A 115343-nucleotide genomic window follows, 5' to 3' on the forward strand; every position below is an offset into this window, starting at 1 on the left:
GCAGGTGCTGATCCTCGATGAAGCCACGGCCAGTATTGATTCCGGTACTGAGCAGGCCATTCAGCAAGCTCTGGCGGCGGTCCGTGAACACACAACGCTTGTGGTGATTGCGCATCGGTTATCGACGATTGTCGATGCGGATACCATTCTGGTGTTACATCGCGGTCAGGCGGTTGAGCGTGGTACGCACCAGCAATTACTGGCGGCGCAAGGCCGTTACTGGCAGATGTATCAGTTGCAGCTGGCGGGGGAAGAGTTAGCCGCCAGCACGCAAGAGGATTCTGTTATCGCCTGACGGCGCAGCGCTTATCCGGCCACGCGGAGTCGTAGGTCGGGTAAGGCGTAAACGCCGCCATCCGGCAATCAACAATCTGGTGCAAAAATGTAACGCACTATGCACCGTTATAGTGCGTTTTTTCTTTTTCTCTCCTGGCTGTACCCTGCGAACCTGAATCATTCCGCGTTTTTCATTCCTGGCACATCCCTTGCAATATTCCTCTCGTGTATCTGCAGCCACTACTGAATTCTGACTGGAGGGGATCTATGAAGCTGGTTACCGTGGTAATCAAACCGTTCAAACTGGAAGACGTCCGTGAAGCACTGTCGTCTATTGGTATTCAGGGGCTGACCGTCACCGAAGTGAAGGGGTTTGGCCGACAGAAAGGTCATGCTGAGCTGTACCGTGGGGCTGAATATAGCGTCAATTTTCTGCCAAAGGTAAAGATTGATGTGGCGATTGCCGACGACCAACTGGATGGCGTGATTGATGTCATCAGTAAGGCGGCATACACCGGAAAAATTGGCGACGGCAAAATCTTCGTCGCCGAGCTGCAACGTGTGATTCGTATTCGTACCGGCGAAGCCGACGAAGCCGCACTGTAACTTCTGGCACACAGTGATAGGAAACCAAAAAATGAAGATAGCAACGATGAAAACGGGTATTGCTTCACTGGCGCTACTGCCGGGACTGGCGATGGCTGCACCGGCGGTTGCGGATAAAGCAGATAACGCTTTTATGATGATCTGTACCGCGCTGGTGCTGTTTATGACTATCCCTGGCATTGCGCTGTTCTACGGCGGTTTGATTCGCGGTAAGAACGTGCTGTCGATGCTGACTCAGGTAACAGTGACATTCGCTCTGGTTTGTATTTTATGGGTAGTTTATGGCTACTCGCTGGCCTTTGGCGAAGGGAATAATTTCTTCGGCAACTTCAACTGGGTATTGCTGAAGAACATCGCGCTGACGGCGGTCACGGGGAGTTTCTACCAGTACATTCACGTTGCTTTTCAGGGTTCGTTCGCCTGTATTACCGTTGGGCTGATTGTCGGGGCGCTGGCTGAGCGTATTCGCTTCTCTGCGGTGCTGATTTTCGTGGTGGTGTGGTTAACGCTGTCTTACATCCCGATTGCCCATATGGTCTGGGGCGGCGGCTTGCTGGCTTCCCATGGCGCGCTGGATTTTGCCGGCGGAACGGTCGTGCACATCAACGCGGCGATAGCCGGTCTGGTTGGTGCGTATCTGATTGGCAAACGCGTCGGTTTTGGCAAAGAAGCCTTTAAACCGCACAACCTGCCAATGGTCTTCACCGGCACCGCTATTCTCTACATTGGTTGGTTTGGCTTTAACGCCGGTTCAGCGGGAACGGCGAATGAGATCGCCGCACTGGCCTTCGTCAATACCGTGGTCGCCACCGCTGCTGCCATCCTCGGATGGATCTTCGGTGAATGGGCACTGCGTGGCAAACCGTCTCTGCTGGGCGCTTGTTCTGGCGCTATTGCGGGTCTGGTAGGCGTAACACCGGCATGTGGCTACATTGGTGTCGGCGGCGCGCTGATTATCGGTGTCGTTGCGGGGCTGGCTGGCCTGTGGGGCGTAACCATGCTGAAGCGTTTTCTGCGCGTGGACGATCCGTGCGACGTGTTTGGCGTTCACGGCGTGTGCGGCATTGTTGGTTGCATCCTGACCGGCGTTTTCGCTGCCAGCTCTCTGGGCGGCGTGGGCTTTGCTGAGGGCGTGACCATGGGGCATCAGTTGCTGGTGCAACTGGAAAGCGTGGCGATCACCATCGTCTGGTCCGGCGTGGTGGCCTTCATTGGCTATAAGCTGGCGGATATGACGGTGGGTCTGCGCGTACCGGAAGAACAGGAACGCGAAGGTCTGGATGTGAACAGTCACGGCGAAAACGCCTACAACGCTTGATGTTTCAATCTGCCGGATGGCAACGCTTTTGCGCCACCATCCGGTAATTCTTAATTGCGATTACGCATTACCCCTTCCTGCACGGTAGAGGCGACCAGCACACCGTCCTGGGTATAAAACTCCCCGCGAACAAAGCCCCTGGCTCCGGAGGCCGAAGTGCTCTCGACGTTATACAGCAGCCACTCATTGATATTGAATGGACGGTGGAACCACATTGAATGGTCAATGGTGGCGATCTGAATCCCTTTTTCCAGGAAGCCAATCCCGTAAGGCTGCAACGCTACAGGCAGGAAGTTCAGGTCTGAGGCATAACCCAGCAGATACTGATGGACGCGCAGATCGTCCTGCAGTTCGCCGTTAGCGCGGATCCAGACCTGGCGCGCCGGAGGTGCGATGTGACCTTTTAAGGGGTTATGAAACTCTACCGGACGCACTTCCAATGGACGATCGTTGATAAATTTTTCTTTCAACAGCGGAGGCAGCAAATGCGCCACTGAGCGGGCAATTTCCGTTTCGGATTTCAACTCATCGGGACCCGGCGCATCCGGCATGGTTTTCTGATGTTCAAATCCGTCTTCCGGTGCCTGAAAAGAGGCGGTCATATAAAAAATGGGTTTACCATTCTGGATCGCGGCAACGCGGCGTGCGCTGAAGCTGTTACCATCACGCAGGACTTCTACATCATAGATGATGGGCTTCTGGCTATCGCCGGGACGTAAAAAGTAGCTGTGAAAAGAGTGCACCAGACGCTCTTCTGGTACGGTTTCTTTGGCGGCATACAGCGCCTGACCGACAACCTGCCCCCCAAAAACCTGACGTAACCCTAAGTCTTCACTTTGGCCCCGAAAGAGTCCTTCTTCAATTTTTTCCAAATTTAACAATGTCAGCAAATTTTTCAGCGCCAGACTCATACGTGCTCTCCAGGTAATATCGATCTCGCAGCGAGGTAGGCAGAGTATAACGCAATTTTGAAAGTGGTCCGATGGGTGCAATTGTCTGAATTACTGGCCTATTACAGGCAAAAATAGCTGTCTTGTGCCACACTTAGTCACGTTATGTTTTTGTTAACCACTCTTCTGGCGGGGAAAGTTCTCGCTGGTGCATAGATGATAAGGAGAATTTAATGAAACTCGTGCACATGGTAAGTGGTTTAGCGGTTGCGGTCGCTCTGGCAGCCTGCGCCGATAAAAGTGCTGATATTCAGACGCCTGCGCCAAGCCCTAATACGTCAATTTCTGACACACAGTCTAAAATTCAACAACCGAATGTTTCCGGTACGGTATGGATCCGCCAGAAAGTGGCCTTGCCACCCGATGCGGTGCTGACCGTTACGCTGTCGGATGCTTCACTGGCCGATGCGCCGTCAAAAGTGCTATCGCAAAAAGCGGTCCGTACTGAAGGTAAACAGGCGCCATTCAGCTTCGTATTACCGTTTAACCCGGCAGATATTCAGCCTAACGCTCGTATTCTGCTGAGTGCGGCGATTACGGTGAATGATAAACTGGTCTTTATTACTGATACCGTTCAGACGGTCATTAATCAGGGTGGTAAAAAAGCCGACCTGACGCTGGTGCCTGTACAGCAAACAGCAGTACCGGTTCAGGCGAGCGGTGGGGCGACAACCACGGTACCGTCAACGTCACCAACCCAGGTGAATCCGTCGTCTGCGGTTCCAGCTCCCACGCAGTACTAAGGCAGTTGTAACCCTCTCCGCCAGGAGAGGGTTAATACACCCAGCGATAGCGCTGTAAATCGATCTGTCCGCTTCCTGAAACCACTATTCCTTCTGCCAGCAGCGCCTGACGCTGTCGTTGCAGATCGGGACCCGTCAGCGAAATAGCTCCGTGGCGATTAACCACCCGATGCCAGGGGAGAGTGCTGCCTTCAGGTAGACGCTTGAGCACGCCGCCTACCTGGCGCGCAGCGCGCGGCGAACCGGCAAGCCTGGCAACATCGCCATAGGTAGTGACGAAACCTTCGGGGATTGACGCGACGATTTGCCAGACGCGTTGGGGGAAAGTGTCTTGTATATCCATCATTTATTCCTGCGCTAATCCTCCAGCATAATGCCGAAAAGCGAAGGAGTGAAGCCGCATTGCGCAAGAAAACAGCATCCGATGCTGGATGGGTTGCAATTACAGGGTGCAGCAGTGATAATGCGCCTGCGCGTTGGTTAACAACGCTCTCAATGGGGGCTCTGTTGGTTCTCCCGCAACACTACTCTGTTTACCAGGTCAGGTCCGGAAGGAAGCAGCCAAGGCAGATGACGTGTGTGCCGGGATGTAGCTGGCAGGGCCCCCACCCATTTCTGCCGTCCGATATTTCCCTTCTGTTTATCTTCTTTTCTTTGTCATCGTAATGTCATTTTATTGTCATCAAATACTGTCAATGTGTTTCGGGGATGTTATTTGATGCTTTTGCCGCCGCCATCGCGCTGTAACGACATGGTCTTACTTTCGGTGTGTTTTGGCTGACCACAAGGATTTTCTACGATGTCGACCGCTGTATTGAATGTCAAAATTGATGAGGCGCTAAAAGAAAAGCTTCGCCATTACGCTGAAGTACATAATGAAAATTTAAGTATTGCGACGGAAAAACTACTGCTGATCGCGTTTTCCGCCGTTGAAGAGGCGGGAGTCTCCGCTGAGGATATCGATAGCCAGCACACGGAAGAATCCGTAGTTGAAGCACTGACTCCTAAAGAAATCAAAGCATTGCGAAGATTACTGAAGAAGAAAAAATGAAACAACAATCGCTCTCAACCGCCTGTAATTACGGCGAAGCCTGTGAAATGCTGCGCTCCGGTTATGTGAAACATGTTCGTCTGAGCTGGAACGTCGGCAGCGATGAGTTCTTCCGTATAGCCTCCGACTGGTGTGATGCCGGGGCAAAGATTAAGAAGGATGGTGAGAATTTCGTGATTTCCCTGAAGGGGTTCCCGGTTCCTCCTCAACGGTAATATTGCCGGGGCATCCTCGCCCATCACGGCATTCAAAGACGAGTCCTTTGACTCGTCGTTTAGATTATTTTACGCATTTTCCCGCTGCTGGCCTGCAAACGCAGGTTATCCCAAATGGGTTGCAATACCTGGAAGGCGGCACGCGTTGTGTCATCCGGTAACGTGAAAGGCATACGCAAAAAGCGGTCGAATGCGCCATCAAGGCCAAACCGCGTACCGGTTCCCAACTGAATGCCAGCGCTTTCGGCGCGCGTAGCGAACAGCGTTGCCAGCGTATCGGGCAGTTCAACCCAGAAAGAAAGCCCTCCCTGCGGCTGGGTAAATTGCCATTCCGGGAAATGTGAGTTCATCAGGTCCGAGCACAGATCTCGCTGGGATGTGAGCAGGCGTCTTCTGTCAGGAAGAAAGTCGGCGGCGTTATCCAGTAGCCAACTGGTGGCGAGTTGTTCAAGCACCGGTGAGCCCAGGTCGAAGGTGTCGCGGGTTTGTACCAGCGTGGCAATGGTTCGCGCCGATGCCCGGATCCAGCCCAGACGTAATCCTCCCCAAAAGCTTTTCCCTGCCGAACCGAGCAGGATGATCGGCGCATCGCGGTTGAATGCGGCAAGCGGTGGTGGTGGCGGGGCGTCATACCACAGGTTCACCATGGTCTCATCGACCACTAACGTAGTGTGGGTTCTTTCAGCAATATCCGCCACGACCTGGCGAGTTGCGGCATCCATACAGCGTCCGGTCGGGTTGTGAAAGTCCGGCATCAGATAAGCCATTCTCGGCGCAGTTTGCGCAAGGGTGGCGACCAGGCCCGCCGTATCCCAACCGTGCTCGGGCAGCGAGACGCCGATGGGGCGACATGATGCCCCTTGTATTGCCGCAATCGCCAGCGGATAAGTGGGGTGATCGACCACTACGCGATCGCCGGGGCCGGTGAGTAACCGCAGGATCAACGCCAGGCCACTGACCGCGCCGTTCACGACCATTATTTCATCTGGCTGTGTCGGGAGTCCGCGTTCGCAATAATGCCGGGCGATGGATTCACGCAAAACCGACAACCCCTGCGGCAGATACCCGGAGCTCTGCAGGTGCTGCGGCATTGCGAACAGCGCCTGCTGGTAAGCCTGATGAATTTCGGGACCGGCGTTCAGCGCCGCCGTGGACAAATCAAGCGCGGTGCCGGTGCTGGTCCGGGTCGGCACATGGCGAATATGTTCCGCCAGGATCACCCGCGAGCCGCTACCATGACGACTTTCCAGATATCCCTCTTCACGCAACTGCGCCATAGCGCTGGCGATGGTAGTTCGACTTACTTGCAGAACGGCGGCGAGCTCGCGTTCACCCGGTAAGCGGCTATCCAGCGCCAGTCGACCATCGAGGATCAGTAAACGTAACGCTTCTGCCAGCTGTCGCCAGATGGGTGTTCGCGAGGGGCTTTCCTGCCAGTGTCCGAGCAGGCGCTGCAAAGACTGGCTTCCGTAACGGCGAGATGACATAGCAGTCCACTTTTTGAAAACTGGACATTAATCATAGTGCCAATTGCGGTGAAGATGAAAGTTATCTGAGAGTGAGAGGGGAAAAGCATGCTGCGTCGTTTACTTCAGCTGTTTATCGGGCTGACGCTGTACGGTGTGTCGACGGCGATGTTTGTCCGTGCCGATTTAGGGGCCGATCCGTGGAACGTGTTTCACCTGGGGGTGGCAAATTTACTGTCGATGAATATCGGCGTGGTGATTATTGCCGTGGGCGTGTTGGTACTGCTGGCGTGGATACCACTGCGCCAGCGCCCAGGGTTTGGCACGTTGAGCAACGTGATTATGATTGGGCTGGCGGCAGATGCCGCGCTGCTGGTGATTCCGGGATTTGAATCCCTGCTGGCGCGCAGCGGGCTGTTGGTATCAGCGGTGATCCTGAATGCGTTAGCAACCAGTCTGTACATTGGTGCCGGTTTTGGCGCCGGTCCGCGTGACGGTCTGATGACCGGTATTCACGCGCGTACCGGCTGGCCAGTACGACGAATTCGAACCGCAATCGAAGTGTCGGTGCTCCTTATCGGTTGGTTGCTGGGAGGAACCGTTGGGTTAGGGACCGTGCTGTATGCACTGGCTATCGGGCCGCTCATTCAGATTTGCCTGCCATGGTTTCGCCATCAGCCGCAGGCGCGTATTCGCATCAGGAATGCGCCTGGGGCACGATCGCCTGCTGGCGACTAAACTTAACCTCGACTGACGCGGCCGGAATCGGCTTGCCGCGCAGTACACTTCGGAGGTTTTTCTCATGAAGTATGTTGATGGCTTTGTGGTTGCCGTACCCGCTGAAAACAAGGAGGCGTACATTGCGATGGCGGCAAAAGCAGCTCCGCTTTTCAAGGAGTTCGGTGCATTGCGCGTGGTGGAGTGCTGGGCAGATGATGTCCCCGACGGCAAACTGACCGATTTTCGCATGGCGGTGAAAGCGCAGGATCATGAAGAAGTCGTATTCAGTTGGATTGAATACCCTTCCAAAGAGGTCCGCGATGCGGCAAATCAGAAGATGATGTCCGATCCCCGTATGAAGGAATTCGGTGAATCTATGCCATTTGATGGCAAGCGAATGATCTACGGTGGATTTGCGCCCATTATGGAAGAGTGATGTGACTGGCTGTGCGGCGTGCCGCCAGCCATCTCAACATCAACAGCCATGTTAAAGCCGTTTTTCTGCCCACAGAATAAATTCTGCTTTCGGCAGCGCTTTGCTGTAAAGCCAGCCTTGACCGTACTGCACGCCGTGCTGGCGTAGCCAGGCTTCCTGATTCTCGGTTTCGATACCTTCCGCTACCATCTCCAGCTTCAGCGTTTTCGCTATCTCGATAATATGCGGCGTGACGTTGTTGTACTCCAGCGCATCGACGAACGATTTGTCTATCTTCAAGATGTCTACATCCAGATCCTGCAAATAGCTCAGGCTGGAATAGCCGGTACCAAAGTCATCAATATAAATTGAGTGACCCGCCTGACGGTATTTGGCAATAAACGGCGCGCTGTTTTTCGGGTCGGCAAATTCGCGTTCGGTGAGTTCCAGCGCGATTTGCGCAGGTTTTAGCTGCCAGTGGTTCACCTTCTGACTTAACAGGGCAGGAAGCGTTTCGGAAGACAGATCGGCTGACTCAAGGTTGATGGAGATATGCTGCTCCGGATGCTGGCGCAGCCATTTTCCTAAATCATCAAATACGCTTTCAATAATCAAACGGGTGAGCTGTTCTGAGAGTCCGGTCTGCTGCGCCATGGCGACGAAGATTTCCGGCGACAGATAGCTCCCATCGGCTTGCTGCCAGCGAGCCAGCGCTTCTGCCCCGACCACTTTCCCCGTTTTGAGCGAGATAATCGGTTGGTAGTGGACTTTAATGTCCCGATGCTGGATAGCGTCCTGCAACTGGTGATGGGGCGACTGTAAGCGCCGCAAAATGCGCAGAACAAAGGCGGCGGTGAGCAGGCCGATAAGAATGCCTGCCGGGAGCCAGATCAGCGCCTGTCGGTGCCAGGTTTTTTGCAATGGCAGGGTGGAGGCCCAGGTTACGATAGTGATGCCCAGCTCCGGGAAAGGGCGTGCGTTAAAAATGCTGCCATCTTTCTGAAAATGGGTAATCGAGCGTTCTTGCTGTACATGCTGCAAAACGTCCGAAGGCAGATCGGCGCTACTGGCAACCACGACGTTGCGCACAGTGCCAATGATAGTGACTTCAATTGGCCATGAGCCAAACGGGATGACGTCTATGAAAGAGCTCGGATCGACCATCACAACGTAATGTTCGCTCCCTAATGCCGCCATAAAGCGCTTAATCCCCAAATCGTTCTGCGTAGTAAGCCATGCGCGATATCCATCAGGCGTGACTTTCATTGCGGGGGGAAATGCGTCAGCCTGGCTTCTTTTTTCCAGAGATGAGCATTGCGGAACGTTATCTTTGAGGTACAGCACTTCCTGAATATAGCGGTAGCTATATGACAAACGACGCATTTCCAGCAGATGCTCTTCACTACAAGGCACCCCCTGAAAGGCTTCAATATGGCGTAATGCTTTTTTTGCCTGCTCGCCTACGCGTTCCGTACGTAATGCGACTCGCGTTGAGAACATATCGAGTTCATCGATAAATTTCGTTTCGACCTGACGATGTGCCAGCCACAAGCTTAAACCTACGGGCGCGAGGATGGAAAGAAACAGTACCCCTGTCACCAGGCTTATCAGATGTCGTGTTGTCACAGTGATATCCTTATTAACACAGCGTAGGGAAAGTATATCCGAAAGCCGAAAAAGCTATTCGATTGGCATCATATATTTACGGCCACTTATCATCCCGTTTAACTCTCTGTAGCGTAAATCAGGTTGTGGTTTGTACAAGAGTGGTGTATTTTGTTGGTTATGTTATAACGTAACAAATTGAGGTTGCCATGAAACCGGATATTCATCCTTTTTACCGTACCGTGGTGTTTCACGATACCAGTGCCAATGAGTTCTTTAAGGTCGGTTCGACCATCAAGACTGAGCGTGAGATTGAGTTTGAGGGGAAAATGTACCCATACGTGACCCTGGATATCTCTTCCAAATCGCATCCGTACTATACCGGGAAACAAAAAACCTTTGATAACGAAGGCAGCGCAGCTCGTTTCCAGAAACGTTTTGGCCATTTTATTGGCGCTAAGCGAGGTTAAGATGCAGGTACTCAATTCACTTCGCAGTGCGAAACAGCGCCATCCTGACTGCCAGATAGTAAAACGAAAAGGGCGTTTGTACGTTATCTGCAAAACGAACCCACGCTTTAAAGCGGTACAGGGGCGTAAAAAAAGACGTTAGTTTCTTTGCCAGCATTTCAAGGACTAAAGTGCGTTTCCTCCACAGGGACGCACTTTTTTTATCTGTACTAAGGCCGCCTTTACTGGCTGGTCTGGGGGCGGGTTAGGGTAAAGACATCGTAAAACGAGAGTTCGCCCTTACGCGATATCATTTTTTGCAGCTGTGCTTTATGTTCACTATCGACGGAGGGTGAGTGCAGGATGGTGTCGATGAGTGAAGGAGGGACAAAGCGCGTGTTGTACCATTCGCCGTTGTAGCAAACTCTGAAATCCAGTACGTCGATATCTTCAAAGCGGTATCGCGGCGCAACGTCGAAAAAGAAAAACGCGTTGAGTATGACAAACAGAACCACCAGCAGCCATACTGAATCGACTAACGTTTCTGACTGTAGCATCACCGCCAGCGTGGCAAACCACGCAACATACATGCCGATGAACAGCCCTGGGTGTTTGCGAATAAAGCTGACGCTAAAGCGCGGTTTGTTGTCGCGCTTTTCGCGAATATTTAAGTCGTCGATTGTTTCAGTAAGCAGGCGCTGTATTTCTGTCATCTCTTGCCTTCGTGGTGTCTGCAAAATTCAAGTGTGATCGCCCTATTTTAAAAGGGGATACCTTTTGAAGAAAGTAACAGATTAACCACAATTTAGCATAACAGTTACATTTAAGATCACAGCGTTTTGATGATCCTCGCGGGATTGCCCCCAACCACGCTGTTGGCCGGAACGCTTTTAGTGACTACCGCGCCTGAGGCCACAACCACGTTATCTCCCAACGTTACGCCGGGGTTTATCACCGCGCGCCCACCTATCCAGACGTTGTTGCCAATCGTCACGGGTTTACCCAGCTCCATGCCGCTGTTTCGCTCGGTGGCATCCAGCGGATGGGTCGCGGTATAGATATGGACGCCCGGCGCTAACATGCAGTTGTCGCCAATATGGATCGGACAGACGTCGAGCATAACGCAGTCGAAGTTGGCGTAAAATTCTTTACCGAGATAGATGTTGTAGCCGTAATCGCAACGAAAAGAGGGTTCAATATAAGCGCCCTCGCTCTGACCCAACAGCTCATGCAGGATAGCTTGTCGCTCGCTTTTTTCATCGGGAGCGGTGTGGTTGTAGCGATGGGTCAACTGACGAGCGCGTAGCCGGTCGTTGCGCAATGTTTCATCTGCCGGGCGATAAAGTTCACCGGCGATCATTTTTTGCTTTTCATTACTCATTACGAATTCCCTGTGTCCTGGAGATCATTTCAACACAGTAAAACGCAATGCCAGCAAGGGGAACGTTCCCGTTGTTTCGCTGTGATCGTAGTCACGTGATTTGAATTAAATAACTATTGTAAATACGAAAATGGTCAGCCAGACAAATGTACTGCTATACCTGACTTAACCCGTGAGCAATTAGCGAATGAATTTCCAAACAGAAGTTGGAATCTTGTCGTAGAGCTTATTCATAGTCAATTCAGCAAGGCGGTGATCTGCTGCTGAGTAAAATACAGCCAGTTCGTTGTCGGACAATTCATATTTATTTTTTTCAATAACGCGCTCAAGTGTGTCAATTGTCTGACAACGTCGCAGGCGCATCAAATAATCAGTTTTAGTTAATGGTTTATCGGACATAACTCTTACCTATGATTGTAATAATTTTTAACAAGACAAACTAACAGGATTAGCCCTGGTGGCATTGACAAAACAGCGAAACAGACGATTACCTGACTTCCGCCATTTCTGCAGATCCTGCGTATTAATACCATAACTGCTGAACAACATAAAAGTGTCATCCAGGTATTCATCTATCTGCGCAATCAGCTTATTGTCTTCATTGTACTTAATTTTATAATTAAGTGCGAAGGTTGCAATATGCTCTATCAGTTCATTGAGCTGCAAGCTGGTGGCAGAGGTAGGGTCATTAACCCAGCCATGGTTACTTTGTTCAAGGTTTGCAAGACAGTCATGATACAGGGTTTCGCAGAGAAATTTAAGCTGCGCGATATCATGTCTTTTGGGTGAGTATTCATCCATAACGCATCCCCTTCTTAGTGGCTTAAACTAACCGAACACCTTTCGGGATGGATACAACAAACTACCTGGAACTTGCCCGCGACTCCTGATGATTTAACTATAATCTACTCTAAAAAAGATTTCATCGTCATATCACGAAAAATTACAATTATGCAAAATTATGATGTCAGGTCATTTTTACATTTTAACAGATACGTACGGCTATTCGGAATGGGACAACTTCTTTATTCTTCGGGCAATCATCGGGTTATCTTGATTAGGTTTAGCAACGCAAGGTAACAGTCGACAATGCCAGTCAAAAGCTAGGAATAATCTTAATATTTATTAAAGTAAATAAGAACTCTCAATGTTTTTTAAGAATAGCCTTTAAGCCTACAGGGATTATATCGCTTATTTACCCCAGAGAAAATAAACGATATCGCAATAAGTGGTTTTTATGATTTTTCCAGAAAAAAGGCCGCTTGCGCGGCCTTATCTTTAGAGAGCTATCAATGATGGTCTACTGAGTGGCTATGCTCAACATCTTCGCTTTTGCGGCTAAAGCGGCGGCGTACCACCACAAAGAACACCGGAACAAAGAAGATAGCCAACACGGTTGCCGTTACCATCCCGCCCATTACGCCTGTACCTACTGCGTTCTGCGCGCCGGAGCCTGCGCCGGAGCTGATTACCAGCGGCATTACGCCCAGAATAAAGGCCAGCGATGTCATCAGGATTGGTCGTAAACGCATACGTACCGCGTCCAGCGTCGCCTCTATCAGACCTTTACCTTCTTTATCCATCAAGTCTTTGGCGAATTCGACGATAAGTATCGCGTTCTTCGCCGACAACCCAATGGTTGTGAGCAGGCCTACCTGGAAGTAAACGTCGTTGGTCAGGCCGCGGAACGTCGCCGCCAGCAATGCGCCAATAACACCCAACGGTACTACCAGCATTACGGAGAACGGAATTGACCAGCTCTCGTACAATGCCGCCAGACACAGGAATACGACAATCAGTGAAATGGCATACAGGGCAGGGGCCTGGTTGCCGGACAGTCGTTCCTGGTAGGACATACCGGTCCAGTCATAGCCGATACCGGATGGCAGTTTACTGGCCAGTTGCTCCATCATTGCCATCGCTTCACCGGTACTTTTACCCGGTGCGGCCTGGCCTAAGATTTCCATGGAAGGCAGACCGTTATAGCGTTCCAGACGCGGTGAACCATATTCCCAACGTGAGGTAGAGAAGGCGGAGAACGGCACCATCTGCCCGTCGCTGCCGCGAACATACCAGTTGCCAATATCTTCCGGCAACATACGGTATTTCGCTTCAGACATGACGTAAACTTTCTTCACACGACCACGGTCGATGAAGTCATTCACGTAGCTTCCGCCCCATGCTGCACCCAGCGTTGTATTAATGTCACTAATGGAAACACCCAGAGCCTGCGCTTTTTCCTGATCGATATCGATCTTGAACTGCGGCGTATCTTCCAGACCGTTAGGACGTACGCCGACTAACAGATCGGGATGCTTCGCAACTTCACCAAACAGCTGGTTACGCGCCTGGGTTAGTTTCTCATGACCTAAACCTGCCTGGTCAATCAGCTGGAAGTCGAAACCGGTGGCGGTCCCTAACTCCACAATGGCTGGCAGGTTAAAGGCAAAGACCATTGCGTCTTTAATCTGCGAGAATGCGCCCATCGCACGTTGAGTAATCGCCTCAACCTTGTTCTCTTCGCCAGGACGTTCACTCCAGTCTTTCAGAGAAACGAACGCGATACCGGTGTTCTGACCACGACCAGCAAAGCCAAAGCCGTTAACGGCAAACACCGATTCAACGTTCGCTTTTTCTTTGGTCAGATAGTAATCCGTCATTTCGTCCAGCACCTTCTGGGTACGCTCTTGCGTTGCACCCGCTGGCAGCTGAGCCATTGACAGGAATACCCCCTGGTCTTCATCCGGCAGGAACGAGCTTGGCAGACGAACGAACAGATAGGCCATGCCCACGACGATTATCAGATACAGCGCCAGATAACGACCGGTGCTGCGCAGAATTCCGCCCACGCTGTCGGTGTAATGGTGCGTGCTCTTATCGAACATGCGGTTAAACCAGCCGAAGAAGCCTTTTTTGCCTTCTCCGTGATCGCCTTTAGCAATCGGTTTAAGCATGGTCGCACACAGGGCAGGGGTCAGAATCAATGCCACCAGGACTGACAGCGCCATCGCCGAAACAATGGTGATGGAGAACTGACGGTAAATTGCGCCGGTAGAACCCCCGAAGAAAGCCATCGGGATAAATACCGCTGACAGCACCATCGCGATACCAACCAGTGCGCCCTGAATCTGGCCCATCGATTTACGCGTTGCTTCTTTCGGCGGTAGCCCTTCCTCAGCCATTACACGTTCAACGTTCTCGACCACAACGATGGCGTCATCCACCAACAGGCCGATGGCGAGTACCATCCCGAACATCGTCAGCGTGTTTATCGAGAAGCCGAAAATCGCAAGGACGGCAAATGTACCCAATAGCACCACCGGCACGGCGATAGTCGGAATCAGCGTCGCGCGGAAGTTCTGCAGGAACAGATACATTACCAGGAACACGAGAATGATTGCTTCCGCCAGCGTTTTCACTACTTCGTGAATAGAAATTTTCACGAACGGCGTGGTGTCATACGGATAAACGATCTTCAGACCTGACGGGAAGAAAGGTTCCATCTTCTTCAGTTCTTCGCGGATAGCGTTGGCGGTGTCCAGGGCGTTAGCGCCTGTCGCCAGCTTGATACCCAGACCGGATGCAGGTTTACCGTTGAACTTCGCAATGATGTCGTAGTTCTCGCCACCCAGTTCGACTTTCGCTACGTCACGCAGACGCACCTGAGAACCGTCCTGATTCACTTTCAGCAAAATTTTGCTGAACTCATCGGCAGAGGTCAGACGGGTTTGCGCGATGATCGACGCGTTAAGCTGCTGGCCTTTCACCGGCGGCGTACCGCCTAACTGACCGGCTGCAACCTGGGCGTTCTGCGCTTTGATGGCGCTGATCACATCAACCGGCGTCAGTTGGAAGTTATTCAGTTTGTTCGGATCCATCCAGATACGCATCGCGTACTGGGAACCGAACAACTGAACGTCACCCACACCTGAAGTACGGCTGATGGCGTCCTTCATGTTGGCGCCCACGTAGTCGGAAATATCCTCCTGCGTCATGGTGCCGTTGGTGTTGATAACACCGACAACCATCAGGAAGCTGCTGGATGATTTCTCAACGCTCACGCCCTGTTGTTGTACTTCCTGCGGCAAAAGCGGCATTGCCAGCTGCAGTTTGTTCTGCACCTGTACCTGTGCGATATCCGCGTCAGTACCAGACTGGAAGGTTAGGGTGATCTGCACGGTACCCGTGGAGTCACTGTTTGAGGACATGTACATCAGGTTATCGATACCGTTCATATTCTGTTCGATAACCTGCGTAACAGTATCCTGTACTGTTTTGGCATCAGCGCCAGGATAGGTCGCGGAGATCGTCACTGCAGGCGGTGCAATAGTTGGATATTGCGCTACCGGCAATTTGAGGATCGCGAGCCCCCCTGCCAACATGATGATAATGGCGATCACCCACGCAAATATTGGGCGATCGATAAAGAAATTAGGCATGTCTTAACGGCTCCTGTTTAAGTTAAGACTTGGACTGTTCAGGCTGGCTACCGCTTGCTGCTTGCTGGTTGTTATCAGCGGTGATTTCCTGCGCTTTTACCTGCGCGCCAGGACGTACTTTTTGCAGCCCAGTGACAATCACGCGGTCGCCCGGTTTAAGTCCATCAGTGACTAACCATTTGTCGCCAATCGCTTGTGAGGCGACAATTTGACGAGTTTCAACTTTGTCGTCTGCACCGACAACCAATGCACTGGCATCGCCACGCGGTGTGCGGGTAACGCCTTGCTGTGGAACCAGTAATGCAGTTGGGTTAGTCCCTTCTTCCAGACGTGCGCGAACGAACATACCTGGCAGTAAGGTGTGATCCGGGTTAGGGAAGATTGCGCGTAACGTAATCGATCCGGTGGTTTGATCAACCGTCACATCAGAAAATTCCAGCGTACCGGACTGCGGGAATTTAATACCGTCATTGGTCACCAGTTCGACTTTCGCTTTACCGTTTTCTTGCTTCAGCGTGCCGTTGGCCAACTCTTGTTTCAGGCGCAGGAAGTCGTTACTTGACTGCGTCACGTCCACATAGATTGGGTCAAGCTGCTGAACGGTCGCCAGTGCGGTCGCCTGACCATTTTGCACCAGAGCGCCTTCAGTAACGGATGACTTACCAATGCGGCCGCTGATCGGCGACGTCACTTTGGTATAGGCCAGATTGATGCGTGCAGTTTCTACCGCGGCTTTCGCGGCGACAACGGCGGCGTTTGCCTGCTGTGCGTCTGCCAGCGCGCTATCGTAATCCTGTTGACTAATGTACTTAGTCCCCAACAGTTTCTGATAACGTTTGACCGTCAGTTGAGCGATATTTGCTGCGGCTTGTGCTTTGGCCAGATCGCCTTTTGCGCTTTCATAAGCGGCCTGGTAAGTAGCAGGATCAATCTGATAGAGAGATACACCCGCTTCGATGTCACCACCTTCCGTGAAATTACGCTTCAGGATAATACCGCTAACCTGAGGACGAACTTCAGCAATGCGATACGCACTGGTGCGACCCGGGAGTTCGGTTGTTATCTGTAGAGGTTCAGTTTTGAGCGTAACAACTCCAACCTCTGGCATCTGCTGGCCCCCTTGTTGGGCCTGTTTGTCGTCACATCCTGTTAGCGCTAAGCTGCCTGAGAGCATCAGAACGACTGCCAGAGGCGTTAACCCTCTGTTTTTGTTCATATGTAAACCTCGAGTGTCCGATTTCAAATTGATCAATGGCTAAAAGCCCATAAACCCATTGCTGCGTTTATATTATCGTCGTGCTATGGTACATACATTCACAAATGTATGTAAATCTAACGCCTGTAAATTCACTGACCTATGGCACGAAAAACCAAACAACAAGCACAGGAAACACGACAGCACATTCTCGATGTCGCTCTGCGTTTGTTTTCGCAACAAGGGGTATCATCCACCTCGCTTGCGGAGATCGCAAAAGCCGCTGGTGTCACGCGCGGCGCAATCTATTGGCATTTCAAAAACAAATCGGATTTATTCAGTGAAATCTGGGAGCTAGCAAAACCTAACATTGATGAGTTAGAGATTGAGTATCAGGCAAAATTCCCCGACGATCCACTATCAGTATTAAGAGAAATTTTAATTTACGTTCTTGAAGCTACCGTGACAGAAGAACGCCGACGTTTGTTGTTGGAAATTATATTCCACAAATGCGAATTTGTCGGGGAAATGGCTTCTGTTCAGTTAGCTCAACGTAGTCTGTGTATTGAAAATTACGACCGTATCGAACAAACATTGCGGCACTGCATGAATGCCAACATGCTGCCAGAAAATTTGAACACGCGTCGTGTGGCGGTGCTGCTGCGTAGCTACGTTACCGGAATTATAGAGAACTGGTTATTTGCCCCAGAATCTTTTGATCTGAAAAAAGAGGCCCGGGAATACATCGCTGTACTGCTGGAGATGTGTCTTCTCTGCCCAAGCCTGCGGGTTAACGTGGCGAAAACCTGCTAACGCTTTGGGTCTGAACCAGGAATTCTCCTGGTCGTTTTGCCTGCTGCTATTCTGCCGGTCACAGCCGTGATATTCTTGCTGCTTGACTATTTTCGGTCACTTTTCCGGTTCAGAAACGTTCATTCTCATGACTATGTTGCAGCTCTATAAACGTTCACAGCATCTTATTGCTATTACCATTCTTTTCTTCATTCTATTGCTATCCTGCCAGTCATCTGCATTTGCGCGGGCGCAACAGAGTGGTGAACTGCCGACGAAAGCGGATATTCAGAGCCAGTTAGACACGCTGAATAAACAAAAAGATCTCTCCGCGCAGGATAAGCTGGTCCAACAAGATCTCATCGATACCATTGCCACGCTGGATAAAATCGATCGCGTGAAGGATGAAACCGTACAGCTTCGGCAGAAAGTTGCCCAGGCGCCGGAAAAAATGCGTCAGGCGACGGATGCGCTAAATTCGCTTAGCGATGTTGATAATGACGATGAAACGCGAAAAACGCTGAGTACGCTCTCCTTACGACAGCTTGAGTCGCGCGTGGCGCAGGTTCTGGATGACCTGCAAAGTTCGCAAAACGATCTTGCCGCTTACAACAGCCAACTGGTGTCGCTGCAGACGCAGCCAGAGCGCGTACAAAATGCGATGTACACTGCGTCGCAACAGATGCAGCAAATTCGCAATCGACTTGATGGCACCAGTGTGGGAGAGGCGGCTTTACGCCCCAGCCAGCAGGTGCTGCTGCAGGCGCAGCAGGCGCTGCTGAATGCGCAGATCGACCAGCAGCGTAAGAGCCTCGAAGGTAATACGGTTTTGCAGGACACCCTGCAAAAACAACGCGATTACGTGACGGCGAACAGTAACCGCCTTGAACATCAGCTTCAGCTCTTGCAAGAAGCGGTGAACAGCAAACGACTGACGTTAACCGAAAAGACGGCGCAGGAAGCGGTAACGCCGGACGAAGCCGAGCGTATCCAGTCCAATCCGTTAGTGAAGCAGGAGCTTGATGTTAACCATCAGCTCAGCCAGCGCCTGATTGCCGCGACTGAAAACGGCAACAGCCTGATGCAGCAAAATATCAAAGTTAAAAACTGGCTTGACCGCGCCCTGCAATCCGAACGCAACATTAAAGAGCAGATCGCCGTTCTGAAAGGCAGTCTGCTGCTGTCGCGCATTTTATATCAGCAACAACAAACGCTGCCGTCGGCAGATGAGCTTGCCGATATGACCAACCGGATCGCCGATTTGCGTCTGGAGCAGTTCGAGGTCAACCAGCAGCGTGATGCGTTGTTCCAGAACGATGCGTTTGTCGCCAAACTGGAAGAAGGGCACAGCAACGAAGTTAATCCTGAAGTCCACGATGCCCTGATGCAGGTCGTGGATATGCGTCGTGAACTGTTGGATCAGCTAAATAAGCAGTTGGGCAACCAGTTGATGATGGCGATTAATCTGCAAATCAACCAGCAACAGTTAATGAGCGTGTCGAAAAACCTGAAAGGGATCCTCACGCAGCAAATTTTCTGGGTTAACAGTAACCGTCCGATGGACTGGGACTGGATCAAAGCCTTCCCACAAACGCTAAAAGACCAGTTTAAGTCGATGAAAATCACGGTGAACTGGGAAAAAGCCTGGCCAGCCGTATTTATTGCGTTCCTGGCAGGGCTGCCGCTGCTGCTTATCGCCGGGTTAATCCGCTGGCGTTTGAGGTGGCTGAAGGATTATCAGGCAAAATTAGCCGCCGCGGTGGGGAACCTGCGTAACGACAGCCAGCTTAATACACCCAAAGCAATTCTGATCGATCTCATCAGAGCCTTGCCGGCATGTCTGATTATCCTCGCGGTGGGCCTGATTTTGCTGACCATGCAGCTGAATATCAGTGACCTGCTGTGGGCGTTTAGCAAGAAGATGACCATCTTCTGGCTGGTGTTTGGTCTGTGCTGGAAGGTGCTGGAAAAAGATGGCGTGGCGATTCGTCATTTTGGCATGCCAGCGCAGCAGACCAGCCACTGGCGCCGCCAGATTGTTCGTATCAGCCTTGCGTTGTTGCCGCTCAACTTCTGGTCGGTCATTGCTGAGCTGTCGCCGCTTAATTTGATGGACGATGTGCTTGGCCAGGTGGTCATTTTCCTCAACCTGCTGCTGATCGCCTTTCTGGTATGGCCAATGTGCCGCGAAAGCTGGCGTGACAAAGAGTCGCATGGTCTACGTCTGGTCACCATTACCGTGCTGTCTATTATTCCGATTGCACTAATGGTGCTGACGGCGACAGGGTATTTCTACACCACGCTGCGCCTGGCCGGTCGTTGGATTGAAACGGTCTATCTGGTTATCCTCTGGAACCTGCTGTACCAGACGGTGCTGCGTGGATTGAGCGTAGCGGCACGCCGTATTGCCTGGCGTCGTGCGCTGGCGCGTCGTCAGAACCTGGTTAAAGAAGGGGCTGAAGGCGCAGAACCACAGGAAGAACCGACCATTGCGCTGGAGCAGGTTAACCAGCAAACGCTGCGTATCACCATGCTGGTGATGGTTGCCCTGTTTGGGGTTCTGTTCTGGGCTATTTGGTCTGATTTGATAACCGTATTCAGCTACCTCGACAGCATAACGCTCTGGCATTACAACGGCACCGAAGCAGGGGCTGCGGTGGTGAAAGACGTCACCATGGGCAGTCTGCTGTTTGCGATTATTGCCTCAATGGTCGCGTGGGCGCTGATCCGTAACTTACCCGGCCTGCTGGAAGTGCTGGTGCTTTCGCGACTGAAGATGCGTCAGGGCGCTTCCTATGCGATCACTACGATCCTTAACTACGCCATCATCGCCATCGGCGCGATGACGGTCTTCGGATCGCTCGGCGTCTCGTGGGATAAGCTACAGTGGCTGGCAGCTGCTCTGTCGGTTGGTCTTGGTTTTGGTCTGCAGGAAATTTTCGGTAACTTTGTTTCCGGTCTGATTATTCTGTTTGAACGTCCGGTCCGCATCGGCGATACCGTGACTATCGGTACGTTTTCAGGAACGGTCAGCAAGATCCGTATCCGTGCCACCACCATTACCGACTTCGATCGCAAAGAAGTGATCATCCCGAACAAAGCATTCGTGACGGAGCGTTTGATCAACTGGTCGCTCTCTGATACCACTACGCGTCTGGTGATCCGCATTGGTGTGGCCTACGGTTCGGATCTGGACAAAGTGAAGAAAGTGCTGCTGCAGGCGGCGATGGAACACCCGAAAGTCATGCACGATCCGGAGCCTGCGGTGTTCTTTACCGCCTTTGGCGCTAGCACGCTGGATCATGAACTGCGTTTATACGTACGTGAACTGCGCGATCGTAGTCATACGGTTGATGAACTTAACCGTGCGGTGGATCGTTTGTGCCGTGAAAACGACATTGATATTGCCTTTAACCAGCTCGAAGTGCACCTGCATAATGCGAAAGGCGACACCGTGACTGAGGTTAAGCGTGACATCATCAAGGGTGACGATCCGACGCCTTCGGTAGGTTAATAGAAAAAATCATCAGGCCCGCGAGCTTTGATTCATTCGTAGGCCTGATAAGTGCAACGCCATCAGGCATTTCAGCTATAGCGCTTTTTTAGAAGAAGAGAGCTGTTTCCTTTCGTAATCCCGTTTAATAATCTCTAGCGCCTTCAGCACTGTTTCAGGCGCAACCTGATTTTCTTCAAGTAAAACAATCAGGTCGACGGCCAGTTTGACCTCGTCTGGGGCGTTCTCTAATGACATAAATTCTCCGGGGATTAGCGGGTTAAACGCGCCAGCACGTTTTCTATTCTTGCCAGTGCATGACGACAACGCGCGAGTCGCGCTTCGAATGCTTCTACTTCACGATGCAGTTTTTGCTGTTCTTCAAAGCCGGTAGCCTGAGCCAGGCGCTCTTTGCGTTCTCGCGTCATTTCAACCAGACGGCGTTCAAACTCCTGGTGTTGTACTCGCTTGCGCTGCCAGCGCGCAAGACCTGGAGATGCGCTGTCCCACTCCCGGAGCGACCAACTGGCGGTTTCACGTGAAATCGCCTCTAACTGTGAGGCAAGGTGTTCCGCAAGCCAGCTAATTTGTGGTAGTTGCTGCTGCTCGACTGCGCGGCGCAGGGCCGCGAGATTATCATCTGCTTCATCCAGACAGGCCTGCAGCAACGTGCTGCGGGTGTGAAACAGATGTCTGTCAAAGCGGGCGCTAAGCGTTGCATGGTGCGCCAGCGGGGCACAACGCTGGCGTAGGCGGTTAAGCTGGTTTTCGAGCGTCTGAAGCAGCATGACGGTTTTCACGACAACACTCCGATGAAAATGAGAACTGTTATGCTAAAGTAGCGATTCTCTGTGTTAAGTACTCATATTATGCAACGCATTATTCTAATCATCATTGGCTGGATAGCGGTAGTGCTAGGTACGCTGGGCGTTGTATTGCCTCTGTTGCCGACGACGCCGTTTATACTTCTGGCTGCCTGGTGTTTTGCCCGCTCATCGCCGCGTTTTCACGACTGGCTGCTGTACCGTTCGTGGTTCGGCGGGTATCTGCGCCACTGGCAAAAACACCGCGCGATGCCGCCGGGAGCGAAGCCGCGCGCTATTTTGTTGATCCTGGTGACGTTTGGTATCTCACTGTGGCTGGTCAATATGATGTGGGTACGCGGCCTGCTGCTGGTCATCCTCGCCTGTTTACTGATTTTTATGTGGCGGATCCCGGTGATTGATGAAAAACAACAAAAGCAGTAAAGCGCAATAAACGCTGTTGCAATTGTCTCCCACAGTCAGTAAATTCGACCGTTTTCGAGCACAGGCGCAGGTGGTCAAAGGTTAAGCAAGTGTAACCTTGACTCATATATAGACACAAAATCATTCAAGATACGTCGAGGATGAAGTGTATAGTGCGCCGTGAAGTAATACTGTATTAATCAGGCACAAACTTATGACCGCGACTGCACAGCAGCTTGAGTTTCTCAAAAATAGCATCAAAAGCATCCACGACTACCCAAAACCGGGCATTCTCTTTCGTGATGTCACCAGTTTACTGGAAGACCCGAAAGCCTACGCCCTCAGCATTGAATTGCTGGTTGAACGCTACAAAAATGCGGGTATCACAAAAGTGGTTGGCACCGAAGCGCGTGGCTTCCTGTTTGGCGCGCCGGTAGCGTTGGGTCTGGGCGTCGGCTTTGTTCCAGTACGCAAACCCGGTAAGCTTCCGCGTGAAGTTATTGCTGAGAGCTATGAACTGGAATACGGCACCGATCAGCTGGAAATCCACGTTGATGCCATCAAACCTGGCGATAAAGTCCTGGTTGTGGATGATCTGCTGGCAACCGGCGGCACGATTGAAGCGACCGTGAAACTGATCCGCCGTCTGGGTGGTGAAGTGACCGATGCCGCTTTTATCATTAACCTGTTTGATCTGGGCGGCGAACAGCGTCTGGAAAAACAGGGGCTGACCTGTTATAGCCTGGTTCCATTCCCAGGCCACTAAGTCGGGCTATCTTATCCCGGCTGAAGTAATACCGAGACACACAACCTCGCCGTCGCTGCGAGGTTGTGTTAGCATTATCCCCCTGTGAATCCACCCTCCAGCCTTTCAGAGCCTGCCAATGAGTTATCAGGTCTTAGCCCGAAAATGGCGCCCACAAACCTTTGCTGACGTCGTCGGCCAGGAACATGTGCTGACGGCACTGGCGAACGGCTTGTCGCTAGGGCGTATTCATCATGCTTATTTGTTTTCCGGCACCCGTGGCGTCGGGAAAACCTCTATCGCCCGTTTGCTGGCGAAGGGATTAAACTGTGAAACCGGCATCACCGCGACGCCGTGCGGCGTGTGCGATAACTGCCGCGAAATCGAGCAGGGGCGTTTTGTCGATCTGATTGAAATCGACGCCGCCTCACGCACCAAAGTCGAAGACACCCGTGACCTGCTGGATAACGTCCAGTATGCGCCTGCGCGCGGTCGCTTTAAGGTCTACTTGATCGACGAAGTGCACATGCTGTCGCGCCACAGTTTTAACGCCTTGCTGAAAACGCTCGAAGAGCCGCCCGCGCACGTTAAGTTCCTGCTGGCGACTACCGATCCGCAGAAGCTGCCGGTGACTATCCTGTCGCGCTGTCTGCAATTCCATCTTAAAGCGTTGGATGTCGATCAGATTCGTCATCAGCTTGAGCATATTCTCAAAGAAGAGCATATCGCGCATGAACCACGTGCGCTGCAACTGCTGGCTCGCGCCGCGGACGGTAGCCTGCGCGATGCGCTGAGTCTGACCGATCAGGCGATCGCCAGCGGCGATGGTCAGGTCTCGACCGACGCGGTCAGCACCATGCTCGGCACGCTGGACGACGACCAGGCGCTCTCGCTTGTTGAAGCGGTTGTGGCTGCGGACGGTGAACGCGTTATGACGCTGGTTAACGATGCCGCTGCGCGTGGGATCGAATGGGAAGCGCTGCTGGTTGAGATGTCGGCTTTGCTGCACCGTATTGCTATGGTTCAACTTTCACCCGCCGCGCTCGGTAGCGATATGGCCGCCATTGAACAGCGTATGCGCGAGCTGGCGCGAATCGTCCCGCCAACCGATGTGCAGCTTTACTACCAGACTCTGTTAATCGGGCGCAAAGAACTGCCGTATGCGCCGGACAGGCGAATGGGCGTCGAAATGACGCTGCTGCGTGCGCTGGCTTTTCATCCGCGCATGCCGCTCCCGGAACCTGAAGTCCAGCGACAGTCGTTTGCCCCGGCCGCACCCACTGCGGTGATGACCCCGACGCAGGTGCAGCAGCAGCCAGCGCCTGCGCAACAGCAACAGAATGTGCCGCTCTCCAATGCCACCAGCCAGGTGCTGGCGGCGCGCAGTCAGTTGCAACGTGCTCAGGGAGCAACCAAACCAAAAAAGAGTGAACCGGCAGCCGCTTCCCGCGCGCGGCCGGTGAATAATGCTGCGCTGGAAAGACTGGCTTCGGTGTCGGAACGTGTTCAGGCGCGTCCGGCAGTTTCTGCGCTGGAAAAAGCGCCAGCGAAGAAAGAAGCGTATCGCTGGAAAGCGGCCAATCCTGTTGCAGAAGTTAAAGAAGTCGTCGCCACGCCGAAAGCGCTGAAAAAAGCGCTTGAGCATGAAAAAACGCCGGAGCTGGCGGCAAAGCTTGCGGCTGAAGCCATTGAACGCGACCCGTGGGCTGCGCAGGTAAGCCAGCTCTCGCTGCCAAAACTGGTGGAGCAGGTGGCGCTCAATGCCTGGAAAGAAGAGAATGGCAACGTGGTTTGCCTGCACCTGCGTTCCACGCAGCGACACCTTAATTCCAGCGGCGCGCAGCAAAAACTGGCTGAAGCACTGAGTTCCTTAACGGGGTCAACGGTTGAATTGACCATCGTTGAAGATGATAATCCAGCGGTGCGTACGCCGCTGGAGTGGCGTCAGGCCATTTATGAAGAGAAGCTCGCGCAGGCGCGTGAGTCGATTATTGCGGATAATAACATTCAGACGCTGCGTCGTTTTTTCGATGCGGACCTGGACGAAGAGAGTATTCGCCCCATTTGATCGTGAGCCTAATGGTTTGACGGTCGTCATCCCTTAACGTGATTGAGAGAGAAGCCTATGTTTGGTAAAGGCGGTCTGGGTAACCTGATGAAACAGGCCCAGCAGATGCAAGAAAAAATGCAACAGATGCAGGAAGAAGTCGCCAAGCTGGAAGTGACCGGCGAATCTGGCGCTGGCCTGGTTAAAGTGACCATCAACGGCGCGCACAACTGCCGTCGCGTGGAGATCGATCCAAGCCTGCTGGAAGACGACAAAGAAATGCTGGAAGACCTTGTCGCTGCGGCATTCAACGACGCGGCGCGTCGCATTGAAGAGACGCAGAAAGAGAAGATGGCTTCTGTTTCCTCCGGAATGCAGCTGCCGCCTGGCTTTAAGATGCCGTTCTGATGCAAACCAGCCCGCTGTTAACTCAGCTTATGGAAGCATTGCGCTGTCTGCCGGGCGTTGGCCCGAAGTCTGCGCAGCGCATGGCGTTCACGCTGCTTCAGCGCGATCGCAGCGGCGGGATGCGTCTGGCGCAGGCGTTAACGAAGGCGATGTCGGAAATCGGCCACTGTGCCGATTGCCGCACCTTCACAGAGCAGGACGTCTGCAACATCTGCTCGAACCCGCGTCGCCAGGAGAACGGTCAGATTTGCGTGGTGGAAAGTCCGGCGGACATCTACGCCATTGAGCAAACTGGGCAATTTTCCGGACGTTACTTCGTGCTGATGGGACACCTGTCGCCGCTGGACGGTATTGGCCCTGATGATATCGGGCTGGATCGTCTCGAACAGCGACTGGCGTCTGAGCAAATCAACGAACTGATCCTGGCGACCAATCCCACGGTCGAAGGAGAGGCGACCGCCAACTATATTGCTGAGCTTTGCATGCAGTATGGCGTTGAAGCCAGCCGTATCGCCCATGGCGTTCCGGTAGGCGGCGAGCTGGAAATGGTCGATGGCACCACGCTGTCGCACTCTCTGGCAGGACGACACAAGATTAAATTCTGAACAAACGGAGGCCGCGACGGCGGCTTCCGCTTGAAATCCTTCCCGCTTGTCCCCATTTCACCCTCAACGTGTTTTTACCATTGAAAATGGCATTGTTGAGGTAGATCTACATGAAAGGACAAGAAACTCGTGGTTTTCAGTCAGAAGTAAAACAGCTTCTGCACCTGATGATCCATTCTCTGTATTCCAATAAAGAAATCTTCCTGCGTGAGCTTATCTCTAACGCCTCGGATGCGGCAGACAAGCTGCGTTTCCGCGCTCTGTCTAACCCGGATCTGTATGAAGGTGATGGTGAGCTGCGTGTACGTGTTTCCTTCGATAAAGATAAGCGTACGTTGACCATTGCCGATAACGGCGTGGGGATGAACCGCGATGACGTTATCGATCATCTGGGGACCATTGCAAAATCCGGCACCAAATCTTTCCTCGAATCCATGGGCTCCGATCAGGCGAAAGACAGCCAGTTGATCGGCCAGTTCGGGGTTGGTTTCTACTCTGCGTTCATCGTGGCGGACAAAGTTACCGTACGTACCCGCGCTGCGGGCGATAAACCGGAAAACGGCGTGTTCTGGGAATCTGCGGGCGAAGGCGAGTACACCGTAGCTGACATCACCAAAGACGATCGCGGCACCGAAATCACTCTGCATCTGCGCGAAGGCGAAGACGAGTTCCTGGATGACTGGCGCGTACGTTCCATCATCAGCAAATATTCCGACCATATCGCGCTGCCGGTAGAGATCGAAAAATCCGAAGAGAAAGACGGCGAGACCGTGGTTTCCTGGGAAAAGATCAACAAGGCGCAGGCGCTGTGGACCCGTAACAAGTCGGAAATCAAAGACGACGAGTACAACGAATTCTACAAGCATATCGCCCACGACTTCACTGACCCGCTGACCTGGAGCCACAACCGTGTGGAAGGTAAGCAGGAGTACACCAGCCTGCTGTACATCCCGTCCCAGGCACCGTGGGATATGTGGAACCGCGATCACAAGCATGGGCTGAAACTGTATGTTCAGCGTGTGTTCATCATGGACGACGCCGAGCAGTTCATGCCGAACTATCTGCGCTTTGTGCGCGGCCTGATAGATTCCAACGATCTGCCGCTGAACGTTTCTCGTGAGATCCTGCAGGACAGCACCGTCACCCGTAACCTGCGCAGCGCGCTGACCAAACGCGTACTGCAGATGCTGGAAAAACTGGCGAAAGACGACGCGGAAAAATACCAGACCTTCTGGAAACAGTTCGGCCTGGTGCTGAAAGAAGGACCGGCGGAAGACCATGCCAACCAGGAAACGATCGCTAAGCTGATGCGCTTCGCGTCCACGCACACTGACTCCTCCGCGCAAACCGTGTCGCTGGAAGATTACGTGTCGCGGATGAAAGAAGGGCAGGAGAAAATTTATTACATCACTGCAGACAGCTATGCGGCGGCGAAGAGCAGCCCGCACCTGGAACTGCTGCGTAAGAAAGGCATCGAAGTGCTGCTGCTTTCTGACCGCATCGATGAGTGGATGATGAACTACCTGACCGAGTTCGACGGTAAGGCATTCCAGTCCGTCGCCAAAGCTGACGAGTCCATCGACAAATTGGCGGATGAAGTTGACGAATCGGCAAAAGAAGCGGAAAAAGCGCTGACGCCGTTCGTTGAGCGCGTGAAAACCCTGCTGGGCGACCGCGTAAAAGAAGTGCGACTGACCCACCGCCTGACCGACACGCCGGCCATCGTCACCACCGATGCGGACGAAATGAGCACCCAGATGGCGAAACTGTTCGCCGCTGCGGGCCAGGCCGTACCGGAAGTGAAATACATCTTTGAACTGAACCCGGACCACGTGCTGGTAAAACGCACGGCGGATACCCAGGATGAAGCGCAGTTCAAAGAGTGGGTTGAACTGCTGCTGGATCAGGCGCTGTTTGCCGAGCGCGGCACGCTGGAAGATCCGAACCAGTTCATCCGTCGTATGAACCAGTTGCTGGTGTCCTGATAGCCGTAATGTAATGCCGGATGGCGCTAACGCTTATCCGGCCAACGAGCAGGCAGCTTATGAAAGCCCGATGTGCGTAGCGCCATCGGGCGTTTTTTTATCCTCTCTTTTCTTCATTTTCCTCCGTTAACCGTTTCAGCGTCGGGCGTCTTCCTTGAGCCAATTGCGTGATGGTGGTATCGTTTAGCGCTTTTTAAAAAATATCGACAACCTTTAAGGGGATTTTCGTAATGCGTATCATTCTGCTTGGCGCTCCGGGCGCGGGTAAAGGAACTCAGGCTCAGTTCATCATGGAGAAGTATGGTATTCCGCAAATCTCCACCGGTGATATGCTGCGTGCCGCCGTGAAATCTGGCTCCGAGCTGGGCAAACAAGCGAAAGACATCATGGACGCCGGTAAGCTGGTGACTGATGAGCTGGTGATCGCGCTGGTAAAAGAGCGTATTGCTCAGGAAGACTGCCGTAATGGTTTCCTGCTTGATGGCTTCCCGCGTACTATTCCGCAGGCTGACGCCATGAAAGAAGCAGGCATCAACGTGGACTACGTTCTGGAGTTTGACGTACCTGACGAGCTGATCGTTGACCGTATCGTGGGGCGTCGCGTACACGCTGCTTCTGGCCGCGTTTACCACATCAAATTCAACCCGCCTAAGGTTGAAGGTAAAGACGACGTGACCGGCGAAGAGCTGACCACCCGTAAAGACGATCAGGAAGAGACCGTACGTAAGCGCCTGGTGGAATACCATCAGATGACCGCTCCGCTGATCGGCTATTACTCTAAAGAAGCGCAGGCGGGTAACACCAAATACGCGAAAGTTGACGGCACCCAGGCCGTGGCTGACGTGCGCGCAGCGCTGGAAAAAATCCTCGGTTAATTTTTTTAACGCGGTTAATGCCGGATAGTGGTGTATACGCCGCCATCCGGCAAATTCTCGTCTTACCTCTCACAGCAATTAGTTCTTCTTTATCGCTTTTCCGCTACAATTATCAACAATTTGAATCGATAAGAGGCGGTAATGCGTCAGACGAAAACCGGTATCCTGCTGGCAAACCTCGGTACTCCCGATGCCCCAACCCCCGAAGCCGTTAAGCGCTATCTGCGCCAGTTTTTAAGCGATCAACGCGTAGTCGATACGTCACCTGTGCTGTGGTGGCCACTGTTGCGCGGCGTTATTTTGCCGCTGCGTGCCCCGCGAGTGGCAAAACTGTACCAGTCAATCTGGATGGAAGACGGTTCCCCGCTGATGGTCTACAGCAAGGCGCAACAGCAGGCGCTGGCACAACGTTTGCCAAATACGCCTGTCGCGCTGGGGATGAGTTACGGTTCACCGTCGCTCGAAAGCGCAGTTGATGAGCTGCTGGCAAGCGGGGTAGAACACATAGTGGTGTTACCGCTGTACCCGCAATATTCCTGTTCGACGGTAGCGGCGGTCTGGGATGAACTGGCGCGCATCTTAGCGCGTAAACGCGGTATTCCTGGCGTCTCGTTTATTCGTGATTACGCCGATGACAGCAGCTACATTGATGCGCTGGCCAAGAGCGCCCGGGATTCATTTGCTCAGCATGGCGAACCTGATTTACTGCTGCTCTCCTACCACGGCATTCCGCAGCGCTACGCCGATGAAGGCGATGACTACCCGCAGCGCTGTCGCGATACCACCCGTGAGCTGGTTTCAGCGCTTGGTCTGCCGCCGGAAAAAGTCATGATGACCTTCCAGTCTCGCTTTGGCCGCGAACCATGGCTGACGCCGTATACCGACGAAACGTTAAAAATGCTGGCGGAGAAAGGGACCCGACATATCCAGGTTATGTGTCCGGGCTTTGCGGCCGATTGCCTCGAAACGCTGGAAGAGATAGCGGTACAAAATCGGGAGATTTTCCTCGAGGCTGGCGGTAAGCAATATGAGTATATCCCGGCGCTGAACGCCACGCCGGAACATATCGAAATGATGGTCAATCTGACTGCAGCTTACCGTTAAAGCTGTGCCCTGAAGTAACGCGCGCCCTCCCGCAACGCATCGTCGGCGGTTTTCATCATCCGCGAATAGTGCAGGAAGGCGTGCAGCGTGCCGGGGTACATTTTGTACTGGCAGGGCTGCTGATGCGTCTGTAGCGTCTGGAATAATAAGCGGCTATCGTCAATCAGCGGATCAAACTCCGCGCCGGCAATAAAACACGGCGGTACATCGCGCGTCAGATCGTTATTAAACAGGCAATAATACGGTGACTCGCGATCGTCGGTGCTACGCAGGTACGCGTTTTCGTACATCTGCAAGTCCTCGCGGGTTAAACCATCCCACGCTCCGCCCATCAGCCGTCTGCTCAGTGAATCCTGCAGGCCGTAAAGCCCATACCACAACAGCACCCCAGCCACCTTGCCGCAGACAATGTGTTTATCCCGCAGCCACAGTGCGCTGGCCAGCGCCAGCATGGCCCCGGCGGAATCACCGGCAAAACCAATATGATCCACATTAAGGGAATAGTCGCCAGCGTGCTGATGAAAATACTGGCAAACGGCGACAATCTCTTCGATGGCTTGCGGGAAACGAGCTTCCGGCGACAGCGAATAGTCGATACCAATTACCGTGCACTGCGTATAGTGCGCCAGTAAGCGCATAATGCGATCGTGGGTATCCAGATTACCGAGAATAAAACCGCCGCCGTGCAGGTAATATAGCGTCGCCTGGCTATGGGGCTGCGGAGCGTAAATGCGTGTGGCAACGGGGCCGCACGCGGTAGAAATAACGCATTCACGGGTATTCATCTGTGGCGCATCGGCATTCCACAGCTGTCGTTCATGAATATAGTGTTGGCGCTGGGCCACGATGTCATCGGCAGCGGGCCACGGCGGCAAATCGTCGCGATGAAAATTCACCACGCTTTTCATTTCATCCGAAATTTTGTCGAGTACGGGGATCTTGTTTTCCGGCTTCATAAAACGCTCCTTGTGAAGGTGAGTTATTGTAGAAATTAATCCCGTTTAAACTGCGATCTCACCGTCCGATATTGAAACTCAGCGCCGCATCGCATGCGCAGCAGGGAATGTGCTACCATGCATCGCTCAGTTAACCACCCGTAAAATCGACCATGAAATTTCCCGGTAAACGCAAATCCAAACACTATTTTCCCGTCAGCGCGCGCGATCCGTTGCTGCAACAAATTCAGCCAGAAAATGAAACCAGCGCAGCCTGGGTGGTGGGTATTGACCAGACGCTGGTGGATATTGAAGCCAAAGTGGATGATGGCTTTGTAAAACGTTATGGATTAAGCGCCGGGCATTCTCTGGTGATTGCCGATGATGTCGCAGAAGCGCTCTATCAGGAGCTGGTGCGTGAAAATTTGATCACCCATCAGTTTGCGGGCGGTACTATCGGTAACACGATGCACAACTACTCCGTGCTGGCGGATGACCGCTCGGTGCTGCTGGGCGTGATGTGCAGCAATATCGAGATTGGCAGCTATGCGTACCGCTATTTATGCAATACCTCCAGCCGTACCGATCTGAACTATCTGCAAGGCGTTAATGGACCGATTGGCCGCTGCTTTACGCTGATTGGCGAGTCAGGTGAGCGTACCTTCGCGATCAGCCCAGGGCATATGAATAAGCTACGGGCAGATAGCATCCCTGAATCGGTGATTGCCGGAGCGTCCGCGCTGGTGCTGACGTCCTATCTGGTGCGCTGCGAGCCGGGCGAGCCGATGCCGGAAGCGACCATGAAGGCAATTGAATATGCTAAAAAACACAATGTGCCGGTGGTACTGACGCTGGGCACCAAATTCGTCATTGCCGATAACCCGCAGTGGTGGCAGGCGTTCCTTAAAGAGCATGTCTCTATTCTGGCGATGAATGAAGAAGAGGCCGAAGCGCTGACCGGCGAGAACGATCCGCTGCTGGCGTCCGACAAAGCGCTGGATTGGGTGGACCTGGTGCTGTGCACCGCGGGTCCGGCGGGTCTGTATATGGCGGGCTTTACGGAAGAAGAAGTTAAACGTAAAACCCAGCATCCGCTGCTGCCCGGGGCTATTGCCGAATTTAATCAGTACGAATTCAGCCGCGCCATGCGCCATAAAGACTGTATCAATCCGCTGCGCGTGTATTCGCACATTGCGCCGTATATGGGCGGGCCTGAAAAGATAATGAATACCAACGGCGCGGGTGACGGCGCGCTGGCGGCATTGCTGCATGATATCACCGCCAACAGCTATCACCGCAGTAACGTGCCTAACTCCAGCAAGCACAAGTTCACCTGGCTGACTTATTCGTCGCTAGCCCAGGTGTGTAAATATGCTAATCGCGTGAGTTATCAGGTGCTGAACCAGCATTCACCGCGCCTGACGCGCGGTTTGCCGGAACGTGAAGACAGTCTTGAGGAGTCTTACTGGGACCGTTAAATCAGGCACAGGCCGGATAAGCGACAGCGCTATCCGGCACGTACATTAACTGGCGGTAGCAACTTCACCGGCAGGCGGCGTTTCAATTAGCTCCAGCATGGTACGGGCGATTTCACGCTCACCCATGACGACCTGATTGGCGCCGCGTTCGGTAATATATTCCACCTCATCGTCATAATGCGCGCGGGCGATAATCTCAATCGACGGGCATTTCTCACGTGCAGAAGCGACAATTTCACCCGCTTCATAACCATTGGGAATGGTCAGCAACAGCCAGCGTGCGCAATCCAGATGCGCCAGATTCATAATCTCTTCGTTGGCGGCATTTCCCAGCACTGCGCGGATCCCGCGCTCGCGCAGTTCATCTACCCGGGTACGCGAGGTTTCGATAACCACCAGCGGGATCCCCGCAGCCATCAATTTCTCACCCAGCAGGCTACCGACACGACCAAAGCCAACCAACAGGGCGTGATTACAGATATCCACCGGAATTTGCTTCTCTTCTTCGATGGCTTCTTCCAGCGTCTGCTCTTCCAGCGTTTCTGTTTTGGCGAGGTATTTTTCTAACACCGCGAACAGCACCGGGTTAAGCATGATGGACAGGATTGCCCCGGCCAGCACCAGATTCTGTCCGGCCTGCGGCAGCAGGTTTAACGCCATTCCCAGACCCGCCAGGATAAAGGCAAATTCACCAATCTGCGCCAGGCTGGTGGCAATGGTGAGCGCCGTACGTTGGGAGTGTCCAAACAGGCGCACCAGGAAATAGGCAGCAAGGGATTTACCAAAGATAATAATCGCCAGCGTGCCCAGCACCGCCAGCGGCTGCTGGATCAGGACTAACGGATCGAACAGCATCCCGACGGAAACGAAGAACAGTACGGCGAACGCATCGCGCAGCGGCAGGGTGTCATGCGCCGCACGGTGACTCAGTTCCGATTCATTCAGCACCATACCGGCGAAGAACGCGCCCAGCGCAAAGGAGACGTCGAACAACTCTACAGCGCCAAAGGCGATACCTAATGCGAGGGCGAGGACCGACAGGGTAAACAGTTCACGTGAACCGGTAGCGGCGCTGCGGGCCATAATCCATGGCACCAGGCGACGACCCACCAGCATCATAATCGCGATAAACGCCACCACCTTACCGATGGTTATGCCCATATCGACGGCCAGCGAGGCGAAGCCGACATCTTCTTTTTCCAGCATTCCGGCGACGGCTGGCAGGAGAACCAGCGTCAGTACCATCATCAGGTCTTCGACAATCAGCCAGCCGATGGCGATTTGCCCGCGCTGGCTGTCAATGAGCTGTCTTTCTTCAAGGGCACGCAGTAGCACCACGGTACTGGCGGTTGATAGACACAGACCAAACACGATCCCTACCATTAACGACCAGCCCATCACCGCTGAAAGCGCCATACCCAGCAGCGTTGCCACCGCTATCTGAGCAATCGCGCCGGGAATGGCGATAGCCTTTACCGCCATCAAATCTTTCAACGAAAAGTGCAACCCCACGCCGAACATCAGCAGGATTACGCCAAGCTCGGCCAGTTCAGGCGCTAACTTGGTATCCGCAACAAAACCAGGTGTAAATGGACCGGCCAGAACGCCCGCTAACAGATATCCCACCAGAGGAGAAATACGTAGTTTATTGGCAATCATGCCTAATATAAAAGCGAGCACAAGGCCGCCGACAATGGTGGTGATAAGCGGGGTGGCGTGATGCATTCCGTCTCCTTTGGTTGCTGTGATGATCCTGAAAACTCAAATTACGAGTAATAGTTTATGACAATTTTGATGTTTATGTTTATGAATAATTATTGAATTTTGAAGAAAACGGGATTTTAGGCGTAAAAAAGCACGGATCGGAAAAGTAAGGAGATATCTGAGAGGTAAAGGCTGATGGCAACTGTAAGTGATGACGGCCAAAATTTACTTTTGGCCGTCAGAAAATCAGGCTTTGTGTCGGTTATCAGGTAAGAATATGGTCAGTATCCCCAGAAGAGGCAGGAAAGCACATATTTTGTAGACCAAATCGATACTGGTATGGTCGGCTATCAGCCCTAACACCGCGGCTCCCAAGCCACCCATGCCGAAGGCAAAACCGAAAAATAGCCCAGAAACCATGCCGATACGCCCTGGAAGCAGCTCTTGTGCGTAGACCAGAATGGCAGAAAACGCCGATGCGAGGATAAAACCAATGATCACGGTTAAAATCCCGGTCCATTCCAGCGTTGCGTAGGGCAAAACGAGGGTAAATGGCGCTACACCGAGGATAGAGCCCCAAATAACATATTTTCTGCCAATTTTATCGCCTAATGGTCCACCAATCACCGTCCCGGCCGCGACGGCAAACAGGAAAGCAAACAGGTGAAACTGGGCATTTTGTACCGATAATCCGAATTTTTGCATCAGATAAAAGGTGTAATAGCTGCTGATGCTCGCCATATAGAAGTATTTGGAGAAAATCAGTACCAGCAGGATGCTTACCGCCAGCACCACTTTATTGCGCGGTAACGGATTTACGATGGCGACTTTCGGTTTTCCTTTACTCATCCGATGCTGCGCAGCGTACCAACGGCTGATTTGCGCCAGGACGACAATCGCTAATAACGCAGCCAGAACAAACCAGGCCACATTACCCTTACCATATGGCGCGATGATGACAGCCGCCAGCAAGGGGCCCAGAGAGCTACCGAAGTTGCCGCCAACCTGGAAAATTGACTGGGCCAGGCCGTGACGACCGCCGGAGGCCATTCGCGCCACGCGGGATGATTCCGGGTGAAACACCGAAGAGCCGGTGCCAACCAGCGCTGCGGCGAGCAACACCATATGGAAGCTGCCGGCCATGGCCAGCAAAACAAGTCCGCTCAGCGTGAAGCACATCCCAATGGGCAGCGACCACGGCATCGGGTATTTGTCCGTCCAGTAACCCACGACCGGTTGCAGCAGCGAGGAAGCAAGCTGGAAGGTCAGGGTAATCATACCTATCTGCATAAACGTCAGTGAGAACTCTGACTGCAACAGCGGATAAATCGCCAGGATCAGCGACTGGATCATATCGTTTAGCAGATGGGAGAGACTGATCGCGCCTAAAATGCCAAATGAGGTGCGTGCTTTAGCAACCGACGCTGACGCGCCAGCCACAGGCTGGGTTTGTTCACTTATTGCCATAGAAAGTCACTTCTGTTTGGGTTGCGATTATGAGGGTAATCTATTTTGTTATTATTACCTGACTAACATACCTGCGGAAGGTGTTTGAAGGAAGTCTCATTTCTGAAAACATTTTCGACTATTATTTCATATCATTGTAATTTCAGTCGTTGATTTTGGCTCAGGGAGAGAAATATGAAGTTTTTGAAACGGGGCGTGGCGCTGGCGTTATTAGCCGCATTTACGCTGGCAGGTCAGCCTGCGCAAGCGTACGAAAAAGATAAAACCTACAAAATTACCATTCTGCATACCAACGATCATCACGGTCACTTCTGGCGCAGTGAATACGGGGAATATGGACTGGCGGCGCAAAAAACGCTGGTGGACGGTATTCGTAAAGAGGTGGCTGAGGAGGGGGGAAGTGTACTGCTGCTTTCCGGTGGCGACATTAATACCGGCGTACCGGAGTCCGATCTGCAGGATGCGGAACCTGATTTTCGCGGGATGAATCTGATTGGCTACGACGCGATGGCGGTCGGAAACCACGAGTTTGATAATCCCATGACCGTTTTGCGTCAGCAGGAAAAATGGTCCAAATTCCCGTTTCTCTCGGCGAATATCTATCAGAAAAGCACTGGCGAACGTTTGTTTAAGCCGTGGGCCATCTTTAAGCGCCAGGATTTAAAAATAGCCGTACTCGGTTTAACCACTGACGATACGGCGAAAATTGGCAACCCCGAATTCTTTACCGATATTGAGTTCCGTAAACCTGCCGATGAAGCCAAACTGGTAATCCAGGAACTGAATATGGGGGAAAAGCCAGACATCATTATCGCGACCACCCATATGGGGCATTATGACAATGGCAATCACGGATCGAACGCCCCTGGCGATGTCGAAATGGCGCGCAGCCTGCCGGCGGGATCGCTGGCGATGATTGTCGGTGGTCACTCGCAGGATCCGGTGTGTATGGCTGCGGAAAACAAGAAGCAGGTTGATTACGTACCGGGTACGCCATGTGCGCCAGACAAGCAAAATGGGATCTGGATTGTGCAGGCGCATGAGTGGGGGAAATACGTGGGCCGGGCGGACTTTGAGTTCCGTAACGGCGAAATGAAAATGGTTAATTACCAGCTCATCCCTGTCAACCTGAAGAAAAAAGTGACCTGGGACAACGGTAAAAGTGAACGCGTACTCTACACCCCAGAAATAGCTGAAAATCAGCAAATGCTTTCGCTGCTGACGCCGTTCCAGAATAAGGGTAAAGCGCAGCTCGACGTGAAAATCGGTAGCGTCAATGCGCGCCTTGAAGGCGATCGGAGCAAAGTCCGTTTCGTGCAGACCAACATGGGGCATTTGCTGCTGGCTGCGCAAATGGCGCGAACCAGCGCTGATTTTGGCGTGATGAGCGGCGGCGGCATCCGTGATTCCATCGAAGGCGGTGATATCACCTATAAAAGCGTGCTGAAGGTACAGCCGTTTGGCAATATCGTGGTATACGCCGACATGAGCGGGAAAGAGGTGATTGACTATCTGACCGCCGTGGCGCAAATGAAGCCGGACTCCGGGGCCTATCCGCAGTTCGCCAACGTCAGCTTTGTGGCGAAAGACGGCAAGCTTAACGATTTGAAAATCAAAGGCGAACCCGTTGACCCAGCCAAAACCTATCGCATGGCAACGCTAAGCTTCAACGCGACCGGCGGCGATGGCTATCCGCGAATTGACAATAAGCCAGGCTATGTGAATACCGGGTTTATTGATGCGGAAGTGTTGAAAGAGTACGTGCAGAAGAACTCACCGCTGGATGCCAGCGCGTATGAGCCGAAGGGCGAAGTTACCTGGCAGTAACAGGGCGAAGTGCCGGATGGCGGTGCTGGCACCTTATCCGGCCTGCTGACTGTAAGAGTCTTCGGTTGTAGGCCTTAAAGCTGCGCGCCTTCAGGCATTCATTCTACAACCGCTTAATCACGGCGTGCGATGTCGGCGAATTTCGCATCCAGAATTTTCGCCAGATCGCCCGCTGCCAGTTCGATATCCAGCCCGCGTTTGCCACCGGAAATATAAATGGTGTCAAACGTTTGGGCGGGAGCATCGATCAGCGTCGGCAATCTTTTTTTCTGCCCCAGCGGGCTGATGCCGCCGACCAGATAGCCAGTGGTTCGTTGCGCAACCATTGGATCGGCCATATCGACTTTTTTGGCGCCTAATGCTTTGGCGACTTTTTTTAGATCTAATTGACCTGCCACCGGCGTAACGGCCACCGCCAGGTGCTTCATATCGCCATTCACGGCAACCAGCAGCGTTTTGTAAACCTGGTCCGCATTCAGACCTAGCTTGCGCACCACTTCGTCACCAAAGTTCGTCTCGGACGGATCGTGATCGTAGGTGTGGATCTGGAAAGAAATTTTGTTTTTTTCGAGTAATTTAACGGCGGGTGTCATAGCAATTTTCCTGGACCAGACAAAATACGACTCAAGCATACGCCTGATGTCTGTCTAAAAAATAGTACCATCTTGCGCAATAGTATTGGCAGGATGATGACTTTGAGCGACAATCGAACTACACCGACGCTTTAAGCGTTGGGATCATAATAATGATGAAATTCCTCTTTGACGGGCCAATAGAAATATTGGCCATTTTTTTTACCGTAACATCTCCGGCAAATTTCCTTCCCCATACAAATGCAGCGCGCCTACGGCCACGACATAGTGACCGGCGGGCATCGCTCTGAGTCGATCGCGCCAGGCTGCGTTACGCTGATGCATTAAAACGTCATACAGCGACTGGCTAAACGTATTGGGTAGCGTGAGTTCGCTATTGCGCGGCGGCGTTTTAAGCCACCAGCCCATCATCTGTTGGAGCAGTCTGGCATTGGTATGCCAGTGTGTCAGGGTATCGTCCAGTAGAGCCAGGCCGTTATCGGGCAGCTGGCATAACAGCTCGATTTGGCTGGATGCGCCTTCCAGTTCGATGACCGGTTTATGCGCCTGTTTTGCCGCATTCAGCAGTTGGTAATCAATCCCGTATTCCGCCCGCAGCCCCAGCTGTTGCGCCTGCGTTGCCTGTAATACCATGGCGATTTGCCACAACGGCTGGGTAGACAGCAGGGAAGGGGAAATCCCCAGTTCGCTGGTGACCTTGTGTAGATTGTCTAACTGCTCCGGGCTGATGCGCTCTTCAAGGGCGGCAAAGGTCGGAAGGTTGGCAAACGGCGCGTCGTCGCCGGAAACATCGGCTTCAACGATCAGCGCATCGGCACGCTTGAGCTTTTTGAGTAATTTGGCAGGCAGAGGCGCCATTTCGCGGCTGCCCATGTGAATGCTGCCTATCAGATGAAAATGGCGGTTGCCGGGCAAGGATATATCGATGGCAGGCCAGGTATAGGGGTTGCCGCGTAGCGCGGTGAAAAATGTTTTTACCCGGTACAACAGATCCATACGGCCTCCCTAAGTAGACTTCCATGCTAGCGCGTGGTCCAGGAAGGTGCAATGCGTGAATCGCCGGATGGCGATGCGAAATCCTCTTATCCGGCCTACAAAGTGCAGATAACATTGTAGGTCGGATAAGCGTGAGCGCCATACGGCAATGGGTTACTCTTTCGGTTTGAAGCGCAGCAGTCGGTTAGCGTTGCTCACCACGGTAATGGAGGAGAGCGCCATCGCCGCCCCGGCAACGACCGGGTTGAGCAGCGTTCCGGTGAACGGCCACAGGATCCCAGCGGCAACCGGAATACCGATGCTGTTATAGATAAACGCGCCGAGCAGATTCTGCTTCATATTACGCAGCGTTGCCCGGGAGATAGACAGCGCATCCGCCACGCCCATCAGACTATGGCGCATTAGCGTAATCGCGGCGGTTTCAATCGCCACATCGCTACCGCCACCCATGGCAATCCCTACATCAGCCTGAGCCAGCGCAGGCGCATCGTTGATCCCGTCCCCCACCATGGCAACCTGACGCCCCTGGCTTTGCAGACGCTTAATCGCCTCGGCTTTACCGTCCGGCAGAACGCCCGCAATCACCTCATCAATACCCGCCTCTTTGGCAATGGCGTTGGCGGTCGTTGGGTTGTCGCCGGTGAGCATCACCAGACGATACCCGGCGCGATGCAGACGCTGGAGCGCTGCCACGCTGTCGCTACGTAATGGATCACGTACTGCTAACAGAGCCGCCGCGTGACCATCAATCGCCAACAGGACCGGGGTTGAACCCTGGGAAGCCTGAGCGGTAATTTCAGCTTCCATTTCAGTGGTATCTACCTGCTGTTCATTGAGCAACGCCTGGTTGCCCAGCAGCAACGTATGACCTTCCGTCTCACCGCTGACGCCTAACCCACGCAGCGTACGGAAACCGTTGACCTGCGGCAGCGAGATATCACCGGCTCTGTCCAGAATCGCCCTGGCCAGCGGGTGGCTGGAACCCTGTTCAAGGGCTGCAGCCAGACGAATTGCCAGCGCTTCATCGGTGTTGCCAAACGTTTTGATGGCGACAACCTGCGGCTTGCCTTCCGTCAGCGTCCCGGTCTTATCAAACACGATGGTATCCAGCGTGCTGGCGCGCTGCAGCGCATCGGCATCACGTACCAGCACCCCAAACTCCGCGGCACGCCCAACGCCGGAAATAATCGACATCGGCGTTGCCAGACCCAGCGCACAAGGACAAGCAATAATCAGAACGGTGGTGGCAATCACCAACGTATAAACAATCTGCGGAGCCGGTCCAAAGAAATACCAGATAGCCGCACTGATCAGCGCAATGGCGACCACGACCGGAACGAACACCGAGGAGATGCGGTCGGCCAGTTTACCTATTTCCGGTTTACTGCTTTGCGCCTGGCGCACCATACGAATAATGCGTGACAGCGTGGTGTGGCTGCCAACGGCGCTGGCGCGGAACAGCACGCTGCCGTCCTGTACGACCGTACCGGCGTGGACGCTATCGCCTTCGCCTTTTTGTTGCGGAATCGGCTCACCGGTCAGCATGGCTTCATCCAGCCAGGCTTCGCCCTGAGTGATTTCGCCATCAACCGGAACGCGATCGCCGGTGGTCAGGCGCAGCAACATTCCCGCCTGAACATCTGCCAGCGGCACGTTCTTTTCACCTTCGTCGGTAACAACACGCGCGGTCGGCGGCGTCAGATCGAGCAATTTTTCCAGTGCTTTGGACGAGCGCTGGCGAGCCCGCGCTTCCAGCATGTGCCCGAGGTTAATCAGACCGATAATCATCGCACTGGCTTCATAATAGAGGTGTCGCGCTTCCATCGGGAACCATTGCGGCCAGAGGTTGACGCTCATGGAATAGAGCCATGCCACCCCCGTACCCAGCGCCACCAGCGTATCCATGGTCGCGGTGCCGTTCATCAGGCTTTTCCACGCATTGCGGTAAAAGTGACCGCCCGCGAAAACCATCACGGCAAGCGTTGCCAGACCAATCGCCAGCCACAGGCTGCGGTTGTCGTCACTCACCATCATGTTATCGCCAATCATTCCCCACACCATGACCGGAATACCCAGCAGCAGCGCGACGGCCGCCTGCCAGCGAAAACGTTTCATGGTTGCCACGGCGGTTTCTTGCTGACGTTCGCGACGCTTAGCATCATCTTCAATGGCTTCTGCGCCGTAACCTGCTTTCTCCACCGCTTTCACTAATTGGTCGGCGGACGCACTGCCCATTACCAGCGCAGTACGTTCCGCCAGATTTACCCGTGCCTGTGTGACACCCGGTACGTTTTGCAGAGCATCTTGTACGCGGATAACACAGCTGGCGCAGCTCATGCCGTTTAACAGCAACTGCTGGCTGTCGTCATCAGCCGTAGCTGCCGGAAGCTCGGAAGGGACCGCTGCCAGTGCTTCCGACGGGATTGATGACTCCGTCAGCGGTTTAGCCTTTGGGTGGCTTAACTCCGCGCCGTAACCGGCTTGTTTGATGGTTTCAATCAGCGCTTCTGCACTGGCGCTCCCGGTGATGTGCGCTTCAGTCACGGTGACATCTGCTTGTTCAACATCCGGACGTTGTTCCAGACTTTCTTTGACGCGTTTAACGCAGTGACCGCAGGACAATCCGTCCAGGGTCAGGTCGATGGTTTGAGACATAACACACTCCTTTATTACGGGATTAACTGACTGTGATAAAGGTTAAACCTTCCAGCAAGGGGAAGGTCAAGGGCGTTTTAAAAAAAGATGAAAAAGCAGGAAAAGGAGAAAAACGGGAACGTCAGGTCAGGACGTTCCCGGTCTGTTATTGATTGAGAACGATAAGCGGCGTTCGATGCTCCGGTTCATTCATCACTGTGAGATCGGCGCCGTACAGCGCATTTAGCGATGGTTGCAGCAGAACATCCTGTGGACGACCGTTATCAACTATCCTGCCGCGTTCCATCAATACCACGCGGTCAGCATAGCGCGCTGCAAGATTGAGATCGTGCAGGACGCAGCAGACGCTGAACTGTCGTTCACCTACCAGGCGACGCAGCAGACGAAAAAGATGCTGTTGGTGGTGAATATCCAGGGCAGAGGTGGGTTCATCGAGAAACAACCATTTTGGTCTGGGCTCGGGCTCCCAAAGCTGAACCAGCAGGCGCGCCAGTTGTACCCGTTGTTGTTCTCCTCCCGACAGATGCCGGTAATCGCGCGCGGCCAGCGCCTGGCAGTCGCACAGCGTCATGATGTGCTCCGTTTCATCGCCCGTGTTGCGCGTCCGATACGGATGCCTGCCCATGCGGATGACCTCCTGCACGCTAAACGGGAAGGCCATATGACTGTTCTGGCGCATCACAGCACGGGTTTTTGCCAGCTCGGTGATTGACCACTCGTTCAGCGGCTTGCCAAACAAGCTGCAACGTCCGCTATGGGGCTGCAGATAGCCCGTAAGCTGGCGGAGTAGCGTCGATTTTCCTGCCCCATTCGGGCCAAGAATCGCGATGATTTCTCCATCAGGTAGCGTCAGGGAAACGTCATCGGTCAGTCGTCTGCCCTGAATGTGGTAGACCAGATTTTCAGCGACGATCATGACACCCTCCGGCTACGCAGTATTAACCACAGGAAATACGGTCCACCGATCAGGCTGGTTATCAGGCCAACAGGCATTTCGGCAGGCTGAACAAGAGTGCGGGCCAGCGTATCGGCAATCAGAAGTAAACAGGCGCCGGCCAGCGTAGAGCAGGGAATCAACCAGCGATGATCGGCGCCGGTAGTCATTCTGATCAGATGTGGGATCACCAGGCCAATAAAGCCAATCACGCCGCTGACGGAAACGGCAGCGCCAACCAGGAGCGAGCTGAGCAACAGTAACTGCTGGCGCTTACGTTTGACGTTTACGCCGAGGTAATGCGCCTCTTCATCACCCAATTGCAGCAAATTAAGCGTTCCTGCCATACAGACGGTGACAGCAATGGCTGGAAGAACAAACGTGCTGGCAACCAGCAGCGTCGGCCATTGGGCCTGGCCGAGATTCCCCATCATCCACAGCGTAAGTTGACGTAGCTGCTGTTCGTCACCCACATAGCTCAGCACGCCAATAGCCGAACCGCACAGAGCATTGATAGCGATACCGGCTAACAGCAGTTGCATCATTCCGCCGTGGTTATGACGCTGGCTTATCAGAAAAATAATCGTGCAGACCACCATGCTGCCCGCGACGGCAAAAATCATCTGCTCATACAACACCAGCACCACGGGGAATGAAAAGGGGATAACTATCGCGATGCCGACCATCAGCGCGGAGCCGCTGCTGACGCCAAGCAGGCCGGGATCGGCCATTGGATTGCGAAAAAGCCCCTGCATAATGACCCCTGCCGTAGCCAGCGCAGCACCGACCAAAACGGCCAGCAGCACGCGGGGCAGGCGGATGTTCAACCAGATATCACGGTATTCGTCGTTGAACAGGGCGTTGAAGCTAATATTCAACGCCCCCTGACTGGCACCGAACAGCATCAGAGCGACCAGCAAGAGAGAAAGGCCCGTCAGAATGCTGACGGAAGAAAGCGAGTCCTTAAGCACGCAACGCTCCATAACGTCTTTGCGGCGCGAAGTTTCCGCGCCGCGAGGGGTTTACGCGGGTTTCAGTCCCGGCTCAACCAAACTGTAAATCTGGTTATTGAGTGCCGGCGCCGTGGCCAGTTCGTGAATGTGCCTGGCAACATCTGCGCGCATCACAAAGCCATGACACTCTTCGGCCTGTAATCGTTGCGCCAGGCCTGTGGCTTCACCGTTCAGCAAACCGCCGGGGCGGAGAATGGCGTAGTCCAATGGACTGGTTTGTAGCCAGCTTTCAGCCAACGATTTTTCCCGTACAGCCTGGCCAAATGCGGCCCTGGCGCGTGGGGACAAAAAGGCCCAACTGTCGCCACAGCCCAGGGAGGTGACCAGAATCATGCGTTTGATCTCAGCTTTTTCTGCTTCATCAATGACGGTTCTGTGCGCCAGATAATCCTGGGCACCGCCCATGGAGGAGATCACTGTGGCATGCTGACCCGCTGCGCGACAGGCGCAGGCGGTGACCTGGCTGTCGCAGGCATCGCCAATAAAGACCTGCACACCTTTTTCCTGCAGCCCGGCAGCGACCTGGGGATTGCGAACGACAGCAATCACCGGACGATGCTCCGCCAGCGCGAGTTCCAGCGTTTTCGCGCCGACGCCGCGACCACCTGCACCAAAAATGAGCCATGGAACCATCAGGCATGTTCCTTTAAAGATGAAGACAACGCGTGAAAGGCGCTGACCTGTTCGGCCAGTAGCTGTCGATGCTCATCGCGACCGAGGAAAATTTTGAACATAGCGCTACCCGCCTGGTTGAAGAAGAGAATGGACGCAGTGTCCATTCCCATAAATTTGCGTTCAATCAGGGCAATATGCGTGCAGTTTTCTGCCTTGATATGACCGGTCATGCCTTTTTTGCCGCGCAGGTTGAAGTAACCGTGGCGGTGGAACCCGGAAGGTAATTCACCGGTGAATTCCAGAATGACATCAGCAGTATGGACCAGGGTGGTGACTTTGCCCCATTCGCAGACGTTTTCCCAGACGGTATCAAATTGACTGCCGGAAACCAGCGTCGGGGAAGGGAGGTTTTTCACCACCTCCAGCAATGTAGTGTTGTACTGGGCGGCGATAGCTTCCAGCGTACCGTCCGGCTCAGTATTCAAAAAATCCTGTAAAGAGACATGGCTCATAATTCACTCCTTTTATGGTTGCTCTACCGCAATGCGCGGCGCGTTAAGTGCCTGAATCAGTTCATCAAGAGACTGCAAAATATTGCTCGCCCAAAAACGCCCTTCATTGGTCAGGCGTACACAGGTGCTGGCATCTCGCGTCAGTCCTGCGTGATGCCATTGGGTCAGTAGCGGGGCCAGTTTTTGTGCATGAGGTGTCAGCTCATCCAGCGGAACGCGGGCCGTCTCAATACCGGCCTGGAGAGTGTGTCGCCACTGGAAACCACGCTCGGCGGTGCGCATCATCATCATTAGCGGTTTTTTTCCGGCGGCGATAGATTCATGCCATGTATTCAGGTTGCGCTCGACCATCCAGGAATAGCCATTGACTGATCCTCCTGCCCCTGAGCCGAATGCCAGACAGTCTGCACCCTGTTTAATCAGCAGGTTGTACAGATTGCGTTCCCGTGTGGTGCGCGCCCAGTGGCTGTTGCTGATGCAGCGCCAGCCCGCGCTGTCCATGAAATCGCAGCCCTGAAGATAGAGATCGCGGCGTTCGGCGGGAGAGGGAACGGTTGTGCGCCCGGTTTCAACCGCTTTGCCTAGCGGTGTATTAGGGATCAGATTCAGCGCATAAAGATCTACGCCGTCGAGGCCGATGTCGCGGGCAATCGCCAGATCCTCGCCCCACTGTTTTGCGTCTTGTCCTGGCAGACCAAACAGCAGATCGCACACCACGGCGGCACGATCCCGTTTTACCAGTCCTTGCATAAAGGCTGTCGCGGTCGGGCCGTCCGAAGTACGCGCCATTTTCTTGCGGATTCGGCTGTTAAAAGACTGAATACCGATCGAAAATCGATTGGCGCCAGCGTCAAGGCAGGCATCGATTCGCGAATCGTCAAAATTGAGCACCCGTCCCTCAATGGTGATTTCGCAGTCCGGCGCCAGCGGCAGCTTGTCGCGCAGCGCGGTGATGATTCTGGCCAGATCCTGTGCAGACAGCGCAGAAGGCGTACCGCCGCCAAAATAGACGGCGTGAATGGGGGCCGACTGATGTAATGCGCTATCAGCTTCCATCTCTATTTCGCGCAACAGCGCGTTGGTGTAGCGGGTGCAGTTGTCTTCTTCAAACCGGTTTTGATAAAAACCGCAGAAAGTACAATGCGTTGCACAAAAAGGGATATGCAAGTACACCAGCCGTTTACGCGGCGGAGTTGGCTGGCTGATGACCTCCTGCCAGGTTTGTGACAATAGCTCTTTGGCAACCGGGATCGCCCCACGCCAGGGCATCGTGGCGCGGCGATCCTTAAATGGCTGACGTCCCTCTAGCGCAAAATGCGCGGTGAGATCCAGCGAGTGTTCAGTTTTCATTCTTCTTAATAAATCCAGTTAGTGAGGCCAGAATTGCTGGTGCAGGGCTTCAACCGCATCGGCGACGCGAGGCCCCATCCCCAGAATCAGCGCCTGGTCTACCGCCACAATGCGCTGGTTTTTCCAGGCTGCAGTGTGGGTAATACCGGCAATCGCGCTCAGGCGATCCAGACCGCCATCCACCATTTGCGACGTCACCACGATCACCTCCGGGTTTGCGGCGATCAGTGATTCCGCGCTGTAGCTTTTATACTGCTCATGGGTGGCGACATTTTGTGCGCCGGCGAGGGTCATAATGGCATCGGCAACGCTGCCTTTTCCGGCGACCTGCGGCGCGCTGCCGCCAGCGGAGAGAATGAACATGGCTTTGACCGGCGCGTTTTTCGCCGCCACGCTGTGCTGAACACGCTCCAGACGTTGCTGCAGGCGATTGACTAACGCCTCGCCTTGCTCAGGAATGTGCAGTGTTGTAGCCAGTTCTCGAATGTTGGCGTACATCTGTTCGACGGTGGCCGGCACGCGTGGCAACGTCACGACGTTAACCTTTTGCGCTCGCAGCTGATCCAAGACGATTTGGGGACCAGCATCCTGCCAGGTGATAAAGCTGTCCGGATGTAGCGATAAAATGCCCTCGCTGCTTAACTGCTTCCAGTAGCCGATATGCGGGAGTGCGGCAGTTTCAGGCGGATACGAGGTGGTTTCATCAACGCCGACCACCCGGTTGCCGACGCCCATGGCGTATATCAGTTCGCTAAGCGAGCCGCCCGCCACCACCAGGCGGTCGGCGGACTGGGCATTGAAAACGCAGGCGAGGCTCAGTAAGCCAATCATGAGTTTTTTCATTGTCAGAAATTCCACGCAAAGCCAACGGCGGCATTGAAACCAGCGTCTGGAATAGATTCATGCGCGGTTCTGTAACGCTTGTCGGTCAGGTTGTTGAGCGCGAGGTTGACCTGATATTGATCCTGCGGACCGAACTCGGTGTTAAATGCGAGGTTAAGTGTGGCCCAGCCTGGGTAGTTGATTTCCGTGGTGCCGGTATTATCTTTGGCGCTGGACGCCGCGCGGATAAAGACATCGGACGTCAGATTAGCGACGTTCATCAACCAGGTATGTTTCAAGCCGACGCGGCCGGTCAGCGTGGGTTCGCCGGTATCCCAGGTTTTAAGGGTATTGCCTTCGTACTGACGGCGAATGAGATTACCGCTCAGGTAAGGTGAAACCGCCCAGCCGTTGTATTCTGCGGTGAGTTCCATGCCCCAGGTTTTGGCCCGATCGATGTTGTCGTAGTAGTAATAGCCGCCCCGTGAAGAGGTGGTATTACCGTTGCATACGGGTTGACCTGAACAGGCCAGGCTGGCGATATAGTCTTTGGCTTCGGAGTAATAAATGGCGCCGTCAATCAGCCACATATTCCCTTTATACCGTGCGCCCAGCTCATAGTTATTCGAGTGTTCCGCCTTCAGGTTTGGGTTGCCGTAGGTCACGCTGCCGCCTGCGGACGTCTGCATAAATAGCTGAGTCAGCGTGGGGAAGACATAGCCCTGGGCATATGCAGCCCGGAGTTCAAGATCTTTAAAACCGGAATAGCGTAGGCTGGTTGAGGTCACCAGTTCATCATCGTGAACGGAATTTCCTCCGGTGGATTGCCAGGTGCTGCCGCTGCTTTGCAGGGTTTGCGTATCGTTGCGATTGAGCTTCGAAGACAGCCAGTACTGGCGTGCGCCCACGGTCCACGTCCAGTCATCGGCAAAGCGCCAGTCGTTTTGCGCGAACAATGAGGTGTTGCTTTGCTCCGCTTCGTTGTATGACAGGGTACGGGTTTGCGTATCGAAGAAGCCGGTAGCTGCGGTCTGGCGCGTACTGCCGTCCGCGTCCTGTTTTATTTTGTCATGCTGATATTGAGTGCCAATCACCAGCTCGTTGTTAGCGGGAAGGGTGAAATTGCCCTGCAGCGTTACCCCCTGGGTATACTGTTTGTCGTTGGTATTGGTTTGATTGTTTATCGTCAGCGCTTTAATCGCCGGGCTGGGGATTATCTGGGTCGTTTTGACCCGGTTTTCAAATTTGCGCTCTATTGTCTGGCTGTATGCGTCAAGATGGATTTTCTTCAGGTAATCCCCGTCAGCCGCATAGTCGTAGAAAAGACCGATTTTCTCGCGTTCCAGCTTAGGTATTTTGACGCTAAAGTCGTCGAACTGGCCCTCTGGATCGTCAAACCAGGTTTGAGTAGACAGTTTGTAACGATCGAGGGAAAGTCCGATTTTGTGGCGATCGAAGTTGTAGCCGAGCCACACGCCCTGGCCGTTATTACGGAAATTGGTGTCGGGCAATCTTCCGTCAGGCGTATCGCGGTCCCCCTGGTCGGAATAGCTGCCATTGATGCGGTAGTCAAAGTTTCCGATGCTGCCCCAGGCCGCAGCTGATTCTTCCCATCCTGCCGTTGCGGAGTTATAGACGGCCTTAACGCTGCCGCCGAGAGGCTTATCGCCGCCTTTTTTGGTAATAAAGTTTACGACGCCGCCAATCGCCTGCGAACCATAGAGGACAGAGTAAGGGCCTTTGACCACTTCAATCCGTTCCAGCGCGGATTCGTCAATCAGCAAACCGGCCCCGTAGTTTTGCCCGGCGCGCTGGTAGCTGACGACCTGGCCGTCTATCAAAATCAGCACCCGCGAAGAGGCTTCGCCACGAATACGGATTTGTTTCCGGCCAGCGAGGGCGTTATCGGTGACTTCAACGCCGGGAATATCTTGTAAATCATCAGCAATAGAAACGCTGGTGGAGTTTTGCAGCGTCTGGCGATCGATAACCTGAATGGTTGCCGGGCTATCCCAGAGACTACTTTCAGAGCGGTTAGCCGTGACGATCACCGTATCATCGCCGGGCGTTGATACGTGTGTTGTAGAGGTAGCTGCAGAAACAGCGCCGGACATGCATAATGTCAGGGCTGAAAGAATAAATGGCCTTTGGTTAATCCGTGGCAACATAAGGGAACCTTTATTGAATGTAAATGATCATCATTATCATTCGCGTTTATATATAAAATTGTTTCCCTTTGTTCAATATGAAAGATGTAGAATCAATGCATCTTTTGATTTGAGTCAATTTTGTGCGGTCAACAAATACTGAAATGTGATCTGTGTCGCGTATAACAATGTGAATCAAAAGGATTTATTCATTTCTTTATTGGCTGAAAATGTGCAGGTCACTCGGGTAAATGATTACGGCAATCTGGGCTATAATGTGGCTCAGCACCAACAAGCACCGCGGGGGAAAAGTGAATATTAGCGATGTTGCGAAAAAAACCGGTTTAACCAGCAAAGCCATTCGCTTTTATGAAGAGAAAGGACTGGTGACGCCGCCGCTGCGTAGTGACAATGGCTATCGCACTTACAACCAACAGCATCTGAATGAACTGACGTTGCTGCGTCAGGCGCGCCAGGTTGGTTTTAACCTGGAAGAGTGCGGCGAGCTGGTAAACTTATTTAACGATCCGGCGCGTCATAGCGCGGATGTGAAAAAGCGTACGTTAGAAAAAGTGGCGGACATTGAGCGGCATATCAGTGAGCTGCAGGCCATGCGCTTGCATTTGCTGGCGCTGGCGGACAGTTGCCCGGGCGATGACAGCGCCGAATGTCCAATCATGGATAATCTCTCCGGCTGCTGCCATCACCAGGCGAAGGCTTAACGGCGAGAAGGATTAAGCATAAATACCACCGTACCGCGATACCACGGGGATTTCTCAAGCTGCGCTTCAGCCTGAGGGTCCCTGCTACCGTTTTGTACCAGTCCCAGCTTAAACGGAATGCGCAGGCGAGCGAGCGCAGGCAGATACGCCTGATAATTTGTTACCGTGTGACGGCCCTGATAGCTCTGCACCACCAGTTCATCGACCGCCAGCGCGTTCAACGTGGCGACGTCGCCCGTTTTTGCCCAATCCAGTAATCCGGTTACGCCAAGTGCAAATTCGGTGGGTAACCTCTGGCGCAACTGCTGTAGAAAGTGCGCGTAGTCGGCAAGCTGATGGGTCGCCGCGTCAAAATCAACCTGCAGGCCGACAACGTGATTCCCGGCGGCCTGCCAGCGTTGCATCAACCGTATGATACGCGCCGGGATTTCCTCCGATACGTCGAGCGTGGTAAAGCGTACGGTCAGCCAGATTGACGGAAAAGACAGACGGCTGACCGGCAGTCCGAGACGCTGGAAAACCACATTACCCGAACGAACCAGCACCTCGCCCTGATGCAGATAGACCGTTTGCGCGTTTTTCAGCTCGTCACTGGCCTTCACTCCGGACCACAGCCAGAAGGCGGGATGCTCACGGGCGGCGACGATATCCGCCGCCTGTGCCTGGCCCAGCAGCAGTGCGGTTACCAGTAGTATTTGAGTTTTTGCGCCCACGGGCTTCCCGGATACTGCGTTTTCAGTTGGGTGAACCAGCCCTTACGCTGCAGTTTATCCACTTCCTCGCCGCCGCACTCGTTAGCGCCTGAAGGCGCATAGCACATGATGGCGCGATACAACGCGAAGCTCTTATCTTCGACTTCAGCGGTGGGCGAGGTGATTACCTGCTGATAGTAGCTTTGTCTGTCGAACTGGCCGAAGGGTTTCTTGCGCGAGATTGCTGATTCAAGCACGTCATTGCCAGCGCTGTTTTTCCACAGATCAACATGCGTTTGCGTGGTGCGGAAGAATTCGCCTAAGCAGTTCAATGCGTGGGCATCATCCGCTTTTTTGCTCAATACCGTTACCGTTTCATTGAGGCTGCGACACGTATAGCCCGCCTGCGCCGCGTCGCCATTCCAGTCGAATATGCTCAGGTTAACGTCAGCAAATGCTTCGCCAATGACCGGAGGCGTAATCGCGCTGGCCAGTTTTTTGTCATTCAGCCAGTCGCCAAAGCGATCCTCAGTAAGATCCCGCACCAGCAGCGTATGCAGGGCGATGGTACGCTCTTCGTTATTCGGACCGTGGACGGCCTGCTGACGCAGCAGTTCAGGCGTGGCCTGTGTTTTTAGCACCTGCGAGCGAAAGCGCAGGTTGGTCACGGTACTTTCTGGGGCAAAAACTGCCTCCACGTCGCCGCTATAAACCAGCGTCGCAGCGAGCTTAGCCTGCACATACTGCTGCTGTTCGTTGTCCTGACTAAGTTTTAACAACTGCTGCCAGAAATCACGCGCCGCGCTCCAGTTCTTCTGGCCCATCAGCGCTTCGCCGTACAGCACCTGTTCGCTGAAGGCGAGAGTATCGTGAGCGGCAAGTTTCTGCGCTGGCGTAACTGCCTGAATAATTGCCGCGTAGTTGCCCGTTGCCTGCCACAGATTCAGTTGCAGATCGCGCCAAAGCGGCAATTTTTGGCTCTGTTCAAACACCGGCTTGCTGGCGTCGAGTTGTTCCTGGGTTAATGTCAGTTTGTAATCACTATTCAAACGCAGCGCGCGCAGCAGTTCGATATAGCTGACCAGCGGCGCGTCGGGGAAGGCCTCCACCACGGGTCCTTCAAAGAATTGCATACCGAATACATTATCGTATTCGATAACGATTTCACGCAGTTGCTGTGCGTCAGCCGACTGCTGGAGCGTCTGCTCATACAACCCGGCCAACTGCGGCCACGCCTGTAAATACCAGTTTATGCGACGCAACATACCGCGGGTGGAATTGGCGTAGAGTCCTTCCGGCCAGCGTTGCAAATAGTTCTGCGCCTCTTTTTGCGCCTGAGCGGCGTCTTTAAGTTTGATATTGTCGATATTAAATTCGCCGTACTGCCCGTCGCTAAACTTACTGCTTTTGTTCAGTGCTGTGCGCATCAACATGTATTGCGCGGTTTCCATCAGCCAGGGGGAGCCGTTGTGCAACACGATGGTAAAGTCTTGCTCGGCCCCTTCGTAATTTTGATCGTAAAAATGCGCGGCACCGGTCAGATACGTTTTGTACAGAAGTGAAGTCGAATCAGCCGGAAGTGCAGCAAGGGACTCGGCGATCTGTTCTTTGGTCGCGCGCCCCCATAAATCCAGGCGCGCTTGCGCAAGTAATCGGCGCTGGTCGATATTTAACGTCTCGTCCGTCATCAGCGCAGCGATAAACTCGCTTACGCTCTGGCGATTATTCGAAACATAACGGTTTTCCAGGTCGGCATCATAGCCGTTTTGTTTGGCAAATAGCGGAGGTTCGATTTCCAGAACAGCCAGTTGCTGACTCAGAGTGGTATCTTCACTTTGCACCGGGGCAACCGCTGGCTGCGGGACAGCCTCATCCCATTGTGGGTGATACGCAAAATAGAAATCGCGGGAGCGGGTGATATCCGCTGGCATCGACTGCACCGGCAGAACAAATGATTTTTCCTGACTCAGCAGCCGCAGCAGGTTGTCGCGGCTGTCGTTTTCAGGGTTAAAGGTCGGCGTGCCTTTCAGCAGGCAGCTGTCGTCGCTCCATTTACAGTCTTCCATATCGAAAGAGGCGAGTGCCTGCGGGGCGGCGGTCAGTAATGTGCAAAGGGCAAAGGCAAGGGGTGTCTTCCTGACCATAGTCTTATTTCCTGTCTTTTTAGTGTGATACCGCTTTAATAATCAGGGTAATTCCCTCAACGGCAATGACTTCAACCTGCGTTCCTGCGCTCAAATCGTCGCGGGCGCTAACGGGCCAGGAGCTGTCGCCGACGCGCATATGTCCGCGGCCATTGACCAGGGCGGTTTCCAGAATAAATCGACGGCCAACCAGCTGCTGTCCGCGCTGGTTCAGATGGCTGTCGGCGGGTTTCTGCTCCTGAACGCGCCTTGCCAGCCACTTCCACCACAGCCAGGCCGCCAGCAGGGTGAGGGCGGCGAACATCGCCCCCTGCCACGCCCAGTCAAGCGGGACGAGCCACACCACCAGGCCAGTAATTACCGCCGCCACGCCGCTCCACAGCAGATAGCCGTTACCGCCCAGCATCTCGGCGGCGAGGAGCAAACCGCCGAGGCTGAGCCAGAAGATGTGCGGGTGCACCAGAATCATCGCTATCATGATTTTTTCCGCTCGCTGGCGCTGTCCTTAACCAGTTCGGCGATCCCGGCAATGGAGCCCATTAGGCTGCTGGCATCCAGCGGCATCATCACCACTTTGCTGTTATTCGACGAACCGATATGTTGCAGCGCTTCGGTGTATTTCTGCGCCACGAAGTAGTTCACGGCCTGAATATCCCCGGCGGCAATGGCCTCAGAAACCATCTGCGTTGCACGGGCTTCTGCTTCTGCGGAACGTTCACGCGCTTCAGCCTGTAAAAACGCGGACTGACGTTCACCTTCCGCTTTGAGGATTTTCGACTGCTTTTCACCTTCGGCCTTGACGATTTCCGCCTGACGGATCCCTTCTGCTTCAAGAATGTAGGCGCGTTTTGTTCGTTCGGCTTTCATCTGTGCGTTCATGGCGTCGATAAGCTCAGCCGGAGGACGGACGTCGCGGATCTCAATACGGGTGATTTTGATGCCCCAGGGATTGGTGGCCTCATCAACGATGTGCAGCAGGCGCGTGTTGATGTTGTCGCGTTGGGAGAGCATTTCATCGAGTTCCATCGAGCCGAGAACGGTACGAATGTTGGTCATGGTCAGGTTGATGATCGCCAGTTCCAGGTTGCTGACTTCATAAGCCGCTTTCGGCGCGTCGATCACCTGAATAAAGCACACGGCATCAATCGCGACGTTGGCGTTATCTTTGGAGATGACTTCCTGAGAGGGGATATCAAGCACCTGTTCCATCATGTTGATCTTACGACCAATGCGGTCCATGAACGGTACAACAAGGCTTAAACCCGGCTGCAGGGTTTTGGTGTAACGGCCAAAACGCTCTACCGTCCACTGGTATCCCTGCGGGACGATTTTGACGCCTGCGCCGACGATGACCAGCGCGACAAAAATAAGAATAGGAATAAAAATGAGCATTGATGAAACCTCCTGTTGTGCTGTCCTTTACTGCCTCATTAGTCAAATTATACCCGATTAATCAAGGTGGCTCCCCTATAATAAAATACAGGAATATACCCTTCATACTTCAAGCTGCATGTGCGTTAGCTACGTTACTCGGCCCATCCTTGGGCCTCGCCCCTGCGGGGCCGCTGTAAGCAGCGTTCAAATCTGCTCCCGGCAGATTTGTCGTTCACTCCAGTCGCATAGTTAGCTATGCTCCTGGAGGTTCACTCACTTGCCGCCTTCATGCAACTCGAATTATTTTGGGTATAGACTATCTGCACGAAAGAGGTAAAAAAGGGATTGGTAATGGAAGAAAGCAGCATTCTGCTTCAGTTAAAAAATGTCGCATGGCAGGCAGGGGCGACGCAGGTTCTCAATAACATCTGTTTTGATCTCCGCGCCGGAGAATTTAAGTTGATTACCGGCCAGTCCGGGTGCGGTAAAAGTACGTTACTCAAGATAGTCGCGTCGTTAATAAGTCCGAGTTCCGGTGAAATCCTTTTTGAGGGTAAGGAGATAAATACCCTCAAGCCGGAAGCGTATCGTCAGCAGGTCTCTTATTGCGCGCAAACGCCCGCCTTGTTTAGTGATACCGTCTACGACAACCTCATTTTCCCGTGGCAAATTCGCGATAAACGCCCGGAACCGGATGTGTTTCTGGAAGATTTGGCCCGATTTGAGTTACCTGAGGCAATCCTCAAAAAAAATATCAATGAGCTGTCCGGCGGCGAAAAGCAGCGCGTCTCGTTAATTCGTAATTTGCAGTTTCTGCCGAAAATCCTGCTGCTTGATGAAATCACCAGCGCGCTGGATGAAGCCAACAAGCGTAATGTGAACGAATTAATTCACCACTATGTTCGCGATAAGAATATTGCTGTGCTGTGGGTGACGCATGACAAAGATGAAATTGATCATGCGGATAACGTCATAACTCTTCAACCGCACGCCGGTGAAATGCAGGAAGTAAGCAATGAACGAGCATAATATTACCAATGAATCCCTGGCATTAGCGATGATGCTGGTGGTGGTCGCAATACTGATCAGCAACAAAGAAAAGCTGGCGCTGGAAAAAGATATTCTCTGGAGCGTGTGCCGGGCGGTGGTTCAGCTTATTATCGTTGGCTACGTGCTGAAATATATTTTCGGCGTCAACCACAGCATTCTGACCTTATTGATGGTGCTGTTTATTTGCTTTAACGCGGCCTATAACGCGCAAAAGCGCAGTAAATTTATTGATAAGGCTTTTCTCTCGTCGTTTATCGCCATTACGGCGGGGGCGGGGTTAACGCTGGCGGTGCTGGTTCTGTCAGGCTCTATCGAGTTCACGCCGATGCAGGTTATCCCTATTTCCGGCATGATTGCAGGCAACGCGATGGTTGCGGTAGGGCTGTGTTACAACAATCTGGGGCAGCGGTTTAACAGCGAACAGCAGCAAATTCAAGAAAAACTCAGCCTCGGCGCGACGCCGAAAGTGGCCTCCGCGCCGCTGATTCGCGACAGCATTCGTGCCTCGCTGATCCCGACTATCGATTCAGCGAAGACCGTGGGACTGGTGAGTTTACCGGGGATGATGTCCGGATTGATTTTTGCAGGTATTGATCCGGTAAAAGCGATTAAGTATCAGATTATGGTAACGTTTATGCTGCTTTCGACGGCCAGCCTGTCAACCATTATTGCCTGCTACCTGACCTATCGGAAGTTCTATAATTCACGTCACCAATTAGTTGTAACGCATTTGAAGAAGACGTGATCTGGTGCCGGAGGGAGCGGTATTTGTCGAATTTCCAGGCCCGATAAGCGCAAGCGCCATCGGGCAAAATCAAACGGATTAGTACAACAGCGCGTACAGCTGGCGGCGGTACTTCGAAGCCAGCGCATCGCCCGTACCCAGTGCGGCAAGGATCTCCTGGAAAGTTTTACGCGCCTGGCCGTCGGCTGCAGTAAGATCTTTCTTCAGGTGGCTAAACAGCAACTCCAGCGATTCTTCGTTGCGTCCGACCTGGTGTAACTGAATGGCAAGTTGAGTTGCCAGCGCTGCATCCTGCGGATTGCTGGCGACCTGCTGCTGCAACTGTTGGATTTCCGGCGTATCAGCCGCCTGCTTCAGCAATTCGATCTGTGCCACCAGCCCCTGATAACGGGTGTCCTGATCCTGCAACGGAATGGTTTTCAGCACCGCTTCGGCTTCGTCAGAACGATTGAGGGCGATTTGCGTTTCCGCCAGCAGCAGACCAATTTCGCTGCTCTGGTTGGAGATCTGCCAGGCTTCTTTCAGCAGCGGCAGCGCATCAGCGTGATTACCCGCTTCGATAAATTCGATAGCCTGGCGCGCTTTCAGCTCTTCTTCGCTCGGCAACACTTTTTCCAGCAGCGCACGAATAACCTCTTCCGGCTGCGGGCCCTGGAATCCATCTACCGGCTGACCGTTCTGGAACAGATAAACCGTGGGGATCGCGCGCAGACCAAACTGGGAGGCGATCATCTGTTCAGCGTCACAGTCGAGCTTAGCGAGTATAAACTGGCCGTTGTACTGGGCAGCAAGACTCTCCAGTACCGGTGTTAACTGCAGACAATGCTGGCTGCGCTCAGACCAAAAATAGAACAGGACCGGCGTGGTCATCGACTGTTCAAGGGTCTGCTGTAGGTTCGATTCGTTAATGTTAACAATATTCTGTGTGGACATGGAGTTACTCTCTTTTGTCGATTTCTTGTTACATGGGGGCTGACGCGCCTGCTTCAACTCAACCCTGTAAAATTTTGTCCATTATGCGGCCTGGCAACAGGCGTTTAAGCAGCATCACTGCCCAGGTCACCAGCGTAATTGGATAACGTAGCTTCGGTTTATCGCTCTCAAACGCATGACGCACTTTGGCGACAACCGCTTCTGGTCCCAGCGTAAAACGCGCGGCAATGCCGGGATTTTCCACGGGAGCATCGCTTTGGGTCTGGTTGACGTTTTCAGTAAAGCGGGTGCGGATAGGGCCGGGCTCAATCAGGCTGACCTTAATCCCGCTGTAGCGCAGCTCCATACGCAGTGCGTCGGACCAGGCTTCCAGCGCATATTTGCTGGCGGCATAGGCCCCGCGTCCCGGCGTTGAGATCAATCCCATGACCGATGAGGTCATCACTATACGTCCTTCGCCGTGGGGTAACATAGCGGGCAAAAGGCGCATGGTAAGCTGATGTGCGCCAAAGAAGTTGGCGGAAAACTGCTGCTCCATTTGCTCGCGGCTGATGGTGGGCAGGGGGCCATAGACGCCGTATCCGGCGTTGTTAAAGATCCCATACAAACGATTATCGGTCAGGGCGATCACCTCATCGGCGGCGCGATCCACGCTTTCGGGTGAATCCAGATCCAGCAATATGCCGGTGAATCCCATGCTGTTCATTCGCGCGACATCGTCAGGTTTGCGACAGCCTGCCAGAATTTGAAAACCCTGGCGCTTTAGCTCAAGCGCGCTTTCCAGACCGATTCCGCTGGAACATCCTGTTATTAAGACCGATTTTTGCATAACTTTACCTGTCAGGATCTCCGTTGTTTTACGAGTCGTGATTTACTATATCCGTCATACTTCAAGTTGTCTGTGCGTTGGCTACGCTCGCTCACCCTAGTCACATAGTTATCTATGCTCCTGGGAACTCTCTCACTTGCCGCCTTCATACAACTCGAATTATTTAGGATAGAAAAGGGGTGAGATGTTGCGCCATCCAGTCGGCAATAAACGGCTGGGCGTCACGGTTAGGATGAATACCATCATCCTGCATCCACTGGGGTTTCAGATAAACCTCTTCCATGAAAAAGGGCAGCAGAGGAATATCAAACTCTTTGGCGAGCTTTGGATAAATCGCGCTAAAGGTTTCATTATAACGGCGACCGTAGTTTGCCGGCAGACGAATTTGCATTAACAGTGGTTCGGCATTTGCCGCTTTCACGTCCTGCAGAATAGTACGCAGGGTTTGTTCGGTTTGCGCAGGGGCAAAACCGCGCAGGCCGTCGTTGCCGCCAAGTTCTACCAGCACCCAGCGCGGCTGATGCTGCTTGAGTAATGCAGGCAGACGGGCCAGACCCTGCTGCGAGGTGTCGCCGCTAATGCTGGCATTTACCACCGGCGTTTTTGTTTGCCATTTATCATTAAGTAGCGCAGGCCACGCGGCGCTGGCGGACATACGGTATCCGGCGCTCAGGCTGTCACCCAGAATTAATAACGTGTCCGCAGCGGCGGCGCGGAAAGTTAACAGGACCAGGAACAGGAAAGGCCAATGCCAGCGGAAAACATTGTTGAAGTTCATCATCTTAAGAAATCCGTCGGTCAGGGTGATCATGAGCTATCCATCCTTACCGGAGTTGAACTGGTTGTCAAACGCGCCGAGACCATTGCGCTGATTGGCGAGTCGGGATCGGGGAAATCCACGCTGCTGGCGATCCTCGCCGGGCTGGACGATGGCACCAGCGGTGAAGTCAGCCTCGTGGGGCAGGCGCTGCACGCCATGGACGAAGAAGCCCGGGCGCAACTGAGAGCCCGACACGTGGGCTTTGTCTTCCAGTCGTTCATGTTAATTCCGACCCTCAACGCGCTGGAAAACGTCGAATTGCCTGCGCTGTTGCGCGGCGAAAACAGCGGAAAAAGTCGCGATGGGGCAAAAACACTGCTGGAGCAATTGGGACTGGGAAAACGTCTTGATCATCTTCCGGCTCAACTTTCCGGCGGGGAGCAGCAGCGTGTGGCGCTGGCGCGGGCCTTTAACGGTCGCCCTGACGTGCTGTTCGCCGATGAACCAACGGGCAATCTGGACCGCCAGACCGGAGAGAAAATCGCCGACCTGCTGTTTTCTCTGAACCGGGAACACGGCACCACCCTGATACTGGTGACCCATGACCCGCAACTGGCGGCGCGTTGCGATCGGCGTTTACGCCTGGTGAACGGACAGTTGCAGGAGGAGGCATGATTGCACGCTGGTTTTGGCGCGAATGGCGCTCGCCTTCATTACTGATTGTCTGGCTGGCGCTGAGCCTGGCGGTAGCCTGCGTGCTGGCGCTGGGCAATATCAGCGATCGTATGGAAAAAGGGCTAAGCCAGCAAAGTCGTGAGTTTATGGCGGGAGATCGGTCGCTGCAAAGTTCGCGCACCGTGCCGAAAGCGTGGATTGACGAGGCGCGACAGCGTGGCCTGAAGGTGGGCGAACAACTGACCTTTGCCACCATGACCTTTGCCCAGGATACGCCGCAACTGGCGAACGTCAAAGCGGTGGATGAAGTGTATCCGATGTACGGCACATTGCAGACCAATCCGCCGGGGCTGAAACCACAGCCAGGCTCGGTGCTGCTGGCCCCGCGTCTGATGGCGCTGCTCAACTTAAAAATCGGTGATTCCATCGACGTTGGCGATGCCACGCTGCGCATCGCCGGGGAAGTAGTACAGGAGCCGGACTCAGGTTTTAATCCGTTCCAGATAGCGCCGCGCCTGATGATGAACATGGCGGATGTCGAAAAAACGGCGGCAGTCCAGCCGGGAAGCCGCGTGACCTGGCGCTATAAATTTGGCGGGACGCCGTCCCAACTGGAAGCCTATGAAAAATGGCTGCTGCCGCAGTTAAAGCCGGAACAGCGCTGGTACGGGCTGGAGCAGGATGAAGGCGCGCTGGGGAAATCACTGGAGCGTTCGCAACAGTTCCTGCTGCTCTCGGCGCTATTAACGCTACTGCTGGCGGTGGCCGCGGTTGCCGTGGCGATGAGCCATTATTGCCGCAGCCGTTACGATCTGGTGGCGATTCTGAAAACCCTCGGTGCGGGCAGAGCGCAACTGCGCAGGCTGATTGTTGGTCAGTGGCTGATGGTGCTGGTGCTGTCTGGCGTGACCGGTGGGTTGTTCGGGCTGTTATTTGAGCGCGTGCTGGTCGTGCTGCTCAAACCGGTTCTGCCCGGCGAACTACCGCCTGCCAGCCCCTGGCCGTGGCTATGGGCATTAGGTACCATGACGGTTATTTCGCTGCTGGTGGGGTTACGCCCTTACCGTTTGCTGCTGGCGACGCAGCCGCTGCGGGTGCTGCGCCGTGACGTGGTAGCAAACGTATGGCCGCTGAAGTTTTATTTGCCGGTGGTATTGTTAGTTGTGATTGCACTGCTGGCCGGACTGATGGGCGGAAGCCCGCTGCTGTGGGCGGTGCTGGCTGGCGCGGTAGTGCTGGCGTTGTTGTGCGGGGTACTCGGCTGGATGCTGCTCAACGTGCTGCGCGGTCTGACGCTCACCTCGCTGCCGCTGCGTTTGGCGGTCAGTCGACTGTTGCGCCAGCCGTGGTCAACGCTCAGTCAGCTGTCGGCCTTTTCACTTTCCTTTATGCTGCTTGCGCTGCTGCTGGTGCTGCGCGGCGATCTGCTCGACCGCTGGCAGCAGCAAATGCCGCCGGAAAGCCCGAACTATTTTCTGATCAATATTGCCACCGAGCAGGTGGTTCCGCTGAAGGCTTTCCTGTCTGAGCATCAGGTGATCCCGGAATCGTTCTATCCGATTGTGCGGGCGCGTCTGAAGGCGATCAATGAGAAGCCAACCGAAGGCAACCAGGATGAGGCGCTGAACCGCGAGCTTAACCTGACCTGGCAGGATACCCGACCGGATCATAACCCGATAACCGCCGGAAGCTGGCCGCCAAAAGCAGGCGAAGTGTCGATGGAAGAGGGGCTGGCGAAACGGCTGAACGTCAGGCTTGGCGATCGGGTGACCTTTATGGGTGATACCCAGGATTTCAGCGCCAAAGTCAGCAGTCTGCGCAAAGTAGACTGGGAAAGCCTGCGACCTAATTTCTTCTTTATCTTCCCCTCCGGCGCGCTGGACGCTCAGCCGCAAAGCTGGTTAACCAGCTTTCGCTGGGAGAATGGCAACGGCATGCTGACGCAGCTTAACCGTGAATTTCCGACCATCAGCCTGCTGGATATTGGCGCCATCCTCAAACAGGTGGGCCAGGTGCTGGAGCAGGTAAGTAGAGCGCTGGAGGTGATGGTGGTGCTGGTTACCGCCTGCGGCATGTTGCTGCTATTAGCGCAGGTCCAGGTCGGTATGCGCCAGCGTCATCAGGAACTGGTGGTCTGGCGCACGTTGGGAGCAGGCAAGAAATTGCTGCGTACCACGCTGTGGTGCGAGTTCGCCATGCTCGGGATGGTAGCCGGACTGGTGGCAGCCATCGGTGCGGAAACCGCATTGGCGGTGCTGCAAACCAAAGTGTTTGATTTCCCGTGGGAGCCAGACTGGCGACTGTGGGTCGTGTTGCCACTTTGTGGGGCATTGCTGCTTTCTTTATGCGGCGGGTGGCTCGGTTCACGTCTGCTAAAAGGCAAAGCGCTGTTCCGTCAGTTCAGTAGTTGATTCATATCCGTGATGATTACGCACCGGTTTTTTAAATCGGTGCGTTTTTTTATCTATGTAGCACAAATTGACAACTCCTTGATATTTAACAGCACAGAACAATAAAAACCCGACAACACGAGTGTATTAATAAACGTTAATATTTGTATGCTGAATAATTGGCAGGCTATCTATCAAGGTACAAATAATGACTATAAAAAAAACGGCGCTGGCGGTATCGATCGGCGCAGCAGTGGCATTAACGACCTTCGCCTCCCAGGCGGAAATCACGGTCCTGAAACAAGATCCGCAGGCGGGCGACCCGCTGAGCCGTCTTAACTTCACCGTCGGCGGGAGTATTCGTCCGCAGTTCCAGAATATGGCCGGTGACGATGGTAAGAATGGCTACAAACGTAATGGCTTCGACGGCGGGACGCGTTTCCGCTTCGCTGCTGACTACTATCTGTTTGATGACATCAGTTGGGTGAGCTACTACGAGCTGGGCGTTAACTTCCCGGCGATGTTCAACTGGGACAACCACTACGCTAACGGCGCCAACGATACCACGCGCCGTATGCTGTACACCGGTCTGAAGAGCGCGACCTGGGGTACGCTGACCTTCGGTCAACAGAACAGCATTTACTATGATGTGGTTGGTGCGAAAACGGATATCTGGGACTACGACATGATCGGTCAGGCGCCAGGTAACGGTATCAATGGCGACTATGACGGTTCCTATCGTACGCGTAAATCACTGAAGTATAAGAAAACGGTTGGCGATGTCGATCTCTACGCCTCTTATCTGTTCAGCGATGATTACAACCCGAACAACGGTCTGCGCTACAAACGTAAAGGCGGCGGCTCGCTGGGTGTGGATTATCACATCACCGATGACCTGACCTGGGGTACGGCGTGGAACTACACCCGTGCGGAAATGCGTGGCGACACCAGCAAAACCTACGATCAGAACATCGTTGGTACCGCGTTGAGTTGGAAACCGGACAACTGGACCTTCTCGATGGGCGGCGGTTGGTATCAAAACTTCATGACCACCAAAAAAGTGTCTGTTAATGACTACTTTGCCGGTGATGCCTGGGGTCTGGAATACTTCGCGGGTTATACCTTCCCGGTTGGTCAGTATGCGCTGAAATCTGTTCAGCCCTACTTTATGGGAGACCGTATTGAGTACGTGAATGGCCGTAACTACCTGCGTACTGACAACGGTGTGGGTATCAGCTTCCAGCTGGATTACGGTTTCCGTGTTGATTACGAACACGTATTCACCTCCAGCACCGACAATCTGGGCGATATGAACCTGGTTCGTCTGCGTTACGACTTCTAATCGAACGCCTGTCAAACGGAACGCCCGATGCGCTTGCGCTTATCGGGCCTACGGGAGCAGGGTGATCACGTTATTTGTAGGCCGGATAAGGCACTTGTGCCGACATCCGGCTTTTTCATGCCTTCTCTCATTTGAAAACACATTTCGCAACATCATGAAATAATTTCAAGGACAGCAGGTTGTGATCTGTGTCATGTTAACAATCAGCCTGTTAACGGGCCAACAAGAACAACGCCGCAAGAACGGCGTGAGACATGACACCACAACGTTAAAATGGAGAGATTATGGGATTGCGTCAGAGTTTACGCGTCGCGACCGGAGCGCTATTGCTGGCCTGCGGATTACAATTTGCTCATGCGAACAGCGATCCGCATACCATCGTGTTTGGCGTCGCGCCTGGGCCGTACGGTGATATGGTGAAACAGGCCATTGCCCCTACGCTGAAAGAGAAAGGCTATAAGGTCGTGGTGCGCGAATTCAGTGACTACGTGCAACCGAACATGGCGCTATCCAACGGCAGCATCGATGCCAACCTGTTCCAGCATTCACTCTACTTTGACAAATTCACCGCCGATAAAGGACTTAAGCTGAGCAAGCTGATTGTGGTCCCGACGGCCGGGATGGGTTTTTACTCACATAAAATCAAAAGCCTGGATGAGTTGAAAAAAGGGGATGTGATCACGCTGTCCAACGATCCCACCAACCTGGCTCGCGGTCTGCGTTTCCTGCAGTCTATCGGCCTTATCACCATCAAAGACAATATCGATCCAACGAAGGCCTCCGAGCGCGATATCGCCAGCAACCCGAAAGGACTGGTGTTTAAACCGCTGGAAGCCGCACAGCTGCCGCGTACGCTGGACGGCGTGACCGGCGCGCTGGTCAACGGTAACTTTGCCGTGGCGGCAAAACTGGATCTCGCCAGCGCCATCAAGCAAGAGCATCTGGATGAAAATCTGAAAAATATCATCGCGGTACGCAGTGAAGATGCGGATAAACCGTTTGCGAAAGATATTGTGGAGGCGGTGAAATCTCCGGCGTATCGCGCGGTGATCGATGATCCGCAAAACATCTACAGCGCCTTCCAGAAACCGGAATGGATGTCGGCAGCCCAATAATTGCTGCGCACAAGGGTTAACAGGGGCAGCGGCGACTGCCCTTTTCGCATTTCTGAGGTGGCTATGATTGAAATAGAAAAGGTATGCGTGGATTTTAGCGCAGGCCGTGGACCGTCAACCCGGGCGGTTGATGACGTCAGCTTGCGCATCGGCGCAGGTGAGATATTTGGCATTGTCGGGACCAGCGGCGCGGGGAAAAGTACGCTGCTGCGCACCCTGAACGCCTTAACGCGACCGAGTCAGGGAAGCGTGAAGGTGAACGGCGTAGAAATTTCCGCGCTGGAAGGCGCGCATCTACGTAAAGCTCGTCAACGTATCGGGATGATTTTTCAACATTTTAATCTGATGCATACCCGTACCGTGGCGCAAAACGTCGCCTTTAGCCTGAAGGCTGCCGGATGGGAGCGCAGTAAAATTGGCCCGCGCGTTAGCGAAATCCTGGCGCTGGTGGGGCTGTCTGACAAGGCAAACCGCTTTCCGGTTCAGCTCAGCGGCGGGCAAAAGCAGCGTGTGGGTATTGCCCGCGCGATTGCCAATCACCCGGATGTACTGCTGTGTGATGAACCTACCTCCGCGCTGGATCTGGAAACCTCGGCCACGATTCTGGCGTTGCTTAAGCAGATCAATCAACAGTTGGGGATCACGATCGTACTGATCACTCACGAGATGAACGTGATCAAATCGATTTGCGATCGCGTGGCGGTGATGTCAGGCGGCAAGGTGGTGGAGTCCGGTGAGGTGTTTGACGTTTTTGCTCACCCACAGCACGCTTTCACGCAGCAACTGGTGTCGCATACCCTCAATCTGACGCTACCTGAACGTCTGCGCCAGCATCTGCCCGGCCAGTTGCTAAAAATTCTGTTCATTGGCGATTCGGCGGAACAGCCGGTGTTGTCAGAAGTCGCGGTTAAATTTGGCGTGGCGGTGAACATTCTGCACGGCAAAATTGAATATATTGGCGAACGCGCGCTGGGGATTTTGGTGGTGCAACTGACCGCGCCGCATAACCCTTCAGCGGTGGAAGTCGCCGTGGAACATATTCGTCAACGTACTGCACAGGTGGAGGTGATTCGTGGATGATTTATTGCCTGATTTGACGCTGGCGTTTAATGAAACCTTCCAGATGCTAAGCATCTCTACGGTGCTGGCAATTATTGGCGGTCTGCCGCTCGGTTTTCTTATTTTTGTCACCGACCGGCATTTATTCTGGCAAAACCGTTTTGTGTATCTGCTCAGCTCCGTGCTGGTGAATATCATTCGTTCGGTGCCGTTTGTGATCCTGCTGGTGCTACTGTTGCCGCTAACCCAGTTTTTACTTGGCAATACCATTGGCCCGATTGCGGCGTCGGTCCCGCTCTCTGTGGCGGCAATCGCCTTCTATGCCCGTCTGGTCGACAGTGCGCTACGTGAAGTCGATAAAGGCATTATCGAGGCGGCGGAAGCGTTTGGTGCCAGCCCGATGCGCATCATCTGCACCGTTCTGTTACCGGAGGCGAGCGCGGGTCTGCTGCGTGGGTTGACGATAACGCTGGTGAGTCTGATCGGTTACTCCGCGATGGCCGGTATCGTTGGCGGCGGTGGAGTCGGCGACCTGGCGATTCGCTTTGGTTATTACCGCTACGAAACCCAGGTCATGGTCGTTACCGTGGTGGCGCTGATTATTCTGGTGCAGGTCGTTCAGGTGCTGGGCGACTGGCTGGCAAAACGCGCAGATAAGCGCGACAGACACTGATCACTGTGCGTTAAGCCAGTCGGCAACATCCTGCCAGGTGCCGCGAAAGACGATTTTCGCGGCTTTCTTTTCCAGTTGATAGCGATACATCGGGTCGTAATACTCGTTGAGCAACGGCACCAGCCAGCCCATATGGGCGTCGGTGCTGCCCGTCGCCTGCTGTTCGCGCAGAGCCACGTCGAGCAGGGCGGTCAACTCGGCAAAACGTTGTAAACCCAGGCGACGGCGGATAGCAAACAGGCCGTGGTGCAGATAGTCACTGTACTCCTGCCAGCCCTGGCTCTCGCCATAAGCATGGGTAAAATCGTGGTGCATTCGCACGAAATACTCTTCGCGCAGTCGCTTCAGACGACGCTCAAAAGGATCGTCAACCACCGCTATAGATGCCTGGGTCATACGCTCTCGCAGGCATTCGGGCAGATGATTAGCCCCGATCATGCGGCCTTCATCTTCCAGTACCCACAGACGTAGATCCTGACGGCTGTTCGTTTTGAGCATTTCGACCGCCAGCAGGTTTTCAAAGCTTGCCTGGCTAAGTTGCGGTTCCACGGTACGTCCAAACGAGGAGCCGCGATGGTGAGCCAGTCCTTCAAGATCCACACCGTTCGGCTGCCGTTGTACCAACTGCGTTTTGCCGTTCCCGGTACAGCCGCCGATTAAGACGATCGGTTTTTGCACCAGTTCTTCAGTCAGTTGAATCGCTGCCTGACGCAATGCTTTATAACCACCTTGTATCAGCGGGTAGTCAATGCCGGACTCGTGCAGCCACTGCTGCACAATATGCGAACGCTGACCGCCGCGTGCGCAGCATAGGTAGCCCGCAGGATTTTGACGACAGGCATCCTGCCAGGCACGTATTCTCTGCTGGCGGGTTGCTCCCGAAACCAGTTGATGGCCGAGCGCGAGGGCGGCCTCAGGCCCCTGACGTTTATAACAGGTACCCACGGCGGCACGTTCGTCATCGTTCATTAAGGGGAGATTGACTGCGCCCGGCATCGCGCCTTGTTGAAATTCGACGGGGGCGCGTACATCGATTATAGGCGTACCGGCGAGCAGAATTGCGCGATAGTCCTGTGCTGTTCGTGTGTCTTGCATAGTAAAAAACGAAACCTCAAATCATCCTGCGTACTATTTTACGCGCCAAATGAGAGGATGACTTGATTTTCAATCGCGTGCATTGTTGAAAATTGCTAAAAATCCGGCGATTTCAGGTTTTCGCTGCGTAAATAACGCCACAATATCTTCCACAGCCTTACCTGCGCCAAACTTATGCCATGCGAGGCTTAAAGGGGAAGGGGGGCGCATGGTGGGTATTATGCTACTGACCAGTTGGCCGTTATCCAGTAACGGTTGGCAGAGCGGCTGTGGAACGAAGCCAATACCCACGCCCGCAAGATGCGCTGCAAGCTTGGTTTCCATATCCGGGACGATGATCTCTTTTTGACCGGGAAGACGCCATGCGACCCGTTTGGTCAGGGTCCGCGCGCTATCTTCAATGTTGATTGCCGGAAAACGGCGCAACTGCGCTTCCGTTAATGGACCACTGACGTCTGCCAGTGGGTGATCCGCCGACATCACAAATCGCCACTGAACAGAACCCAAAGGATCGAGAGTAAAGGTGTTTGCCATCGGTTCCGTGCCGGTTACACCGATAGCCAGAGAGAATCCTTCATACAGCAGAGAATCCCACACGCCCATATAAATCTGCCGGGAAAAGTGAAACTGAGTAAAGGGATAGCGTTCGTTAAGCCAGGATAACAGGCGAGCAACGGCTTCTGGGCTGTAAAGCAGGTTATTGACCACAATGTTCACCTGGCGCTCTACGCCGTCGTTCACTTGCTGTAATTCGCTGGGCATGCTGTCCAGCCATGCGAGCCAGTCTTTTGCCTGGGAAAGAAGGTGAGACCCTGCGGCGGTTAACGTCACGCTTCGGGTGGTGCGAAAAAATAGCGCGACGCCGGTGTTTTCTTCCAGAAGCTTAATACGGTAGCTGATGGTGGCCGTGGTTTTACACAAGCGATCCGCCGCCCTGGAGAAACTCCCCGTTTCGGCGACGCCGATAAAGGTACGCAGTGTTTCCGGATCAAACATCGTCAGCCACTCCCCTTAATGATCTTCTGTAAGCCAGATTTCTTGTTCTCTGATTTATAAGTATTTTTGCATAATGGCCTTGTTTAAATTGTGGTCTAAATCTAGTTTTGGAAAATTTTTCCAATTTTTGTGTTGATGTTAATTCACGAAGGTTTTAGATTGCATGGTATTGAAGCCGCTAAATGTTCTGACTGCGGTTCTGCAGAATTCAGCTACAAGGAAACGATGATGAAACTAGAGGTATTACCGTTAAATCAGCAAACGTTCAGCGCCTATGGCGATGTTATAGAAATCCATAAACGTGATTTTTTTCATATCAATGATGGGCTCGTTGAGCGTTATCACGACCTGGCTAATGTGGAGATCCTTGAGCAGGACAGGACCCTCATTAGTATCAACCGCGCGCAACCGGCGGCGATGCCGATTGTTGTACATGAGCTGGAGCGCCACCCGCTGGGCACCCAGGCATTTATGCCTATGAATGGTGAAGCATTTGTGGTGATTGTCGCGCTCGGCGAGGACAAACCTGATCTTTCCACCTTAAAAGCCTTTATCTCCAATGGCCTACAGGGCGTGAATTACCATCGAAATGTCTGGCATCATCCACTATTTGCCTGGCAAACCATAACCAATTTTCTGACCGTCGATCGCGGTGGCAGCGATAATTGCGATGTTGAAAGTATCCCGGCACATGAGCTCTGTTTTGCGTGACGCTATCGGCCTTCTTGCTTAATATGAGCATATTGTTCATTGTTTATGCTCATATTTTGGGCCGGAGTAAATGTAGTGGTGACGGAAGTAAGACGGCGCGGCAGGCCTGGACAGGCGGAGCCGGTTGCGCAAAAAGGCGCTCAGGCGCTTGAGAGGGGTATTGCAATTTTACAGTATCTCGAAAGAAGTGGAGGCAGTTCGTCAGTTAGCGATATTTCCGGCAGTCTGGATTTACCGCTCTCCACGACTTTTCGCCTGTTGAAGGTTTTACAAGGGGCTGATTTTGTCTATCAGGACAGCCAGTTAGGTTGGTGGCACATCGGGTTAGGCGTCTTCAATGTGGGCTCCGCGTATATTCATAATCGCGATGTCCTGTCGGTAGCCGGACCGTTTATGCACCGATTAATGCTGTTGTCAGGCGAAACGGTTAACGTTGCGATTCGCAATGGCACCGAAGCGGTGTTAATTGGCCAGAAGGAGTGCAAATCGATGGTCAGAATGTGCGCACCTTTAGGCAGTCGCATGCCGCTCCATGCTTCCGGTGCGGGTAAGGCGCTGCTTTATCCGTTGATAGAAGAAGAGTTAATGGACATCGTCGTGAAAACGGGTTTACAGCAGTTTACGCCGACCACGTTGGTGGATTTTCCTACTCTGCTGCGCAATCTGCAATTGGCGCGTGAGAATGGCTATATCATCGATCACGAAGAGCATGTTATTGGCTTGAATTGCATCGCTTCGGCTATCTATGACGATACAGGCAGTGTAGTTGCTGCCATCTCTATTTCTGGGCCCGCATCCAGACTGACGGAAGAACGTTTTATCAGTCAGGGGGAGCTGGTACGGGATACTGCACGAGATATCAGTACGGCGCTTGGCTTAAAAGCCCCCGTAGCTTAAGTCGCAACCCGCTCAGAGGAGCGGGACTTTTTTGGATTTTTTTGAAGTTGGAAAATCTTTCCAATAAATAGAGGTAGAAAGAAAATGGCAAAAATGAGAGCCGTTGACGCGGCAATGTATGTGCTGGAAAAAGAAGGCATCACCACCGCATTTGGGGTTCCAGGAGCGGCTATAAACCCGTTCTACTCCGCAATGCGTAAGCATGGAGGCATCCGTCACATTCTGGCTCGTCACGTTGAAGGCGCTTCCCATATGGCTGAAGGTTATACGCGTGCAACGGCAGGTAACATTGGCGTCTGCCTTGGCACCTCTGGCCCGGCAGGCACTGACATGATCACTGCACTGTATTCCGCCTCTGCCGACTCTATTCCAATTCTATGCATCACCGGCCAGGCTCCTCGTGCCCGCCTGCATAAGGAAGATTTTCAGGCTGTTGATATTGAGTCTATTGCCAAACCGGTCAGCAAAATGGCGGTAACAGTGCGTGAAGCGGCACTGCTTCCTCGGGTGTTACAGCAGGCATTCCATGTAATGCGCTCTGGTCGTCCAGGTCCGGTGTTGATCGATTTGCCTTTTGATATTCAGGTTGAAGAAATCGAATTCGATCCAGACATGTATGAACCGCTTCCGGTATACAAGCCTTCGGCCAGCCGCAAACAGATTGAGAAAGCGCTGGAAATGCTGATTCAGGCTGAGCGTCCGGTCATCGTGGCTGGGGGCGGGGTGATTAATGCGGATGCCAGCGAACTGCTGCAACGCTTTGCTGAATTAACCCACGTACCGGTAATTCCTACGTTAATGGGCTGGGGATGTATCCCGGACGATCATGAATTAATGGCCGGAATGGTGGGGTTACAAACGGCGCATCGTTACGGAAACGCCACGCTACTGGCCTCCGATATGGTGTTTGGTATTGGTAACCGTTTTGCGAACCGACACACAGGATCCGTCGCGAAATATACCGAAGGTCGCAAAATCATTCATATCGACATTGAGCCGACACAAATTGGTCGCGTTCTTTGCCCGGATTTAGGCATCGTTTCCGACGCCAAAGCCGCGCTGACTTTGCTGATTGACGTTGCTCAGGAGATGCAGAAATCCGGACGTTTGCCTTGCCGGAATACCTGGGTTGATGAATGCCAACAGCGTAAGCGGACGTTACTGCGTAAAACCCACTTCGACAATGTCCCGGTTAAGCCGCAGCGCGTATATGAAGAGATGAATAAAGCCTTTGGTCGCGACGTTTGCTACGTCACCACCATCGGGTTATCGCAAATTGCCGCCGCGCAAATGCTGCACGTATTTAAAGATCGTCATTGGATCAACTGTGGACAGGCAGGCCCTCTCGGTTGGACACTGCCAGCGGCATTAGGGGTTTGTGTTGCCGATCCAAAACGCAATGTCGTCGGGATTTCGGGGGATTTTGACTTCCAGTTCCTGATTGAAGAATTGGCCGTAGGCGCGCAATTCAACATTCCTTACATCCATGTGCTGGTCAACAACGCCTATCTGGGATTGATTCGTCAGTCGCAGCGCGCGTTTGATATGGATTACTGCGTGCAACTGGCATTCGAAAACATCAACTCCAGCGAAGTAAACGGCTATGGCGTCGATCACGTCAAAGTGGCAGAGGGATTGGGCTGTAAAGCCATTCGCGTATTCAAACCTGAAGATCTTGCTCCGGCATTTGAACAAGCCAAAGCCCTGATGGCGCAGTATCGCGTTCCGGTTGTCGTCGAAGTGATCCTTGAACGTGTGACGAACATCTCTATGGGCAGTGAACTGGATAATGTGACCGAGTTTGAAGAGATTGCAGACGGTGCTACCGATGCGCCAACCGAAACCTGTTTTATGAAATACGAATAGATGAGGTGAAAGATGTTACGTTTCTCAGCCAATCTTTCCATGCTGTTTCTGGAATACAGTTTTCTTGAACGCTTCGATAAAGCGGCACAATCGGGATTTCGTGGCGTAGAGTTTATGTTTCCCTACGATTACGACATTGACGTATTAAAGGAAAAGCTGCAGACCAACCAACTGGAACATACGTTGCATAATCTCCCTGCCGGAGACTGGGCGGCGGGTGAACGCGGTATCGCCTGTATTCCGGGGCGCGAAGAAGAGTTTCGCGAGGGCGTGGCGGCAGCTATTCGCTATGCGAAGGCGCTTGGCAATAAGAAAATCAACTGCCTGGTGGGTAAAACGCCAGCGGGGTTTTCCGCCGAACAGATCCAGCAGACGCTGGTGGAAAATCTGCGCTATGCGGCAAATATGTTAGCGCAAGAAGATATTTTATTGCTGATTGAGCCGATCAATCATTTTGATATGCCGGGTTTCCATCTTACCGGAACTCATCAGGCGCTGGCGTTAATTGACAGCGTCGGCTGCAATAATATCAAAATTCAGTATGACATTTATCACATGCAGCGCATGGAGGGAGAATTAACCCAAACCATGACCACGTGGGCAAATAAAATAGGTCATTTGCAAATTGCAGATAACCCTCGTCGCGGAGAGCCGGGGACAGGGGAAATTAATTATGACTTTATTTTTAAGTTTATCGATAAATCAGGTTATGACGGTTGGATTGGTTGTGAATACAAGCCACTGACCACCACCGAAGCGGGATTATCGTGGATTAATCAATATCGATAATTTGTAAGGAATTTCAGGCATCGCTATTTTTTCCACTTTGTTGGCAGGGGATCGTGTTGCCTGAATTCGGGAAAACCGACAGACATATATGAGGTTAAAAATGAAACTGGGATTTATTGGCCTGGGTATTATGGGATCGCCAATGGCGATCAATCTGGCTCGCGCCGGACATCAGCTACATGTGACGACCATTGGCCCTGTAGCGGAAGAATTGCTGTCATTGGGCGCGGTAAATGTTGAAACTGCACGTCAGGTTACTGATTTTGCAGATATTATATTTATAATGGTTCCGGACACGCCGCAGGTTGAAGAAGTGCTTTTCGGCGAACACGGTTGCGCTAAAACCGCATTGCAGGGAAAAACAATTGTCGATATGAGTTCTATCTCTCCTATCGAAACTAAACGTTTTGCTAAGCAGGTTAATGAACTGGGCGGGGACTATCTGGATGCGCCCGTCTCTGGTGGGGAAATTGGCGCTCGCGAAGGTACCTTGTCCATTATGGTTGGCGGTGAGCCAGAGGTATTTGTACGGGTCAAACCGCTGTTTGATATTCTGGGTAAAAATATCACCCTGGTGGGCGGTAATGGTGATGGTCAAACCTGTAAAGTGGCCAACCAAATTATCGTTGCCTTAAATATTGAAGCTGTTTCTGAAGCGCTGGTATTTGCCTCAAAAGCAGGAGCGGATCCAGTTCGCGTACGCCAGGCGTTAATGGGTGGGTTCGCCTCTTCTCGTATTCTGGAAGTACATGGTGAGCGCATGATCAAGCGCACCTTTGAGCCTGGTTTCAAGATTGCATTGCATCAAAAAGATCTCAATCTTGCATTACAAAGCGCAAAGGCACTTTCATTGAGTTTACCAAATACGGCAACCTGTCAGGAATTATTTAATACTTGTGCTGCGAATGGCGGTAGCCAGTTAGATCACTCAGCAATGGTTCAGGCGCTGGAATTAATGGCAAATCATAAATTGTCATGACCGTAGGTATCGCTGCGCTCTTTGCAGCGATACTTCAAAACCAGACACACTTTGGAAAGGTGCAGTCATGAGTGAAAAGAATAAATCCGGTATTGAATACTGGCAGAAGATTGTCGTTGTAATGAGTCTGGGTTGGGTGGCGATATGGATTTATCGCACCGTGTTAACCCCTATTTATCCTGAGATTCAGGCATCCCTGGGAAATGTCAGCAATGCTGAAATAGGCGCCATTGCCAGCTTTTATTTCTTCGCCTATTGCAGTATGCAAATTCCTTGTGGAATTTTGGTCGATAAGTTTGGCCAGAAAATTATGCTGATGTGTGGGTTTACGCTCTTTATCATTGGTACGCTCAGTATCGCTAAAGCCACTGGATTGGCGATGATCTACGCTGGTTCACTAATGGCGGGGGCGGGTTGTGCCTCTTTCTTTAGCTCAGCATATTCACTCTCTTCGGCAAATGTCCCTCAGGCTCGTCGCGCATTGGCAAACGCCATTATTAATAGCGGTTCAGCGATTGGGATGGGGATCGGCTTAATTGGTTCCAGCGTGCTGGTAAAAAGCATGAGTATGGCCTGGCAAAACGTTCTGTTCCTTGTTGCCGCCGTGCTGGTTGTAATGCTATGCGTGTTTACACTGGTTATTCGCGGAAAGACTAAAAGTGAAACACCTGTATCAGGCGAGAAAATACAGACGTTAGCGACGACAGAAGATAAGAGCCCACCGCTGTTTTCAGGTCTGTTATGTAGCGTGTACTTTCTCTACTTCTGTACTTGCTATGGTTATTACCTGATTGTGACCTGGCTTCCGTCTTACCTGCAGACTGAAAGAGAATTCGATGGCGGCGCGATTGGGGCGGCTTCGGCGTTAGTCGCCGTGGTGGGTGTCCCTGGCGCATTGTTTTTTAGCCATCTGTCCGATAGGTTTCGCAACAGCAAAGTCAAAGTTATTCTTGGTCTGGAAATCATGGCCGCCGCAATGCTGGTGTTTACGGTGTTATCGCCGAATACCACGATGCTGATGGTCAGCCTGACTCTGTACGGTTTGCTCGGCAAGATGGCGGTGGATCCGATTTTGATCTCCTTTGTCTCTGAGCAGGCGTCCTCAAAAACGCTGGGCAGAGCATTTAGCCTGTTTAACTTCTTTGGTATGAGCTCAGCGGTTATTGCGCCAACATTAACCGGATTTATTTCTGATTTGACGGGTTCAAAAGAGATAAGCTTTGTCATCTCAGCTTGTCTGGTGGTAACCGGAACGCTTATTTTTGCCGGCGTTACGTTATATAACAAGAAAGCAACACCGATTATTGCTTCAGCATAAAGACATAATAAAAATTATTTGCATTACTTTCTTTATTGTTTTTGTTCCGCATAGCTAAACCCATTACAACGTTATCCGATACGTGACGAGAGGGATTTATGGAACATCAAAGAGAACTATACCAACAACGTGGTTATAGTGACGACTTATTACCAAAAACGGCCGAACAACGGAACTGGAAAACATTCAACTATTTTACATTATGGATGGGTTCTGTGCATAACGTACCTAATTACGTTATGGTTGGCGGGTTCTTTATACTAGGACTTTCCACATTCAGCATCATGCTGGCTATTATTATTAGCGCATTGTTTATTGCGTTAGTTATGGTTATGAATGGTGCCGCCGGAAGTAAATACGGTGTACCTTTTGCAATGATTCTGCGTGGCTCGTATGGTGTACGTGGAGCACTCTTCCCTGGATTATTGAGAGGGGGGATTGCAGCAATTATGTGGTTTGGTCTGCAATGTTATGCCGGATCGTTGGCATTTCTTATTCTGATTGGCAAGATATGGCCCGGATTTTTAACGCTGGGCGGTGACTTTACGTTATTAGGGTTGTCTCTGCCGGGATTAATTACATTTCTTATTTTTTGGCTTATCAACGTCGGTATTGGTTTTGGCGGTGGTAAAGTATTAAATAAATTTACCGCAATCCTCAACCCCTGTATTTATATTGTATTCGGCGGTATGGCTATCTGGGCGATATCCCTGGTAGGAATTGGACCGATCCTGGACTACATTCCTGGCGGAGTGCAAAAGGCAGGCAATAGCGGATTCCTGTTCCTGGTTGTCATTAATGCGGTCGTCGCGGTATGGGCCGCTCCGGCAGTGAGCGCATCAGACTTCACGCAAAATGCCCACTCATTCCGTGAACAAGCATTGGGTCAGACGCTGGGACTTATTGTCGCATACGTGCTATTTGCCATTGCCAGCGTGTGCATTATCGCCGGTGCCAGTATTCACTACGGCGTGGATACATGGAATGTGTTGGATATTGTACAGCGTTGGGACAGCCTGTTTGCCTCGTTCTTCGCGGTTTTAGTTATCCTGATGACAACAATCTCAACAAACGCTACGGGTAATATTATCCCTGCGGGTTATCAGATTGCCGCTATTGCTCCAACTAAATTAACATATAAAAAAGGTGTATTGATCGCCAGTATTATTAGTTTGCTGATCTGTCCGTGGAAATTAATGGAAAATCAGAGCAGTATTTATCTGTTTCTGGATATCATTGGTGGGATGCTCGGCCCTGTTATTGGGGTTATGTTAGCTCACTACTTTATCGTTATGCGTGGCAAAATTAATCTTGATGAATTATATACCGCCAGCGGTGATTATCAATATTACGATAATGGGTTCAATCTGACTGCATTCTCTGTAACGTTAGTCGCCGTAATTCTTTCACTGGGTGGTAAGTTCATTCCATTCCTCGAGCCGTTATCGCGAGTGTCGTGGTTTGTTGGGGTTATTGTCGCTTTTGTGGCATATGCCTTACTGAAAAAAAGAACGGGTGCACAGTCAACCGGCGTACAAAAAGTTACAGGCCAGATGTGATGAAATCAGTAAGCGCATTTTATTAAAAGTGCGTTGTTTATAAAAACTATCTGTATCCATACTAGGAGTTCGTTATGTCTTTTGATTTAATTATTAAAAACGGTACTGTTATTTTAGAAAATGAAGCTCGGATTGTTGATATTGCCGTCCAGGCTGGAAAAATCGCCGCCATTGGCGAGAACCTGGGAGAGGCGAAGCAGGTAATGGATGCGTCGGGTCTGGTGGTTTCACCCGGCATGGTTGATGCGCATACCCATATCTCTGAGCCGGGCCGTACACATTGGGAAGGGTATGAGACGGGGACGCGTGCCGCGGCAAAAGGTGGCATCACCACAATGATCGAAATGCCTCTCAACCAGCTGCCAGCGACGGTGGATCGTGAAACCATTGAGCTGAAATTTGATGCGGCTAAAGGCAAGTTAACCATCGATGCCGCACAGCTTGGCGGCCTCGTCTCTTACAACCTCGACCGTTTGCACGAGCTTGATGAAGTTGGTGTCGTCGGCTTTAAATGCTTTGTTGCCACCTGCGGTGACCGCGGTATCGATAATGATTTCCGTGATGTTAACGACTGGCAGTTCTACAAAGGTGTCCAGAAGCTAGCGGAAATGGGACAGACGGTACTGGTCCATTGCGAAAACGCGCTCATCTGCGACGAACTTGGTGAGGAAGCTAAACGTGAAGGGCGTGTAACGGCGCATGACTATGTGGCCTCACGTCCGGTATTTACCGAGGTGGAAGCGATTCGTCGCGTGTTGTATCTGGCAAAAGTCGCCGGTTGTCGTCTGCACATCTGTCATATCAGCAGTCCGGAAGGCGTGGAGGAAGTGACCCGCGCCCGTCAGGAAGGCCAGGATGTGACCTGCGAATCCTGTCCACATTATTTCGTGCTGGATACCGATCAGTTTGAAGAGATTGGGACCCTGGCGAAATGTTCTCCACCGATCCGCGATCTGCAAAACCAGCGGGGTATGTGGGAAAAACTGTTCAACGGCGAGATTGACTGCCTGGTTTCCGACCACTCTCCATGCCCTCCGGAAATGAAGGCTGGCAATATCATGCAAGCGTGGGGCGGCATTGCCGGGCTGCAAAGCTGCGTGGACGTTATGTTTGATGAGGCTGTGCAAAAACGCGGTATGTCGCTGACGAAGTTCGCTAAATTGATGGCAACCAACGCCGCAGATATTTTTGGTCTGACGCAGAAAGGACGTATTGCCCCGGGTAAAGATGCTGACTTCGTCTTTATTCAACCTGACAGCAAATACGTTTTGAAAAATGAAGACCTGGAATATCGCCACAAAGTTAGCCCGTATGTTGGCCGGACGATTGGCGCACGCATTATGAAAACTATTCTGCGTGGTGATGTTATCTATGACATCGAGCAGGGTTTCCCTGTATCGCCAAAAGGTCAATTTATCCTTAAACATCAACAATAATGTGATGTGACTTAATGCCCGTCATGCTGGCGGGCATTCTCTATTTTAAGGTATGAATATGCTTCCTGTTATTAACCGCGAAAGTTTGTTATCCGGCTTTCAGTGGTTTTTCTTTATTTTTTGTAATACGGTCGTGGTCCCGCCAACGCTGGTTTCTGCTTTTCATCTCCCTGCCAGCAATCTGCTAATGCTTACGCAGTACGCTTTTTTAACGACGTCGCTGGCCTGTCTTGCTCAGGTAATTTGTGGCCATCGTCGCGCTATTATGGAAGGGCCAACCGGTTTATGGTGGGGAACCATTTTGACGATTACTCTGGCTGAGGCGTCGCGCGGAACCCCGCTTAATGATATCGCCACCAGCCTGTCTGTCGGGATTGTCATTTCCGCTGTTCTGACGATGATTATCGGTTTTAGTGGCTTAGGACATCGATTAGCCCGGCTTTTTACCCCGACAGTCATGGTCTTTTTTATGCTGCTGCTCGGTGCGCAACTGACCACCATCTTTTTTAAGGGCATGCTGGGTTTGCCCTTTGGCATTGCTGATACCAGCGTCAAAATTCAACTTGCACCCTTTAGCCTGGCTGTTGCCGTAATGTGCTTCATCCTTGCGATGATCATCTTTTTACCACAGCGGATCTCACGCTATGCCCTGTTGGTGGGGGCGGTAGTGGGGTGGGGACTTTGGCGATTGTGTTTTCCATCAGCATCCCTGCCGTCCAGCGAATTAAGCTGGCAGTGGTTCCCGTTAGGCAGCCATGGCAGACTGTTACCGGGTATTATTCTGACGGCCGTTATCACCGGTCTGGTGAATATTAGTAATACCTATGGCGCGGTACGTGGCACGGACGTATTTTATGCGCAGCAAGGCTCCAGCAGCTCGCGTTACCGCCGATGCTTTATCATTTCCGGCTTTATGACGCTGGTGACAGTGCCTTTAGCCGTGATTCCATTTTCACCTTTTGTTTCTTCTATCGGCCTGTTAACGCAGACCGGCGACAGCTCGCGAACATCATTTATTTACGGCAGCGTATTATGTTTATTCGTGGCGATAGTGACGCCGTTAACCCGCTTATTTTGCGCCATACCGCTGGCAATCAGCAGTGCCGTGATGCTGGTTTCTTATCTTCCGCTGCTCTATTCCGGTCTGGTATTTAGCCAACAAATCACCTTTACCGCGCGGAATATTTATCGACTGGCGCTCCCGCTGTTTGTCGGCATTTTTTTGATGGGGTTGCCTCCGGTGTATTTACAAGATCTTCCGCTGACTATTCGACCATTACTGAGTAATGGCTTGCTGGTGGGAATTTTACTGGCGGTGCTTATGGAAAATCTTATTCCATGGGAACGCATTAAATAGCATGATTAAAAAGGATTGATGATGAAAATTGTAATTGCGCCAGATTCGTTTAAAGAGAGCTTAAGCGCTGACCAATGCTGCCAGGCAATTAAAGCCGGATTTTCAGCCATATTCCCGGAGGCGGAATATATTTGTTTGCCGGTTGCTGATGGCGGAGAAGGGACCGTGGATGCGATGGTGGCGGCAACAGGGGGAAAAGTCATCTCTGTGGAAGTCTGCGGGCCAATGGGGGAAAAAGTCACGGGATTTTATGGCCTGACCGGTGACGGAAAGACCGCCATTATTGAAATGGCGGCGGCGAGTGGGCTGATGCTGGTCGAACCGCAAGCGCGCAATCCTCTCCTGGCCTCAAGTTACGGCACCGGTGAGCTGATTCGGCATGCGCTGGATGCCGGTATTCGTCATATTATTCTTGGTATTGGCGGGAGTGCCACGGTTGATGGCGGTATGGGGATGGCTCAGGCGCTTGGCGTGCGTTTTCTTGATGCGCAAGGTATGTCATTAAATGCGGGAGGCGGCAGCTTGTCTCGTCTTGCGAGCATCGATATGCAACAGTGTGATCCGCGGCTGGAAGCATGTCGCATTGACGTTGCCTGTGACGTGGATAACCCTTTGGTTGGTCCGCGCGGCGCTGCAAGAGTATTCGGCCCGCAGAAAGGGGCCACGCCTGAAATGGTTGAAATGCTGGAGGAAGGGTTACTCAACTATGCCCGTGTGCTACAAACGCTGACCGGTGAGAATGTTGCTCAGGTCGCGGGCGGTGGGGCGGCTGGAGGAATGGGGATTGCTGCGGTTATCTTCCTGCAGGCCAACCTGAAACCAGGCATTGAGATTGTGCTGCAGGCAGTAAAGCTGGAGCAATCAATCAAAGACGCGGCGCTGGTTATTACCGGTGAAGGGCGTATTGATTCACAAACGGTCGGCGGTAAAGCGCCAATTGGCGTAGCGTCGGTGGCCATGCAGCATCATGTTCCCGTTATTGGTATCGCAGGGGTGTTGGGGGAAGGCGTGGAGGTGGTCCATGACCATGGTATTGATGCGGTATTCAGTATTTTGCCGCAGCTCGCCCCGTTGGCGGAAGTGCTGGCTAGCGGCGAAACCAATCTCTATCACTGCGCGCGCAATATCGCTTGTGCGATGAAACTGGGCCAGACGGTAAATCAGCGTTAAGCAAAAAAAAGCCACGGTATAAACCGTGGCAAAACCCAACATAGCTAAATAAAAAATTATCAGGCGGGCTGTACGCCGTTAGATCTCCACATCCCGGTTGCAATCTTTGGAATAGATGTAGCTGAATGCTTCTCCACGACCTACGCCGTATCCGGCCTGCAGGGAATAAGCACCCATAAAAATGTAATCGCCTTTTTTCACCGGGATCCACTGATTGTCGAGGTTATATACTCCCTGGCCTGAAAGAATATAAGCACCGTGTTCCTGCACGTGTGTTTCGATATAACCGTGGCTGGCACCCGGCTCGAACGACAGGATGTGCATATTCATATCGAAGCCCAATTCTTTAGGCAGGAAATCCAGCAGGATCACGTCATCCATACCTTCATAATGAATACGTTCTAATTGGTTGGCGTTACCGGACACCAGCCACGGCGCATGGCCCGCTACTGGCGTGTAACGACGTTTGTATAAAAACAACTGGCTGTCTTCTGCCTGAGTATTGCTGAAAGTGAGCAGTTCGCCTGGCGGGCAATACAGGTATCCACCCTGAGTTAAAGTGAACGTTTGACCTTCCGCTTTCGCCTCAATGTTACCAGAAATAACATATAAGAACGTTTCAATCCCTTCGCCGCCGAAACCGCTCTGGTTGCCACCGTTCTGGTGTAGCGTCACCAGATAATCAACAAACGACGCGCCCAGTTTTGGCGTTGAAAGGATGGTGACGTCACAGTTTTCAAAACCCGGAATGATGTTTTTAACCAGTCCATCGGGGGTTAAGAGGGCGAAGTTACCGTGTTTTACAATTGCGCGGTTAGCCAGTAAATCATCGCGGTAACCCGTGACGTTATTCAAATATCCCATTGTTGACTCCTTATTTCTGCCAGGCAAGTTGATGAAGCATTAATGCCAGAGTTTTGACCCCTTCGGCAAGGTCGTTAATATTTGTACGTTCAGCAGGGTTGTGGCTGATACCGTTAATGCTGGGCATGAAAATCATGCAGGTTGGCACACGAGGAGCGAAAATTTGCGCATCGTGGCCCGCGCCGCTGTGCATCACCCGGTAGTTCAGTTGTTCTTTTTCACACAGTTCAGTGAGAGTGGCGACCAGTTTTGTGTCCATCGGGACCGGCGTTTCGTCCATCCATAAATCGATATCAATGCCAATATCCATTTCATCACAGATGGCGCGCATATCATTTTCCAGTTGCTGGGTAAAATCACGCAGCACTTCGGCGTCGGTATGACGGCAATCGATCGTGAAGATCGTTTTTCCTGGCACTACGTTAACGGTGTTTGGCTGCGGCTCAACTTTGCCAAAGGTCAGCACCAGGGGATCGCCATGCTTTTTCGCTTTCTCAATGGACTGGCTGCAGATGCGGCTGAAGGCGTAAACAGTGTCGCGACGGTAGCTTAGCGGCGTTGTACCCGCATGGTTGGATTCTCCATTCAGCGTTACCGTATAGCGACGCTGTCCGACAATCGCGCTGACAACCCCGATGGACTGACCATTGCTTTCAAGTACGCACCCTTGCTCGATGTGCAATTCAACAAAGGCTTTAATGTCAGTGCGAGCGTGAAGCGGTTTGGTGGGGAGAGTAAAGCCGCAGGCGTTCATCGCATCAACAAAACGCGTGCCTTTGGCGTCCTGGATGTTGCGGACATCATCGGGATTCGCCAGCCCAAAAATGTTCTTACTGCCCCAGAAGACATACGGGAAACGGCTGCCTTCTTCTTCTGCCATCGAGACCACTTCGACTGTTTTCAGCGGTGCGCCGTAGGTGGTCTTAAGCCAGTCAATCGCTAACCAAGCCGCCAACACACCAAACTGACCGTCAAGATTGCCGCCGTTGACGACGGTATCGATATGCGAGCCGCTTAAAATTACCTGTTCCGGGGATTCGCTACCGCGCAGGCGACCGTATAAATTGCCCACTTCATCAAAGCGCGTTTCAAGGCCGCTGGCATCCATACGCTTTTTAAATTGCTGTTGTGTTTCAAGCCATTCTGGCGAATACAGCAGGCGCGTCATCCCACCGGAAGGATCTGCGCCAAAGGAAGAGAGCCAGGGAAGGGTTTCTTCTATTGCGTGACGAAAATGGTTGATCATCTGAAATTCCTGTTTCAATAATTATTGTGCAAAGGGATTCTTTGTTTCGTATGACTTGATATAGAGGGCATCGGAAATCAGGTATTGATAAATCTCGTCAACAATGTCGACACCATGGGCCGCAGCATTGCGTTGATTAATATCTTGATCCTGTCCGGGGTAATAAACCTGTTTAAAACCAGGTGCAGGAGTAACAGCATTTAACTCTTGCATGGTTTGACTGAGATGCTGACGAAATAATTGGCTGGAGGAGAAAAACTCAGGATTAATTACTATATGCAGTTGGCCTAAATTACGTCCAGTATGTAAATCTTCATACATTGAACTGACCTGACGACCAAACGGTAATCCCAGCAGAATGCCGGATAACACATCGATCATCATCATCAGACCATAGCCTTTAGGTCCGGCGGCGGGAAGCAACGCATTGACTGCAAAAGGATCGGTGGTCGGCGAGCCATTTTTATCGACAGCCCAGGTGTTCGGGATCGCTTCGTTGCGCGAGCGGGCATCCAGAACTTTTCCCCAGGCCTGCACCGTCGTCGCCATATCAAAGGTTATGATATCGTCGCCTTCCCCTGGTGCGGCGAAGGCTAGCGGATTAGTGCCGTAGTAAATATCTGCGCCGCCGAACGGTACGACCATTGGGTCGGACTGGCATACGGAGAGGCCAATCAGGCCTGCGCGAGCGGCTTTTTGCACAAAGTAAGAAATGGCTCCGCTGTGTCCCATTCGGCTAATGCCGACAACGGCGACACCATTTTTTTTAGCAATTTCAATTGCATGCTCCATACCCATCTTTGCTGCGACTTGCCCGGCGGCATTATCGGCGTGCAAAATCGCTGTGCAGGGACCGGTATCTTCAAAACGAAATGTGGGTTCGCGGTTAGTGCCGCCTTTTGAAATGCGCTCGGCATAGTATTCAACGCGTACGGCGCCATGAGAGTGAATACCTCTGGCATCTGCATAAACCAATACCTCGGCAACCGTTGCGGCGTGCTCACGTTTTAGTCCGGCCTTGCAAAGCTTATTCTCGATAAGCTGGTGGAGTTTTTCCCGACTGATTTTCATCTGTCTTCCTTTTTAACGACGGTGTGAAGCATGACTGCCGTTAACATACCGGGAATATAAATAGATTATGTGATCCAGACACGCAAAAAAATATAGTTAGAATTTATTTGATAATCAGTGCTGATTTGCCATTTCTTTTTAAATAAAAAATTCCGTTAAAAAATAGCATGTAATCCTGTGGTGGTTATTAAAATTCTTTTGCTAATAAATTGTATGTGATTTTAATCACTCTATTTGTGATGTCGGATATATACCTTGAGCTCCACATTAACACTACTCGTGCAATTGCCATGGGTGCAATTATTAAGGGGTTGTTATGATTCACGCCTTTATTAAAAAAGGGTGTTTTCAGGACTCTGTCAGTTTAATGATTATTTCACGCAAGCTGAGTGAGTCCGAAAATGTAGATGATGTTTCGGTCATGATGGGAACGCCAGCGAATAAATCGTTGCTGGAAACGACCGGGTTTTGGCATGACGATTTTAATCAGGCAACGCCGAATGATATTTGCGTGGCTATTCGTACTGAAACGGCGGATGAAAGTATTACCCAGGCCATTTTGCAGCAACTGGATGAGTCGTTGCAGCAGTTGGCGCAGGCTACCGGGGGGAGCCAAACGCTCCTGCAGGTCAGACGCTGGGAGAGCGCGTGTCAGAAACTACCTGAAGCGAATATGACGTTAATTTCTGTTGCTGGCGAATACGCAGCAGAGCTGGCGAACCAGGCGCTGGATCGCAACCTGAACGTCATGATGTTCTCCGACAACGTCACGCTGGAAGATGAAATCAATCTGAAGCGTCGCGCACAAGATAAAGGTCTGCTGGTGATGGGACCGGATTGCGGAACTGCCATGATCGCCGGTACGCCGCTGGCTTTTGCCAACGTGATGCCGGAAGGCAACATTGGTGTGATAGGCGCATCCGGCACAGGGATCCAGGAGCTCTGTTCACAGATAGCGCTGGCCGGGGAAGGCATCACTCACGCCATCGGCCTGGGCGGTCGCGACCTGAGCGCCGAGGTGGGTGGCATTAGTGCGCTTACCGCACTGGATATGCTCGGCGCAGATGATAAAAGCCAGGTGCTGGCCTTTGTGTCAAAACCACCGGCAGAGGCTGTTCGCCAGCATATCGTCACGGCGATGAAAGCCACGGGCAAACCTGTGGTAGCCCTGTTTTTAGGTTACACCTGCACAGCGCCCCGCGATGAGAACGTCTGGTTTGCATCGACGCTAGATGATGCGGCTCGTCTCGCTTGTTTGCTGGCGCGAGTCACGGCGCGACGCAGTGCGCTTACTGCTTCGGGAGATGGCCTAATTCGGGGGCTCTATACCGGAGGTACGCTGGCTGCCGAAGCCGCGGGACTGCTGGCCGCGCACCTGAACGTTGCTGCGGATGCACAGCATCATCATGGCATGATGCTGGATGCCGCCGGGCACCAGATTATCGATCTGGGGGATGATTTTTACACCGTTGGGCGACCGCATCCGATGATCGACCCTGCGTTACGTAATCAACTTATTACGGATCTGGGTTCACAACCACAGGTGCGGGTGCTGCTGGTGGATGTCGTGATTGGCTACGGGGCGACGGCAGATCCTGCTGCGTCACTGGTTCAGGCCTGGCAGAAGGCATGTGTTGCCCGAGATATCGACCAACCATTGTTTGCGATTGCGACGGTGACCGGTACAGAAGGTGACCCGCAGTGTCGTTCATTGCAAATCGCTACGCTGGAAGATGCCGGAATTGCCGTGGTGAGTTCGCTGCCTGAGGCAACACTGCTTGCCGCCGAACTGATTCGACCATCTCAACCGTTATCTCATCAATCCGCACCTTCGCTACTGGAAAAAGTAGCGGTTATTAATGCCGGGTTACGCAGTTTTGCGCTGGATTTACAGGCGGCAGAAAAGCCGGTGGTGCATTACCAGTGGGCGCCTGTCGCTGGCGGTAATAAAAAACTGGCTCGTTTATTAGAACGTTTGCAATAAGGGGTTCCAATGTTTACATCAGTGGCGCAAGCCAATGCTGCAGTAATCGAAGAAATTCGTCGTGCGCGTCCGCACTGGCTGGATGTGCAACCCGCGTCCTCGTTAATCAGCGAACTCAATGAAGGAAAAACGCTGCTTCATGCGGGACCGCCAATGCGTTGGCAAGAGATGACCGGCCCGATGAAAGGGGCTTGCATTGGTGCATGTCTTTTTGAAGGGTGGGCCAATGATGAAATGAGCGCACTGGCATTACTGGAGCAGGGAAAAGTCAATTTTATACCTTGCCATCATGTTAATGCCGTGGGGCCGATGGGCGGGATCACTTCTGCCAGCATGCCGATGCTGGTAGTAGAAAACATCACAGAAGGGAATCGGGCTTACTGCAACCTTAACGAAGGTATCGGCAAGGTGATGCGTTTCGGCGCGTATGGTGAGGATGTCCAGCAGCGTTTACGTTGGATGCGTGATGTTCTGATGCCGGTCTTAAGCGCAGCGCTGAGCACCCTGGAGCAGGGTATTGACCTGACCGCCATGATGGCGCAGGGCATAACGATGGGCGATGAGTTCCATCAGCGCAACATTGCCTCTTCAGCCCTGTTGATGCGTACGCTGGCGCCGCAAATTGCCCGTCTGGAACATGATAAGCAGCAGATTGCTGAGGTGATGGATTTCCTCAGTGTGACCGACCAGTTCTTCCTTAACCTGGCGATGGCTTACTGCAAAGCGGCAATGGATGCCGGAGCAATGGTGCGTTCCGGCAGTATTGTGACCGCAATGACCCGTAATGGCGATATGTTCGGTATTCGCGTGAGCGGACTCGGCGATCGCTGGTTTACTGCGCCTGTTAACACACCGCAGGGGCTGTTCTTTACCGGTTTTTCGCAGGAGCAGGCTAATCCGGATATGGGCGATAGCGCCATCACCGAAACTTTTGGTATCGGCGGCGCGGCAATGATCGCCGCACCAGGCGTAACGCGTTTTGTCGGTGCAGGCGGGATGGAGGCCGCGAAGTCCGTTTCCGAGGAGATGGCTGAAATCTATCTGGAACGCAATATGCAGTTGCAGATCCCCGGCTGGGACTTCCAGGGGGCCTGCCTGGGGCTCGATATCCGTCGCGTGGTTGAAACGGGGATTACGCCGCTGATCAATACCGGTATCGCCCATAAAGAGGCCGGTATTGGCCAGATTGGCGCGGGTACGGTCCGTGCGCCGTTGGCCTGCTTTGAGCTGGCTCTGGAAGCGCTGGCTGAAAGTATGGGCATTAGCTAAGAGAGCCGCGCATGATGATCATCCGTCCTCTGATGGGCAGTCAGCAGTCTGCGGATTTTCGCCAGTCATGGCAATTGTCTGGCGTCTGGCGGCGCTCGATTAACCTTGTGGCCGAAGGGGGCGCACTGTTAACGCTGCATCGCCAGGGAAGCGGCTTTAGCCCTGGGGGATGGGTGATCCGTTCGCATGACTTTGATGCGCTGCGTGCGGCGTTAAGTGGTAGTGACATCCCTCTGGCTGTCCCCGGGGGGATTGCGTTGGGGCCGTATCTGTTACGCCAGCCGCAGCGTCGTTGTTCATTGCAAATAACCTATCGCCCCCATGCCCCGCGCCTTGCACCGGCCTGGATGGATCGCGGCGAGGAAACGGGATTATTCGGACCGTTAATGCTGGCGGCAAGCCTGCCTTTGTGCCCCGAGCTGCGCCAGTTTCGCCACTGCTTCTTCTCGGCGCTTGCCGGCTTGTCGACAGACTGGCGACAGTGGTTAGGCAAAGGACCTGGTTTAACGCCCAGCCATGATGACACGTTGACCGGTATGCTGTTGGCCGCATGGTATTTCGGCGCGCTGAATAAGCATTCCGGGCACCGTTTCTTTGATTACTCCGGCAACCTTGAACAGGCGACGACAGTGGTTAGCGTGAGTTACTTGCGCTACGCGGCGCTAGGGTACTTTGCTTCACCTTTACTCCACTTCACCCATGCTCTGCGTCGCCAGGAAAGGCTGGATGCGGCGATAAATTCGCTGCTGGCGCTTGGGCACACCTCCGGCGCAGACACCCTGTTAGGGTTCTGGATTGGACAACAAATCATAGAAGGATAGGGAATGAAAACGCTGGTTGTTGCTCTCGGTGGCAACGCATTATTGCAGCGCGGCGAGGCGCTGACGGCAGAAAATCAATACCGTAATATTGCCAGTGCTGTACCCGCCCTGGCGCGTCTGGCGCGTTCATACCGCCTGGCTATCGTTCATGGCAACGGACCGCAGGTTGGCCTGCTGTCGTTACAGAATCTTGCCTGGAAGGAGGTTGAACCTTACCCGTTGGATGTGCTGGTGGCCGAGACGCAGGGCATGATTGGTTATATGTTGGCCCAGAGCCTGACCGCAGAACCGGAGATGCCGCCGGTGACCGCAGTGTTAACCCGTATTGTGGTATCCGAGGACGATCCTGCGTTTATGTCACCGGAAAAATTTATCGGCCCGGTGTATTCGCCCGAAGAACAAACGCAACTGGAAGCCACCTACGGCTGGCATATGAAGCGTGACGGCAAATACCTGCGGCGTGTTGTCGCCTCGCCTGAGCCTCGCCAGATCGTAGAAAGTGATGCCATTAAGCTCTTGCTCAAAGAAGGGCATGTGGTGATTTGTAGCGGGGGAGGCGGCGTCCCCGTCACTGGCGAGGGATTAGGGGCTGAAGCGGTCATCGATAAGGACCTGGCGGCAGCGTTGCTGGCTGAACAGATCGACGCCGACGGTCTGGTTATTCTTACCGATGCCGATGCGGTCTACGAAAACTGGGGGACGCCGGAGCAGCGCGCGATTCGTCAGGCCTCCCCTGATGAACTGGCACCGTTTGCTAAAGCCGATGGTTCGATGGGACCAAAAGTGACCGCCGTCAGCGGATATGTGAAACGACGTGGAAAACCGGCATGGATTGGCGCGCTGTCACGTATTGAAGATACGCTGGCGGGCAAAGCCGGAACCTGTATCCGTCTGTAAAAAACGGGGGCGTGTGTATGTACGCCCCCGTATCAACTTATTTCAGCTTTGACTGCGCCCAGATGATACCGCTGGCATATTCCGGCGGCAGCAGGGGAATAAGCGCTTCCAGCGTGGCGCTAAGGCGCGCGGTATCGCTGTCGCTCAGGTTCAGGTGACCCACCTTACGCCCTTCACGCACTTCCTTGTCATACCAATGCAGGTGTACCAGCGGCAGCTTCAGCCAGTCGTAGTTCAGGTCGCTGCCGATCAGGTTTACCATCACCGAAGGATTGTTCACCACCGGCGTCGGCAGCGGCAGGCCAGTAATGGCGCGCAGGTGCAGCTCAAACTGGCTGATGCTGGCGCCGTTTTGCGTCCAGTGCCCGCTATTGTGCACACGAGGAGCCAGTTCGTTAATCAGCAGACCCTCTGGGGTGATGAAACACTCCATTGCCATCACGCCGACATAGCCCAGCTCCTGCATGATGGCAGAGAGCATCGCTTCGGCCTGTTCCTGCTGTCTGGCGTTAGCCTGCGGGAAGACTACGCTGGTGCGCAGAATGCCGTCCTGGTGCAGGTTATGGGTCAGCGGATAGAAGACGGTGCTGCCGTCGTGCGCACGAGCGCCAACCAGGGAGACTTCACCGGAGAAGTTGATTCCCCGCTCAACGATGCATTCGCCGTAGCAATCGTCCGGCAGTTGCTCAGTTTCATTTGCGCGCAAGCGCCACTGTCCACGTCCGTCGTAGCCGCCGACGCGACGTTTCACAATCGCCAGCTCGCCAAGTTTGTCGAATATCGCAGACCATTCGCTTTTATCTGCCAGCAGTTGCCATGGCGCGGTCGCCAGACCGAGCTTGTCAAAAAGCTGCTTTTGCGTCAGACGGTCAGCAATAATCGGGAAGACGTCGCGGTTAACAAACGCCGGGTGGCGTGCCAGTTCGCGAGTGAGCGCCGTTTCCGGCCAGCGCTCAATCTCAGCGGTGATCACGCTTTGTTGAAAAGGGACCGCAGCCGGTTCAGCGTCCAGCCCGACGGGCCAGACCGCTATGCCCAGTGGCTCACCGGCCTGGCGCAGCATGCGCCCTAGCTGTCCGTTGCCAAGTACGCAGACCTGCTTCATGCGACACCTCGCGGGTCCGGGTTCTCCAGCACCTCATCGGTTTGCGCTTTGCGCCAGTCGTTCAGACGCTGGTGTAAGGCTTTGTCGTGTGTTGCCAGAATTTGCGCGGCCAGCAGGGCCGCATTGGCCGCGCCCGCTTTGCCGATCGCCAGCGTGCCCACCGGAATACCGCGAGGCATTTGAACGATGGAATAAAGGCTATCTACGCCGCTCAATGCTGCGCTTTGTACCGGAACGCCTAAAACAGGCACCAACGTTTTCGCCGCAATCATGCCTGGCAGATGTGCAGCACCACCGGCACCGGCAATAATCACCTGATAGCCGTTCTCTTCAGCGCCTTCGGCGAAACTGAACAGTTTGTCTGGGGTACGGTGAGCAGAGACGACCTCAACATGGTGTGGAACGTCCAGCATTTCGAAGATTTCGGCGGCGAACTGCATGGTAGCCCAGTCGCTTTTGGACCCCATCACGATGGCGACACGCGCCGGATTATTGCGGGAAGACATGCGTCTGAAAACTCCTGTGGTGCACTACACTCGACTTTTGAGGCCCCAGAGAATAGCATAATTCACCGTCAAGGAAAACGATTGCGCGCTTTACACTTCACTCTTCAAGCTGCCTCTTTGTTGGCTGCATCTGCTCACCCCAGTCACTTACTTTTGTAAGCTCCAGGGGATTCACAGATTTGCCGCCTCGATGCAACTCGAATAGTTTTGTGTAAAGAGGAACTGGGTATCTGCAGAATTAAAACGGAAATGCGATCAGTTCAACGTCGTGTGGTGTGACTTTGATCATCGAACCTTCGCTGTGCCATGCGCCTAATACCACGCGGAAAGCAGGTTGCTCATTGGCAGAAAGTTCGTGGACCGCCGGGCGGTGGGTATGGCCGTGAATTAACCACTGAACCTGATGTTTTTCCATCTCAGCGATAACGGCCTGCTGATTCACATCCATGATCTCCAGCGACTTGCTGCTGTTGGCCGCTTTGCTGTTGGCGCGCATTTTCGCAGCGATTCGCTGGCGAACGAACAGCGGCAGGGCGAGGAACAGTTTCTGTAACCAGGGTTGATGCACTTTGGCGCGAAATGCCTGATAGCCCGCGTCGTCGGTGCATAAGGTGTCGCCATGCATGATCAGCACCCTGCGGCCATACAGGTCGAGCACTTTTTCTTCGGGAAGCAAGGTCATGCCGCTCTCACGGGCAAAACGTTTGCCGAGCAGAAAATCACGGTTGCCGTGAATAAAAAAGCAGGGAACGCCGGAATCCGCCAGCGATTTTATCGCCGCGGCCATTTCATGATGCAGCGGATTAGGATCGTCGTCGCCAATCCAGGCTTCAAACAGGTCACCGAGAATGTACAGCGCATCGGCCTTTCGCGCATCGCCGGCTAAAAAACGCAGAAAACCGGCGGTGATCGCCGGTTCTTCTGTGCAGAGGTGAAGATCTGCAATAAACAGTGTCGTCACGATTACTCGCTGACGGTCACGTTTTCGATGATGACGTCTTCTTTAGGCACATCCTGGTGCATACCGCTGCGACCGGTGGAAACGCCTTTGATTTTATCAACCACGTCCATGCCTTCAACAACTTCAGCGAACACGCAGTAACCCCAACCCTGCATGCTTTCGCCGGAGAAGTTCAGGAAGTCGTTGTCTGCAACGTTGATGAAGAACTGTGCGGTTGCGGAGTGCGGAGCCTGAGTACGCGCCATCGCCAGCGTACCACGGGTGTTTTTCAAACCGTTGTTCGCTTCGTTTTTGATCGCTTCTTTCGTGGCTTTTTGCTTCATGCCTGGCTCGAAACCACCGCCCTGGATCATGAAACCGTTAATAACACGGTGGAAAATGGTGTTGTTGTAAAAACCTTCGCGGCAGTAGTCCAGGAAGTTTTTAACTGTTTCAGGCGCTTTATCATCAAACGTTTTGATTACGATATCGCCGTGATTAGTGTGGAAAGTAACCATTTTTGCATCCTGTTCCGATAGATTGGTGCTTCGACCCCGTCAAGGGTCAGAGTTAGGGGTGTGTTATAGCATAACCGCAAGCTGCGATCACCTCGCAAAGTGTGCTGCTTCCGGTCTAAATTATGGGTATTATACAGACTTTACTATCCACACACGTCTACACGGAATCTTCGATGTTAAAAATCTTTAATACACTGACGCGCCAAAAAGAGGAATTCAAACCTATTCATGCCGGGGAAGTCGGCATGTACGTGTGTGGTATTACCGTTTACGATCTCTGTCATATTGGTCACGGACGTACCTTTGTTTCTTTCGACGTCGTCGCGCGCTATCTGCGCTTCCTCGGCTATAAGCTGAAGTATGTGCGCAACATTACCGATATTGATGACAAAATCATCAAACGCGCGAATGAAAACGGCGAAAGCTTTGTGGCGTTAGTCGACAGAATGATCGCGGAAATGCATAGCGATTTCGACGCGCTGAATATTCTGCGCCCGGACCTGGAGCCGCGCGCTACACACCATATCGCTGAGATTATTGAAATCACTGAACAGCTGATTGCCAAAGGTCACGCTTACGTGGCTGATAACGGCGACGTGATGTTCGACGTGCCGACTGACCCGAATTACGGTCAACTATCACGTCAGGATCTGGAACAGTTGCAGGCGGGTGCGCGCGTTGACGTGGTTGATGTGAAGCACAACCCTATGGACTTCGTGCTGTGGAAAATGTCCAAAGAAGGCGAGCCGAGCTGGCCGTCTCCGTGGGGCGCAGGCCGTCCGGGTTGGCACATTGAGTGTTCGGCAATGAACTGCAAACAGCTGGGCAACCATTTCGATATTCATGGCGGCGGTTCAGACCTGATGTTCCCGCACCATGAAAACGAAATCGCTCAGTCCACCTGCGCGCATGACGGTGAATACGTCAATTACTGGATGCACTCCGGGATGGTAATGGTTGACCGCGAGAAAATGTCCAAATCGCTGGGCAACTTCTTTACCGTGCGCGACGTACTTAAGTACTACGACGCCGAAACCATCCGCTACTTCCTGATGTCGGGTCATTACCGTAGCCAGTTAAACTACAGCGAAGAGAACCTGAAGCAGGCGCGTTCTGCGCTGGAGCGTCTGTATACCGCGCTGCGCGGCACCGACAAATCCGTTACTCCTGCTGGTGGCGAAGCCTTTGAGGCGCGCTTTATTGAAGCGATGGACGATGACTTCAATACGCCGGAAGCTTACTCAGTGCTGTTTGATATGGCGCGTGAGGTTAACCGTCTGAAGGGTGAAGATATGGCGGCGGCGAACGGCATGGCTGCGCATCTGCGTAAGCTTTCCAGCGTGCTGGGACTACTGGAACAGGATCCAGAAGCGTTCCTGCAAAGCGGTGCGCAGGCGGATGACGGTGAAGTTGCTGAAATTGAAGCGTTAATCCAACAGCGTCTGGACGCCCGTAAGGCGAAAGACTGGGCGGCAGCCGACGCCGCGCGTGACCGTCTCAACGAGATGGGCATCGTGCTGGAAGACGGCCCGCAGGGCACCACCTGGCGTCGTAAGTAACTCTCTATTGCCGGATGGCGTCTAACGCCTTATCCGGCCTACGATGTAATGATCGGTAGGCCTGATAAGCTTAGCGCCATCAGGCACTATTAATGACGTCTATACCACCACAGCACACCCATCATCATCACTCCCGGTAGCCACACCCATAATAATTCCGAAATAATCACCTGGTGCCCGTAAGGGGTCGCGTAGCGTGATAGCGCGAACGGCGCGACTTTAATCACCTGCCACGGCGCGAAGAAGCGTTCATCCGACCACGGCCACAGCCAGCCAACGCCTTTGCCGCCGGTGGTGACCGAATCCAACAGACTGTGCGACAGCAGTGATACCGTCAGGAATAGCCAGCAGCGAATCAATCCCGCCTTAAACCATCGTCGGCCAATCACTACGCAAAGCAGCGGCACGACAAAAGCAAACAGCAGGGAGTGGGTAAAACCACGGTGACCAAACACGTTGCCGTAGGCGACGCCAAGTTTAAAAGACAGTACGTCGGCGTCCGGCAGCATAGCCAGAATGACGCCTGTAAGCAGTAATCGCGGGGGGATGACTTTAAGTCCGAGACCTAACCCTAAACAGAGCGGAACGGCAGCGTGCGTGACGATAGTTGGCATGATGATCGCTTCATGTGGAAAAACAACATGCTAACAGTTCACTGTGAAGCGGCGGTGAAGTCATTATCTGAAAAAGAGAGGGGAGGTGGCCGGACAAGAAATGACCTTATCCGGCACCGGGATCACGCTACGACGTTAATGCTGTGGCCTTCAAAGCTGACGGTCTGACCGGCAACGATTTTGCAGCGTTTACGCGTTTCAACAGCGCCATCGACCTTCACTAACCCTTCGCCAATAGCAATTTTTGCCTGAGCACCGCTTTCGCTCCAGCCTTCCAGCTTCAGCAAATCGCAGAGTTCAACGTGTGGGTGTTTACCCAGTGAAAATGTGGCCATTTTAAACGTCCTTTACATCATGATATTCAACACACGCCTGCAGCGTGTTTTCGATAAGTGTGGCGACCGTCATTGGGCCTACGCCGCCGGGTACCGGCGTGATATATGACGCGCGTGCGGCAGCATCTTCAAAGACCACATCGCCAACAACTTTACCATTCTCCAGACGGTTGATGCCGACATCAATCACAATCGCACCTTCTTTGATCCACTCGCCGGGTATAAAGCCAGGTTTGCCGACGGCAACAATCAGCAGGTCAGCATGTTCAACATGGCGGCGCAGATCTTTGGTGAACCGGTGGGTGACGGTGGTGGTGCAGCCTGCCAGCAGCAGCTCCATGCTCATCGGGCGACCAACAATATTCGACGCGCCAATGACGACCGCATTCAGACCGTAGGTGTCGATGTTGTAACGTTCAAGCAGGGTTACAATGCCGCGTGGGGTACACGGACGTAGGCGTGGCGCACGCTGGCACAGGCGACCGACGTTATACGGGTGGAAACCGTCAACGTCTTTATCCGGCGCAATACGCTCCAGCACTTTAACGTTGTCGATACCCGCAGGTAACGGCAGCTGTACCAGGATACCGTCGATGGTGGTATCTGCATTGAGCGTATCGATCAGCTCAAGAAGCTCCGCTTCGCTGGTGGTTTCAGGCAGGTCATAGGAGCGGGAGACAAACCCCACCTCGTCACAGGCTTTGCGTTTACTCGCAACATAAATCTGCGAAGCCGGGTTGCTACCTACCAGCACAACAGCCAGGCCTGGGGCGCGTAATCCAGCCGCTAAACGCGCCTGAACTTTTTGAGCAACCTCAGAGCGCACCTGCTGCGCAATCGTTTTACCGTCAATAATCTTTGCTGCCATCAGAGAGAGGATTCCGTCTGTTACGTTAAACCGAAGGGGATGCCGCTATTTTGTCAGAAGCGGGACGTGCTGTCAGTTTTCGTTTGCGTTTTTACGTGCGATAGGAGGCGTTACTGTCGGCGAAAGGGGTCAGGTCAGAGGCTAAAGCCTTACGGGTAATTAATGAGCATGCTAATTAAAGTTAACGTGAATGAAACAATTCATCACCCTGGTCTTTTCATGGGTAATATGTCGCAAACCAGTCTGTTACGCTTAATTTTGGGTGATTTTACCTCATTTTCACCCAGATTTTTCCTGGGGCCTATTAAGAATTAGCCAGGGCCATTAAAAGGAATTGCAGGTATTTTTCATTAATTGAAATGTTTAATTTATCGCTGTGACGAATAGTCATATTCGCGAAGATAAATTAGTGAATCAAATACTCAGGAGAGTTGGGGTAAACGGTTAGCTAATTCTCTTGCGAGATATATCTTTACAGGATGCAGAGATAATTAGCCTGACATTTAATGTCGATAATGAGTCAAACGGATCCCGCAGGACGCCGGAGCCGGATGTGTGTAATTCAAGGGAAATCCATGAAACGTAAATTAATGACCTCTTCTGTTATTGCCAGCCTGATGTTAGTCGCAGGTGCGGCGGTTGCGGCCGATCCGGTAAGCGTTAGCGGCGGAACTGTGCATTTTGAAGGTGAACTGGTCAATGCAGCCTGTGCAGTCAGTACTCAGTCATCCGATCAGGTTGTCACCTTAGGCCAGTATCGTACTGCAAGTTTTGCCGCAGTGGGTGATACGACGGCACAAATTCCGTTCTCTATCGTCCTGAACGACTGTGACCCGAAAGTTGCCGCAACCGCAGCCGTTGCTTTCTCTGGTCAGTCTGATATTACCAATAACAACCTGCTGGCCGTCACTTCTGCAGACAACGGTACTACTGCCAGCGGCGTCGGGATTGAAATTCTGGACAATACGTCCACCGCGCTGAAGCCGGATGGAGCCACCTTCTCTACCGCTCAGGCGCTGGTTGAAGGGACCAACACCCTGCGTTTCTCTGCGCGTTATAAAGCCACTGCTGCAAGCGCAACGCCGGGTCAGGCAAATGCTGACGCGACGTTCATCATGAAGTACGAATAAGCCGTTTTGATTTGCGCAAGGATGCAGTACGCCTCATTGGATGAGGCAATATCCGGGGATGATGAAGGATGCGGCAGATGATAGGGAAAGGCGTGGCGCTGGCGGGAATGCTGTGCGTAATGCCCGTGTTTGCACATACGGTAATACTGGAAAGTGGCCGCGTCCACCTACGCGGGCAACTGGTCAACGGGGCCTGTACGGTCGCCACTGACAGTCAGAATATGCGGGTGCAAATGGGGCAGTATCGCACTAATGCTTTCTCCGGGACGGGAAGCTTTGCCTCTACCAGTGTACCGTTTTCACTGCGTTTAACCTCGTGCAGTTCTGATGTCTACGACCATGTTGGGATTGCGTTTGCGGGCGTGACGCCAGCGGAAGATCCGCAGGTTTTCCTTGCCAGCGGCGATGCTTCTGCGGCTTCGGGGATCGGTCTGGCATTATTTGACGAGCGCCAACGGCAAATTATTCCAAATGCGCTGCCGCTTCATTATGCGCCGATTATAACGCAAGAGATGACGTTTCATTTCACTGCTCGTTATCGGGCTGTCTCGGAAAATATAACGCCGGGAATGCTTCGTTCAGACGTGTGGTTTACGTTGGTTTATCCCTGATTTATTTCCCAACGATAATCGCATCAAAGGTATTTGTAGCTATGTCTAATTATCTGAAATCAGGTTTTATCCTTTTACTGGCCTTATTTTCTGCTGCCAGTGTTCAGGCTGCCGGCGGTATTGCATTAGGCGCCACTCGCGTTATTTATCCGGCTGATGCCAAACAAACATCCCTGTCTATCAGCAATAGCGATACCAAAGAGCGTTACCTGGTAAATTCCTGGATTGAGAATAGCGCAGGCGTTAAAGAAAAATCATTTGTGGTTACGCCTCCACTGTTTGTCAGCGAGCCCAAAAGCGAAAATACGCTGCGTATCATCTATGCCGGCGAACCGCTGCCCAAAGATCGTGAGTCTCTGTTCTGGATGAATGTGAAAGCCATTCCGTCAGTCAATAAAAACAGCCTTGAGGGCAAAAACGTTCTGCAACTGGCGATTCTGTCACGTATCAAACTTTTCGTCCGTCCGAATAATTTGCCGCAAATCCCGGAAGATGCGCCTGGGATGCTGACGTTTTCCCGTTCCGGTAACCACCTGAAAATCAATAATCCGTCAGCGTATTACGTCACATTGGTCAATCTCAATGTGGGGAAAACAAAGGTCGATAACGTGATGGTTGCGCCGAAAAGCGATGCGCAGATCCAACTACCAACGGGCGTTCAGGGCAACGTCACGTTCCAGACGGTCAATGATTATGGCGCTGTGACTCCGGCCAAAACGGTTAGCGTGCGTTGAGATAACGATGAATAAGACAACGTATTTTCCTGGCCTGTTACCGGGGGTTACGCCACCGCTGGCAGGGGTGGCGTTGTCCACGCTGGCGGCGCTCTTTCCCTCTTTAAGCCATGGGGAAAGCTATTTTAATCCGGCCTTTTTATCTGCGGATACGGCAACCGTGGCGGATTTATCACGCTTTGAAAAAGGCAATCACCAGCCTGAAGGCGTTTATCGCGTGGATATCTGGCGCAACGATGAGTTTGTGGCCACTCAGGATATTCGTTTTGCGACCAGTGCGGGAAAAGCCGGGGAGAAGTCTGGTGGGCTGATGCCGTGTTTTGGACTCGACTGGGTGAAACGCCTTGGCGTCAATATCGCCGCGTTTCCGGCACTCAGTAAGGACCCGAACGATACCTGCATCAATCTGCCTGAAGCGATTCCAGGCAGCGAGATTGCATTTGATTTTTCTACCTTGCGCCTCAACGTCAGCCTGCCGCAAGCGTCGATGTTAAACAGCGCGCGTGGCTATATCCCACCTGAAGAGTGGGATGAAGGGATCCCAGCTGCGCTGGTTAACTACAGTTTTACCGGCAGTCGCGGCAGTGATGCGGACAGCTATTTCCTGAGTATGCTCAGTGGTCTGAACTATGGCCCATGGCGGTTGAGAAATAACGGCGCGTGGAGCTATTCCAAGGGCGATGGATACCATTCACAAAGCTGGAAAAACATCGGTACATGGCTTCAGCGCGCGATTATCCCGCTGAAAGGCGAACTGGTGATGGGCGACAGCAACACCGGCAACGACGTTTTTGACAGCGTCGGGTTTCGCGGTGCGCGGCTCTATTCCTCAGACAGTATGTATCCTGACAGCTTACAAGGCTATGCGCCTACCGTTCGCGGCATTGCGCGTACCGCAGCGAAACTGACCATTCGTCAGAATGGCTATGTGATTTATCAAAGCTATGTTTCACCCGGCGCGTTCTCGATAACCGATCTCAACCCGACGTCATCCAGCGGTGACCTTGAGGTCACTGTGGATGAGAAAGACGGCAGTCAGCAACGCTATACGGTGCCGTACTCAACGGTTCCCTTATTACAGCGAGAAGGGCGTTTCAAGTATGACGTGGTCGCCGGGGATTTTCGCAGCGGCAATAGCCAGCAATCCTCACCGTTCTTTTTCCAGGGAACATTAATTGCCGGGTTACCAGAAGGCTACACCGCATATGGTGGTACGCAGTTGGCTTCACGCTACACCGCGATGGTTTTAGGCACTGGTCGAAATCTCGGGGACTGGGGGGCGGTTTCTGTCGATCTTACCCACGCGCGTAGCCAACTGGCGGATGACAGTACGCACCAGGGGCAGTCTTTGCGTTTCCTGTATGCGAAATCGTTGAACAATTTTGGCACTAACTTCCAGCTGTTGGGGTATCGCTACTCAACGCGTGGCTTCTATACCCTCGATGACGTCGCGTACCGCAGTATGGAAGGCTATGAGTACGAATACGACAGTGAGGGCAATCGCCACGACGTGCCCAATGTGAAGAGCTACCACAACCTGAGCTACAGCAAAAAAGGTCGTTTCCAGATAAACATTTCGCAGAATCTGGGGGATTACGGATCGCTGTATGTCTCGGGTAGTCAGCAAACGTACTGGAATACCTCAGATACCAACACCTGGTACCAGGTAGGCTATGCCAGTGGCTGGCAGGGGATTAGCTATTCACTCTCCTGGTCGTGGAATGAATCGGTTGGCATCTCCGACACCGACCGTATTCTGGCGTTCAATATGTCAGTCCCGTTCAGCCTGCTGAGCGGGCGGCGCTACTCGCGTGACAACGCCCTCGATCGCACCTACGCCACCTTTAATGCCAACCGCAATAGCAACGGACAAAACAGTTGGCAGAGCGGAGTCGGCGGTACGCTGCTGGATGGACGCAACCTGAGCTACAGCGTGAATCAAGGGCACAGTAGCACCAATGGCTATAGCGGAAACGCCAGCGCCAACTGGCAGGCGGCCTATGGCACGCTCGGCGTGGGATACAACTATGACCGCGACCAGCATGACTACAACTGGCAACTCTCCGGCGGCGTGGTGGGTCACGCGGACGGCATTACGCTCAGTCAGCCTCTGGGCGATACCAACGTGCTGATTAAAGCGCCTGGCGCGCAGGGGGTGCGGATAGAAAACCAGACCGGCGTTCAAACCGACTGGCGTGGATACGCGGTGATGCCGTATGCCACCGTCTATCGCTATAACCGCGTCGCGTTAGACACCAATTCCATGAACAACAATACCGATGTGGAAAATAACGTCAGCAGCGTAGTCCCAACGCAAGGGGCGTTGGTGCGGGCGGCGTTTGATACGCGAATCGGCGTGCGGGCACTGATTACCGCGAAATATGCCGGTAAACCCGTGCCGTTTGGTTCCGTTGTGCGGGAGAACACCAGCGGTGTGACCAGTATGGTGGGTGAAGACGGGCAAATTTATCTCAGTGGTCTGCCGCTAAAAGGCGAGTTGCTGATCCAATGGGGAGAAGGCGCAAAAGCTCGCTGCACGGCGCGCTATGCCTTGCCTGAAGAGAGCCTGAAACAGGCGGTGACGATCACGAACGTGACGTGCGAATCCCCAACGGCACGACAGGAATAATACGATGAAACGACAAACGGGTTTGTTACTGGGAAGTGCTTTACTGCTGATGGCCCATTCGTCCTGGGCGACGGTCTGCCAAAACTCGAATGGCACACCAACGGATGTTTTTTACGATCTGTCGAACGTGTTTAACAGCAGCAACAACCAGCCGGGTCAGGTCGTGACGTTACCGGAAAAATCGGGCTGGGTTGGCGTTAATGCCACCTGTCCGGCTGGGACAACGGTAAATTACACCTATAGAAGCTATGTGACTGAACTGCCGGTTCAAAGTACCGAGGGTGGATTTCAGTACCTGAAGCTCAATGACTACCTGCTGGGGGCCATGAGCATCACCGACAGCTACGCCGGGTTGTTTTATCCTCCGCGTAATTATATCCGCATGGGGACTCACCCTAACGTATCTAAGCAGCAGCCTTTTGGCGTAATGGATTCAAAGCTGGTGTTTAAACTCAAAGTGATCCGCCCGTTTATTAACATGGTGCCGATCCCCCGGCAGACGATGTTCAGCGTTTATGTCACGACCAGTACCGGAGATGCGTTAAGCACGCCGGTTTACACCATCAGCTACAGCGGCAAGGTGGAGGTTCCACAAAACTGTGAGGTGAACGCCGGACAGATTGTCGAATTTGATTTTGGTGATATTGGCGCATCGCTGTTTAGCAAGGCGGGGGCGGGAAACCGGCCAGAAGGCATTAATCCGCAGACCAAAACGGTGGCGATAAAATGCACCAACGTCGCCGCACAGGCCTACTTAACCATGCGTGTAGAGGCCGAGAAAGCCACCGGGCAAATGATGGTTTCTGATAACTCAGATTTAGGTTTTATTGTCGCCGACGGCAATGGCAGACCGCTGACGCCTAATAACCTGTCCAGCACGATTCCGTTTCAACTGGACGACAACGCCGCGGCAAGCGTGGGCATTCGGGCATGGCCGGTCAGCGTGACGGGCAATAAGCCCACCGAAGGACCCTTTACAGCCCGTGGCTATCTGCGAGTGGATTATGACTAACAAGCAAACGCCCTCCGCAGGGACACTCCTGGCAATGGTGTCTCTGCTGACATTCAGTTCATTGTGCCATGCCGCTTCGTCGCTGGGAGAAATCAATATTGAACTGCGCGGTAACGTGGTGGACTTTACCTGTGCGGTAATTGCCAGCGACAGCAACAAGTCTGTGGAGCTAGGCACCTGGCCGACAAAGCAGCTTCAGACCAGTGGAGAGACCACGCAACCGGTCGCGTTTACGCTGAAGCTGGAAGGCTGCCCGCCGGGATCCGCTTCGATAACGTTTTCCGGAACACCGGCCCCAGGCACGACGTTGCTGGCGCTTGATGATGCGGTGATGGCGCAAAAGGTGGCGATCGAATTGCATGACAGCGATCGCACGCGATTGCCGCTCGAACAGGCCAGCCAGACCGTGGGGATTGATGAGAACGGCAATGCCACGCTGACCTTTTTCGCCAACTATATCGCGTTAGCAGACGGGGTTCAGCCTGGTCTCGCCAGGGCTGATGCCACGTTTATGATTAACTATAACTAATCAATGTGCTGACAAAACACTCCCGAACGACATCTCGCCGGGAGTGTTATTACATTAATTCATGCATTTTTGCGTAATCAATCAGCTCAACGATGGTGTGTAATCCGAGCTTGGAGTAGATATTCGCCTTGTGAGCGCTAATCGTTTTATTGCTGAGTAACAACTGCTCAGCAATTTCCTTATTGGACAGCCCGTTAGCCAGATAACGCAAAACGGTAACCTCGCGGTTAGAGAGCGGCATGTCATTCAAGACGCCTTTCTGTGCATTTATATTGTTAATGAAATTAAGGGTATCCGAAGGGAAAAAAGAATATCCCGATAAAATCATTTTTACCGCATTGTAGATATCATTGAGATCCTTTCGTTTACTGACAAAACCATTTGCACCGGCCCTGATAGCACGCCCGGCATAAAATGACTCAGATTTTGAGGACAGAAACAGTACCCGAGTTTTCTCCTGCAATGACTTTATTCTTTTGAGTAATGTAAACCCATCAGAGCCAGGTAGTTCAATATCCAGAATGACAAGATCGACCGGGTGCGTGCGCAGGTGTTCTATTGCCGTACGGCTGTCATCGGTTTTCAGCACTACTTGAATATTACTGTTTTTCTCGAGTAGTACTTCTATCGACATTCTGACAATAGGGTGTTCGTCCATAATGATAACGGATGCTGGTTTCATTGTTGTATGCCTCAAACTGTTTGCGTATCTTGCGAATTTGATAAAACATCAGGCGTTATAATATTGTCAAATAGCCAAGAATTGTTCTGAGGGAGAGCCGAATAAATATTATTTCATCCTTGTTTATTCGGTTGTTCTTCTGCAGAACAATGAATTTGTGGAAAATCCATTTCACACCGGGAAAACTAACAATTAATCAGGAAACTGTGGGGATTATACCTGCTCTGTTCTTTCGGAAAAGACTTACAACATCCCGGTTGTTAATGTCAGTTAGGATGTTCTGAAAGATCCAGGTGTCTTAATGGCTATTGGCATTATTTATCTGCAGTTCGAGTTATGGCAGATTGAAAAATTTTTTTAAACAGTAAAAACGATATGATAAACTAATTGTTTAGGTTTTGTTAAGGCGGCATTAAGGTGGTTTTATATTGAAATGCACAGAATCTGTAAGGTTTACTGTGACAGTCGCACCAGACATAATACCAGGAATAGTTGTAAATATTAAATTTTTGTAAAAATTAGATCTGTTTTCTTATTCAAGAATAAGTAATTTCTTAAAAAATCTTATGGGACAGGAGGTTATGGTGTTAATTAAAATGAGGAGAGGTAACGTTGAGGCGATGTATCAGATGTAAGAAGCGTTGCCTGCTGGGCAATCCCAGGCGCGTAATCAACTTGTTCAGACGATAGATGATGCGGTGGTAGGGGAGAGTCTGTAACAATGCAATCTTTTTTAATGAGTTACCTTGTAAAAGTAAGGCAATCATCTCCCAATCGAGCTGGTTTATGCGCCTGGAATGAATATAGTTTAGAGCCGGATATAATAAGGCGTGACGCATCTCCGGGAGGCGTAAATTGCGTGACAAGATATAAAATGGACCAGACAGTGAAATAAAAGAGGTAAGGTCTTCATCGCGATTCGATAGCATTATGAAGATTTGAATGTCATTACGCTTCTTAATTAATTGACGCAGACCTTCAAGTATATCGAAATAAGGAGTTGTTAAGCCTTCTATGTCAATCACTAACTGGCTAATTACCGGCTCTTGCATGCTGAGCAACGCCGATTCAACGCTCTGGAAGATCCCCGTGCGAGTGCCTGAAAATAAATGCCGGCTCAGCGCATAGGCCAGATAGTAGTCTGTCGTAATTATCGCCTGAGATATAGTGTCGTCCGGTAATGTGTATTCGAGTTTTTGCGCCAGATACTCGAGCCGGTCAAATACCTGTGAGGTACAGTGGGGATATTGCCAGGTACAGTTAGCGTTTCGTATACGGCGATAGCGGTCCCGGCGTTTTGCGCTGTGCATCCTTTTCCATTCCATTTCTGTTGCGGCAGGTCTGGATAAATTGCTGACTACAAACATCGCTGAACCAAACTTTTGCCAGCGCAAAGGTGAGTTTACTTGTGCCGTTGGGTTTCAGTGCTTCAACAATCATCAGACTGGCAATTGCGTATCCCATCAGAATAATCTGCCGGAAGTTTTCTGATGTCTTACTCAATGCCCAAAAGCTTGTTTTATCCAGTTCAGCCTCTCTCTGAGATTAGATAAAATATTACCGGGTATGTCTTTCTGTTACCCCGGAAATAGTATGGCTCGATAATTCTGGCAGCCTGAAGCCAGGTACAGTAGGAGCCGATACTTAATCGACGATGAGATATTTCTCAATAAAAATTAGGCAGAACTACTCCGACTAATTTTGTAGAAAGTTCAGATGTGCGCGGATGTATCTTAAGAATTGCTGATCGTTTTTCACATGCAGCTTTTTCATAATGCTGCGGCGGGTAGCTTTGGCCTGGAGATCGCTTACCGAGAGCAGGTGAGCCGTTTCGGCTAAGGTATACCCACTGGCGAGAAACATTAAGAACTGACGTTCTTCGATAGAAAAGTTACGAGTGGTGCAGTAATGGCAGATAGTTGCGGGCACGCTATTGCGCAGCGCGCGTTTTTGCAGGATGAGAACCAGTTTTTTGGTTATCTCGTCTACGTCATCTTCCCGATAAATCAGTGGCAGCATGTACAAGCAGGGTCGGAACATCAGCTTATCTTTATCGTTTTTGCTACAGATGACCACCCGGTGTTGGCGCCTGGTGTGGACAGGAACCTGGTAGCAATCGGCGCTGAGCCAATCTTCATCCAGGGAGATAAACGCGATGTCAGCGCGATCGATATCTTCGACGGGTAAAAAGCAAATCTCCTGGTGCCATTGATTTGCCAGATGGGAGATGATGATTTTCAGTCCATGTTCGAAGTGACTGTTTTCTTCCTTGATGGCGATACTTAACATTAAAGAGTTCCTGAACCACGGGAGAGGGGATAAAGGAATGTTAAGCAAAATCATAAATATTCTAAATACATGTATCCCTAAATCTGACGTTTTGCGGGCTGAGTTGTTACCAGGTGATTTCCTGGATACCCTTGAACGAGCAGAAAAAATCAACATTCGTACACTTCGCCAGCAACCGAAACAAAAGGCATTGACTCAGCAAGCGCTGACCGTATAATTCACGCGTTTCATCTGCATGAAGTAATCACTTCGCAATGCGCCCTTAGCTCAGTTGGATAGAGCAACGGCCTTCTAAGCCGTAGGTCGTAGGTTCGAATCCTACAGGGCGTACCATCTCAACATCACTTCAGATGTCCAGCTTCAGCGAATTGCGATGAATTTTCCTTTTCCAACCACGTTTCCACTTCCTTAAGACTGAGTTGTACCTCCTCCCTGAGTGAAAAATCAGCTAACGGCTGTTGTTCAAGTGCGGCACACACGCTGCTGGCAGAACGCATTCCCATGCTGGCGCAACTGCTTTTTAGCTGATGCGCCAGACGTTTTATCTTCTCGCGATCGTGTGCTGCTCGCGCATTATCAATCTCATCTAATACAGGAAGGGTATGTTGCTTAAAGAGCGCTAACCATTCGTGTACCTTTTGCCATCCCATTAGCTGAACATCTCCGGCTAATTGCTGGGTATCTAACCGTTTGTTGTCATTTTCTGATGCAACCGGGAGAGGCGCGTAACCGTGCAAATAATGCATAATTAACCGACTGAGTTCATCCCGGGGAACCGGTTTTTGAATAACGCCGAGAAACAGGGTACTGGTTCTTTGGTTTAGCGTTTCGTCGATGACGTGCGCGCTAAAGCCTATCAGATTTAGCATTGGGTATGCGCAGGTTAACTGCTGCGCCAGCGTGATGCCGTCGATATCCGGAAGATCGAAATCAACCAGGGCGGCATCATAATGGGCGTCTTGCTGCAGTATGGTTAGTGCCGCAGCGGCATTGTCAGCAGCGGTAACCTGTGCGCCATTGAGGGTGAGCATTTCTGTGCTGATGCGCTGCGTGAGAGGGTTATCCTCGATAAGCAGTATGCGTAAACCCTGTAATGATATCGCTCGTGGAACGGATTTCGCTACCGGCATCGCGCCAGCCCGTAATGGCAGACGCAAACGAAAGCAGCTTCCTACCCCTGGTGTGCTGGTGACGCTGAGTTCTCCCTGCATCGCCTGCGCGAGGCTGGCGCTGATGGTGAGTCCAAGCCCGGTTCCCCCACGTTTACCGCTTACCTGAACAAACGGCTGAAAAATGTCGCCCTGACGGGCAGGATCAATCCCGCATCCCGTGTCCTCAACCTCAATGTACCAATCCTGGCCTTCACACCGACTACGCAGGATGATGTGCCCCCGATCGGTAAAGCGCAGTGCGTTGTTTAATAAGTTAGTTATGATTTGCCGGATGCGGCGCGGATCGCCGCGTAAGGAGTCGGGTACGTCGTCGGCAAAATCCATAATCAATGCGACCGGGCGACCCGCAACGCGACTGTGCATGAGCTGAAGCGTACTTTCCAGCAATGGCCTGGGCTCAAAGGGTTCATCACCGATGGCCACATTTTTTCCGCCCGCTTCGATGGCGGAATAGTCAAGAATATCGTTGAGGATGGTCAGCAGAGACTCGCCAGAGTCGGTGATTGCGCGCAGATTCTCCTGATGCTGCGCCAGTGCGGGATTGTCTGAGAGCAACTGCGCAGTGCCGAGGATTCCGTATAGCGGGGTGCGTATTTCATGGCTCATGGCGGCAAGAAACGCCGATTTTGCCTGGTTAGCTTTTTCGGCTTCCGCACGCGCCAGCCGATGTTCAGACACCATCGACCGCAGCTCGGCGGTGCGTGCTTTAACCTGAGCGGCCAAATGTTCGCGGTGGCTATTCAGGGCGTGAACGCTGGCGCGAAAGGCATCCATCAACCGCCCAATGGTGTCCAGTTCGCGAACGCCTGCGGTTTCCGGAAATGGGGAGTCGATATCACCTTCAAGCAGACGCTGTAACGCCTGGGTTTGCTGCGCCAACGGACGCGTGACCGAGCGGTAAACCACGCGCCAAAGAATGAGAATTAACAAGCATAATGATACCGCACCTAACAGCAGCAGCAGCGTTTGCCCGCGCTGGCTGGCCTGTTTGAGATGCGCCAGCCCGGTCTGATTGCGTTGGCCGATGATTCCCACCAACTGACTGACTTCGCTACTGAAACGGGTAAATTGCTCGATATTGTTTTGCGATAAGATCTGTAAGCGGGTAGTAATGTCATTGTCCTGACGATACAGGGCCAGCAGATCGACATAACGGCTAATTGAATTTACTGCGTCGGCAACCTGAGCGCGTATCACCGGATCTTCAATGCGTATTTGCCGGCGGTGAAGCACTCTGACGGCGGCATTCAGCAGGTTTTCCAGCGCTGCCAGGTTATTCTGCGCCTGGTTATTCCCCAGATTCATCACCATTTGCTGCACGCGTAGCGCGCTCAGGCGCAGCTCATTCATCTGGTTATAATATTCAAGATCAATATCGATAAGCCTGTCGAGAGCGTGTTCAGCCGCCTGCCCCTGATGGCTTTCAATTAAATCATAAATGCTTGCCTGCGTAGCGCCCGCCGAGGTGGCGGCATTACTGGCCTGCCCGCGCGCCATTTCGGCAACGTTGGCGGTAGCCTCAACAAGTTGTTGGCTGAGTTGTTGCTGTTGCTCGCGCAGTTTCAGCCGTTCGCCAACCATTTCCCCCTGATGGCTTAACGACTGGGCGATCTCTTTTTCCTGTTGTTCAATGGCCGAAGTATCAAAGCCCTGTTCGCGAAGAGTTTTCAGTAATGCGGTTATTTTCAGACTTTGGGCGGTTAACATACGCCCCTGAGCCAGCCACATATTTTCATTATCTGCGGTGGTCAGATTCTGCGCGGAAAACAGTTCCCAGGCGCTGGCTTCGCTGAGCTGGCGCGCCATGTCCATGGTCGGGATCAGCGCCTGGGTATTGGCCTGCTCAACCTGGCTGACAAAACGCAGGTTATACCAGCCTACCAGCGTACTCATGAGGGTCAGCGCCGCCATCAGCGCAAAGCCTATCCACAGTCGTTTGGTCAGAGATAAATTCACTGTCTGGTCGCCACAGATTAAAAAGGTTGAGTCGAAAAGAGGAAAGCAACTAGGATAAAGCCTTATCAATGATGAGGCTATCATGCGCGTATTGGTTTTCCTGCTTATCACGCTTTTTCCCGGTCTGGGTCACGCGACCGTGCCCGCACTACTGCGCTGGCAGGATAGCCAGCAGGCTGTCCCGGCGCCGCAAACGGACGTTACTGCAAACAAAATCTGGAAACTGTGCGCGCTGTATCCCAGCCTGAAGGATTCTTACTGGCTTTCCGTAAATTACGGCATGCTTGAGGCGGCGAAAAAATACGGAGTGAGCCTGAAGGTGCTTGAAGCGGGAGGGTATCGTCAGTTAAACATGCAAAAATCTCAAATCGCTCAGTGCCAGCAATGGGGCGCGGATGCCATTTTGTTAGGCAGCAGCACGACGACTTTTCCAGATTTGCAGACCCAGGTTGGATCGCTGCCTGTTATTGAGGTGGTGAATGCGATCCATGACGCGACGGTAAAGGCGCGGGTTGGGGTTCCGTGGTTTCAGATGGGGTATCAGCCAGGTCGCTATCTGGTTAAGTGGAGCGGCGGTAAACCGCTAAAGGTCTTATTATTGCCCGGGCCTGACGACGCCGGAGGCAGTCGTGAGATGGTGGAAGGATTCCGCCAGGCGATTGCCGGCAGTCAGGTGCACATTGTGGATGTGGCGTTAGGGGATAATGATATTGAAGTTCAGCGCAACCTGTTGCAGGAGATGCTTGAGCGTCACCCGGATGTTGACGTAGTGGCCGGTACGGCAATTGCTGCGGAAGCCGCCATGGGGGAGACGCGGAATCAGGGCACGCCGCTAACCGTAGTCTCTTTTTATCTGTCGCACCAGGTGTATCGCGGGCTTAAACGCGAAAGAATCATAATGGCTGCCAGCGATCAGATGGTCTGGCAAGGTGAACTGGCGATTCAGCAGGCTATCAGGATATTACAAGGGCAACCGGTGTCGGAAAATATCAGCCCACCGATCCTGGTGCTCACCCCGAAAAATGCCGACAGCCAGCATGTTAAGTGCTCGCTGTCACCCGGCGGATTCCGTCCTGTTTATCTGTATCAGTACACATCAGCCGCTAAAAAATAGCCTTCCCCATGCTGCGTCACCAGTAAATCCGCTCGTAGCTTGTGGCGTAAACGGCGGATCAGCACATCTACGGTGCGTAAGTCTGGATTGTCCACCCGTCGTGCCGAAAGCATGCGCAGTAAACGTTCGCGGCTGAGAATCTCCCCCGGATTGGTGACAAAAGCGACCAGCATTTCATATTCGGCGCGGGTGAGTTTGATCGCCTCTTCACCCAGTTCCAGGGTATGACGAGAGACATTCAGACAATACCCGGCAAACTGATAGCAGTTGTCTTTGGCCTCCGGCTGCGCCTGACGGGCAAGGTCGATCCGCCAGAGCAAGTTTTTCACCCGTACCACCAGTTCACGTAGCTCCAGCGGCTTGGTGACATAATCATCAGCGCCCATTTCCAGGCCAACGATACGGTCAATTTGGTCACTACGGCCCGTTACCAGAATGATCCCTACCGTTGAACGTTCTCGCAGGGCACGGGTCAGCATTAAGCCATTTTCATCCGGGAGGTTAATATCCAACAGAATAAGATCCACAGGGTGCTGCGACAGGATTTCACGCAGGCCGGCTCCGCTGGCGGTGACAGAGACATGATAACCTTCCTGTTCAAAATAAGCCTGTAACCGTGCCTGGGTCACGGGTTCATCTTCAACAATTACAATGTGATGCGGCATCCTGGTTGCTGTCTCTTTCTGTTCATATCTGTTCACATTGTGCCGTAAGCCATTCATCCTGACCAGTGTTGCTGTTCACATTTGAGAAATAAGATCCTCTGTAACTAAACCATATAATTACAGGGGCTATTATGCGGAAACTTTGGAGGGCGCTACTCAGACCGAGCGCACGTTGGTCAGTGTTGGCGCTGGTCGTCATCGGGATTGTGGTCGGTATCGCGCTGATCGTTTTGCCGCACGTTGGCATCAAATTAACCAGCTCTACCGAGTTTTGCGTGAGCTGCCACAGCATGCAGCCGGTTTATGAAGAATATAAACAGTCCGCGCATTTTCAGAATGCCTCTGGAGTGCGCGCAGAATGCCATGACTGTCACATTCCTTCAGATATTCCGGGCATGGTGAAGCGTAAGCTGGAAGCAAGCAACGATATTTATCAGACCTTTGTTGCCCACTCTATAGATACGCCTGAAAAATTCGAGGCCAAACGCGCCGAGCTGGCGGAGCGAGAATGGGCGCGGATGAAAGAGAACAACTCTGCTACCTGCCGCTCCTGTCATAACTATGATGCGATGGATCATGCTAAGCAGCATCCTGAAGCCGCACGCCAGATGAAGATTGCGGCCAAGGACAACCAATCCTGTATCGACTGCCATAAAGGTATCGCGCACCAGCTTCCCGATATGAGCAGTGGTTTCCGCAAACAGTTTGACGAGTTACGCGCCAGGGCGAACGACGATGGCGATACGCTCTACTCTCTGGACATCAAGCCTATTTATGCCGCTAAGGGTGATAAAGAACCTGCTGGCTCACTGCTACCCGCCTCTGAAGTAAAAGTGTTAAAGCGTGATGGTGATTGGCTGCAAATTGAAATTGTGGGCTGGACCGAGAGTAACGGACGCCAGCGCGTGTTGGCGCAACTGCCAGGCAAGCGCATTTTTGTGGCCTCCATTCGTGGTGACATCCAGCAGCACGTGAAAAACCTGGAGCAAACCACCGTCGCGGAAACGAATACGCAGTGGAGCAAGCTGCAGGCCACCGCCTGGATGCAAAAGGGCGATATGGTCAACGACATCAAACCTATCTGGGCCTATGCCGACTCGCTCTATAACGGAACCTGTAACCAATGCCACGGCGCGCCAGAGAAAGAACACTTTGACGCTAACGGCTGGATTGGCACGTTGAACGGCATGATTGGATTTACCAGTCTGGATAAACGTGAAGAACGTACCTTGCTGAAATATTTGCAGATGAATGCCTCTGACACTACGGATAAGCCGCATGGCGATAAGGGAGAAAGCAATGAAAAATAACGATCTCTTTCAGGCATCTCGCCGACGTTTTCTACTGCAGTTGGGCGGCTTGACCGTAGCCGGTATGTTGGGACCTTCTCTGCTTACGCCCCGTAGCGCCAATGCTGCAGAGGTGCAGGGAGCTGGCGTCAAAGAGGGGATCCTGACCGGTTCTCACTGGGGGGCAATCCGTGCCACTGTTGTTGATGGCCGTTTTATTGAGGCCAAACCGTTTGAGCATGATAAATACCCGTCAAAAATGATCGCCGGACTGCCGGATCACGTACATGGCGGCACGCGTATTCGCTATCCCATGGTCCGCGTCGACTGGTTGCGTAAACGCCATCAGAGCGATACCACACAGCGTGGAGATAACCGCTTTGTGCGCGTTTCGTGGGATGAAGCGCTGGACTTCTTCTATCAGGAGCTGGAGCGCATTCAGAAGACCTATGGTCCGAGCGCGCTGCTGACGGCCAGCGGCTGGCAATCAACCGGCATGTTCCATAATGCTTCCGGGATGCTGGCGCGCGCCATTGCGCTGCATGGCAACAGCGTGGGTACCGGGGGCGACTATTCCACCGGTGCTGCTCAGGTGATCCTGCCGCGCGTGGTCGGGTCAATGGAGGTATATGAACAGCAGACTTCCTGGCCGCTGGTACTGAAAAATAGCAAAACGATTGTGCTGTGGGGTTCCGACCTGATTAAAAATCAGCAGGCGAACTGGTGGTGTCCGGATCATGATGTCTATGAATACTACGAGCAACTGAAGGACAAAGTGGCGCGCGGCGAGATCTCGGTTATCAGCGTTGATCCGGTCATCACCTCGACTCACGACTATCTGGGCCGCGACAAGGTTAAGCACATCGCCGTGAACCCGCAGGCTGATGTGCCGCTACAGCTGGCGCTGGCGCACACGCTCTTTACCGAGAAGCTCTACGATAAGCATTTTCTTGATAACTACTGCGTTGGGTTTGAGCAATTTCTGCCTTATTTGCTGGGCGAAAGTGACGGACAGCCTAAAGATGCGCAGTGGGCGGAAAAAATATGCGGGATTGATGCCGATACGATTCGTGAACTGGCGCGGCAGATGGCGGGCGGCAGAACGCAGATTATTGCCGGCTGGTGCGTGCAGCGTATGCAGCACGGGGAGCAGTGGGCATGGATGATTGTGGTGCTGGCCTCAATGCTTGGACAAATCGGCTTACCCGGCGGTGGGTTTGGCTTTGGCTGGCACTACAACGGCGCAGGCACCCCGGGGCGTAAAGGCGTTATCCTGAGCGGATTTTCTGGCTCCACTACCGTTGCGCCTGTACATGACAGCACCGATTTTAAGGGCTACAGCAGCACTATTCCGATCGCACGTTTTATCGATGCGATTCTGGAACCGGGCAAAAAAATTAACTGGAACGGAAAAACCGTCAAGCTGCCGCCGTTAAAGATGTGCGTTTTTGCCGGGACTAACCCTTTCCATCGTCACCAGCAGATCAACCGTATTATTGAAGGCTGGCGTAAGCTGGAAACCGTTATCGCCATCGATAATCAGTGGACGTCGACCTGTCGATTCGCCGATATCGTCTTGCCCGCAACGACCCAGTTTGAGCGTAACGATCTCGACCAGTATGGCAACCACTCTAACCGCGGCATTATCGCTATGAAACAGCTGGTGCAGCCGCAGTTTGAAGCGCGTAATGATTTCGATATTTTCCGCGATCTTTGCCGCCGCTTTAATCGTGAAGAAGCCTTCACCGAAGGGCTGGATGAGATGGGTTGGTTGAAACGGATCTGGCAGGAAGGTAGCCAGCAGGGGAAAGGGCGCGGGGTTCATCTCCCGGCTTTTGACGTTTTCTGGAATCAGCAGGAGTATGTTGAATTCGAACATCCACAGATGTTTGTTCGTCATCAGGCCTTCCGCGAAGATCCCGATCTTGAGCCGTTGGGTACGCCGAGTGGTTTGATCGAGATTTTCTCAAAAACGATTGCCGATATGCAGTATGACGACTGCCAGGGGCATCCGATGTGGTTTGAGAAAATCGAACGTTCCCACGGTGGGCCGGGGTCGCAGCGTTGGCCGCTGCATCTGCAATCGGTTCACCCGGATTTCCGTCTGCACTCGCAGCTTTGTGAATCTGAAGCGCTACGTAAACATTATGCGGTAAGTGGTAAAGAGCCGGTATTTATCAACCCGCAGGATGCCAGCGCAAGGGGGATTCGCAACGGTGATATTGTCCGTGTGTTTAACGCACGTGGACAAGTACTGGCCGGAGCGGTTGTCTCCGATCTTTACACTCCGGGCGTGGCGCGTATTCACGAAGGTGCCTGGTACGATCCTGACAACGGTGGAGAAACCGGGGCGCTGTGTAAATACGGCAATCCGAACGTGTTAACGTTAGATATCGGCACGTCTCAACTGGCGCAGGCAACCAGCGCCCATACTACGCTGGTGGAAATTGAGAAATATACCGGCAAAGTGGATAACGTGACGGCGTTCAGCGGCCCGATAAAAATGGTGGCGCAGTGCGAATATGTCCCGGCAGAGAAGGTGACGTCATGATGAAACGCTCTTCCCTGACCACAGAACAGATAGCCTGCGTTTACGCCTGGCTGGCGCAGTTGTTTTCCCGGGAGCGTGACGACCAAAGCCTGGCGCTTTTACAGGCCAGCGAAATGGCTGAGTGGTTCGCGGTGCTAAAAGATGAACCGTCGCTTGAGGCGGAAGTTCTTTTGCTGGAGGAGAAAATTGCTGCGCTTCAGGTGCGCGAAGACGCTACCCTGGAACTGGCAGCTGATTTTTGCAGCCTGTTTCTGATGTCGGACAAACATGCGGCGTTACCCTATGCGTCGGCTCATCTGGAAGGCGGGCAGAATTACGGAGTTATTAAACAATTGTTATCTGATGCGGGCATGCAGGTAAGCGATACGTTTAGCGAGTCAGCCGATCATCTGGCGATTTTTATCGAACTGTTAAGCCATCTGCATTTTTCTCTCGGAGAGTCCGGGCTTAGCCGCCAGCGTATTGATGCACTGCGCAGAGAAACGCTGGTGGGGCTGTTACGCTGGTTACCGACGTTCACCGCCAAATGCCGCCGCTATGATGACTTTGGTTTCTACGGCGCGCTGAGTCAGCTGTTGCTGGCGTTGGTCAGACTGGATAATCAGAACTGAGTGATGGCCTAAGCCACAAAAAACGGGAGCAAATTCGCTCCCATTTTAACCCTATCACCGCACAACCAGCACCGGGCATTTCGCGTGGCGTACGACGGCTGCCGCCGTTGACCCCAGCAGATATGTGCTAAAACCGGGCTTATGTGAGGCGATGACAATAAGCTCGGCGTCAACCGCTTCCGCCAGCTTGAGGATCTGGTCCTTCGGCGGGCCATAAACGACATGAGTCTGACTCCTGCCAGCAGGAATATTGAACTGCTTAATAATTTCTTCGAGTTTTTCGCTGGCCTTGGCCTGCAGACCACTTCTGTCCGGAAATTCGGTAGAGTAGGCCAGCCCCAGCGAGGCATAAAACGGAACGGTAGGAATAACGGCTAAAAAGTGGACCTTAGCGGTTTTGGCATGCGCCTGGACCTGGGGAACAACATGGCGGGTTAAATCGGTTTCAGAGATATCAATGGGCACCAGAATTGAGCGATACATATTCACTACCTCCTGTTTGTTTACCTCTACCCTGAGTGTAGCGAAAGTTGGCTCTGTATAATAAGTGACCAGATCAAGGTTACGTGCATAAATGCGCGTCAATGAAAGGCGTGTGTCGCAAGTCTGCTCATAAATGTATATCTGAGCAACACTGCAAGACAGATATCTTCATTAATACGTGTAATCAAAAAACAGAAAAGGATTCTTTTTTATGTGTTTTCATTATATATTTAATTATATAACGTGTGTCACCAAAGGGTTAATTTCAGCAGCTTTTAACATTTATCAAACTTTTATTCTGATATTTATTAAATTAATAGTTAATCCAACCTTATACTTGGTTTAAAATTCTGATTTTAAACGAAATTTGATATTTACATTTCGTTCTCATTAATTATGCGAGCCCCTTCAAACTTACCCGCATGCTGATTCTCATTTCCCTCTGTGTTTGATGAATATCAATAAGTAACCGCGTTAGGGTAATTATTGTCTACCCATTAAAGAGTATTCGTCTTGTGGGAATAAAAGATGAGAAAAATAAATAAAACCATCCTCTGGACGATGCTGCTGTCCATTGTTCTTGGGGCTGTTATCGTTTTGGCAGGGCAATGGACCTTGCACAAAACGTCAAGCACGGAATTCTGTTTATCGTGCCATACAATGCAGGCCCCCTATGAGGAATATACCGGTTCGGTTCACTTTCAGAATCAAAAAGGGATTCGTGCAGAGTGCGCGGATTGTCATATCCCGCAAGGCGGCCTGGATTATCTGGTGGCTAAACTGCGGGCCTCAAAAGATGTTTATCATCAGTTCATAACCAAAAAAATCGATACTCCGGAAAAATTTGAAGAACACCGTCTGGAGATGGCGCAAACCGTCTGGGCACAGCTCAAGGCGAGTGATTCTGCGACCTGCCGTAGCTGTCACAGCATGGACGCGATGGATCTTGCCGCACAAAGCGCAGATGCGCAGAAAATGCACAAAATGGGCATCGCGGAAAAGCAAACCTGTATTGATTGCCACAAAGGCGTCGCCCATTTCCCACCTGAAGTAAAAATGGATGACAGCGCGCTCAAAGGGCTTGAAGCACAGTCAGCCTCCACTCCTGCCTCGGCAACTGAGCTTTATGCCGTAAGCAACACCGCGCTTGGCGATTTGGGAACCGTTTACCCGGCAACAAAAATGCAGGTCCTGAAATCAACGGACAATACGCGACAGGTCGAGATTCGCGGGAGCCAGATGCAGGGAAGTGAACAGGTCATTTACTACGCGGCAGGACAGCGTTTGATTCTTGCCAGCCTGAGTGAAAAAGGTCAGCAGTCGCTGAAAATCCTCTCCGACTGGAAAAAAGATGATTACGGCAATGCGTGGCGAGATGTGGTACTGCAGGGTGAATGGAGCGGTTCCGCTCTCGCCAGCCGCGAACCCATGTGGGATTACGCACGCAAACTCGACA

The 115343-nt window shown here is 52.6% G+C and carries 108 protein-coding genes, 1 tRNA gene, 1 other RNA gene, 1 pseudogene and 1 other annotated feature (2 of these 112 running past the window's edge); of the genes and pseudogenes, 60 read left to right on the forward strand and 51 right to left on the reverse strand.

The annotated features are described in order from the left end of the window. The 3 genes from OGV94_RS15595 to amtB all read left to right on the forward strand — a co-directional run. On the forward strand, nucleotides 1–295 hold the 3' portion of the coding sequence (locus OGV94_RS15595) for a SmdB family multidrug efflux ABC transporter permease/ATP-binding protein (RefSeq protein ID WP_043015408.1). Its footprint begins 1484 nt before the window's first position; the window shows 295 of its 1779 coding nt (coding positions 1485–1779); its start codon lies off the left edge, out of view; the stop codon is at nucleotides 293–295. Between the two features lie 248 nt (nucleotides 296–543). Then, nucleotides 544–882: a P-II family nitrogen regulator gene (glnK, locus tag OGV94_RS15600; RefSeq protein WP_003021657.1), complete on the forward strand. Its 339-nt coding sequence runs from the start codon at nucleotides 544–546 to the stop codon at nucleotides 880–882. A 31-nt stretch (nucleotides 883–913) separates the two neighbouring features. Then, the gene (gene amtB / locus OGV94_RS15605) at nucleotides 914–2200 is read left to right on the forward strand and encodes an ammonium transporter AmtB (RefSeq protein WP_008783954.1); all 1287 of its coding nucleotides are present in this window, start codon (nucleotides 914–916) and stop codon (nucleotides 2198–2200) included. A gap of 50 nt (nucleotides 2201–2250) precedes the next feature. Here amtB and tesB read toward each other — a convergent pair whose 3' ends face one another. Beyond that, the gene (gene tesB / locus OGV94_RS15610; RefSeq protein ID WP_100194048.1) at nucleotides 2251–3111 is read right to left on the reverse strand and encodes an acyl-CoA thioesterase II; all 861 of its coding nucleotides are present in this window, start codon (nucleotides 3109–3111) and stop codon (nucleotides 2251–2253) included. A 212-nt stretch (nucleotides 3112–3323) separates the two neighbouring features. On the opposite strand from tesB, the gene OGV94_RS15615 reads away from it, so the two are divergent. Then, nucleotides 3324–3893, forward strand: coding sequence for a YbaY family lipoprotein (locus OGV94_RS15615; protein ID WP_043015409.1), 570 nt, complete (start codon nucleotides 3324–3326; stop codon nucleotides 3891–3893). A gap of 31 nt (nucleotides 3894–3924) precedes the next feature. On the opposite strand, the pseudogene OGV94_RS15620 reads toward OGV94_RS15615, so the two are convergent. Continuing rightward, nucleotides 3925–4314, reverse strand: a pseudogene (locus OGV94_RS15620) (MGMT family protein). Between the two features lie 84 nt (nucleotides 4315–4398). Here OGV94_RS15620 and ffs point away from each other — a divergent pair. The 3 genes from ffs to OGV94_RS15635 all read left to right on the forward strand — a co-directional run bounded on the left by ffs (nucleotide 4399) and on the right by OGV94_RS15635 (nucleotide 5159). Then, nucleotides 4399–4495, forward strand: an RNA gene (gene ffs, locus OGV94_RS15625) — signal recognition particle sRNA small type. 197 nt (nucleotides 4496–4692) lie between these two features. After that, entirely contained in the window at nucleotides 4693–4944 is a 252-nt protein-coding gene (locus OGV94_RS15630) for a hypothetical protein (protein WP_043015410.1), read from the forward strand. After that, nucleotides 4941–5159 carry a hypothetical protein gene (locus OGV94_RS15635; RefSeq protein ID WP_016152066.1) on the forward strand — a complete coding sequence of 73 codons (219 nt, stop codon included), beginning with the start codon at nucleotides 4941–4943 and terminating at the stop codon, nucleotides 5157–5159. Before OGV94_RS15630 ends, OGV94_RS15635 begins: the two co-directional genes overlap by 4 nt. Nucleotides 5160–5218: 59 nt before the next feature. On the opposite strand, the gene yczR is transcribed toward OGV94_RS15635, so the two are convergent. After that, nucleotides 5219–6646, reverse strand: a complete 1428-nt coding sequence (yczR, locus tag OGV94_RS15640; RefSeq protein ID WP_286523749.1) for a MocR-like transcription factor YczR — start codon at nucleotides 6644–6646, stop codon at nucleotides 5219–5221. Between the two features lie 87 nt (nucleotides 6647–6733). Between yczR and yczE the strand changes: the two genes are divergently transcribed. Both yczE and OGV94_RS15650 read left to right on the forward strand, forming a co-directional pair. Then, nucleotides 6734–7363 (forward strand): membrane protein YczE, encoded by a 630-nt coding sequence (yczE, locus tag OGV94_RS15645; protein WP_043015412.1) that lies wholly within the window; start codon nucleotides 6734–6736, stop codon nucleotides 7361–7363. 64 nt (nucleotides 7364–7427) lie between these two features. Beyond that, nucleotides 7428–7781 (forward strand): DUF1428 domain-containing protein, encoded by a 354-nt coding sequence (locus tag OGV94_RS15650; protein ID WP_003831033.1) that lies wholly within the window; start codon nucleotides 7428–7430, stop codon nucleotides 7779–7781. Nucleotides 7782–7832: 51 nt separating this feature from the next. On the opposite strand, the gene pdeB is transcribed toward OGV94_RS15650, so the two are convergent. Then, entirely contained in the window at nucleotides 7833–9386 is a 1554-nt protein-coding gene (gene pdeB, locus OGV94_RS15655; RefSeq protein ID WP_193144607.1) for a cyclic di-3',5'-guanosine monophosphate phosphodiesterase PdeB, read from the reverse strand. 188 nt (nucleotides 9387–9574) lie between these two features. On the opposite strand from pdeB, the gene OGV94_RS15660 reads away from it, so the two are divergent. Further along, nucleotides 9575–9835 carry a type B 50S ribosomal protein L31 gene (locus OGV94_RS15660; RefSeq protein ID WP_043015414.1) on the forward strand — a complete coding sequence of 87 codons (261 nt, stop codon included), beginning with the start codon at nucleotides 9575–9577 and terminating at the stop codon, nucleotides 9833–9835. Nucleotide 9836: 1 nt separating this feature from the next. Then, complete coding sequence (ykgO, locus tag OGV94_RS15665) at nucleotides 9837–9977, forward strand: type B 50S ribosomal protein L36 (RefSeq protein ID WP_005125190.1); 141 nt, start codon at nucleotides 9837–9839, stop codon at nucleotides 9975–9977. A 79-nt stretch (nucleotides 9978–10056) separates the two neighbouring features. Here the strand turns inward: ykgO and OGV94_RS15670 are convergent, their stop codons facing one another. The 6 genes from OGV94_RS15670 to acrA all read right to left on the reverse strand — a co-directional run bounded on the left by OGV94_RS15670 (nucleotide 10057) and on the right by acrA (nucleotide 16850). Then, on the reverse strand, nucleotides 10057–10527 hold the full coding sequence (locus OGV94_RS15670) for a YlaC family protein (protein WP_043015415.1): 471 nt from the start codon (nucleotides 10525–10527) through the stop codon (nucleotides 10057–10059). A gap of 116 nt (nucleotides 10528–10643) precedes the next feature. Then, nucleotides 10644–11195 (reverse strand): maltose O-acetyltransferase, encoded by a 552-nt coding sequence (maa, locus tag OGV94_RS15675; protein WP_043015416.1) that lies wholly within the window; start codon nucleotides 11193–11195, stop codon nucleotides 10644–10646. Nucleotides 11196–11375: 180 nt separating this feature from the next. Beyond that, the gene (hha, locus tag OGV94_RS15680; protein ID WP_002892050.1) at nucleotides 11376–11594 is read right to left on the reverse strand and encodes a hemolysin expression-modulating protein Hha; all 219 of its coding nucleotides are present in this window, start codon (nucleotides 11592–11594) and stop codon (nucleotides 11376–11378) included. Nucleotides 11595–11621: 27 nt separating this feature from the next. Continuing rightward, nucleotides 11622–11996 carry an Hha toxicity modulator TomB gene (gene tomB, locus OGV94_RS15685; protein ID WP_003021733.1) on the reverse strand — a complete coding sequence of 125 codons (375 nt, stop codon included), beginning with the start codon at nucleotides 11994–11996 and terminating at the stop codon, nucleotides 11622–11624. Nucleotides 11997–12484: 488 nt separating this feature from the next. Then, entirely contained in the window at nucleotides 12485–15634 is a 3150-nt protein-coding gene (acrB, locus tag OGV94_RS15690) for an efflux RND transporter permease AcrB (RefSeq protein ID WP_043015417.1), read from the reverse strand. Nucleotides 15635–15656: 22 nt separating this feature from the next. Beyond that, nucleotides 15657–16850, reverse strand: coding sequence for a multidrug efflux RND transporter periplasmic adaptor subunit AcrA (gene acrA, locus OGV94_RS15695; RefSeq protein WP_043015418.1), 1194 nt, complete (start codon nucleotides 16848–16850; stop codon nucleotides 15657–15659). A 141-nt stretch (nucleotides 16851–16991) separates the two neighbouring features. On the opposite strand from acrA, the gene acrR reads away from it, so the two are divergent. Both acrR and mscK read left to right on the forward strand, forming a co-directional pair. Beyond that, complete coding sequence (acrR, locus tag OGV94_RS15700; protein WP_043015419.1) at nucleotides 16992–17642, forward strand: multidrug efflux transporter transcriptional repressor AcrR; 651 nt, start codon at nucleotides 16992–16994, stop codon at nucleotides 17640–17642. Between the two features lie 127 nt (nucleotides 17643–17769). After that, the gene (gene mscK / locus OGV94_RS15705; RefSeq protein ID WP_043015420.1) at nucleotides 17770–21135 is read left to right on the forward strand and encodes a mechanosensitive channel MscK; all 3366 of its coding nucleotides are present in this window, start codon (nucleotides 17770–17772) and stop codon (nucleotides 21133–21135) included. A gap of 75 nt (nucleotides 21136–21210) precedes the next feature. Here the strand turns inward: mscK and rsmS are convergent, their stop codons facing one another. Both rsmS and priC read right to left on the reverse strand, forming a co-directional pair. After that, nucleotides 21211–21372 carry a pleiotropic regulatory protein RsmS gene (rsmS, locus tag OGV94_RS15710; RefSeq protein WP_064507026.1) on the reverse strand — a complete coding sequence of 54 codons (162 nt, stop codon included), beginning with the start codon at nucleotides 21370–21372 and terminating at the stop codon, nucleotides 21211–21213. A 14-nt stretch (nucleotides 21373–21386) separates the two neighbouring features. Further along, nucleotides 21387–21914 (reverse strand): primosomal replication protein N'', encoded by a 528-nt coding sequence (priC, locus tag OGV94_RS15715; protein ID WP_043015421.1) that lies wholly within the window; start codon nucleotides 21912–21914, stop codon nucleotides 21387–21389. 69 nt (nucleotides 21915–21983) lie between these two features. On the opposite strand from priC, the gene OGV94_RS15720 reads away from it, so the two are divergent. From OGV94_RS15720 to hemH, 8 genes are all read left to right on the forward strand, one after another. Next, on the forward strand, nucleotides 21984–22361 hold the full coding sequence (locus tag OGV94_RS15720; RefSeq protein WP_008783969.1) for a DUF454 family protein: 378 nt from the start codon (nucleotides 21984–21986) through the stop codon (nucleotides 22359–22361). Between the two features lie 193 nt (nucleotides 22362–22554). Beyond that, nucleotides 22555–23106 (forward strand): adenine phosphoribosyltransferase, encoded by a 552-nt coding sequence (apt, locus tag OGV94_RS15725; protein ID WP_043015422.1) that lies wholly within the window; start codon nucleotides 22555–22557, stop codon nucleotides 23104–23106. A 118-nt stretch (nucleotides 23107–23224) separates the two neighbouring features. Beyond that, a complete protein-coding gene (dnaX, locus tag OGV94_RS15730) occupies nucleotides 23225–25153 on the forward strand; it encodes a DNA polymerase III subunit gamma/tau (protein WP_080625613.1) in 1929 nt (642 codons plus the stop codon). Next, nucleotides 24486–24550 (forward strand) — a sequence feature (DnaX frameshifting element). It overlaps the preceding gene by 65 nt. 57 nt (nucleotides 25154–25210) lie before the next feature. Next, a complete protein-coding gene (locus OGV94_RS15735; RefSeq protein WP_003021764.1) occupies nucleotides 25211–25540 on the forward strand; it encodes a YbaB/EbfC family nucleoid-associated protein in 330 nt (109 codons plus the stop codon). After that, entirely contained in the window at nucleotides 25540–26145 is a 606-nt protein-coding gene (gene recR, locus OGV94_RS15740; RefSeq protein WP_003021767.1) for a recombination mediator RecR, read from the forward strand. Before OGV94_RS15735 ends, recR begins: the two co-directional genes overlap by 1 nt. Nucleotides 26146–26255: 110 nt before the next feature. Then, on the forward strand, nucleotides 26256–28130 hold the full coding sequence (gene htpG / locus OGV94_RS15745; RefSeq protein ID WP_032942554.1) for a molecular chaperone HtpG: 1875 nt from the start codon (nucleotides 26256–26258) through the stop codon (nucleotides 28128–28130). 230 nt (nucleotides 28131–28360) lie between these two features. After that, complete coding sequence (adk, locus tag OGV94_RS15750; RefSeq protein WP_003021773.1) at nucleotides 28361–29005, forward strand: adenylate kinase; 645 nt, start codon at nucleotides 28361–28363, stop codon at nucleotides 29003–29005. A 141-nt stretch (nucleotides 29006–29146) separates the two neighbouring features. Then, nucleotides 29147–30109, forward strand: coding sequence for a ferrochelatase (gene hemH / locus OGV94_RS15755; RefSeq protein WP_047412996.1), 963 nt, complete (start codon nucleotides 29147–29149; stop codon nucleotides 30107–30109). Here hemH and aes read toward each other — a convergent pair. Then, nucleotides 30106–31065, reverse strand: coding sequence for an acetyl esterase (gene aes, locus OGV94_RS15760; RefSeq protein WP_075145058.1), 960 nt, complete (start codon nucleotides 31063–31065; stop codon nucleotides 30106–30108). The two genes, hemH and aes, sit on opposite strands and share 4 nt — an antisense overlap. A 152-nt stretch (nucleotides 31066–31217) precedes the next feature. On the opposite strand from aes, the gene gsk reads away from it, so the two are divergent. After that, nucleotides 31218–32522 (forward strand): inosine/guanosine kinase, encoded by a 1305-nt coding sequence (gene gsk / locus OGV94_RS15765; protein ID WP_043015427.1) that lies wholly within the window; start codon nucleotides 31218–31220, stop codon nucleotides 32520–32522. Nucleotides 32523–32567: 45 nt separating this feature from the next. Here gsk and ybaL read toward each other — a convergent pair whose 3' ends face one another. Together ybaL and fsr are read right to left on the reverse strand one after the other, a co-directional pair. Beyond that, nucleotides 32568–34247 (reverse strand): YbaL family putative K(+) efflux transporter, encoded by a 1680-nt coding sequence (ybaL, locus tag OGV94_RS15770; RefSeq protein WP_043015428.1) that lies wholly within the window; start codon nucleotides 34245–34247, stop codon nucleotides 32568–32570. Nucleotides 34248–34472: 225 nt separating this feature from the next. Then, the gene (fsr, locus tag OGV94_RS15775) at nucleotides 34473–35693 is read right to left on the reverse strand and encodes a fosmidomycin MFS transporter (protein ID WP_100194054.1); all 1221 of its coding nucleotides are present in this window, start codon (nucleotides 35691–35693) and stop codon (nucleotides 34473–34475) included. Between the two features lie 174 nt (nucleotides 35694–35867). On the opposite strand from fsr, the gene ushA reads away from it, so the two are divergent. Continuing rightward, nucleotides 35868–37520: a bifunctional UDP-sugar hydrolase/5'-nucleotidase UshA gene (ushA, locus tag OGV94_RS15780; RefSeq protein WP_043015430.1), complete on the forward strand. Its 1653-nt coding sequence runs from the start codon at nucleotides 35868–35870 to the stop codon at nucleotides 37518–37520. 113 nt (nucleotides 37521–37633) lie between these two features. Here ushA and ybaK read toward each other — a convergent pair whose 3' ends face one another. From ybaK to OGV94_RS15830, 10 genes are all read right to left on the reverse strand, one after another. Next, nucleotides 37634–38113, reverse strand: coding sequence for a Cys-tRNA(Pro)/Cys-tRNA(Cys) deacylase YbaK (gene ybaK / locus OGV94_RS15785; protein WP_043015431.1), 480 nt, complete (start codon nucleotides 38111–38113; stop codon nucleotides 37634–37636). A gap of 201 nt (nucleotides 38114–38314) precedes the next feature. After that, nucleotides 38315–39109: a TraB/GumN family protein gene (locus OGV94_RS15790; RefSeq protein WP_075145056.1), complete on the reverse strand. Its 795-nt coding sequence runs from the start codon at nucleotides 39107–39109 to the stop codon at nucleotides 38315–38317. A 153-nt stretch (nucleotides 39110–39262) separates the two neighbouring features. Then, on the reverse strand, nucleotides 39263–41764 hold the full coding sequence (gene copA, locus OGV94_RS15795) for a copper-exporting P-type ATPase CopA (protein WP_043015433.1): 2502 nt from the start codon (nucleotides 41762–41764) through the stop codon (nucleotides 39263–39265). A 145-nt stretch (nucleotides 41765–41909) separates the two neighbouring features. Then, on the reverse strand, nucleotides 41910–42680 hold the full coding sequence (locus OGV94_RS15800) for a heme ABC transporter ATP-binding protein (protein WP_047412979.1): 771 nt from the start codon (nucleotides 42678–42680) through the stop codon (nucleotides 41910–41912). After that, nucleotides 42677–43669, reverse strand: a complete 993-nt coding sequence (locus OGV94_RS15805; RefSeq protein WP_213731971.1) for a FecCD family ABC transporter permease — start codon at nucleotides 43667–43669, stop codon at nucleotides 42677–42679. Before OGV94_RS15805 ends, OGV94_RS15800 begins: the two co-directional genes overlap by 4 nt. 51 nt (nucleotides 43670–43720) lie before the next feature. Then, nucleotides 43721–44344 carry an anaerobilin reductase gene (gene chuY, locus OGV94_RS15810; protein ID WP_172862791.1) on the reverse strand — a complete coding sequence of 208 codons (624 nt, stop codon included), beginning with the start codon at nucleotides 44342–44344 and terminating at the stop codon, nucleotides 43721–43723. Further along, complete coding sequence (gene hutX, locus OGV94_RS15815) at nucleotides 44344–44838, reverse strand: heme utilization cystosolic carrier protein HutX (RefSeq protein ID WP_181634020.1); 495 nt, start codon at nucleotides 44836–44838, stop codon at nucleotides 44344–44346. The genes chuY and hutX overlap by 1 nt, the downstream gene beginning before the upstream one ends. Before the next feature lie 12 nt (nucleotides 44839–44850). After that, entirely contained in the window at nucleotides 44851–46188 is a 1338-nt protein-coding gene (hutW, locus tag OGV94_RS15820) for a heme anaerobic degradation radical SAM methyltransferase ChuW/HutW (protein ID WP_193144613.1), read from the reverse strand. 18 nt (nucleotides 46189–46206) lie between these two features. Next, nucleotides 46207–47031, reverse strand: coding sequence for a heme/hemin ABC transporter substrate-binding protein (locus tag OGV94_RS15825; protein ID WP_043015439.1), 825 nt, complete (start codon nucleotides 47029–47031; stop codon nucleotides 46207–46209). Nucleotides 47032–47033: 2 nt separating this feature from the next. Beyond that, nucleotides 47034–49178, reverse strand: a complete 2145-nt coding sequence (locus tag OGV94_RS15830) for a TonB-dependent receptor plug domain-containing protein (protein WP_227093241.1) — start codon at nucleotides 49176–49178, stop codon at nucleotides 47034–47036. A 290-nt stretch (nucleotides 49179–49468) separates the two neighbouring features. Between OGV94_RS15830 and cueR the strand changes: the two genes are divergently transcribed. Continuing rightward, a complete protein-coding gene (gene cueR, locus OGV94_RS15835; RefSeq protein WP_043017858.1) occupies nucleotides 49469–49879 on the forward strand; it encodes a Cu(I)-responsive transcriptional regulator in 411 nt (136 codons plus the stop codon). Here the strand turns inward: cueR and OGV94_RS15840 are convergent. The 4 genes from OGV94_RS15840 to OGV94_RS15855 are packed head-to-tail and all read right to left on the reverse strand — an operon-like array spanning nucleotide 49876 to nucleotide 54107. Further along, a complete protein-coding gene (locus OGV94_RS15840; protein ID WP_227093242.1) occupies nucleotides 49876–50592 on the reverse strand; it encodes a DUF3142 domain-containing protein in 717 nt (238 codons plus the stop codon). The two genes, cueR and OGV94_RS15840, sit on opposite strands and share 4 nt — an antisense overlap. Next, entirely contained in the window at nucleotides 50562–52715 is a 2154-nt protein-coding gene (locus tag OGV94_RS15845) for a PA5441 family protein (RefSeq protein ID WP_227093243.1), read from the reverse strand. The genes OGV94_RS15840 and OGV94_RS15845 overlap by 31 nt, the downstream gene beginning before the upstream one ends. A gap of 19 nt (nucleotides 52716–52734) precedes the next feature. Continuing rightward, entirely contained in the window at nucleotides 52735–53193 is a 459-nt protein-coding gene (locus OGV94_RS15850; protein ID WP_043015443.1) for an NfeD family protein, read from the reverse strand. Next, nucleotides 53190–54107 (reverse strand): SPFH domain-containing protein, encoded by a 918-nt coding sequence (locus tag OGV94_RS15855; RefSeq protein WP_003021835.1) that lies wholly within the window; start codon nucleotides 54105–54107, stop codon nucleotides 53190–53192. Before OGV94_RS15855 ends, OGV94_RS15850 begins: the two co-directional genes overlap by 4 nt. 333 nt (nucleotides 54108–54440) lie before the next feature. Here OGV94_RS15855 and fetA point away from each other — a divergent pair, with 333 nt between their 5' ends. Together fetA and fetB are read left to right on the forward strand one after the other, a co-directional pair. Next, the gene (gene fetA, locus OGV94_RS15860) at nucleotides 54441–55118 is read left to right on the forward strand and encodes an iron efflux ABC transporter ATP-binding subunit FetA (protein WP_043015444.1); all 678 of its coding nucleotides are present in this window, start codon (nucleotides 54441–54443) and stop codon (nucleotides 55116–55118) included. Then, nucleotides 55105–55884, forward strand: a complete 780-nt coding sequence (gene fetB / locus OGV94_RS15865; protein ID WP_043015445.1) for an iron efflux ABC transporter permease subunit FetB — start codon at nucleotides 55105–55107, stop codon at nucleotides 55882–55884. The genes fetA and fetB overlap by 14 nt, the downstream gene beginning before the upstream one ends. A 78-nt stretch (nucleotides 55885–55962) precedes the next feature. Here the strand turns inward: fetB and OGV94_RS15870 are convergent, their stop codons facing one another. The 3 genes from OGV94_RS15870 to tesA all read right to left on the reverse strand — a co-directional run bounded on the left by OGV94_RS15870 (nucleotide 55963) and on the right by tesA (nucleotide 58424). Then, nucleotides 55963–56817 carry a co-chaperone YbbN gene (locus OGV94_RS15870; RefSeq protein WP_080625608.1) on the reverse strand — a complete coding sequence of 285 codons (855 nt, stop codon included), beginning with the start codon at nucleotides 56815–56817 and terminating at the stop codon, nucleotides 55963–55965. 58 nt (nucleotides 56818–56875) lie between these two features. Then, nucleotides 56876–57646: an SDR family oxidoreductase gene (locus OGV94_RS15875; RefSeq protein WP_227093244.1), complete on the reverse strand. Its 771-nt coding sequence runs from the start codon at nucleotides 57644–57646 to the stop codon at nucleotides 56876–56878. A 163-nt stretch (nucleotides 57647–57809) separates the two neighbouring features. Continuing rightward, nucleotides 57810–58424: a multifunctional acyl-CoA thioesterase I/protease I/lysophospholipase L1 gene (tesA, locus tag OGV94_RS15880; RefSeq protein ID WP_043015448.1), complete on the reverse strand. Its 615-nt coding sequence runs from the start codon at nucleotides 58422–58424 to the stop codon at nucleotides 57810–57812. Between tesA and ybbA the strand changes: the two genes are divergently transcribed. The 6 genes from ybbA (at nucleotide 58395) to OGV94_RS15910 (ending at nucleotide 65660) form a co-directional block, all read left to right on the forward strand. After that, nucleotides 58395–59081 (forward strand): putative ABC transporter ATP-binding protein YbbA, encoded by a 687-nt coding sequence (ybbA, locus tag OGV94_RS15885; protein ID WP_043015449.1) that lies wholly within the window; start codon nucleotides 58395–58397, stop codon nucleotides 59079–59081. The genes tesA and ybbA overlap by 30 nt on opposite strands. Continuing rightward, the gene (ybbP, locus tag OGV94_RS15890; protein ID WP_087051614.1) at nucleotides 59078–61492 is read left to right on the forward strand and encodes a putative ABC transporter permease subunit YbbP; all 2415 of its coding nucleotides are present in this window, start codon (nucleotides 59078–59080) and stop codon (nucleotides 61490–61492) included. The genes ybbA and ybbP overlap by 4 nt, the downstream gene beginning before the upstream one ends. Before the next feature lie 187 nt (nucleotides 61493–61679). After that, a complete protein-coding gene (locus OGV94_RS15895) occupies nucleotides 61680–62813 on the forward strand; it encodes a porin (RefSeq protein WP_043015451.1) in 1134 nt (377 codons plus the stop codon). 284 nt (nucleotides 62814–63097) lie between these two features. Further along, the gene (locus tag OGV94_RS15900) at nucleotides 63098–63928 is read left to right on the forward strand and encodes a MetQ/NlpA family ABC transporter substrate-binding protein (protein WP_003021862.1); all 831 of its coding nucleotides are present in this window, start codon (nucleotides 63098–63100) and stop codon (nucleotides 63926–63928) included. A gap of 63 nt (nucleotides 63929–63991) precedes the next feature. Further along, nucleotides 63992–65008, forward strand: a complete 1017-nt coding sequence (gene sfbB / locus OGV94_RS15905; protein ID WP_043015452.1) for a virulence-associated ABC transporter ATP-binding protein SfbB — start codon at nucleotides 63992–63994, stop codon at nucleotides 65006–65008. Continuing rightward, nucleotides 65001–65660, forward strand: a complete 660-nt coding sequence (locus OGV94_RS15910) for a methionine ABC transporter permease (protein WP_043015453.1) — start codon at nucleotides 65001–65003, stop codon at nucleotides 65658–65660. Before sfbB ends, OGV94_RS15910 begins: the two co-directional genes overlap by 8 nt. On the opposite strand, the gene mnmH is transcribed toward OGV94_RS15910, so the two are convergent. Both mnmH and allS read right to left on the reverse strand, forming a co-directional pair. Further along, complete coding sequence (gene mnmH / locus OGV94_RS15915; RefSeq protein WP_286523760.1) at nucleotides 65661–66755, reverse strand: tRNA 2-selenouridine(34) synthase MnmH; 1095 nt, start codon at nucleotides 66753–66755, stop codon at nucleotides 65661–65663. It lies immediately after the preceding gene. Nucleotides 66756–66824: 69 nt separating this feature from the next. Further along, nucleotides 66825–67751 (reverse strand): HTH-type transcriptional activator AllS, encoded by a 927-nt coding sequence (allS, locus tag OGV94_RS15920; protein ID WP_087051612.1) that lies wholly within the window; start codon nucleotides 67749–67751, stop codon nucleotides 66825–66827. A 228-nt stretch (nucleotides 67752–67979) separates the two neighbouring features. Between allS and allA the strand changes: the two genes are divergently transcribed. The 10 genes from allA to glxK all read left to right on the forward strand — a co-directional run bounded on the left by allA (nucleotide 67980) and on the right by glxK (nucleotide 79833). Next, nucleotides 67980–68462 (forward strand): ureidoglycolate lyase, encoded by a 483-nt coding sequence (gene allA / locus OGV94_RS15925; RefSeq protein ID WP_286523943.1) that lies wholly within the window; start codon nucleotides 67980–67982, stop codon nucleotides 68460–68462. Between the two features lie 78 nt (nucleotides 68463–68540). Further along, nucleotides 68541–69359, forward strand: coding sequence for an HTH-type transcriptional repressor AllR (gene allR / locus OGV94_RS15930; protein ID WP_043017859.1), 819 nt, complete (start codon nucleotides 68541–68543; stop codon nucleotides 69357–69359). 84 nt (nucleotides 69360–69443) lie between these two features. Further along, complete coding sequence (gene gcl, locus OGV94_RS15935) at nucleotides 69444–71225, forward strand: glyoxylate carboligase (RefSeq protein WP_100194059.1); 1782 nt, start codon at nucleotides 69444–69446, stop codon at nucleotides 71223–71225. 12 nt (nucleotides 71226–71237) lie between these two features. Further along, nucleotides 71238–72014 carry a hydroxypyruvate isomerase gene (gene hyi, locus OGV94_RS15940; protein WP_047412942.1) on the forward strand — a complete coding sequence of 259 codons (777 nt, stop codon included), beginning with the start codon at nucleotides 71238–71240 and terminating at the stop codon, nucleotides 72012–72014. A gap of 100 nt (nucleotides 72015–72114) precedes the next feature. After that, nucleotides 72115–72993, forward strand: a complete 879-nt coding sequence (gene glxR, locus OGV94_RS15945) for a 2-hydroxy-3-oxopropionate reductase (RefSeq protein ID WP_043015459.1) — start codon at nucleotides 72115–72117, stop codon at nucleotides 72991–72993. Nucleotides 72994–73060: 67 nt separating this feature from the next. Further along, nucleotides 73061–74311, forward strand: a complete 1251-nt coding sequence (locus OGV94_RS15950) for an MFS transporter (RefSeq protein WP_047412939.1) — start codon at nucleotides 73061–73063, stop codon at nucleotides 74309–74311. A 98-nt stretch (nucleotides 74312–74409) separates the two neighbouring features. Further along, the gene (locus OGV94_RS15955) at nucleotides 74410–75870 is read left to right on the forward strand and encodes an allantoin transporter (RefSeq protein ID WP_213733171.1); all 1461 of its coding nucleotides are present in this window, start codon (nucleotides 74410–74412) and stop codon (nucleotides 75868–75870) included. Between the two features lie 74 nt (nucleotides 75871–75944). After that, nucleotides 75945–77306, forward strand: a complete 1362-nt coding sequence (gene allB / locus OGV94_RS15960) for an allantoinase AllB (RefSeq protein WP_080625604.1) — start codon at nucleotides 75945–75947, stop codon at nucleotides 77304–77306. Between the two features lie 58 nt (nucleotides 77307–77364). Continuing rightward, nucleotides 77365–78663, forward strand: a complete 1299-nt coding sequence (locus tag OGV94_RS15965; protein ID WP_043015463.1) for a uracil/xanthine transporter — start codon at nucleotides 77365–77367, stop codon at nucleotides 78661–78663. Nucleotides 78664–78684: 21 nt separating this feature from the next. Beyond that, nucleotides 78685–79833 carry a glycerate 3-kinase gene (glxK, locus tag OGV94_RS15970; RefSeq protein ID WP_286523944.1) on the forward strand — a complete coding sequence of 383 codons (1149 nt, stop codon included), beginning with the start codon at nucleotides 78685–78687 and terminating at the stop codon, nucleotides 79831–79833. A 78-nt stretch (nucleotides 79834–79911) separates the two neighbouring features. Here glxK and allE read toward each other — a convergent pair whose 3' ends face one another. Genes allE through allD form a run of 3 tightly spaced genes read right to left on the reverse strand, consistent with a single transcriptional unit; the run spans nucleotide 79912 to nucleotide 83014 of the window. Then, complete coding sequence (gene allE / locus OGV94_RS15975; protein ID WP_043015465.1) at nucleotides 79912–80697, reverse strand: (S)-ureidoglycine aminohydrolase; 786 nt, start codon at nucleotides 80695–80697, stop codon at nucleotides 79912–79914. 10 nt (nucleotides 80698–80707) lie between these two features. Further along, nucleotides 80708–81943, reverse strand: a complete 1236-nt coding sequence (allC, locus tag OGV94_RS15980; protein WP_043015466.1) for an allantoate deiminase — start codon at nucleotides 81941–81943, stop codon at nucleotides 80708–80710. A gap of 21 nt (nucleotides 81944–81964) precedes the next feature. Further along, nucleotides 81965–83014 carry an ureidoglycolate dehydrogenase gene (gene allD / locus OGV94_RS15985; RefSeq protein WP_043015467.1) on the reverse strand — a complete coding sequence of 350 codons (1050 nt, stop codon included), beginning with the start codon at nucleotides 83012–83014 and terminating at the stop codon, nucleotides 81965–81967. Between the two features lie 316 nt (nucleotides 83015–83330). Between allD and OGV94_RS15990 the strand changes: the two genes are divergently transcribed. Genes OGV94_RS15990 through OGV94_RS16005 form a run of 4 tightly spaced genes read left to right on the forward strand, consistent with a single transcriptional unit; the run spans nucleotide 83331 to nucleotide 87985 of the window. Continuing rightward, entirely contained in the window at nucleotides 83331–84998 is a 1668-nt protein-coding gene (locus OGV94_RS15990) for an acyl-CoA synthetase FdrA (RefSeq protein WP_047412930.1), read from the forward strand. Nucleotides 84999–85007: 9 nt separating this feature from the next. Further along, nucleotides 85008–86267 (forward strand): YlbE family protein, encoded by a 1260-nt coding sequence (locus OGV94_RS15995; protein WP_043015469.1) that lies wholly within the window; start codon nucleotides 85008–85010, stop codon nucleotides 86265–86267. Between the two features lie 11 nt (nucleotides 86268–86278). Further along, the gene (locus OGV94_RS16000; RefSeq protein ID WP_043015470.1) at nucleotides 86279–87088 is read left to right on the forward strand and encodes an oxamate carbamoyltransferase subunit AllH family protein; all 810 of its coding nucleotides are present in this window, start codon (nucleotides 86279–86281) and stop codon (nucleotides 87086–87088) included. Nucleotides 87089–87091: 3 nt separating this feature from the next. After that, nucleotides 87092–87985 (forward strand): carbamate kinase, encoded by an 894-nt coding sequence (locus OGV94_RS16005; protein ID WP_043015471.1) that lies wholly within the window; start codon nucleotides 87092–87094, stop codon nucleotides 87983–87985. A gap of 37 nt (nucleotides 87986–88022) precedes the next feature. Here the strand turns inward: OGV94_RS16005 and purK are convergent, their stop codons facing one another. From purK to ppiB, 4 genes are all read right to left on the reverse strand, one after another. Next, nucleotides 88023–89090: a 5-(carboxyamino)imidazole ribonucleotide synthase gene (gene purK / locus OGV94_RS16010; protein ID WP_075145045.1), complete on the reverse strand. Its 1068-nt coding sequence runs from the start codon at nucleotides 89088–89090 to the stop codon at nucleotides 88023–88025. Continuing rightward, the gene (gene purE, locus OGV94_RS16015) at nucleotides 89087–89596 is read right to left on the reverse strand and encodes a 5-(carboxyamino)imidazole ribonucleotide mutase (protein ID WP_043015473.1); all 510 of its coding nucleotides are present in this window, start codon (nucleotides 89594–89596) and stop codon (nucleotides 89087–89089) included. Before purE ends, purK begins: the two co-directional genes overlap by 4 nt. 238 nt (nucleotides 89597–89834) lie before the next feature. Next, the gene (gene lpxH, locus OGV94_RS16020) at nucleotides 89835–90557 is read right to left on the reverse strand and encodes a UDP-2,3-diacylglucosamine diphosphatase (RefSeq protein WP_286523766.1); all 723 of its coding nucleotides are present in this window, start codon (nucleotides 90555–90557) and stop codon (nucleotides 89835–89837) included. Between the two features lie 2 nt (nucleotides 90558–90559). Continuing rightward, nucleotides 90560–91054: a peptidylprolyl isomerase B gene (gene ppiB / locus OGV94_RS16025; protein ID WP_003021875.1), complete on the reverse strand. Its 495-nt coding sequence runs from the start codon at nucleotides 91052–91054 to the stop codon at nucleotides 90560–90562. 173 nt (nucleotides 91055–91227) lie between these two features. On the opposite strand from ppiB, the gene cysS reads away from it, so the two are divergent. Continuing rightward, entirely contained in the window at nucleotides 91228–92613 is a 1386-nt protein-coding gene (gene cysS, locus OGV94_RS16030) for a cysteine--tRNA ligase (protein WP_043015475.1), read from the forward strand. 89 nt (nucleotides 92614–92702) lie between these two features. Here cysS and OGV94_RS16035 read toward each other — a convergent pair whose 3' ends face one another. The 3 genes from OGV94_RS16035 to folD form a co-directional block, all read right to left on the reverse strand. Beyond that, a complete protein-coding gene (locus OGV94_RS16035; protein WP_181230672.1) occupies nucleotides 92703–93227 on the reverse strand; it encodes a metal-dependent hydrolase in 525 nt (174 codons plus the stop codon). 122 nt (nucleotides 93228–93349) lie between these two features. After that, nucleotides 93350–93562, reverse strand: coding sequence for a ribosome-associated protein YbcJ (ybcJ, locus tag OGV94_RS16040; protein WP_016152124.1), 213 nt, complete (start codon nucleotides 93560–93562; stop codon nucleotides 93350–93352). 1 nt (nucleotide 93563) lies between these two features. Next, nucleotides 93564–94430, reverse strand: coding sequence for a bifunctional methylenetetrahydrofolate dehydrogenase/methenyltetrahydrofolate cyclohydrolase FolD (gene folD, locus OGV94_RS16045; RefSeq protein WP_003021887.1), 867 nt, complete (start codon nucleotides 94428–94430; stop codon nucleotides 93564–93566). Nucleotides 94431–95005: 575 nt separating this feature from the next. Here folD and fimA point away from each other — a divergent pair. The 6 genes from fimA (at nucleotide 95006) to sfmF (ending at nucleotide 101075) form a co-directional block, all read left to right on the forward strand. Beyond that, complete coding sequence (gene fimA / locus OGV94_RS16050; RefSeq protein ID WP_043015478.1) at nucleotides 95006–95560, forward strand: type 1 fimbrial major subunit FimA; 555 nt, start codon at nucleotides 95006–95008, stop codon at nucleotides 95558–95560. Between the two features lie 77 nt (nucleotides 95561–95637). Then, complete coding sequence (gene fimI, locus OGV94_RS16055) at nucleotides 95638–96171, forward strand: type 1 fimbrial protein subunit FimI (protein ID WP_047412895.1); 534 nt, start codon at nucleotides 95638–95640, stop codon at nucleotides 96169–96171. Nucleotides 96172–96212: 41 nt separating this feature from the next. Continuing rightward, nucleotides 96213–96905, forward strand: coding sequence for a type 1 fimbria chaperone FimC (gene fimC, locus OGV94_RS16060; RefSeq protein ID WP_047412892.1), 693 nt, complete (start codon nucleotides 96213–96215; stop codon nucleotides 96903–96905). A 7-nt stretch (nucleotides 96906–96912) separates the two neighbouring features. Beyond that, nucleotides 96913–99534 carry a fimbrial biogenesis usher protein gene (locus OGV94_RS16065; protein ID WP_213733173.1) on the forward strand — a complete coding sequence of 874 codons (2622 nt, stop codon included), beginning with the start codon at nucleotides 96913–96915 and terminating at the stop codon, nucleotides 99532–99534. A 4-nt stretch (nucleotides 99535–99538) separates the two neighbouring features. Further along, entirely contained in the window at nucleotides 99539–100546 is a 1008-nt protein-coding gene (gene fimH / locus OGV94_RS16070) for a type 1 fimbria D-mannose specific adhesin FimH (protein ID WP_043015482.1), read from the forward strand. Nucleotides 100547–100580: 34 nt separating this feature from the next. Beyond that, entirely contained in the window at nucleotides 100581–101075 is a 495-nt protein-coding gene (gene sfmF, locus OGV94_RS16075; RefSeq protein ID WP_087051608.1) for a fimbria assembly protein, read from the forward strand. Nucleotides 101076–101124: 49 nt separating this feature from the next. On the opposite strand, the gene fimZ is transcribed toward sfmF, so the two are convergent. The 4 genes from fimZ to fimW form a co-directional block, all read right to left on the reverse strand. Next, nucleotides 101125–101757: a fimbria biosynthesis transcriptional regulator FimZ gene (gene fimZ, locus OGV94_RS16080; protein WP_043015484.1), complete on the reverse strand. Its 633-nt coding sequence runs from the start codon at nucleotides 101755–101757 to the stop codon at nucleotides 101125–101127. 587 nt (nucleotides 101758–102344) lie between these two features. Next, nucleotides 102345–103067, reverse strand: a complete 723-nt coding sequence (fimY, locus tag OGV94_RS16085) for a fimbria biosynthesis regulator FimY (RefSeq protein WP_043015485.1) — start codon at nucleotides 103065–103067, stop codon at nucleotides 102345–102347. Continuing rightward, a complete protein-coding gene (locus OGV94_RS16090) occupies nucleotides 103018–103221 on the reverse strand; it encodes a hypothetical protein (protein ID WP_181634008.1) in 204 nt (67 codons plus the stop codon). Before OGV94_RS16090 ends, fimY begins: the two co-directional genes overlap by 50 nt. A gap of 231 nt (nucleotides 103222–103452) precedes the next feature. Continuing rightward, nucleotides 103453–104046 carry a fimbria biosynthesis transcriptional regulator FimW gene (gene fimW / locus OGV94_RS16095; RefSeq protein ID WP_043015486.1) on the reverse strand — a complete coding sequence of 198 codons (594 nt, stop codon included), beginning with the start codon at nucleotides 104044–104046 and terminating at the stop codon, nucleotides 103453–103455. A gap of 37 nt (nucleotides 104047–104083) precedes the next feature. Here fimW and OGV94_RS16100 point away from each other — a divergent pair, with 37 nt between their 5' ends. Continuing rightward, on the forward strand, nucleotides 104084–104263 hold the full coding sequence (locus OGV94_RS16100; protein WP_043015487.1) for a hypothetical protein: 180 nt from the start codon (nucleotides 104084–104086) through the stop codon (nucleotides 104261–104263). A gap of 39 nt (nucleotides 104264–104302) precedes the next feature. Next, a tRNA-Arg gene (locus OGV94_RS16105) sits at nucleotides 104303–104379 on the forward strand. Nucleotides 104380–104387: 8 nt separating this feature from the next. Here OGV94_RS16105 and torS read toward each other — a convergent pair. Beyond that, entirely contained in the window at nucleotides 104388–107174 is a 2787-nt protein-coding gene (torS, locus tag OGV94_RS16110; protein WP_213733174.1) for a TMAO reductase system sensor histidine kinase/response regulator TorS, read from the reverse strand. 82 nt (nucleotides 107175–107256) lie between these two features. On the opposite strand from torS, the gene torT reads away from it, so the two are divergent. After that, on the forward strand, nucleotides 107257–108288 hold the full coding sequence (gene torT / locus OGV94_RS16115) for a TMAO reductase system periplasmic protein TorT (protein WP_043015488.1): 1032 nt from the start codon (nucleotides 107257–107259) through the stop codon (nucleotides 108286–108288). On the opposite strand, the gene torR is transcribed toward torT, so the two are convergent. Continuing rightward, on the reverse strand, nucleotides 108261–108953 hold the full coding sequence (torR, locus tag OGV94_RS16120; RefSeq protein WP_080625592.1) for a two-component system response regulator TorR: 693 nt from the start codon (nucleotides 108951–108953) through the stop codon (nucleotides 108261–108263). The two genes, torT and torR, sit on opposite strands and share 28 nt — an antisense overlap. A 131-nt stretch (nucleotides 108954–109084) precedes the next feature. On the opposite strand from torR, the gene torC reads away from it, so the two are divergent. Genes torC through torD form a run of 3 tightly spaced genes read left to right on the forward strand, consistent with a single transcriptional unit; the run spans nucleotide 109085 to nucleotide 113404 of the window. Continuing rightward, a complete protein-coding gene (torC, locus tag OGV94_RS16125) occupies nucleotides 109085–110263 on the forward strand; it encodes a pentaheme c-type cytochrome TorC (protein WP_043015490.1) in 1179 nt (392 codons plus the stop codon). Next, nucleotides 110253–112793 (forward strand): trimethylamine-N-oxide reductase TorA, encoded by a 2541-nt coding sequence (torA, locus tag OGV94_RS16130; RefSeq protein WP_080625591.1) that lies wholly within the window; start codon nucleotides 110253–110255, stop codon nucleotides 112791–112793. The genes torC and torA overlap by 11 nt, the downstream gene beginning before the upstream one ends. Next, nucleotides 112790–113404 carry a molecular chaperone TorD gene (gene torD, locus OGV94_RS16135; RefSeq protein WP_080625590.1) on the forward strand — a complete coding sequence of 205 codons (615 nt, stop codon included), beginning with the start codon at nucleotides 112790–112792 and terminating at the stop codon, nucleotides 113402–113404. Before torA ends, torD begins: the two co-directional genes overlap by 4 nt. Before the next feature lie 54 nt (nucleotides 113405–113458). Here the strand turns inward: torD and uspF are convergent, their stop codons facing one another. Then, nucleotides 113459–113887: a universal stress protein UspF gene (gene uspF, locus OGV94_RS16140; RefSeq protein ID WP_003021923.1), complete on the reverse strand. Its 429-nt coding sequence runs from the start codon at nucleotides 113885–113887 to the stop codon at nucleotides 113459–113461. Between the two features lie 528 nt (nucleotides 113888–114415). Here uspF and OGV94_RS16145 point away from each other — a divergent pair. Next, nucleotides 114416–115343, forward strand: partial view of a NapC/NirT family cytochrome c gene (locus OGV94_RS16145; protein WP_043015494.1) — the 5' portion only. Its footprint extends 167 nt past the window's final position; 928 of the gene's 1095 nt are visible here — the first part of the coding sequence; it begins with the start codon at nucleotides 114416–114418; the stop codon falls past the right edge of the window.

This window comes from Citrobacter sp. Ce006, from assembly GCF_030336535.1.
GTDB classification, from domain to species: Bacteria; Pseudomonadota; Gammaproteobacteria; order Enterobacterales; family Enterobacteriaceae; genus Citrobacter; species Citrobacter europaeus.

Coding starts and splice junctions, on each gene's coding strand:
- uspF (WP_003021923.1), bottom strand. CDS start 113,887: ATGTATCGCTCAATTCTGGTGCCCATTGATATCTCTGAAACCGATTTA.
- torT (WP_043015488.1), top strand. CDS start 107,257: ATGCGCGTATTGGTTTTCCTGCTTATCACGCTTTTTCCCGGTCTGGGT.
- fsr (WP_100194054.1), bottom strand. CDS start 35,693: ATGGCAATAAGTGAACAAACCCAGCCTGTGGCTGGCGCGTCAGCGTCG.
- OGV94_RS15850 (WP_043015443.1), bottom strand. CDS start 53,193: ATGATAGCGATGATTCTGGTGCACCCGCACATCTTCTGGCTCAGCCTC.
- adk (WP_003021773.1), top strand. CDS start 28,361: ATGCGTATCATTCTGCTTGGCGCTCCGGGCGCGGGTAAAGGAACTCAG.
- acrA (WP_043015418.1), bottom strand. CDS start 16,850: ATGAACAAAAACAGAGGGTTAACGCCTCTGGCAGTCGTTCTGATGCTC.
- fimI (WP_047412895.1), top strand. CDS start 95,638: ATGATAGGGAAAGGCGTGGCGCTGGCGGGAATGCTGTGCGTAATGCCC.
- hyi (WP_047412942.1), top strand. CDS start 71,238: ATGTTACGTTTCTCAGCCAATCTTTCCATGCTGTTTCTGGAATACAGT.
- OGV94_RS16100 (WP_043015487.1), top strand. CDS start 104,084: ATGTTAAGCAAAATCATAAATATTCTAAATACATGTATCCCTAAATCT.
- maa (WP_043015416.1), bottom strand. CDS start 11,195: ATGAGTAATGAAAAGCAAAAAATGATCGCCGGTGAACTTTATCGCCCG.
- mnmH (WP_286523760.1), bottom strand. CDS start 66,755: ATGCAAGACACACGAACAGCACAGGACTATCGCGCAATTCTGCTCGCC.
- OGV94_RS16065 (WP_213733173.1), top strand. CDS start 96,913: ATGAATAAGACAACGTATTTTCCTGGCCTGTTACCGGGGGTTACGCCA.
- purK (WP_075145045.1), bottom strand. CDS start 89,090: ATGAAGCAGGTCTGCGTACTTGGCAACGGACAGCTAGGGCGCATGCTG.
- OGV94_RS15955 (WP_213733171.1), top strand. CDS start 74,410: ATGGAACATCAAAGAGAACTATACCAACAACGTGGTTATAGTGACGAC.
- ykgO (WP_005125190.1), top strand. CDS start 9,837: ATGCAGGTACTCAATTCACTTCGCAGTGCGAAACAGCGCCATCCTGAC.
- OGV94_RS15830 (WP_227093241.1), bottom strand. CDS start 49,178: ATGTTGCCACGGATTAACCAAAGGCCATTTATTCTTTCAGCCCTGACA.
- fimW (WP_043015486.1), bottom strand. CDS start 104,046: ATGTTAAGTATCGCCATCAAGGAAGAAAACAGTCACTTCGAACATGGA.
- copA (WP_043015433.1), bottom strand. CDS start 41,764: ATGTCTCAAACCATCGACCTGACCCTGGACGGATTGTCCTGCGGTCAC.
- OGV94_RS16005 (WP_043015471.1), top strand. CDS start 87,092: ATGAAAACGCTGGTTGTTGCTCTCGGTGGCAACGCATTATTGCAGCGC.
- OGV94_RS15670 (WP_043015415.1), bottom strand. CDS start 10,527: ATGACAGAAATACAGCGCCTGCTTACTGAAACAATCGACGACTTAAAT.
- torA (WP_080625591.1), top strand. CDS start 110,253: ATGAAAAATAACGATCTCTTTCAGGCATCTCGCCGACGTTTTCTACTG.
- fimC (WP_047412892.1), top strand. CDS start 96,213: ATGTCTAATTATCTGAAATCAGGTTTTATCCTTTTACTGGCCTTATTT.
- ushA (WP_043015430.1), top strand. CDS start 35,868: ATGAAGTTTTTGAAACGGGGCGTGGCGCTGGCGTTATTAGCCGCATTT.
- OGV94_RS15965 (WP_043015463.1), top strand. CDS start 77,365: ATGCTTCCTGTTATTAACCGCGAAAGTTTGTTATCCGGCTTTCAGTGG.
- sfbB (WP_043015452.1), top strand. CDS start 63,992: ATGATTGAAATAGAAAAGGTATGCGTGGATTTTAGCGCAGGCCGTGGA.
- glnK (WP_003021657.1), top strand. CDS start 544: ATGAAGCTGGTTACCGTGGTAATCAAACCGTTCAAACTGGAAGACGTC.
- OGV94_RS15995 (WP_043015469.1), top strand. CDS start 85,008: ATGTTTACATCAGTGGCGCAAGCCAATGCTGCAGTAATCGAAGAAATT.
- gsk (WP_043015427.1), top strand. CDS start 31,218: ATGAAATTTCCCGGTAAACGCAAATCCAAACACTATTTTCCCGTCAGC.
- OGV94_RS15900 (WP_003021862.1), top strand. CDS start 63,098: ATGGGATTGCGTCAGAGTTTACGCGTCGCGACCGGAGCGCTATTGCTG.
- OGV94_RS15950 (WP_047412939.1), top strand. CDS start 73,061: ATGAGTGAAAAGAATAAATCCGGTATTGAATACTGGCAGAAGATTGTC.
- fetB (WP_043015445.1), top strand. CDS start 55,105: ATGAACGAGCATAATATTACCAATGAATCCCTGGCATTAGCGATGATG.
- OGV94_RS15870 (WP_080625608.1), bottom strand. CDS start 56,817: ATGTCCACACAGAATATTGTTAACATTAACGAATCGAACCTACAGCAG.
- htpG (WP_032942554.1), top strand. CDS start 26,256: ATGAAAGGACAAGAAACTCGTGGTTTTCAGTCAGAAGTAAAACAGCTT.
- OGV94_RS15720 (WP_008783969.1), top strand. CDS start 21,984: ATGCAACGCATTATTCTAATCATCATTGGCTGGATAGCGGTAGTGCTA.
- fimY (WP_043015485.1), bottom strand. CDS start 103,067: ATGCACAGCGCAAAACGCCGGGACCGCTATCGCCGTATACGAAACGCT.
- fimZ (WP_043015484.1), bottom strand. CDS start 101,757: ATGAAACCAGCATCCGTTATCATTATGGACGAACACCCTATTGTCAGA.
- hha (WP_002892050.1), bottom strand. CDS start 11,594: ATGTCCGATAAACCATTAACTAAAACTGATTATTTGATGCGCCTGCGA.
- hutW (WP_193144613.1), bottom strand. CDS start 46,188: ATGAAAACTGAACACTCGCTGGATCTCACCGCGCATTTTGCGCTAGAG.
- dnaX (WP_080625613.1), top strand. CDS start 23,225: ATGAGTTATCAGGTCTTAGCCCGAAAATGGCGCCCACAAACCTTTGCT.
- allA (WP_286523943.1), top strand. CDS start 67,980: ATGAAACTAGAGGTATTACCGTTAAATCAGCAAACGTTCAGCGCCTAT.
- acrR (WP_043015419.1), top strand. CDS start 16,992: ATGGCACGAAAAACCAAACAACAAGCACAGGAAACACGACAGCACATT.
- hutX (WP_181634020.1), bottom strand. CDS start 44,838: ATGAGCCATGTCTCTTTACAGGATTTTTTGAATACTGAGCCGGACGGT.
- mscK (WP_043015420.1), top strand. CDS start 17,770: ATGACTATGTTGCAGCTCTATAAACGTTCACAGCATCTTATTGCTATT.
- recR (WP_003021767.1), top strand. CDS start 25,540: ATGCAAACCAGCCCGCTGTTAACTCAGCTTATGGAAGCATTGCGCTGT.
- OGV94_RS16090 (WP_181634008.1), bottom strand. CDS start 103,221: ATGGGATACGCAATTGCCAGTCTGATGATTGTTGAAGCACTGAAACCC.
- OGV94_RS15790 (WP_075145056.1), bottom strand. CDS start 39,109: ATGGATCTGTTGTACCGGGTAAAAACATTTTTCACCGCGCTACGCGGC.
- OGV94_RS15800 (WP_047412979.1), bottom strand. CDS start 42,680: ATGATCGTCGCTGAAAATCTGGTCTACCACATTCAGGGCAGACGACTG.
- allD (WP_043015467.1), bottom strand. CDS start 83,014: ATGAAAATCAGTCGGGAAAAACTCCACCAGCTTATCGAGAATAAGCTT.
- hemH (WP_047412996.1), top strand. CDS start 29,147: ATGCGTCAGACGAAAACCGGTATCCTGCTGGCAAACCTCGGTACTCCC.
- rsmS (WP_064507026.1), bottom strand. CDS start 21,372: ATGTCATTAGAGAACGCCCCAGACGAGGTCAAACTGGCCGTCGACCTG.
- OGV94_RS15825 (WP_043015439.1), bottom strand. CDS start 47,031: ATGAAAAAACTCATGATTGGCTTACTGAGCCTCGCCTGCGTTTTCAAT.
- glxK (WP_286523944.1), top strand. CDS start 78,685: ATGAAAATTGTAATTGCGCCAGATTCGTTTAAAGAGAGCTTAAGCGCT.
- OGV94_RS15650 (WP_003831033.1), top strand. CDS start 7,428: ATGAAGTATGTTGATGGCTTTGTGGTTGCCGTACCCGCTGAAAACAAG.
- OGV94_RS15660 (WP_043015414.1), top strand. CDS start 9,575: ATGAAACCGGATATTCATCCTTTTTACCGTACCGTGGTGTTTCACGAT.
- OGV94_RS15615 (WP_043015409.1), top strand. CDS start 3,324: ATGAAACTCGTGCACATGGTAAGTGGTTTAGCGGTTGCGGTCGCTCTG.
- OGV94_RS15735 (WP_003021764.1), top strand. CDS start 25,211: ATGTTTGGTAAAGGCGGTCTGGGTAACCTGATGAAACAGGCCCAGCAG.
- acrB (WP_043015417.1), bottom strand. CDS start 15,634: ATGCCTAATTTCTTTATCGATCGCCCAATATTTGCGTGGGTGATCGCC.
- ybaL (WP_043015428.1), bottom strand. CDS start 34,247: ATGCATCACGCCACCCCGCTTATCACCACCATTGTCGGCGGCCTTGTG.
- ybbP (WP_087051614.1), top strand. CDS start 59,078: ATGATTGCACGCTGGTTTTGGCGCGAATGGCGCTCGCCTTCATTACTG.
- sfmF (WP_087051608.1), top strand. CDS start 100,581: ATGGTGTCTCTGCTGACATTCAGTTCATTGTGCCATGCCGCTTCGTCG.
- ybcJ (WP_016152124.1), bottom strand. CDS start 93,562: ATGGCCACATTTTCACTGGGTAAACACCCACACGTTGAACTCTGCGAT.
- ybbA (WP_043015449.1), top strand. CDS start 58,395: ATGCCAGCGGAAAACATTGTTGAAGTTCATCATCTTAAGAAATCCGTC.
- allE (WP_043015465.1), bottom strand. CDS start 80,697: ATGGGATATTTGAATAACGTCACGGGTTACCGCGATGATTTACTGGCT.
- torD (WP_080625590.1), top strand. CDS start 112,790: ATGATGAAACGCTCTTCCCTGACCACAGAACAGATAGCCTGCGTTTAC.
- OGV94_RS15845 (WP_227093243.1), bottom strand. CDS start 52,715: ATGGTCAGGAAGACACCCCTTGCCTTTGCCCTTTGCACATTACTGACC.
- allB (WP_080625604.1), top strand. CDS start 75,945: ATGTCTTTTGATTTAATTATTAAAAACGGTACTGTTATTTTAGAAAAT.
- aes (WP_075145058.1), bottom strand. CDS start 31,065: ATGAAGCCGGAAAACAAGATCCCCGTACTCGACAAAATTTCGGATGAA.
- OGV94_RS15875 (WP_227093244.1), bottom strand. CDS start 57,646: ATGCAAAAATCGGTCTTAATAACAGGATGTTCCAGCGGAATCGGTCTG.
- allS (WP_087051612.1), bottom strand. CDS start 67,751: ATGTTTGATCCGGAAACACTGCGTACCTTTATCGGCGTCGCCGAAACG.
- cysS (WP_043015475.1), top strand. CDS start 91,228: ATGTTAAAAATCTTTAATACACTGACGCGCCAAAAAGAGGAATTCAAA.
- apt (WP_043015422.1), top strand. CDS start 22,555: ATGACCGCGACTGCACAGCAGCTTGAGTTTCTCAAAAATAGCATCAAA.
- OGV94_RS15895 (WP_043015451.1), top strand. CDS start 61,680: ATGACTATAAAAAAAACGGCGCTGGCGGTATCGATCGGCGCAGCAGTG.
- OGV94_RS15630 (WP_043015410.1), top strand. CDS start 4,693: ATGTCGACCGCTGTATTGAATGTCAAAATTGATGAGGCGCTAAAAGAA.
- allC (WP_043015466.1), bottom strand. CDS start 81,943: ATGATCAACCATTTTCGTCACGCAATAGAAGAAACCCTTCCCTGGCTC.
- amtB (WP_008783954.1), top strand. CDS start 914: ATGAAGATAGCAACGATGAAAACGGGTATTGCTTCACTGGCGCTACTG.
- yczE (WP_043015412.1), top strand. CDS start 6,734: ATGCTGCGTCGTTTACTTCAGCTGTTTATCGGGCTGACGCTGTACGGT.
- gcl (WP_100194059.1), top strand. CDS start 69,444: ATGGCAAAAATGAGAGCCGTTGACGCGGCAATGTATGTGCTGGAAAAA.
- ybaK (WP_043015431.1), bottom strand. CDS start 38,113: ATGACACCCGCCGTTAAATTACTCGAAAAAAACAAAATTTCTTTCCAG.
- torR (WP_080625592.1), bottom strand. CDS start 108,953: ATGCCGCATCACATTGTAATTGTTGAAGATGAACCCGTGACCCAGGCA.
- fimA (WP_043015478.1), top strand. CDS start 95,006: ATGAAACGTAAATTAATGACCTCTTCTGTTATTGCCAGCCTGATGTTA.
- yczR (WP_286523749.1), bottom strand. CDS start 6,646: ATGTCATCTCGCCGTTACGGAAGCCAGTCTTTGCAGCGCCTGCTCGGA.
- tesB (WP_100194048.1), bottom strand. CDS start 3,111: ATGAGTCTGGCGCTGAAAAATTTGCTGACATTGTTAAATTTGGAAAAA.
- glxR (WP_043015459.1), top strand. CDS start 72,115: ATGAAACTGGGATTTATTGGCCTGGGTATTATGGGATCGCCAATGGCG.
- fetA (WP_043015444.1), top strand. CDS start 54,441: ATGGAAGAAAGCAGCATTCTGCTTCAGTTAAAAAATGTCGCATGGCAG.
- ppiB (WP_003021875.1), bottom strand. CDS start 91,054: ATGGTTACTTTCCACACTAATCACGGCGATATCGTAATCAAAACGTTT.
- tesA (WP_043015448.1), bottom strand. CDS start 58,424: ATGAACTTCAACAATGTTTTCCGCTGGCATTGGCCTTTCCTGTTCCTG.
- tomB (WP_003021733.1), bottom strand. CDS start 11,996: ATGGATGAATACTCACCCAAAAGACATGATATCGCGCAGCTTAAATTT.
- torC (WP_043015490.1), top strand. CDS start 109,085: ATGCGGAAACTTTGGAGGGCGCTACTCAGACCGAGCGCACGTTGGTCA.
- OGV94_RS16000 (WP_043015470.1), top strand. CDS start 86,279: ATGATGATCATCCGTCCTCTGATGGGCAGTCAGCAGTCTGCGGATTTT.
- OGV94_RS15635 (WP_016152066.1), top strand. CDS start 4,941: ATGAAACAACAATCGCTCTCAACCGCCTGTAATTACGGCGAAGCCTGT.
- folD (WP_003021887.1), bottom strand. CDS start 94,430: ATGGCAGCAAAGATTATTGACGGTAAAACGATTGCGCAGCAGGTGCGC.
- fimH (WP_043015482.1), top strand. CDS start 99,539: ATGAAACGACAAACGGGTTTGTTACTGGGAAGTGCTTTACTGCTGATG.
- OGV94_RS16035 (WP_181230672.1), bottom strand. CDS start 93,227: ATGCCAACTATCGTCACGCACGCTGCCGTTCCGCTCTGTTTAGGGTTA.
- chuY (WP_172862791.1), bottom strand. CDS start 44,344: ATGGTTCCATGGCTCATTTTTGGTGCAGGTGGTCGCGGCGTCGGCGCG.
- OGV94_RS15990 (WP_047412930.1), top strand. CDS start 83,331: ATGATTCACGCCTTTATTAAAAAAGGGTGTTTTCAGGACTCTGTCAGT.
- OGV94_RS15855 (WP_003021835.1), bottom strand. CDS start 54,107: ATGCTCATTTTTATTCCTATTCTTATTTTTGTCGCGCTGGTCATCGTC.
- purE (WP_043015473.1), bottom strand. CDS start 89,596: ATGTCTTCCCGCAATAATCCGGCGCGTGTCGCCATCGTGATGGGGTCC.